Source organism: Nonomuraea sp. NPDC050790, from assembly GCF_044456745.1.
GTDB lineage: Bacteria > Actinomycetota > Actinomycetes > Streptosporangiales > Streptosporangiaceae > Nonomuraea.
In genome coordinates, this window is sequence record NZ_JBITGF010000011.1 from 56542 (window position 1) to 166829 (window position 110288).

107 protein-coding genes and 2 riboswitches (2 of these 109 only partly in view) are annotated in these 110288 nt (G+C 70.5%); of the genes, 71 read left to right on the top strand and 36 right to left on the bottom strand.

Annotated elements, in window-relative coordinates:
• A protein-coding gene (locus ACIBEJ_RS42840; protein ID WP_397188706.1) for a zinc-dependent metalloprotease crosses the window boundary here: on the top strand, positions 1 to 114 show its final stretch. The gene continues 963 nt to the left of window position 1, outside the view; the window shows 114 of its 1077 coding nt (coding positions 964-1077); its start codon lies off the left edge, out of view; the stop codon is at positions 112 to 114.
• Between the two features lie 607 nt (positions 115 to 721).
• On the opposite strand, the gene ACIBEJ_RS42845 is transcribed toward ACIBEJ_RS42840, so the two are convergent.
• The gene (locus ACIBEJ_RS42845) at positions 722 to 1090 is read right to left on the bottom strand and encodes a VOC family protein (protein WP_397188707.1); all 369 of its coding nucleotides are present in this window, start codon (positions 1088 to 1090) and stop codon (positions 722 to 724) included.
• A gap of 63 nt (positions 1091 to 1153) precedes the next feature.
• On the opposite strand from ACIBEJ_RS42845, the gene ACIBEJ_RS42850 reads away from it, so the two are divergent.
• On the top strand, positions 1154 to 1609 hold the full coding sequence (locus tag ACIBEJ_RS42850; protein WP_397188708.1) for a MarR family winged helix-turn-helix transcriptional regulator: 456 nt from the start codon (positions 1154 to 1156) through the stop codon (positions 1607 to 1609).
• Positions 1610 to 1863: 254 nt separating this feature from the next.
• Here the strand turns inward: ACIBEJ_RS42850 and ACIBEJ_RS42855 are convergent, their stop codons facing one another.
• Positions 1864 to 2334, bottom strand: a complete 471-nt coding sequence (locus ACIBEJ_RS42855) for a hypothetical protein (RefSeq protein ID WP_397188709.1) — start codon at positions 2332 to 2334, stop codon at positions 1864 to 1866.
• A 514-nt stretch (positions 2335 to 2848) separates the two neighbouring features.
• Here ACIBEJ_RS42855 and tilS point away from each other — a divergent pair.
• The 9 genes from tilS to ACIBEJ_RS42900 all read left to right on the top strand — a co-directional run bounded on the left by tilS (position 2849) and on the right by ACIBEJ_RS42900 (position 10294).
• The gene (gene tilS / locus ACIBEJ_RS42860) at positions 2849 to 3835 is read left to right on the top strand and encodes a tRNA lysidine(34) synthetase TilS (protein ID WP_397188710.1); all 987 of its coding nucleotides are present in this window, start codon (positions 2849 to 2851) and stop codon (positions 3833 to 3835) included.
• Between the two features lie 11 nt (positions 3836 to 3846).
• Complete coding sequence (gene hpt, locus ACIBEJ_RS42865) at positions 3847 to 4398, top strand: hypoxanthine phosphoribosyltransferase (RefSeq protein WP_397188711.1); 552 nt, start codon at positions 3847 to 3849, stop codon at positions 4396 to 4398.
• 248 nt (positions 4399 to 4646) lie between these two features.
• Positions 4647 to 6641: an ATP-dependent zinc metalloprotease FtsH gene (ftsH, locus tag ACIBEJ_RS42870; RefSeq protein ID WP_397188712.1), complete on the top strand. Its 1995-nt coding sequence runs from the start codon at positions 4647 to 4649 to the stop codon at positions 6639 to 6641.
• Positions 6638 to 7207, top strand: coding sequence for a GTP cyclohydrolase I FolE (folE, locus tag ACIBEJ_RS42875; RefSeq protein ID WP_397188713.1), 570 nt, complete (start codon positions 6638 to 6640; stop codon positions 7205 to 7207). Before ftsH ends, folE begins: the two co-directional genes overlap by 4 nt.
• A gap of 533 nt (positions 7208 to 7740) precedes the next feature.
• The gene (folP, locus tag ACIBEJ_RS42880) at positions 7741 to 8541 is read left to right on the top strand and encodes a dihydropteroate synthase (protein ID WP_397188912.1); all 801 of its coding nucleotides are present in this window, start codon (positions 7741 to 7743) and stop codon (positions 8539 to 8541) included.
• Positions 8538 to 8981: a nuclear transport factor 2 family protein gene (locus ACIBEJ_RS42885; RefSeq protein WP_397188714.1), complete on the top strand. Its 444-nt coding sequence runs from the start codon at positions 8538 to 8540 to the stop codon at positions 8979 to 8981. The genes folP and ACIBEJ_RS42885 overlap by 4 nt, the downstream gene beginning before the upstream one ends.
• Positions 8971 to 9336, top strand: a complete 366-nt coding sequence (gene folB, locus ACIBEJ_RS42890) for a dihydroneopterin aldolase (protein WP_397188715.1) — start codon at positions 8971 to 8973, stop codon at positions 9334 to 9336. Before ACIBEJ_RS42885 ends, folB begins: the two co-directional genes overlap by 11 nt.
• Positions 9333 to 9836, top strand: coding sequence for a 2-amino-4-hydroxy-6-hydroxymethyldihydropteridine diphosphokinase (folK, locus tag ACIBEJ_RS42895; protein WP_397188716.1), 504 nt, complete (start codon positions 9333 to 9335; stop codon positions 9834 to 9836). The genes folB and folK overlap by 4 nt, the downstream gene beginning before the upstream one ends.
• Positions 9833 to 10294, top strand: a complete 462-nt coding sequence (locus ACIBEJ_RS42900) for a DUF3180 domain-containing protein (protein WP_397188717.1) — start codon at positions 9833 to 9835, stop codon at positions 10292 to 10294. The genes folK and ACIBEJ_RS42900 overlap by 4 nt, the downstream gene beginning before the upstream one ends.
• Positions 10295 to 10298: 4 nt before the next feature.
• Here the strand turns inward: ACIBEJ_RS42900 and ACIBEJ_RS42905 are convergent, their stop codons facing one another.
• Positions 10299 to 11390, bottom strand: coding sequence for an acyltransferase (locus ACIBEJ_RS42905; RefSeq protein ID WP_397188718.1), 1092 nt, complete (start codon positions 11388 to 11390; stop codon positions 10299 to 10301).
• Complete coding sequence (locus ACIBEJ_RS42910) at positions 11387 to 12532, bottom strand: NADH-quinone oxidoreductase subunit D (protein ID WP_397188719.1); 1146 nt, start codon at positions 12530 to 12532, stop codon at positions 11387 to 11389. Before ACIBEJ_RS42910 ends, ACIBEJ_RS42905 begins: the two co-directional genes overlap by 4 nt.
• Positions 12533 to 12691: 159 nt before the next feature.
• On the opposite strand from ACIBEJ_RS42910, the gene ACIBEJ_RS42915 reads away from it, so the two are divergent.
• Entirely contained in the window at positions 12692 to 13483 is a 792-nt protein-coding gene (locus tag ACIBEJ_RS42915) for a DoxX family protein (RefSeq protein WP_397188720.1), read from the top strand.
• Positions 13484 to 13588: 105 nt separating this feature from the next.
• Here the strand turns inward: ACIBEJ_RS42915 and ACIBEJ_RS42920 are convergent, their stop codons facing one another.
• Positions 13589 to 14890 (bottom strand): aminotransferase class V-fold PLP-dependent enzyme, encoded by a 1302-nt coding sequence (locus ACIBEJ_RS42920; RefSeq protein WP_397188721.1) that lies wholly within the window; start codon positions 14888 to 14890, stop codon positions 13589 to 13591.
• Between the two features lie 44 nt (positions 14891 to 14934).
• A riboswitch (SAM riboswitch) is annotated at positions 14935 to 15050 on the bottom strand.
• A gap of 193 nt (positions 15051 to 15243) precedes the next feature.
• Here ACIBEJ_RS42920 and ACIBEJ_RS42925 point away from each other — a divergent pair.
• Positions 15244 to 15993 carry a TerC family protein gene (locus ACIBEJ_RS42925; protein ID WP_397188722.1) on the top strand — a complete coding sequence of 250 codons (750 nt, stop codon included), beginning with the start codon at positions 15244 to 15246 and terminating at the stop codon, positions 15991 to 15993.
• A gap of 9 nt (positions 15994 to 16002) precedes the next feature.
• On the top strand, positions 16003 to 17193 hold the full coding sequence (locus tag ACIBEJ_RS42930; RefSeq protein ID WP_397188723.1) for a cytochrome P450: 1191 nt from the start codon (positions 16003 to 16005) through the stop codon (positions 17191 to 17193).
• Positions 17194 to 17450: 257 nt separating this feature from the next.
• Here ACIBEJ_RS42930 and ACIBEJ_RS42935 read toward each other — a convergent pair whose 3' ends face one another.
• Entirely contained in the window at positions 17451 to 18404 is a 954-nt protein-coding gene (locus ACIBEJ_RS42935; protein WP_397188724.1) for an SAM-dependent methyltransferase, read from the bottom strand.
• A 231-nt stretch (positions 18405 to 18635) separates the two neighbouring features.
• Between ACIBEJ_RS42935 and ACIBEJ_RS42940 the strand changes: the two genes are divergently transcribed.
• The 5 genes from ACIBEJ_RS42940 (at position 18636) to ACIBEJ_RS42960 (ending at position 24302) form a co-directional block, all read left to right on the top strand.
• Positions 18636 to 18851: a chaplin gene (locus ACIBEJ_RS42940; protein ID WP_397188725.1), complete on the top strand. Its 216-nt coding sequence runs from the start codon at positions 18636 to 18638 to the stop codon at positions 18849 to 18851.
• Positions 18852 to 19177: 326 nt separating this feature from the next.
• The gene (locus ACIBEJ_RS42945) at positions 19178 to 20068 is read left to right on the top strand and encodes a Rossmann-like and DUF2520 domain-containing protein (RefSeq protein WP_397188726.1); all 891 of its coding nucleotides are present in this window, start codon (positions 19178 to 19180) and stop codon (positions 20066 to 20068) included.
• A 42-nt stretch (positions 20069 to 20110) separates the two neighbouring features.
• On the top strand, positions 20111 to 20974 hold the full coding sequence (panC, locus tag ACIBEJ_RS42950; protein WP_397188727.1) for a pantoate--beta-alanine ligase: 864 nt from the start codon (positions 20111 to 20113) through the stop codon (positions 20972 to 20974).
• An 82-nt stretch (positions 20975 to 21056) separates the two neighbouring features.
• Positions 21057 to 23516, top strand: a complete 2460-nt coding sequence (locus tag ACIBEJ_RS42955) for an L-aspartate oxidase (RefSeq protein ID WP_397188728.1) — start codon at positions 21057 to 21059, stop codon at positions 23514 to 23516.
• Positions 23517 to 23519: 3 nt separating this feature from the next.
• Complete coding sequence (locus tag ACIBEJ_RS42960) at positions 23520 to 24302, top strand: type III pantothenate kinase (protein ID WP_379611943.1); 783 nt, start codon at positions 23520 to 23522, stop codon at positions 24300 to 24302.
• Between the two features lie 53 nt (positions 24303 to 24355).
• Here the strand turns inward: ACIBEJ_RS42960 and ACIBEJ_RS42965 are convergent, their stop codons facing one another.
• Positions 24356 to 24826 carry a hypothetical protein gene (locus ACIBEJ_RS42965; protein ID WP_397188729.1) on the bottom strand — a complete coding sequence of 157 codons (471 nt, stop codon included), beginning with the start codon at positions 24824 to 24826 and terminating at the stop codon, positions 24356 to 24358.
• A gap of 143 nt (positions 24827 to 24969) precedes the next feature.
• Here ACIBEJ_RS42965 and lysX point away from each other — a divergent pair, with 143 nt between their 5' ends.
• Complete coding sequence (gene lysX / locus ACIBEJ_RS42970; RefSeq protein WP_397188913.1) at positions 24970 to 26427, top strand: bifunctional lysylphosphatidylglycerol synthetase/lysine--tRNA ligase LysX; 1458 nt, start codon at positions 24970 to 24972, stop codon at positions 26425 to 26427.
• On the opposite strand, the gene ACIBEJ_RS42975 is transcribed toward lysX, so the two are convergent.
• A complete protein-coding gene (locus ACIBEJ_RS42975; RefSeq protein WP_397188730.1) occupies positions 26411 to 27466 on the bottom strand; it encodes a cytochrome P450 in 1056 nt (351 codons plus the stop codon). The two genes, lysX and ACIBEJ_RS42975, sit on opposite strands and share 17 nt — an antisense overlap.
• A gap of 351 nt (positions 27467 to 27817) precedes the next feature.
• On the opposite strand from ACIBEJ_RS42975, the gene ACIBEJ_RS42980 reads away from it, so the two are divergent.
• Entirely contained in the window at positions 27818 to 28030 is a 213-nt protein-coding gene (locus ACIBEJ_RS42980) for a LuxR C-terminal-related transcriptional regulator (RefSeq protein ID WP_397188731.1), read from the top strand.
• A 450-nt stretch (positions 28031 to 28480) separates the two neighbouring features.
• Here ACIBEJ_RS42980 and ACIBEJ_RS42985 read toward each other — a convergent pair whose 3' ends face one another.
• Positions 28481 to 29524, bottom strand: a complete 1044-nt coding sequence (locus ACIBEJ_RS42985) for an NlpC/P60 family protein (RefSeq protein WP_397188732.1) — start codon at positions 29522 to 29524, stop codon at positions 28481 to 28483.
• A 5-nt stretch (positions 29525 to 29529) separates the two neighbouring features.
• A riboswitch (cyclic di-AMP (ydaO/yuaA leader) is annotated at positions 29530 to 29678 on the bottom strand.
• 336 nt (positions 29679 to 30014) lie between these two features.
• Between ACIBEJ_RS42985 and ACIBEJ_RS42990 the strand changes: the two genes are divergently transcribed.
• From ACIBEJ_RS42990 to ACIBEJ_RS43015, 6 genes are all read left to right on the top strand, one after another.
• Positions 30015 to 30584 carry an amino-acid N-acetyltransferase gene (locus ACIBEJ_RS42990; RefSeq protein ID WP_397188733.1) on the top strand — a complete coding sequence of 190 codons (570 nt, stop codon included), beginning with the start codon at positions 30015 to 30017 and terminating at the stop codon, positions 30582 to 30584.
• Between the two features lie 85 nt (positions 30585 to 30669).
• Positions 30670 to 31944: an RDD family protein gene (locus tag ACIBEJ_RS42995; protein WP_397188734.1), complete on the top strand. Its 1275-nt coding sequence runs from the start codon at positions 30670 to 30672 to the stop codon at positions 31942 to 31944.
• 114 nt (positions 31945 to 32058) lie between these two features.
• Positions 32059 to 32565 carry an RDD family protein gene (locus ACIBEJ_RS43000; protein WP_397188735.1) on the top strand — a complete coding sequence of 169 codons (507 nt, stop codon included), beginning with the start codon at positions 32059 to 32061 and terminating at the stop codon, positions 32563 to 32565.
• A 496-nt stretch (positions 32566 to 33061) separates the two neighbouring features.
• Complete coding sequence (locus ACIBEJ_RS43005; RefSeq protein WP_184971356.1) at positions 33062 to 33394, top strand: Lsr2 family protein; 333 nt, start codon at positions 33062 to 33064, stop codon at positions 33392 to 33394.
• Between the two features lie 615 nt (positions 33395 to 34009).
• On the top strand, positions 34010 to 36514 hold the full coding sequence (locus ACIBEJ_RS43010; RefSeq protein WP_397188736.1) for an ATP-dependent Clp protease ATP-binding subunit: 2505 nt from the start codon (positions 34010 to 34012) through the stop codon (positions 36512 to 36514).
• Between the two features lie 465 nt (positions 36515 to 36979).
• A complete protein-coding gene (locus tag ACIBEJ_RS43015; protein ID WP_397188737.1) occupies positions 36980 to 37918 on the top strand; it encodes a sugar phosphate isomerase/epimerase family protein in 939 nt (312 codons plus the stop codon).
• A gap of 317 nt (positions 37919 to 38235) precedes the next feature.
• Here the strand turns inward: ACIBEJ_RS43015 and ACIBEJ_RS43020 are convergent, their stop codons facing one another.
• A complete protein-coding gene (locus ACIBEJ_RS43020) occupies positions 38236 to 38706 on the bottom strand; it encodes a MarR family winged helix-turn-helix transcriptional regulator (protein ID WP_397188738.1) in 471 nt (156 codons plus the stop codon).
• 63 nt (positions 38707 to 38769) lie between these two features.
• Between ACIBEJ_RS43020 and ACIBEJ_RS43025 the strand changes: the two genes are divergently transcribed.
• Positions 38770 to 39147, top strand: coding sequence for a cupin domain-containing protein (locus tag ACIBEJ_RS43025; RefSeq protein WP_397188739.1), 378 nt, complete (start codon positions 38770 to 38772; stop codon positions 39145 to 39147).
• 86 nt (positions 39148 to 39233) lie between these two features.
• Here the strand turns inward: ACIBEJ_RS43025 and ACIBEJ_RS43030 are convergent, their stop codons facing one another.
• Positions 39234 to 39989: an A/G-specific adenine glycosylase gene (locus tag ACIBEJ_RS43030; protein WP_397188914.1), complete on the bottom strand. Its 756-nt coding sequence runs from the start codon at positions 39987 to 39989 to the stop codon at positions 39234 to 39236.
• A gap of 195 nt (positions 39990 to 40184) precedes the next feature.
• Between ACIBEJ_RS43030 and ACIBEJ_RS43035 the strand changes: the two genes are divergently transcribed.
• Positions 40185 to 40865 (top strand): hypothetical protein, encoded by a 681-nt coding sequence (locus ACIBEJ_RS43035; RefSeq protein ID WP_397188740.1) that lies wholly within the window; start codon positions 40185 to 40187, stop codon positions 40863 to 40865.
• 177 nt (positions 40866 to 41042) lie between these two features.
• Here ACIBEJ_RS43035 and disA read toward each other — a convergent pair whose 3' ends face one another.
• The 5 genes from disA to ACIBEJ_RS43060 all read right to left on the bottom strand — a co-directional run bounded on the left by disA (position 41043) and on the right by ACIBEJ_RS43060 (position 45101).
• The gene (gene disA / locus ACIBEJ_RS43040) at positions 41043 to 42128 is read right to left on the bottom strand and encodes a DNA integrity scanning diadenylate cyclase DisA (protein WP_397188741.1); all 1086 of its coding nucleotides are present in this window, start codon (positions 42126 to 42128) and stop codon (positions 41043 to 41045) included.
• Between the two features lie 41 nt (positions 42129 to 42169).
• Positions 42170 to 43567, bottom strand: coding sequence for a DNA repair protein RadA (gene radA / locus ACIBEJ_RS43045; protein ID WP_397188742.1), 1398 nt, complete (start codon positions 43565 to 43567; stop codon positions 42170 to 42172).
• Between the two features lie 133 nt (positions 43568 to 43700).
• A complete protein-coding gene (trxA, locus tag ACIBEJ_RS43050) occupies positions 43701 to 44006 on the bottom strand; it encodes a thioredoxin (RefSeq protein WP_397188743.1) in 306 nt (101 codons plus the stop codon).
• Positions 44003 to 44368: a MerR family transcriptional regulator gene (locus ACIBEJ_RS43055; RefSeq protein WP_397188744.1), complete on the bottom strand. Its 366-nt coding sequence runs from the start codon at positions 44366 to 44368 to the stop codon at positions 44003 to 44005. The genes trxA and ACIBEJ_RS43055 overlap by 4 nt, the downstream gene beginning before the upstream one ends.
• 34 nt (positions 44369 to 44402) lie before the next feature.
• On the bottom strand, positions 44403 to 45101 hold the full coding sequence (locus tag ACIBEJ_RS43060; protein WP_397188745.1) for a class I SAM-dependent methyltransferase: 699 nt from the start codon (positions 45099 to 45101) through the stop codon (positions 44403 to 44405).
• 57 nt (positions 45102 to 45158) lie between these two features.
• Between ACIBEJ_RS43060 and ACIBEJ_RS43065 the strand changes: the two genes are divergently transcribed.
• The 7 genes from ACIBEJ_RS43065 (at position 45159) to ACIBEJ_RS43095 (ending at position 51872) form a co-directional block, all read left to right on the top strand.
• Complete coding sequence (locus ACIBEJ_RS43065; RefSeq protein ID WP_397188746.1) at positions 45159 to 45968, top strand: sugar phosphate isomerase/epimerase family protein; 810 nt, start codon at positions 45159 to 45161, stop codon at positions 45966 to 45968.
• Positions 45965 to 46723, top strand: a complete 759-nt coding sequence (locus ACIBEJ_RS43070) for a class I SAM-dependent methyltransferase (protein WP_397188747.1) — start codon at positions 45965 to 45967, stop codon at positions 46721 to 46723. Before ACIBEJ_RS43065 ends, ACIBEJ_RS43070 begins: the two co-directional genes overlap by 4 nt.
• A complete protein-coding gene (locus ACIBEJ_RS43075) occupies positions 46720 to 47301 on the top strand; it encodes a TetR family transcriptional regulator (RefSeq protein ID WP_397188748.1) in 582 nt (193 codons plus the stop codon). The genes ACIBEJ_RS43070 and ACIBEJ_RS43075 overlap by 4 nt, the downstream gene beginning before the upstream one ends.
• A 148-nt stretch (positions 47302 to 47449) precedes the next feature.
• Positions 47450 to 49552, top strand: a complete 2103-nt coding sequence (locus ACIBEJ_RS43080; RefSeq protein ID WP_397188749.1) for a (Fe-S)-binding protein — start codon at positions 47450 to 47452, stop codon at positions 49550 to 49552.
• A gap of 190 nt (positions 49553 to 49742) precedes the next feature.
• On the top strand, positions 49743 to 50495 hold the full coding sequence (locus ACIBEJ_RS43085; protein ID WP_397188750.1) for a hypothetical protein: 753 nt from the start codon (positions 49743 to 49745) through the stop codon (positions 50493 to 50495).
• Positions 50492 to 51553, top strand: coding sequence for a glycosyltransferase (locus ACIBEJ_RS43090; protein WP_397188751.1), 1062 nt, complete (start codon positions 50492 to 50494; stop codon positions 51551 to 51553). Before ACIBEJ_RS43085 ends, ACIBEJ_RS43090 begins: the two co-directional genes overlap by 4 nt.
• A 37-nt stretch (positions 51554 to 51590) precedes the next feature.
• The gene (locus ACIBEJ_RS43095) at positions 51591 to 51872 is read left to right on the top strand and encodes a metal-sensitive transcriptional regulator (RefSeq protein WP_184971324.1); all 282 of its coding nucleotides are present in this window, start codon (positions 51591 to 51593) and stop codon (positions 51870 to 51872) included.
• Positions 51873 to 52322: 450 nt separating this feature from the next.
• Here the strand turns inward: ACIBEJ_RS43095 and ACIBEJ_RS43100 are convergent, their stop codons facing one another.
• Together ACIBEJ_RS43100 and ACIBEJ_RS43105 are read right to left on the bottom strand one after the other, a co-directional pair.
• The gene (locus ACIBEJ_RS43100) at positions 52323 to 53981 is read right to left on the bottom strand and encodes a hypothetical protein (protein ID WP_397188752.1); all 1659 of its coding nucleotides are present in this window, start codon (positions 53979 to 53981) and stop codon (positions 52323 to 52325) included.
• Positions 53982 to 54041: 60 nt separating this feature from the next.
• Entirely contained in the window at positions 54042 to 54581 is a 540-nt protein-coding gene (locus ACIBEJ_RS43105; protein WP_397188753.1) for a gamma carbonic anhydrase family protein, read from the bottom strand.
• A 134-nt stretch (positions 54582 to 54715) separates the two neighbouring features.
• Here ACIBEJ_RS43105 and ACIBEJ_RS43110 point away from each other — a divergent pair, with 134 nt between their 5' ends.
• Complete coding sequence (locus tag ACIBEJ_RS43110) at positions 54716 to 55921, top strand: hypothetical protein (protein ID WP_397188754.1); 1206 nt, start codon at positions 54716 to 54718, stop codon at positions 55919 to 55921.
• A 747-nt stretch (positions 55922 to 56668) separates the two neighbouring features.
• On the opposite strand, the gene ACIBEJ_RS43115 is transcribed toward ACIBEJ_RS43110, so the two are convergent.
• From ACIBEJ_RS43115 to ACIBEJ_RS43130, 4 genes are all read right to left on the bottom strand, one after another.
• A complete protein-coding gene (locus ACIBEJ_RS43115; protein WP_397188755.1) occupies positions 56669 to 56890 on the bottom strand; it encodes a hypothetical protein in 222 nt (73 codons plus the stop codon).
• A gap of 125 nt (positions 56891 to 57015) precedes the next feature.
• Complete coding sequence (locus ACIBEJ_RS43120) at positions 57016 to 57768, bottom strand: GntR family transcriptional regulator (RefSeq protein ID WP_397188756.1); 753 nt, start codon at positions 57766 to 57768, stop codon at positions 57016 to 57018.
• Between the two features lie 150 nt (positions 57769 to 57918).
• The gene (locus ACIBEJ_RS43125) at positions 57919 to 58461 is read right to left on the bottom strand and encodes a VanZ family protein (RefSeq protein ID WP_397188757.1); all 543 of its coding nucleotides are present in this window, start codon (positions 58459 to 58461) and stop codon (positions 57919 to 57921) included.
• 75 nt (positions 58462 to 58536) lie between these two features.
• Entirely contained in the window at positions 58537 to 59247 is a 711-nt protein-coding gene (locus ACIBEJ_RS43130) for a dienelactone hydrolase family protein (RefSeq protein ID WP_397188758.1), read from the bottom strand.
• Between the two features lie 78 nt (positions 59248 to 59325).
• Between ACIBEJ_RS43130 and ACIBEJ_RS43135 the strand changes: the two genes are divergently transcribed.
• The 8 genes from ACIBEJ_RS43135 (at position 59326) to ACIBEJ_RS43170 (ending at position 65733) form a co-directional block, all read left to right on the top strand.
• Entirely contained in the window at positions 59326 to 60120 is a 795-nt protein-coding gene (locus ACIBEJ_RS43135) for a 2-keto-4-pentenoate hydratase (RefSeq protein ID WP_397188759.1), read from the top strand.
• A 14-nt stretch (positions 60121 to 60134) separates the two neighbouring features.
• Entirely contained in the window at positions 60135 to 60647 is a 513-nt protein-coding gene (locus ACIBEJ_RS43140) for a 3-hydroxyanthranilate 3,4-dioxygenase (RefSeq protein ID WP_397188760.1), read from the top strand.
• Positions 60648 to 60713: 66 nt separating this feature from the next.
• On the top strand, positions 60714 to 61838 hold the full coding sequence (locus tag ACIBEJ_RS43145; RefSeq protein WP_397188761.1) for an ABC transporter substrate-binding protein: 1125 nt from the start codon (positions 60714 to 60716) through the stop codon (positions 61836 to 61838).
• Positions 61835 to 62692 carry a branched-chain amino acid ABC transporter permease gene (locus ACIBEJ_RS43150; protein ID WP_397188762.1) on the top strand — a complete coding sequence of 286 codons (858 nt, stop codon included), beginning with the start codon at positions 61835 to 61837 and terminating at the stop codon, positions 62690 to 62692. The genes ACIBEJ_RS43145 and ACIBEJ_RS43150 overlap by 4 nt, the downstream gene beginning before the upstream one ends.
• Positions 62689 to 63615, top strand: a complete 927-nt coding sequence (locus ACIBEJ_RS43155) for a branched-chain amino acid ABC transporter permease (protein WP_397188763.1) — start codon at positions 62689 to 62691, stop codon at positions 63613 to 63615. Before ACIBEJ_RS43150 ends, ACIBEJ_RS43155 begins: the two co-directional genes overlap by 4 nt.
• Entirely contained in the window at positions 63599 to 64324 is a 726-nt protein-coding gene (locus tag ACIBEJ_RS43160; protein WP_397188764.1) for an ABC transporter ATP-binding protein, read from the top strand. Before ACIBEJ_RS43155 ends, ACIBEJ_RS43160 begins: the two co-directional genes overlap by 17 nt.
• Complete coding sequence (locus ACIBEJ_RS43165; protein WP_397188765.1) at positions 64324 to 65016, top strand: ABC transporter ATP-binding protein; 693 nt, start codon at positions 64324 to 64326, stop codon at positions 65014 to 65016. The genes ACIBEJ_RS43160 and ACIBEJ_RS43165 overlap by 1 nt, the downstream gene beginning before the upstream one ends.
• A gap of 129 nt (positions 65017 to 65145) precedes the next feature.
• Positions 65146 to 65733 (top strand): LysE family translocator, encoded by a 588-nt coding sequence (locus ACIBEJ_RS43170; protein ID WP_397188766.1) that lies wholly within the window; start codon positions 65146 to 65148, stop codon positions 65731 to 65733.
• Here the strand turns inward: ACIBEJ_RS43170 and ACIBEJ_RS43175 are convergent.
• Together ACIBEJ_RS43175 and ACIBEJ_RS43180 are read right to left on the bottom strand one after the other, a co-directional pair.
• The gene (locus ACIBEJ_RS43175) at positions 65713 to 66087 is read right to left on the bottom strand and encodes an MmcQ/YjbR family DNA-binding protein (RefSeq protein ID WP_397188767.1); all 375 of its coding nucleotides are present in this window, start codon (positions 66085 to 66087) and stop codon (positions 65713 to 65715) included. The genes ACIBEJ_RS43170 and ACIBEJ_RS43175 overlap by 21 nt on opposite strands.
• A gap of 238 nt (positions 66088 to 66325) precedes the next feature.
• Positions 66326 to 67363 (bottom strand): DUF2293 domain-containing protein, encoded by a 1038-nt coding sequence (locus ACIBEJ_RS43180; protein WP_397188768.1) that lies wholly within the window; start codon positions 67361 to 67363, stop codon positions 66326 to 66328.
• Positions 67364 to 67457: 94 nt separating this feature from the next.
• On the opposite strand from ACIBEJ_RS43180, the gene ACIBEJ_RS43185 reads away from it, so the two are divergent.
• Together ACIBEJ_RS43185 and ACIBEJ_RS43190 are read left to right on the top strand one after the other, a co-directional pair.
• A complete protein-coding gene (locus ACIBEJ_RS43185; protein WP_397188769.1) occupies positions 67458 to 68396 on the top strand; it encodes an FKBP-type peptidyl-prolyl cis-trans isomerase in 939 nt (312 codons plus the stop codon).
• 43 nt (positions 68397 to 68439) lie between these two features.
• Positions 68440 to 69984, top strand: coding sequence for an AMP-binding protein (locus tag ACIBEJ_RS43190; RefSeq protein WP_397188770.1), 1545 nt, complete (start codon positions 68440 to 68442; stop codon positions 69982 to 69984).
• An 86-nt stretch (positions 69985 to 70070) separates the two neighbouring features.
• On the opposite strand, the gene ACIBEJ_RS43195 is transcribed toward ACIBEJ_RS43190, so the two are convergent.
• Both ACIBEJ_RS43195 and ACIBEJ_RS43200 read right to left on the bottom strand, forming a co-directional pair.
• A complete protein-coding gene (locus ACIBEJ_RS43195; protein WP_397188771.1) occupies positions 70071 to 71432 on the bottom strand; it encodes an N-acetylmuramoyl-L-alanine amidase in 1362 nt (453 codons plus the stop codon).
• A complete protein-coding gene (locus ACIBEJ_RS43200) occupies positions 71429 to 72352 on the bottom strand; it encodes a M23 family metallopeptidase (RefSeq protein WP_397188772.1) in 924 nt (307 codons plus the stop codon). The genes ACIBEJ_RS43195 and ACIBEJ_RS43200 overlap by 4 nt, the downstream gene beginning before the upstream one ends.
• A gap of 148 nt (positions 72353 to 72500) precedes the next feature.
• Here ACIBEJ_RS43200 and ACIBEJ_RS43205 point away from each other — a divergent pair, with 148 nt between their 5' ends.
• On the top strand, positions 72501 to 75134 hold the full coding sequence (locus ACIBEJ_RS43205) for a BTAD domain-containing putative transcriptional regulator (RefSeq protein ID WP_397188773.1): 2634 nt from the start codon (positions 72501 to 72503) through the stop codon (positions 75132 to 75134).
• On the opposite strand, the gene ACIBEJ_RS43210 is transcribed toward ACIBEJ_RS43205, so the two are convergent.
• Both ACIBEJ_RS43210 and ACIBEJ_RS43215 read right to left on the bottom strand, forming a co-directional pair.
• Positions 75131 to 75640, bottom strand: coding sequence for a GNAT family N-acetyltransferase (locus ACIBEJ_RS43210; RefSeq protein WP_397188774.1), 510 nt, complete (start codon positions 75638 to 75640; stop codon positions 75131 to 75133). The genes ACIBEJ_RS43205 and ACIBEJ_RS43210 overlap by 4 nt on opposite strands.
• Before the next feature lie 2 nt (positions 75641 to 75642).
• Positions 75643 to 76974, bottom strand: coding sequence for an NERD domain-containing protein kinase family protein (locus ACIBEJ_RS43215; protein ID WP_397188775.1), 1332 nt, complete (start codon positions 76972 to 76974; stop codon positions 75643 to 75645).
• 335 nt (positions 76975 to 77309) lie between these two features.
• Between ACIBEJ_RS43215 and ACIBEJ_RS43220 the strand changes: the two genes are divergently transcribed.
• The 6 genes from ACIBEJ_RS43220 (at position 77310) to ACIBEJ_RS43245 (ending at position 82337) form a co-directional block, all read left to right on the top strand.
• A complete protein-coding gene (locus ACIBEJ_RS43220) occupies positions 77310 to 77936 on the top strand; it encodes a type 1 glutamine amidotransferase family protein (RefSeq protein WP_397188776.1) in 627 nt (208 codons plus the stop codon).
• Complete coding sequence (locus ACIBEJ_RS43225; RefSeq protein WP_397188777.1) at positions 77933 to 78376, top strand: MarR family winged helix-turn-helix transcriptional regulator; 444 nt, start codon at positions 77933 to 77935, stop codon at positions 78374 to 78376. Before ACIBEJ_RS43220 ends, ACIBEJ_RS43225 begins: the two co-directional genes overlap by 4 nt.
• 135 nt (positions 78377 to 78511) lie before the next feature.
• On the top strand, positions 78512 to 79114 hold the full coding sequence (locus ACIBEJ_RS43230) for a TetR/AcrR family transcriptional regulator (RefSeq protein ID WP_397188778.1): 603 nt from the start codon (positions 78512 to 78514) through the stop codon (positions 79112 to 79114).
• Positions 79115 to 79299: 185 nt separating this feature from the next.
• On the top strand, positions 79300 to 80547 hold the full coding sequence (locus ACIBEJ_RS43235) for an MFS transporter (protein WP_397188779.1): 1248 nt from the start codon (positions 79300 to 79302) through the stop codon (positions 80545 to 80547).
• The gene (locus ACIBEJ_RS43240; RefSeq protein WP_397188780.1) at positions 80544 to 81941 is read left to right on the top strand and encodes a pyridoxal phosphate-dependent decarboxylase family protein; all 1398 of its coding nucleotides are present in this window, start codon (positions 80544 to 80546) and stop codon (positions 81939 to 81941) included. The genes ACIBEJ_RS43235 and ACIBEJ_RS43240 overlap by 4 nt, the downstream gene beginning before the upstream one ends.
• 12 nt (positions 81942 to 81953) lie before the next feature.
• Complete coding sequence (locus ACIBEJ_RS43245; protein WP_397188781.1) at positions 81954 to 82337, top strand: YchJ family protein; 384 nt, start codon at positions 81954 to 81956, stop codon at positions 82335 to 82337.
• Positions 82338 to 82341: 4 nt separating this feature from the next.
• Here ACIBEJ_RS43245 and ACIBEJ_RS43250 read toward each other — a convergent pair whose 3' ends face one another.
• Entirely contained in the window at positions 82342 to 85539 is a 3198-nt protein-coding gene (locus ACIBEJ_RS43250; RefSeq protein ID WP_397188782.1) for a GH92 family glycosyl hydrolase, read from the bottom strand.
• 176 nt (positions 85540 to 85715) lie between these two features.
• Here ACIBEJ_RS43250 and ACIBEJ_RS43255 point away from each other — a divergent pair, with 176 nt between their 5' ends.
• Together ACIBEJ_RS43255 and ACIBEJ_RS43260 are read left to right on the top strand one after the other, a co-directional pair.
• Positions 85716 to 87116 (top strand): acyl-CoA carboxylase subunit beta, encoded by a 1401-nt coding sequence (locus ACIBEJ_RS43255; RefSeq protein WP_397188783.1) that lies wholly within the window; start codon positions 85716 to 85718, stop codon positions 87114 to 87116.
• Positions 87117 to 87128: 12 nt separating this feature from the next.
• On the top strand, positions 87129 to 87338 hold the full coding sequence (locus tag ACIBEJ_RS43260) for a DUF5988 family protein (protein ID WP_397188784.1): 210 nt from the start codon (positions 87129 to 87131) through the stop codon (positions 87336 to 87338).
• A gap of 7 nt (positions 87339 to 87345) precedes the next feature.
• On the opposite strand, the gene ACIBEJ_RS43265 is transcribed toward ACIBEJ_RS43260, so the two are convergent.
• From ACIBEJ_RS43265 to ACIBEJ_RS43275, 3 genes are read right to left on the bottom strand one after another with little or no spacing between them, the layout of a single operon-like run.
• Positions 87346 to 90063, bottom strand: coding sequence for an AAA family ATPase (locus ACIBEJ_RS43265; protein WP_397188785.1), 2718 nt, complete (start codon positions 90061 to 90063; stop codon positions 87346 to 87348).
• Positions 90064 to 90078: 15 nt separating this feature from the next.
• Positions 90079 to 91812: a 2-isopropylmalate synthase gene (locus ACIBEJ_RS43270; RefSeq protein WP_397188786.1), complete on the bottom strand. Its 1734-nt coding sequence runs from the start codon at positions 91810 to 91812 to the stop codon at positions 90079 to 90081.
• 23 nt (positions 91813 to 91835) lie between these two features.
• Entirely contained in the window at positions 91836 to 92561 is a 726-nt protein-coding gene (locus ACIBEJ_RS43275) for a BTAD domain-containing putative transcriptional regulator (RefSeq protein ID WP_397188787.1), read from the bottom strand.
• A 222-nt stretch (positions 92562 to 92783) separates the two neighbouring features.
• On the opposite strand from ACIBEJ_RS43275, the gene ACIBEJ_RS43280 reads away from it, so the two are divergent.
• The 3 genes from ACIBEJ_RS43280 to ACIBEJ_RS43290 all read left to right on the top strand — a co-directional run bounded on the left by ACIBEJ_RS43280 (position 92784) and on the right by ACIBEJ_RS43290 (position 95484).
• The gene (locus ACIBEJ_RS43280; RefSeq protein ID WP_397188788.1) at positions 92784 to 93659 is read left to right on the top strand and encodes a UbiA family prenyltransferase; all 876 of its coding nucleotides are present in this window, start codon (positions 92784 to 92786) and stop codon (positions 93657 to 93659) included.
• A gap of 414 nt (positions 93660 to 94073) precedes the next feature.
• Positions 94074 to 94832: a sensor histidine kinase gene (locus ACIBEJ_RS43285; protein WP_397188789.1), complete on the top strand. Its 759-nt coding sequence runs from the start codon at positions 94074 to 94076 to the stop codon at positions 94830 to 94832.
• Positions 94813 to 95484: a response regulator gene (locus ACIBEJ_RS43290; RefSeq protein ID WP_397188790.1), complete on the top strand. Its 672-nt coding sequence runs from the start codon at positions 94813 to 94815 to the stop codon at positions 95482 to 95484. Before ACIBEJ_RS43285 ends, ACIBEJ_RS43290 begins: the two co-directional genes overlap by 20 nt.
• Here ACIBEJ_RS43290 and ACIBEJ_RS43295 read toward each other — a convergent pair.
• A complete protein-coding gene (locus ACIBEJ_RS43295) occupies positions 95460 to 96353 on the bottom strand; it encodes an aldo/keto reductase (RefSeq protein WP_397188791.1) in 894 nt (297 codons plus the stop codon). The genes ACIBEJ_RS43290 and ACIBEJ_RS43295 overlap by 25 nt on opposite strands.
• 202 nt (positions 96354 to 96555) lie before the next feature.
• Between ACIBEJ_RS43295 and ACIBEJ_RS43300 the strand changes: the two genes are divergently transcribed.
• Together ACIBEJ_RS43300 and ACIBEJ_RS43305 are read left to right on the top strand one after the other, a co-directional pair.
• Positions 96556 to 97188 (top strand): 4'-phosphopantetheinyl transferase, encoded by a 633-nt coding sequence (locus ACIBEJ_RS43300; protein WP_397188792.1) that lies wholly within the window; start codon positions 96556 to 96558, stop codon positions 97186 to 97188.
• Positions 97185 to 98021, top strand: a complete 837-nt coding sequence (locus tag ACIBEJ_RS43305; RefSeq protein ID WP_397188793.1) for a TIGR03621 family F420-dependent LLM class oxidoreductase — start codon at positions 97185 to 97187, stop codon at positions 98019 to 98021. Before ACIBEJ_RS43300 ends, ACIBEJ_RS43305 begins: the two co-directional genes overlap by 4 nt.
• Here the strand turns inward: ACIBEJ_RS43305 and ACIBEJ_RS43310 are convergent.
• Positions 98018 to 99337, bottom strand: a complete 1320-nt coding sequence (locus tag ACIBEJ_RS43310) for an NDP-hexose 2,3-dehydratase family protein (RefSeq protein ID WP_397188915.1) — start codon at positions 99335 to 99337, stop codon at positions 98018 to 98020. The two genes, ACIBEJ_RS43305 and ACIBEJ_RS43310, sit on opposite strands and share 4 nt — an antisense overlap.
• 136 nt (positions 99338 to 99473) lie before the next feature.
• Between ACIBEJ_RS43310 and ACIBEJ_RS43315 the strand changes: the two genes are divergently transcribed.
• The 3 genes from ACIBEJ_RS43315 to ACIBEJ_RS43325 are packed head-to-tail and all read left to right on the top strand — an operon-like array spanning position 99474 to position 101879.
• Positions 99474 to 100076, top strand: coding sequence for a DUF1707 domain-containing protein (locus ACIBEJ_RS43315; protein ID WP_397188794.1), 603 nt, complete (start codon positions 99474 to 99476; stop codon positions 100074 to 100076).
• Positions 100077 to 100098: 22 nt separating this feature from the next.
• Complete coding sequence (locus ACIBEJ_RS43320) at positions 100099 to 101313, top strand: methyltransferase domain-containing protein (RefSeq protein ID WP_397188795.1); 1215 nt, start codon at positions 100099 to 100101, stop codon at positions 101311 to 101313.
• The gene (locus ACIBEJ_RS43325) at positions 101313 to 101879 is read left to right on the top strand and encodes a dTDP-4-dehydrorhamnose 3,5-epimerase family protein (protein WP_397188796.1); all 567 of its coding nucleotides are present in this window, start codon (positions 101313 to 101315) and stop codon (positions 101877 to 101879) included. Before ACIBEJ_RS43320 ends, ACIBEJ_RS43325 begins: the two co-directional genes overlap by 1 nt.
• Here the strand turns inward: ACIBEJ_RS43325 and ACIBEJ_RS43330 are convergent, their stop codons facing one another.
• On the bottom strand, positions 101880 to 102980 hold the full coding sequence (locus ACIBEJ_RS43330) for a DegT/DnrJ/EryC1/StrS family aminotransferase (RefSeq protein ID WP_397188797.1): 1101 nt from the start codon (positions 102978 to 102980) through the stop codon (positions 101880 to 101882).
• 115 nt (positions 102981 to 103095) lie between these two features.
• Here ACIBEJ_RS43330 and ACIBEJ_RS43335 point away from each other — a divergent pair, with 115 nt between their 5' ends.
• Together ACIBEJ_RS43335 and ACIBEJ_RS43340 are read left to right on the top strand one after the other, a co-directional pair.
• Complete coding sequence (locus ACIBEJ_RS43335) at positions 103096 to 104238, top strand: macrolide family glycosyltransferase (protein WP_397188916.1); 1143 nt, start codon at positions 103096 to 103098, stop codon at positions 104236 to 104238.
• Entirely contained in the window at positions 104235 to 105923 is a 1689-nt protein-coding gene (locus ACIBEJ_RS43340; protein WP_397188798.1) for a BTAD domain-containing putative transcriptional regulator, read from the top strand. The genes ACIBEJ_RS43335 and ACIBEJ_RS43340 overlap by 4 nt, the downstream gene beginning before the upstream one ends.
• Here ACIBEJ_RS43340 and ACIBEJ_RS43345 read toward each other — a convergent pair.
• Positions 105839 to 107467: an FAD-dependent monooxygenase gene (locus ACIBEJ_RS43345; RefSeq protein WP_397188799.1), complete on the bottom strand. Its 1629-nt coding sequence runs from the start codon at positions 107465 to 107467 to the stop codon at positions 105839 to 105841. The two genes, ACIBEJ_RS43340 and ACIBEJ_RS43345, sit on opposite strands and share 85 nt — an antisense overlap.
• Positions 107468 to 107600: 133 nt before the next feature.
• Between ACIBEJ_RS43345 and fabG the strand changes: the two genes are divergently transcribed.
• The 5 genes in view from fabG to ACIBEJ_RS43370 are tightly spaced (at most 24 nt apart) and all read left to right on the top strand, a layout consistent with a single transcriptional unit that may run on beyond the window.
• A complete protein-coding gene (fabG, locus tag ACIBEJ_RS43350; RefSeq protein WP_397188800.1) occupies positions 107601 to 108350 on the top strand; it encodes a 3-oxoacyl-ACP reductase FabG in 750 nt (249 codons plus the stop codon).
• A 24-nt stretch (positions 108351 to 108374) separates the two neighbouring features.
• Complete coding sequence (locus tag ACIBEJ_RS43355; RefSeq protein WP_157251764.1) at positions 108375 to 108662, top strand: acyl carrier protein; 288 nt, start codon at positions 108375 to 108377, stop codon at positions 108660 to 108662.
• Complete coding sequence (fabZ, locus tag ACIBEJ_RS43360; RefSeq protein ID WP_397188801.1) at positions 108659 to 109135, top strand: 3-hydroxyacyl-ACP dehydratase FabZ; 477 nt, start codon at positions 108659 to 108661, stop codon at positions 109133 to 109135. The genes ACIBEJ_RS43355 and fabZ overlap by 4 nt, the downstream gene beginning before the upstream one ends.
• Positions 109128 to 110201, top strand: coding sequence for an aminomethyltransferase family protein (locus ACIBEJ_RS43365; RefSeq protein WP_397188802.1), 1074 nt, complete (start codon positions 109128 to 109130; stop codon positions 110199 to 110201). Before fabZ ends, ACIBEJ_RS43365 begins: the two co-directional genes overlap by 8 nt.
• An 11-nt stretch (positions 110202 to 110212) precedes the next feature.
• Positions 110213 to 110288, top strand: the start of a protein-coding gene (locus ACIBEJ_RS43370) for a beta-ketoacyl synthase N-terminal-like domain-containing protein (protein WP_397188803.1). The gene runs 2228 nt beyond the window's last position; the window shows 76 of its 2304 coding nt (coding positions 1-76); its start codon is at positions 110213 to 110215; the stop codon falls past the right edge of the window.

Below are 110288 nucleotides of genomic sequence, written 5' to 3' on the forward strand. Positions count from 1 at the left end.
GATGGCTTCAACAAGGTGTGGACATCCCCGGAAACCCTCCCGACCATCGCCGAAATCGCCGACCCGGACGCCTGGATCGCCCGAGTAATCGGCCAACCGGCACTGGAGTCCTAACGGCTAGGTGCTTCTAAGGGCAAGGTGCTTCGCGCGCCCTGCCAAAGGCAAGGTGCTTCGCGCGTCTAGCCGGTCGAGCTGAAGCTCGACTTCTGGTGGTCCTCGCTTCGCTCGGGCTGTTGGTTTGGGGTTCCCGCCCGTTGCCCGGTTGGGTGGTGGGCACGCTCCTGCCCACCCTGCAGGTGGGGTGGTGGGCCGGTTAGGTGCTGACGGGCCCAAGTTGTGGGCCGGTTGGGTTGTCAGCGGGGCCCAGTCGTGGTTGGCGAGTTGCGTGCCGACCCGGTGGTCAAGAGTGGTGGGCGGTTGGGCCGAGGGTCACGGGCAGCGGTGGACCGGTTGGGTCCCGGTTGCCCTAGGTAGTGATGTGCCCGTTGGGTCCCCGACACCCTGGGTAGTGATGGGCCCGTTGGGTGCCGCAGCCCGGGTGGTGGCGGGGCCTGTAGTGGCGGGGCCTGTAGTGGTGGGGTCGGGTGGCCGGATGCCGATGGTCGGCGATGTTGAAGCCGAGGCCATCGTGCCGTCATAGCGTCGTCAGGCCAGTGGGGCCGAGGGTGGCGTGAAGCCAGAGCCAGTGATCTTCGGCGGGCCGGCTCATGGCGGTGGCCGGTCAGGGGCGGTCGTGCAGGGTGATCTGGTATCCGTCGGGGTCGGCGAAGGCGAAGGTTCGGCCGAAGGGGCCGTCGATCGGGGCCGAGACGATGGTGTGGCCGTCGGTCGCCAGGGCGTCGTGGATGGCCTGGACGTCGGTGGCGTGGAGCCAGATCGCGGCACCGATGCCGGGCTGGGGAATCGACGCGAGGTCGGTGCCGGGAATGACCTCGCGCAGGGCGAAGGCGATCGGCTTCGTCTCGAAGACGACGGCATGCGGCGGTCCGGCCGGTGAGCGGACGAGGCTGAGGTACTGCTCGTAGAACGCCTGGGAAGCGTCCAGGTCGCGTGCTTGGAGCGAGATGAAGTCGGGTCCGGTGGCGGGCATGGTGATGTTCCTTCCTCGCGTGTCAGCTTTCTGACACCGGCCAAGGTATGTCAGAATCCTGACATGAGTCAAAAGGGCGTCGGCATCGACCTGGACAAGTCACTCGGGTACCTGCTGAAGGAGGCGTCCAGCGCCCTGCGGGCGGCCATGGAAGAGGTGCTGCGGCCGCTCGGGATGAGCGTGACTCACTACTCCTGCCTCGAGCTGCTGGCCCAACGACCTGGCCTGTCGAACTCCGAGCTCGCGCGGGGTGCGTTCGTGACCCGGCAGACGATGAACGTACTGCTCCAAGCCCTGGAACGAGACGGCTACGTGACCAGGCCCGCGGAGGCGCCCGTGGGGAAGGCGCTGCCCACGCGGCTCACACCTCGCGGCCGACGGAGCCTGGAGGAGGCGACCGTGGCGGTCCGGTCCGTCGAGGTTCGAATGCTGGCCGGGATGACCGAGCCCGAGCAGTCAGAGGCGTTCCGGCTCCTGCAGAGCATGATCCGTTCCTTGCGCGGCGGCAACGACGCATAGCTCGTTCCCCAGAACACACACGGTCTCGCCGCATCTGGACAGCCCGCCTGGACTGCGGCACCCGGCCAGCGGCGCTTGAACGGCGGCGCCCAGCCAGCCGCGCCCGGACGGTCGCGCCCCGGACAAGAAGAACACGGTCCAGGAGCACCCACGGTCCAGAGCTTCTCGGTACTCCTGGCGACCGGCGTCGTCGATTGCTCCGGCCAGCCGCCCCTGACCGGCGAGAACCTGCACCTGAGCGGAGAGCCGAACCTCTAGTGGCGACCTTTACGCCGTTCCGGGTGCTGCGGTGAACGAGGGGGAGGCGCGCCGAGCACCGCGTCGGGGAAGAGCCTCACCCAGTGCCACGGCATGCCACAGTCGTTCGCCAGGGCGGCGACACCTTGGCCACACGCCGCACAGATCACGTTGGGGCCGTGCGGATCCCAGCCGCAACACCCCGAGCCCATCTCCCCGATGTTCGGATGGGGTTCCACCGCGATGAGATCGTCGGCGTTGACCAGGATCGTGTCGCGCACCTCGTCCGACGCCATCTGGTCGACGACGGGGATGGGCACCAGGACACCGAAGGGCTCGGGGTCCATGGCGAAGCGGCCACGCGGGATCAACTGCGGGGCATCCTCGTGAAGTTCACGTGGAGGCGGATTGCGGGCGGGCGGATAGCCGGTCTCCGCCAGATCCCGAGTCACCGCCGTCCCACACCGGCTGCAGGTGAACATGACCATGCCAAGAACCTAGCGCGGGCCAATCGGGCGATCAGGCGAAATTTCACGCCGGCGGATGCGAGCCGCCCGGGACAAAGGGTGGGCGGCGTCGAGGGGTGGCGGTTCGGGATGGGCGGGGAGGGCGCCGGGCCGGAGGAGGAGAGCAGACGCGGGTGAGGAGGGCGTCGAGGCGGCGGTGGTGGTTGGGGGCGGGGTGGATGGAAGGGCACTGGAGTGGGTGGGTGGATGCCGAGGGCGGATGGAGGGCAGCCGAGGCGGGTGGGGAGGTTGTGCTGGTTGGGGGGTGGGCGGGTCGAAGGCACCGGGTGGGGAGGGTGCTGGGGGCGGATGGAGGGAGTCGAGGGAGGTGGGGGTGCCGAGGGCGGATGGAAGGGTGCCGAGGCGGGTGGAGATGCCGCCGGGGAGGCGGTGGTGGTTCGGGGTGGGGTGGATGGAAGGGCACTGGGTCGATGGGGAGGGTGGGGTGGGGTGGATGGAGGGGAGCCGGGGTGGGTGGGGTGGGGAGAATGGGGGTGTGGGGCCGCATCCTGCCGTGGCCGACGTACGGCGAGCCGTGAGACAAGCCCTGGGTGATCTGGCCCAGGGCGACCTGGTGCTGGTCGCCTGCAGCGGCGGCGCCGACTCGCTGGCCCTGGCCGCCGCCCTCGCCTTCACCGCTCCCAGGATGGGCCTGCGGGCGGGCCTGGTGACGGTGGATCACGGTCTGCAGGAGGGTTCCGGCGAGCGGGCGGCCAAGGTGGCCGGGATGCCGTTCGGTCTGGATCCGGCGGAGGTGCTGACCGTGGTGGTCGGCAGCGAGGGAGGGCCGGAGGCGGCGGCCAGGCGGGCGCGGTACGAGGCGCTGGACGGCGCGGCCGGACGGCTCGGCGCGAAGGCCGTGCTGCTGGGGCACACGCGGGACGACCAGGCGGAGACCGTGTTGCTGGGGCTGGCGCGGGGGAGCGGGTTGCGGTCGTTGTCGGGGATGGCGGGGGTACAGGGGCTGTATCGGCGGCCGTTCCTGGAGCTGGGAAGGAAGACGACGGTGGCCGCATGCGGACAGCTCGGGCTGGAGGTCTGGGCGGATCCGCACAACGAGGAACACCGGTTCACGAGGGTGCGGGTGCGCAGGACGGTGCTGCCGGTGCTGGAGAGTGAACTGGGCCCTGGAGTGGCTGAGGCGCTGGCGCGGACGGCGAGGCTGGCTCGCGACGATGCCGATGCGCTTAACGAATGGGCGGAAAAGGCGTTCGCGGATTGCGCTCTAAGCGATATCCCGGGGAAGGTGACGCTGGCCGTACCGGAGCTGGAGGGTCTTCCCGGCGCCGTCAGGCGGCGGGTGATCAAGCGGGCGGCGATCGACGCGGGGGTGCCGTCGGGGGCGCTTTCGGCGGTTCACGTGCACGCGGTGGAGCGGCTGGTCACCGAGTGGCGCGGGCAGAAGGGCGTTGACCTGCCCGGGGGTCTGACCGCCGTGCGGCGGTATGGCACCCTGATACTCGCCATCAGTCCCATCCCGTAAGGAACTCGCAGGTGGACGCAGCCGACATGGGCCACGACCTCGAGAAAGTCCTCATCCCCGAGGACGAGCTCCAGGCCAAGATCAAAGAGCTGGCCGGCCGGATCGACGACGACTACGCGGGCCAGGACCTGCTGCTCGTGGGCGTGCTGAAGGGGGCGGTCATGGTCATGGCCGACCTGGCCAGAGCCCTGCACACGCCGGTGCAGATGGACTGGATGGCGGTGTCCTCCTACGGCGCCGGCACCAAGTCGTCGGGCGTGGTCCGGGTGCTGAAAGACCTGGACAACGACATCATGGGCCGCCACGTGCTGATCGTGGAGGACATCATCGACTCCGGCCTGACCCTCCACTGGCTGCTGGAGAACCTGAAGTCCCGCAACCCGGCCTCGCTGGAGGTCTGTACGGCGCTGCGCAAGCCGGACGCGGTGAAGGTGCCGATTGATGTGAAGTATGTCGGTTTCGACATCCCCAATGAATTCGTCATCGGCTACGGGCTCGACTACGCGGAGAAGTACCGCAACCTGCCGTTCATCGGCACGTTGGCGCCGCATGTCTACACGTAGGCATTTCCGACATTGCACGCAGGGACCGGGAACATCGCTCTACCTGACGTACGTTGGTAGGGCAAGGCCGGTCTAGCGGGCGGTGCCACCGCGCGTTGTCCGGTGTACCTTCTGACGACGGGAGGGTGACCGCGTGTCCCCCTTCGGGTAGTCAGTAGTCGCGGTGTCGGATGCCGCGGCCCCGGGCTCTGCCCGGGGTTCCAGGCCATGGTCAGGAAGGGACGGGCCCGCAAGGGGTTCCGCATCGGATGGATCTCAAGCGATTTACACGTGGGCCACTGCTGTGGATCCTGGGCATCGTCGTGCTGCTCCTGCTCGTCACCCAGCTGTGGAGCGGCGGTGGCAACTTCAAGCAGGCCGACACGTCCACGGTCCTCGAGCAGATCCGCACCGGCAACGTCAGCAACGCGAAGATTGTTGACAAGGACCAGCGGATCGAGCTGACCCTCCACAACAAGATCACCGTCAAGCCGGGCGACGCCCCGACGAACATGATCCAGTCTGACTGGGTCACCGGCTACGGCCCGACACTCACCGAAGAGCTGAACAAGCAGGTGGGCGCGGGTAAGACGAAGAGCTTCACCACCGAGGTGCCGCAGGAGAACTTCCTCGTCGGCCTGCTGGTGAGCTTCCTGCCGATCGTCATCATCGTGCTGATCTTCCTGTTCATCATGAACCAGATGCAGGGCGGCGGCTCCCGGGTGATGAGCTTCGGCAAGTCCAAGGCCAAGCTGATCACCAAGGACACCCCCAAGACGACGTTCGCCGACGTCGCGGGCGCCGACGAGGCCATCGAGGAGCTCCAGGAGATCAAGGAGTTCCTGCAGGCCCCGGCCAAGTTCCAGGCGATCGGCGCGAAGATCCCCAAGGGCGTGCTCCTGTACGGCCCGCCCGGCACCGGCAAGACCCTGCTGGCCCGCGCGGTGGCCGGTGAGGCCGGAGTGCCCTTCTACTCGATCTCCGGTTCCGACTTCGTCGAGATGTTCGTCGGCGTCGGCGCCTCCCGCGTGCGCGACCTGTTCGAGCAGGCGAAGGCCAACGCCCCGGCGATCATCTTCATCGACGAGATCGACGCCGTCGGCCGCCACCGCGGCGCCGGACTGGGCGGCGGTCACGACGAGCGCGAGCAGACGCTGAACCAGCTCCTCGTCGAGATGGACGGCTTCGACGTGAAGGGCGGCGTGATCCTCATCGCCGCCACGAACCGGCCCGACATCCTCGACCCGGCGCTGCTGCGCCCCGGCCGGTTCGACCGGCAGGTCACCGTCGACCGTCCCGACCTGGAGGGCCGCAAGGGCATCCTCAAGGTCCACGGCCGTGGCAAGCCGTTCGCGCCGGAGGTCGACCTCGACGTCATCGCCCGCCGTACCCCTGGATTCACCGGTGCGGACCTCGCGAACGTGATCAACGAGGCGGCGCTGCTCACCGCGCGCGCCGACCAGAAGCTGATCACGATGGACACCCTTGAGGAGTCCATCGACCGTGTCATGGCAGGCCCGGAGCGCAAGACGCGGGTGATGTCCGACAAGGAGAAGAAGATGATCGCCTACCACGAGGGCGGTCACGCGCTCGTGGCGCACGCGTTGCCCAACAGCGACCCCGTGCACAAGATCACGATTCTCTCCCGCGGCCGCGCCCTCGGCTACACGATGACGCTGCCGATGGAGGACAAGTTCCTCGCCACGCGCTCGGAGATGATGGACCAGCTGGCGATGCTGCTCGGCGGCCGCGCGGCGGAGGAGCTCGTCTTCCACGAGCCCACCACCGGCGCCTCCAACGACATCGAGAAGGCCACCGCCGTCGCCCGCCGCATGGTCACCGAGTACGGCATGAGCGAGCAGCTCGGGGCACGCAAGTTCGGCAGCGGTCAGGCCGAGGTGTTCCTGGGCCGCGAGATGGGCCACGAGCGCGACTACTCCGAGAAGATCGCCTCCACGATCGACGAGGAAGTCCGCCGGATGATCGAGACGGCGCACGACCAGGCGTGGGACATCCTGGTCGAGTACCGCGACGTGCTCGACAACCTGGTGCTGGAGCTCATGGAGAAGGAGACCCTCTCCCGCGACATGGTGCTGCAGATCTTCCAGCCGGTCGTCGTCAAGGAGCACCGCCCGTCCTATGCGGGCTACGGCAAGCGGCTCCCCTCGGACCGCCCGCCCATCCTGACGCCGAAGGAGCAGTCGGCCAACGGCTCGCTCACCGCGGGGCACCAGGACGCCCTGCCGTCCGGGGACAGTGCGTGAGCGTAGATCAGGCACGGATCGAGAAGGCCGTCAGGGAGATCCTCATCGCCATCGGTGAGGACCCCGACCGCGACGGCCTTCTCGACACCCCCTCCCGGGTCGCCCGGGCGTACGCGGAGCAGTTCTCCGGCCTGCGCCAGCAGCCGGAGGACGTCCTCACCAAGGTCTTCGACGTCGACCACGACGAGATGATCCTGGTGCGTGACATCGAGGTGTACTCCACCTGCGAACACCACCTCGTCCCCTTCCACGGGGTGGCCCACGTCGGCTACATCCCCAACGACAAGGGCCAGGTCACGGGCCTGTCCAAGCTGGCCCGCCTGGTCGACGTCTACGCGCGCCGCCCGCAGGTCCAGGAACGCATGACCTCCCAGATCGCCGACGCCCTGATGCGCGTGCTGGAGCCGCGCGGGGTGATCGTGGTCATCGAGGCGGAACACCTGTGCATGACGATGCGGGGGGTCCGCAAGCCGGGCGCCAAAACCCTCACCTCAGCGGTCCGCGGCAGCTTCCGCACCAGCGACAAAACCCGCGCCGAGGCCATGAGCCTCATCATCGGCCGCTGATCCTCCATCACCTTCTTGAGCTCGTTCGGGCTTGAATCACGCCCTCAGAGTTACGGCGGGCCAACGGCACCCCACCCGCCGTCGCCCCTTCCGGCCCTCCAGGGAAACGGTCGTCCACCTCACGGGTCTCCCGCCGCGACGACCGCCCTGCCGGCCGGGCACGCGAGCCCACCCCGGCCACCGCACATCGGCGCCGGCCACCGCCGTCCCCCCTCCCGCCGCCGCGGCGCCTCGGGAGTACCTCCCCGCCCGCCCAGGATGCGGGCGATACGGCGGGACAGCCGTGAGGTGGACGACCGTTCCCCTGGAAGGCCGGAAGGGGCGACGGCGGGTGGCGTGCCCTTGGCGCAGCCGTAACTCTTGGGCCGGGTTCGGGGTGGAGGGGCGGGATGGGAGTGGGGGCGTTACGCTGGCTGCGCCGTAACAGAGAGCGGCAAAGTGCCACCCACGGCATCGAGAGGGAACCACCACCGCCTAGGCTTGGGGGCATGATGAGGGTGCCGGGACTGCCTGCCGAGGATCGGTGCCTTGTCATGGGTGTCGTCAACGTCACGCCCGACTCCTTCTCCGACGGCGGGCTGTGGTTCGACGAGGCGGCGGCGATCCGGCATGGGCTTGAGCTCGTGGCCGAGGGCGCCGATCTTGTGGACGTGGGTGGCGAGTCGACCCGGCCCGGGGCGGCTCGGGTGTCGTTGGACGAGGAACTGGCCAGGGTGGTTCCGGTGATCCGGGCGCTGGCCGGCGAGGGCGTCGCGGTCAGCGTGGACACCATGCGGGCCGAGGTCGCCAAGGCGGCCGTCGAGGCGGGCGCGCGGCTGGTCAACGACGTGAGCGGCGGGCTGGCCGATCCGGACATGCCGCAGGTCGTGGCCGCCACCGGCGTGCCGTACGTGGTCATGCACTGGCGCGGGCACTCCCACGACATGGACAACCGGGCCGTCTACGAGGACGTGGTCACCGAGGTGGCCGAAGAACTGGCCAAGCGGGTCGACTACGTGCTGGCCGAGGGGGTCTCGGCCGAGCAGGTGGTGCTCGATCCCGGGCTGGGGTTCGCGAAGAACGCCGAGCACAACTGGGCGGTCCTGGCGGGCATCGAACGGCTGGCCGAGCTGGGTTATCCGTTGCTGGTGGGGGCTTCGCGCAAACGGTTCCTGGGGCGGTTGCTGGCCGACGCCGACGGGACGCCGCGGCCGTTCAGCAGGAGCGACGACGCCACCCTGGCGGTGACGGCGCTGGCCGCGCGGGCGGGGGCGTGGTGCGTGCGGGTGCACGAGGTAGGGCCCAACGCGGACGCCGTGCGTGTGGCCGCCGCATGGAAGAGAGTCGAAGGATGAGCGTCGACACCGCGGCCATCGAGACGGTCAACCAGGCCTTCTACACCGCCATCGAGAACGCCGATCTCGACAAGATGACCGAGATCTGGGCCGAGGACACGATCAGCGACCAGGTGAGCTGCGTGCATCCGGGCTGGTCGCTGCTGGCCGGGCGGTCCGAGGTGCTGCGGTCCTGGGCGTTGATCATGGCGAACACCACCTACATCCAGTTCGTGCTCACGGACGTGAGCACCGTCGTGCTGGGCGACGTGGCGGTCCTGACCTGCGTGGAGAACATCCTGACCGCGGGCGAGGAAGGCGAGGCCAGCTTCGCGGCGGGGAAGGTCGTGGCGAGCAACGTCTACCTGCGTACGCCGCAGGGCTGGCGGTTGTGGATGCACCACGGCTCACCGGTGCTGCAGGGCGAGGACGACGAGGAAGAGGGCGAGCTTGACCGCTGACCGCATCACGCTGAAGGGCCTGCGCGCCCGGGGCCGCCACGGGGTGCTGCCCGCGGAGCGCGAGCTGGGCCAGGAGTTCGTGCTCGACGTGACGCTGTTCCTCGACACCGCCCCGGCGGCGGCCGGGGACGACCTCACCAAAACCGTCCACTACGGCGAACTGGCCGAGGCGCTGGTCAAGGTCGTCGAGGGCGAGCCGGTCGAGCTGATCGAGACGCTGGCCCAGCGGCTGGCGGATGTCTGCCTGGCCTCCGAGCTCGTGGAACGGACCGAGGTGAGCGTGCACAAGCCGGCGGCGCCGATCCCGCTGCCCTTCGACGACGTCGTGGTCACGATCGAACGGAGCCGGCGATGAAAGTGGTGATCGCCCTCGGCAGCAATCTCGGGCAGCGTTTCCAGACGTTGCAGGGCGCGGTCGACACGCTGTTCGACGCGCCGGGGCTGGAGTTCGTGGCGGCCTCGCCGGTGTATGAGACCGATCCGGTGGGCGGGCCGGCGGGGCAGAAGCCGTACCTGAACGCGGTGGTGATCGCGGAGACGAAGCTGCAGCCGCAGATGCTGCTCGACCGGGCGCAGAGCGTCGAGAACGCCTTCGGCCGGGTGCGTGAGGAGCGGTGGGGCGCGCGCACGCTCGACGTGGACCTGCTCGTGGTCGGCGCGGTGATCAGCGACGACCCCGAGCTGACGCTGCCGCATCCGAGGGCGCACGAGCGGGCGTTCGTGCTGGTGCCGTGGGCGCAGGTCGATCCCGACGGCGAGATCCCCGGCCGGGGGCGGGTGGCCGACCTGCTGGCCGGGCTCGACCGGACCGGGGTGTGGCCGCGCGAGGACCTGAAGCTGCAGGGGCCGGCTTGAGACCCACGAAGCCCGGCGTGCTGGTCGGGATCGTCGTCGTGCTCGCCCTGCTCACCTGGGTGGTGGTGCGGCAGGTCTACTCCGACCTGCCGGTGATCCCGTGGACCGCGATCCCGACGGTGTTGCTGCTGGCCGTCGGCGAGGGCTACAGCGCGTGGATGACGCGGGCGCGGATCGCCCGCAAGCCCGGCACCAAGCCGGTGGAGCCGCTGGCGGTGGCCCGGCTGGCGGCGCTGGCCAAGGCTTCCGCGTACGTGGGGGCGGTGTTCGCCGGGATCTTCGCCGGGTTCTCGCTGCACACGATGTCGATGCTGACCCGGGAGACGCCGCGGGCGGAGTTCTTCGTCGCCACGGGCTCGTTCCTGGCCTTCGTCGTGCTGATCGGGGCGGCGCTCTTCCTCGAACACTCCTGCCGCATCCCCAAGGACCCCGACGCGGAACGTCAGAGCCCCAGGTAGCGGGTCAGCGCTTGTCCGGCACTTGTTCGACGTTACGGCGGGGCCGGCCGAACAGGTAGATGACCGGGAGGGTGCAGATCAGGGGACCCAGGACGGCCAGGGGGCGTTCCAGCCACCACGTCAGGTCCGGCGGGATGGTGCCGCCCAGCGTCCCGAACAACCACCACCCGATCCCCAGCGCGATCGCCATTCCGGTGGTGTGGAACAGGAACAGCGGCAGCGCGAACCGGTTGATGGTGTCGTTGACCCGCTTCCAGGCCGGCTTCTCCAGCACCCGCTCCATCTCCGGCCGCAGCACCTCGACCAGGCCGATCTGGAAGATGAGCAGGGCGACGATGACGAAGGTCGGCGGCGCCATGTTGGACCACTTCTCGCCGGGTACGCCGACCATCGAGCCCGGGTAGACGCCGGAGTAGACGAGGCCGATCAGCATGAACAGTCCGGTCCACAGCACGCCGATGTCGTAGCGGCGGGGCAGGGCGACCACGCGGTCGTAGAAGAAGCCGGCCTGGTGCGCCAGCCCCCACACGATGATCATGTTGAACCAGCCGACCCACTCCATGTCGTAGCGGAACCGGAGCACGTCGACGACCAGCGCCGCCCCGCCCAGCCAGATGAGGGCGAGCACGTCGTAGCGCCGGTGCAGCCACAGGGCCACCGGCAGCAGCGCGATCAGCACGAGGTAGACCCCGAGGAACCACAGCGGGCTCAGGACCAGCAGCACGACCCGCCACGTCCAGGCCGGGGCGTCGAACACCGAGGTGGCGACGGCCCCGATCGCGATCCACGCCGCCGACAGCCCGATCGCGGGCAGCGCCAGCGCGCGCAGCCGCCGCCAGACGAAGGCGCCGATGCCCACGCCCCGATCGCACGCCCGGTTCCAGGACAGCAGGTGGACGTGCCCGCCGACGTAGAAGAACAGCGGCAGCACCTGTAGCAGCCAGGTGAGGATCCACAACCCGGTGGTGAAGCCGAGCGGGCTGGTCGGCGAGGGCCCCTCGGGAGTCCATTCCAGGATGGTGAACGCCCAGTGCCACACCACGACGACGATCAGGCTCAGTGCGCGTAGCCAGTCGACGTATTTATCGCGTTTCACTTGTCGATGTCACCCACGACGAAGAACATGGATCCCAAGATCGCCACCATGTCGGCCACCAGGTGACCGGGCAGGGTCTCGCGCAGCACCTGGATGTTGCTGAAGGAGGCGGAGCGCAGCTTCATCCGCCACGGCGTCTTGTCACCCTTGGAGACCAGGTAGTAGCCGTTGATGCCGAGCGGGTTCTCGGTCCAGGCGTAGGTGTGGCCCTCGGGCACCTTCAGCACCTTGGGCAGGCGCTGGTTGATCGGGCCAGGCGGCAGCGAGCGCAGCTTGTCGACGCAGGCTTCGGCCAGGTCGAGGGAGACCTTCACCTGGTCGAGCAGGACCTCGAAGCGGGCGTAGGAGTCTCCCGCGGTGCGCGTGACGACCTTGACCGGGAGTTCGGGGTAGGCCAGGTACGGCTGGTCGCGCCGCAGGTCCATGTCGACGCCGGAGGCTCTGGCTATGGGGCCGCTCACGCCGTACTGCATGATCGTGTCGCGGTCGAGCACGCCGACGCCCTTGGTGCGCGCGATGAAGATCTCGTTGTTGAGGATGAGGCCCTCGATGTCGGGGACCTTGCGGCGGGTCATCGCGACGGTCTCGGCGACGCGGTCCAGCCAGCCGAGCGGCAGTTCTTCCTTGAGCCCGCCGACGCGGTTGAACATGTAGTGCATGCGCCCGCCGGAGATCTCCTCCATGACGGCCTGGATGCGCTCGCGCTCGTCGAAGGCGTAGAAGAGCGGGGTGATCGCGCCCAGCTCCAGCGGGTAGGAGCCGAGGAACATCAGGTGGTTGAGCACCCGGTTGAGCTCGGCCAGCAGCGTACGCGCCCACACCGCCCTGACCGGGACCTCCATGCCCAGCAGCCGCTCGGCGGCCAGCACCACGCCGAGCTCGTTGGCGAACCCGGACAGCCAGTCGTGCCGGTTGGCCAGCATGATGATCTGCCGGTAGTCGCGGACCTCGAACAGCTTCTCCGCGCCGCGGTGCATGTAGCCGATGATGGGCTCGGCGCTGGAGATCCGCTCGCCGTCGAGCGTGAGCCGCAGCCGGAGCACGCCGTGGGTGGAGGGGTGCTGGGGGCCGATGTTGAGGACCATGTCCTCGGTGGCCAGTTCCTTCGCCCCTGCGCCGATCCCGATGATGCGCTCGGTCATTTCTCCATGCTCCCACCGGCCTCGCGCGCGATCTACTCTGCGGTCCTTTCATTCTGTACGGCGCCGCCTGGCGTAACGGGCCGTTCAAGAGACGGTATGGGGAGGAGTCGCAGGTCAGAGGGGTGGGGGACAATTACCACAACGGGGGGAGAAACCACCATGAAGCTAGCTTTCGACCTAGCTGCCCTGATTGCGCGGGTGACCATCGGCGTGATCTTCGTGGCCCACGGGTGGCAGAAATGGCAGAACGGGCTGGGACCCACGTCGGAGATGTTCACCCGGTCCGGTGTGTGGCAGCCCGAGCTCGCCGCCGGATTCACCACCGTGGCCGAGCTCGTGGGCGGCAGCTTCCTGATCATCGGACTGCTGACCCGCCTGGCCGCGCTGGCTCTGCTGTGCGTCAGCCTGGGCGCGATCATCTTCGTCCACGGCAAGAACGGCATCTTCGTCACCAACATGGGCTGGGAGCTCGTGGGCGCGCTGGGCGCGGCCTGCCTGCTCCTGCTGGCCGCGGGGGCGGGGCGGATCAGCGCCGACGGCATCATCAGAACGGTGCTCAGGAGGCGCGCGGCCGACCAGACGCTGCCGGAGTCGACCGGGAGCGGCACGACCACGACCATGCCCACGAACGTCCGCACGGTCCGCGAGACGCCGCACACCGAACCACCCCAGAACGGAATCCACCCAGCCCAGAACGGGGCTCCGACCCAGAACGGGACTCCGCCGACTCCGGCCGGGACCGAGCCGCGCGCCGACGTGCCACGCCAGTCCACACCGCCGCCCGCACCGCCCACGTCGCCGCCCGCGCCGCCCGCGACGGGCACGACGCCGCGCGCGACAGGCACGACGCCGCCCGCGACGGGCAGCGGCGCGAACCTGAGCGACGACGACATGAAGGCGCTCGACGCGCTGATGTCCGACGACCAGCCGAGGAGGAAACCGCCGGAGTGACGCCTGCCGGGACGTGACGCCTGCCGGGACGTGATGCCTGCCGGGACGTGATGCCTGCCGGGACGTGATGCCTGCCGGGACGTGATGCCTGCCGGGACGTGGCGCCTAGCGAGAGGTGAGGTCGCGCAGTGCGGTGATGAGCCGGTCCACGTGCTCGTCCGTGGTGCCGATGCCGATCGAGGCGCGCACGGCCGACGCCGTCCCGTCCTCGCAGCCGCCGTCCGCGGTGCCCAGGAGGTGCCGCACGAACGGGTGCGCGCAGAACTTGCCGTCCCGCACGCCGATGCCGTACTCGCCGGACAGCGCCTCGGCGACCTCGCGCGCGCTGTAGCCGTCCACGACGAAGGAGACGATGCCCACGCGCGGGTGGTCGGGGCCCCACAGTGACAGCTCCCGCACGCCCTCGACCGAGGCCAGCCCGTCACGGAGCCGCGCGATCAGCCGCTCCTCCTCGATGACCAGCGGCGCCCAGCCGGTCGCGCTCAGCGCGTCGCACGCCGCCGCCAGCGCGATCGCGCCGATCACGTTCGGGGTGCCGGCCTCGTGCCGGGGCTCGGGGTCGTCGTGCCACTCGGTGGACTCCTCGTCCGCGCCGACCGACTTCACCGCCCCGCCGCCCTTCAGGTACGGCTCGCCGTCCGCCAGCCAGTCCCGCCGCCCGATCAGCACACCGGCGCCGAAGGGCGCGTACAGCTTGTGGCCGGAGAAGACGACGTAGTCCAGGTCGAGGGCGGTCAGGTTGAGCTGGCGGTGCGGGACGAGCTGCGCGGCGTCGACCAGGATGCGGGCGCCGTGCCGGTGGGCGATGTGGGCCAGGGCGGCGATGGGCCACAGCTCGCCGGTGACGTTGGAGGCGGCGGTGACGACGAGCAGCTTGGGGCCGTCGATGGCGGCGAGGGCCTCGTCGGCCTGGCGGACGGCCTCGCCGGGGAAGGCGGGGGGCGCCAGCCGTACCGTCTTGTTCCAGGGGAGCAGCGAGGCGTGGTGCTCGCTGTCGAAGACCACCGTGGTGGTGCCCGCGGGCAGGACGCCGGCCAGCAGGTTCGTGGCGTCGGTGGTGTTGCGGGTGAAGACGACCGCGTCGTCGGGGCGGGCGCCGGCGAAGGCGCGGACGGTGTGGCGGGCCTGCTCGTAGCGGGCGGTGGTGAGCTGGGAGGCGTAACCGGCGCCGCGGTGCACGCTGGAGTAGGCCGGGAGCGCGGCGTTGACGGCGGCGCTGACCGGCTCCAGACAGGGGGCGCTGGCGGCGTAGTCGAGGTTGGCGTATCCGACCAGCCGGCCGCCCTTGACCGGGACCTCCAGGTCGGCGCCGAGCACGGCCGGGATGGCGCGGGCGGCGCCCTGCTGGGGCTGCTGCTGCTCCTCGGCCTGGGCCGGAACGGAGCTGAAGATCGTCAGAGTGGACACGGCGAACCTCCTGGGGTCGGTCGGGACCCCTGGAATCGCCACGGAGCCCGCGCTTGCCCGCCACACCTCGTGACGGACCAGGTCCTCACCCGGGGCACCCCGCCGCGGACGCGAGGGTTGCCGGCCAGCTAGCCGGGGCTTGTCGCTGGCACTCATGACCTACACGGAGCACTATAAGCGACACCCGGCCACAAATGACAACCCCTTACCGCTACGACCCTTCGTTGACCATGACGCGCGGGTGGATCATCCCAGGCCACGGTCATATCCGAACTACTAAGCAGGATCGTGAACTTCTGCGGGGGTTAGGTCGTTGGTACCGGGAGATAGTTTCCGACAGCGGAGGTGGACAGATGTGGGACTGGGTAAGCAACCCGGAGATCTGGATCGGGTTCTTCACCCTGGTCGCCCTGGAGATCGTCCTTGGGATCGACAACATCATCTTCATCTCGATCCTCGCCGGGAAACTCCCTGAGCATCAGCGTGACCGGGCCCGGGTGCTCGGACTGGCCGCCGCGCTCATCAGCCGCCTGCTCCTGCTGCTGGCGCTGTCCTGGGTGGTCAAGCTGACCGAGCCGCTGTTCGCGGTCTTCGGTCATGAAATATCAGGACGTGACCTGATCCTCATCCTCGGTGGCCTGTTCCTGCTGGCCAAGAGCGTCACCGAGATCGGCCACAACATGGAGCTGAAGGGCGACGACGGCAAGCCGCGCAAGGTCGCCTCGTTCGCCTCGGTGATCGTGCAGATCATGATCCTGGACATCGTCTTCTCGCTCGACTCGGTCATCACCGCGGTCGGCATGGTGAACGAGCTGGGCGTCATGGTCGCGGCGGTGATCGTGTCGGTGCTGGTGATGCTGTTCGCCTCCGGCCCGATCAGCCGCTTCGTGGACAAGCACCCGAGCATCAAGATGCTGGCCCTGTCCTTCCTCGTGCTGATCGGCGTCGTGCTGCTCGCGGAGGGCTTTGACCAGCACATCTCCAAGGGCTACATCTACTTCGCGATGGCCTTCTCGGTCATCGTCGAGCTGCTCAACATCAGGATGCGCAGCAGGCACGCCAAGCAGTCCGACCAGGAGAAAGCCCAGGACAGCAGCTCGTAGGATGAAGTGGTGCGCTTTGACCCCTGGAATCCGGATTTCGTCGCTCATCCGTATGACGTCTACGCCGAGCTGAGGCGCGAGGCGCCGGTTAGCTTCTTCGAGCCGACCGGCCAGTGGCTGGTCTCGCGTCACGCCGACGTCAACGCGCTGCTGCGCGATCGCCGGCTCGGCCGCTCCTACCTGCACGTCGCCTCGCACGAGGAGTTCGGGCAGGAGGCGCCGCCAGACTTCCAGGAGCCGTTCTGGCGGGTGGTCAACGCGGGCATGCTCGACGTGGAGCCGCCCGTCCACACCCGGCTGCGCCGCCTGGTCTCCAAGGCGTTCACCCCGCGGATGGTCGAGTCGCTACGGCCCCGCGTCCAGGCGATCGCGGCCGGGCTGGTGGACGCCTTCGTGGCCAAGGGCGGCGGCGACCTGCTCGCCGAGGTGGCGGAGCCGCTGCCGGTGACGGTGATCGCCGAGATGTTGGGCATCCCCGACGCCGACCGGCACCTGCTGCGCCCCTGGTCGGCCGACATCTGCGGCATGTATGAACTGAACCCGTCGCCGCAGGCCCAGCACACGGCGGTGCGCGCGGCGGCGGAGTTCGCCGACTACCTGAAGGTCCTGGCCCGCGAGCGCAAGCAGCGTCCCGGCGAGGACCTCGTCAGCGCGCTGGCCCAGATCGAGGAGCTGACCGAGGACGAACTGGTCGGCACCTGCGTGCTGCTGCTCAACGCCGGTCACGAGGCCACCGTGAACGTCACCGGCAACGGCTGGTGGTCGCTGTTCAGGAACCCGGCCGAGCTCGAACGGCTGCGCGCCGACCGCTCCCTGCTGCCGACCGCGATCGAGGAGCTGATGCGCTGGGACACCCCGCTGCAGATGTTCGAGCGCTGGGTGCTGGAGGACATCGAGGTGGAGGGTGTGGCGATCCCCAAGGGTGTGGAGGTGGCGCTGCTGTTCGGCTCGGCCAACCGCGACCCCGAGGTCTTCGCCGACCCCGACCGCCTGGACGTGGGCCGCGCCGACAACCCGCACATCTCCTTCGGCGCCGGCATCCACTTCTGCCTCGGGGCGCCGCTGGCCAGGATCGAGCTCATGGAATCGTTCGGCGCGCTGCTGGAGCGGGCGCCGAAGATGGAACTGGTCCGCGAGCCGGCGTGGAAGCCCGGCTACGTCATCCGCGGCCTGGAGTCACTGGAGATCACGACAGGCTGACCCACGAGGTCTCAACAGGCTGACCCACGAGGTCTCAACGGGCTGACCCACGAGATCGCAACGGGCTGACCTGCGAGGTCTCAACAGGCTGACCCACGAGATCGCAACGGGCTGACCTGCGAGGTCTCAACAGGCTGACCCGCGAGGTCACGACAGGCTGAGCGTGTGGTGACCACAGACTGGCCGCGAGGTCTTAACAGGCTGCGCGCGAGGTCACGGCAGGCTGGCTGCGAGGTATCGGCAGGTTGAGCGCGATGTCACGGCGGGGTGGGTGTGACGGACTGTTGGAGCCAGCCGAAGCCGCCCAACCCGCGGGGGTCGATGAGCTCGCCCTCCTCCGAGGCACGGGCCAGCGCGCGCAGGTAGCCGCGTGGGTCGGTGTGGGCCAGGTCGAGGGGCGGGCGGGCGGCGGTGATGCCGAGGGCGCGGAGCGTGTCGCGCTGTGTGGACAACGTTGTGGATATCGCGCCGGCCCGCTCGCCGGCGGCGGCGCAGGAGTCGAGTGCGACGTGTGCGGTGATGTCGCAGGTGCCGTCTGGTATGGGCGGGACGACCGAACCGTCGCGGTATCCGGTGAGTGTCCCGCAGGGAGGCCGGTTGTCCACAGGGTGTGAATAATCCACCGCCACGGCTCGGCCGCGGGCCAGCCGTACGATGACCGCCGCCCACGCGGCGTCGCGGGCGCGGCCGATCTCGGCGCGGGCGCCGACGCACGACAGGGGCCACCATCGGGCGAGCCACTCCACGTCGGCGGTGTGGGGCGGCTCGCCGAGGCGTTCCTCGCCGGTCTCGGTGTCGACCATGACCAGGCGGGGGCCGTCGGCGGTGTGCTCGGCGACGTCGAGGGGGATGTTGTCGAGCCACTCGTTGGCGATCGCCAGGCCGTTGATGCCGCCCGGGATGGCCTGGGACCACGCGATGCGCTCGGGCAGGTGGGCGGGCCGGGGGGAGAGGTCGACGGCGGTGACGTTCAGGCGTTCGGCCAGCTCCGGCGGGGCGGCGGCGAGGACCCTGCTGACCAGCGCGCCCTCCCCGGCGCCGACGTCGACGAGGTCGAGGCGGTCAGGACGGCCGAGCTCGGCGTCGACCTGGAGGAGAAGGGTGAGCACCGCGTCGGCGAAGGCGGCGCCGGCGCTGACCGAGGTGCGGAAGTGGCCGGAGGGTCGTTCGCGCAGGTAGAAACCCCTGTCGCCATAGAGTGCGCGCTCCATCGCGGCACGCCAGGTGAGCCACATCCCTGGACTATCTCATGACTGCGATCAGACACGCAGGGTGATGTCATGACTACATATTGTGGCGAGATTGCGCTATCGTTACTCATGGTCACCGACTGAATCGTCCCGGCCCGCTCCCCTAGCGGGCGCGGTCCGCTCGTCCCGGTGGCCGAGCAGGCAGTTTGAAGCGACCACCCGGGGTCGCGTCACCGAGAGGAGCCCCCCAAAATGCTCAAGAAGACCTTCGTCGCGGCCGGCGCCTTCGCCATGCTGGCCCTCGCCACCCCAGCCCACGCCGACCTCACGACCTCCGGTAACAACGGAGTTCTCTCCGGCAACCAGGTGTTCGCCCCGATCCGCATTCCGATCAACGTCTGCGGCAACGCCGTGGCCGTGATCGGCACGGCGATCGCCGGCTGCAAGGGTGGCGCGTACACCAGGTGAACAGACGGAGGGCTCGGACCGGTTATGGCTAAACCCGGCCCGAGCCCTTTTCGGCCGGCCAGTCGGCGGATGGCCGGTCGAAGGTGCACTCCCAAGGGGGTAGCACATCGTCATTGCGGGCGTCGGGTCCAAACTGGGCTCGGCGCCCGCTGCCATGCGATGAAAATCCCCTCTCCTCATCTCTCCCGACAGGGGGTGCACGATTTGTATGCCCTTGTCGGATTTGTCGTTAACGCAACATGCGGTAAAAGGCCGGTCACCTGTGCATGGCAGCCCTCCAGTTACGCTGGTCGGCAGTGCCAACAGCGGGACAGGGACGGGACGACATGGACGCAGGTGATCGCCCGGCACGGCTGGCCGTCGGCGTGGTCGGGGCGGGCAAAGTGGGCTCGGCACTCGGTGCCGCGCTGGCCCAGGCCGGCCATCGCGTCGTGGCCGCCAGCGGGGTGTCCGACCGATCCCAGCGCTGGGCGGCGGAGCGGCTCGGCGTCGGCACCTCCAGTCCGGAGGACGTGGTCGCGGCCGGTGAGCTGATCCTTTTCACGGTGCCCGACGACGCGCTGCCCGGACTGGTCGGGGGCCTGGCCGCCACCGGCGCGGACCTGCGGGGCAAGCTGATCGCCCACGCCAGCGGCGCGTACGGGCTGTCCGTCCTCGACCCCGCGGCCCGCGCTGGAGCGCTCCCGCTGGCCCTGCACCCGGTGATGACGTTCACCGGGCGTGACGACGACCTCAGCCGGCTGACCGGCATCTCCTACGGCGTCACCTCGCCCGACCTGCTGCGGCCCATCGCCGAGGCGCTGGTCATCGAGATGGGCGGCGAGCCGGTCTGGATCGCCGACGCCGACCGCCCGCTCTACCACGCGGCCCTGGCCGGGGCGGCCAACCACATGGTGACGCTGATCGCCGAGTCCTCCGAGCTGCTGGGCCGTATCGGCGTCGAGCACCCGGGGCGCATGCTCGGCCCGCTGCTCGGCGCCGCCCTCGACAACGTGCTCAGGCTGGGCATCGCCGGGCTGACCGGGCCTGTCGTGCGCGGTGACGCCGGCACCGTCCGCAAGCACGTGGACGCGCTCATCCTGGCCGCGCCCGAGGCGGCCGACGCCTACATCGCCCTGGCCAGGCTCACGGCCGACCGCGCGCTCGCGGCGGGTCTGCTCAAACCCGAGGAGGCGGAGAGGTTGCTTGACGCGCTGGGCGGCAACATATGGACCTGACAGGGACCGGATGGCCCTGATCGTGGCATAGGAGGCTGTGGCGTGGAGCTGATCGTCGCGCGCAATCGCGCTGACCTGGTCAAGGCTCGGGGAGAGGGCAGGGTCGCCCTGGTTCCGACCATGGGGGCGCTGCACGAGGGGCACCGGGCGCTCATCCGCGAGGCCAGGGAGCTGGCGCCCCGGGTGGTCGTCAGCATCTTCGTCAATCCGCTGCAGTTCGGGCCGGCCGAGGACTTCTCCCGCTACCCGCGCACGCTGGAGGCCGACCTCGACGTCTGCCGCGCCGAGGGCGTCCGCGCGGTCTTCACCCCGCAGGCGGCGGAGATGTATCCGCCCGGCCGCCAGGTGAGCGTCTCCTCCGGGCACATGGGCACGATCGTCGAGGGCGCGGTCCGTCCCGGGCACTTCGACGGCGTGCTGACCGTCGTGCTCAAGCTGTTCAATCTGGTACGCCCCGACGTGGCCGTCTTCGGCCAGAAGGACGCCCAGCAACTGGCGATGATCCGGCGCATGGTGGCCGACCTCGACCTGCCCATCGAGATCGCCGGCATCCCCACGGTGCGCGAGCCCGACGGCCTGGCCCTGTCCAGCCGCAACCGCTACCTCTCCCCGGACGAGCGCCACACCGCCCTCGCGCTCTCGCGGGCGCTGTTCGCGGCCGAAACCCTCGCAGCCGAAACCGGCGCGCCCGAGTCCGGCGCCGCCGGGGCCGGGCCGGCGCGCATCAAGGCGGCGGCCCGAGCCGAGCTCGACGGGGCCGACCTCGCCCTCGACTACCTGGTACTGGTCGATCCGGCCACGTTCGCCGAGGTCGGCGAGTCGTACACGGGTGAGGCGATCCTCGCCGTAGCCGCGAAGGTCGGCGGCACGCGGCTCATCGACAACGTCGTTCTGCGCCTGTCCTGAAAGGGGCCACCCCGGCGACGGCCCACTCATCGGCAGGGGTTATCGTCATAGTGACGAAATTCCCCTCGGTGAGGAGACCCCCATGAGTGGACCGGCGATCCCCCTGCGGCTCAGCGCGCCGGAACCCGGCTGGACCCGCGAGGCCGACGTGGTCGTGGTGGGTTCCGGCGTGGCAGGGCTGACCGTGGCGCTGCGCCACGCCGAGCTGCGGCCCCAGGCCAAGGTGCTGGTCGTCACCAAGGACGTGCTGGAGGAGGGTTCGACCAGGTTCGCCCAGGGTGGGATCGCGGCGGTGCTCGATCCCGGCGACAGCCCCGAGGAGCATCTCAACGACACGTTGATCGCCGGGGTCGGGTTGTGCGATCGGCGGGCCGTACGTGCTCTGGTGACCGAGGGGCCGCAGGCGCTGCGGCGGCTGATCGCGCGCGGTGCCAGGTTCGACGTGACCGAGGGCGGCGAACTGCAGCTCGGCCGCGAGGGCGGGCACCGGCGCGACCGGATCGTCCACGCGGGCGGCGACGCGACCGGCGCGGAGGTGCAGCGCGCGCTCGTCGCGGCACTGCGCGAGCGCGGCATCGAGGTCATCGAGCACGCGCTTGTCCTCGACCTGCTCAAGGACGCCGCCGGGCGGGCCGCGGGGGTGACGCTGCACGTCATGGGCGAGGGCGCGAGCGACGGCGTGGGAGCGGTACGCGCTGCCGCGGTCGTCCTGGCCACCGGCGGCATGGGTCAGGTCTACCAGTCGACCACCAACCCGCTGGTCTCCACCGGGGACGGCGTCGCGCTGGCGCTGCGGGCCGGGGCGGTGGTGCGCGATCTGGAGTTCGTCCAGTTCCATCCGACCGTGCTCTGGCTCGGCGAGGACGCCACCGGCCAGCAGCCGCTGATCTCCGAGGCGGTCAGGGGCGAGGGGGCGTACCTGGTGGACGAGCACGGCGCGCGCTTCATGACGGACGTGCACGAGCTCGCCGACCTCGCGCCGCGCGACGTGGTCGCCAAGGCGATCATGCGCAGGCCCGGACAGGTCTACCTGGACGGCCGTCACTTCGGCGCGGACAAGTGGCGCACCCGCTTTCCGACGATCCGCGCGCTCTGCCTGGAGCACGGCATCGACCCGGCGGAGGAGCTGATCCCGGTCGTGCCCGCGGCGCACTACGCCAGCGGCGGCGTCCGCACCGACCTGCACGGCCGCACGTCCATCCCCGGCCTGTACGCCTGCGGCGAGGTGGCCTGCACAGGCGTGCACGGAGCCAACCGCCTGGCCTCCAACTCGCTGCTGGAGGGGCTCGTCTTCGCCGAGCGCATCGCCCAGGACATCCAGCCCTCGGTACGGCCGGCCCCCGCCGACACCGGCGCCGTGGACGGCCTGTTCGACCCCCGGGTGCGCCCGAGGATCCAGGCCCACATGAGCAGGGGAGCGGGCGTGCTGCGCAGCCGCGAGTCGCTGATCCTGACCGCGAAGGCGCTCGGCGACGCCCGCTGGACGCCGGTCAAGGTGCTGCCGTGCACCGAGGCGTGGGAGACGACGAACCTGCTCACCGTGGCGACCGTGCTGACCGCCACCGCCGTGGCCCGCGAGGAGACCAGGGGCTCGCACTGGCGGGAGGACTTCGGCGAGCGCGACGACGAGCGCTGGCTGGGACATCTGGACGTGCGACTGACCGAGGAAGGCTTGCAGATGACTTACACGCCGCACGGGCTCGCGCTGGACACCGCCGCGCCCGAGGTCCAGGACGTGATCGACCGGGCGCTGGCCGAGGACCTCCAGGAGGCCGGCGACGTGACCAGCGTGGCCACCATTCCGGCCGGGCATCGGTCGGCCGCCGACGTGGTGGCCCGCGAAGGCGGAGTGGTGGCGGGGCTGACCGTGGCGGAGGCGGTGTTCCTGCGGCTGGGCGCGAGCCGTACGACGAGGCTGGTGGAGGACGGGCAGCGGGTCGCGGCGGGAGAGGTGCTGATGACGGTCGAGGGGCCCACGCGCGCGCTGCTCACCGCGGAGCGGACCGCGCTCAACCTGCTCACGCACCTGTCGGGGATCGCGACCCGGACGGCGGCGTGGGTCACGGCGCTGGCGGGCACCGGTGCGCGGGTGCGTGACAGCCGCAAGACGCTGCCGGGGCTGCGGGCGCTGGAGAAGTACGCGGTGCGGGCGGGCGGCGGGATCAACCACCGGATGTCGCTGTCGGACGCGGCGCTGATCAAGGACAACCACGTGGTGGCGGCCGGGGGTGTGGGGGCGGCGTTCCGGGCGGTCAGGGAGCGGTACCCGGATCTGCCGGTCGAGGTCGAGGTGGACACGCTGGAGCAGTTGCGGGAGGCGCTGGCCGAGGGGGCCGAGGTGGTCCTGCTGGACAACTTCACGGTCGAGGAGATGGCGCACGCCGTACAAATCACGAAAAATCAGGCGAAGTTGGAGGCCAGTGGGGGACTGACCTTGGAAACGGCCCGTGATGTGGCTGAAACTGGCGTTGACTATCTTGCGGTGGGAGCGCTTACGCATTCCGCGCCGGCCCTGGACATCGCACTGGATCTACGGGGGTAATTGATGCTGCTCACGATCGACGTCGGCAACACCCACACCGTGCTCGGTCTCTTCGAAGGCGAAGAGGTGATCGAGCACTGGCGGCTGGCCACCGACGCCCGCCGTACCGCCGACGAGATCGCCGTCGTGCTCCAGGGGCTGCTCGGCCAGTCACCGCTGCTCAAGGGAGCCGACGTCAGCGGCATCGCGATCTGCTCGACCGTGCCGTCCGTGCTCAACGAGATGCGCGAGATGTGCCGCCGCTACTACGGCGACGTGACCGCGGTGATCGTCGAGCCGGGCATCCGCACCGGCGTGCCGGTCCGCATGGACAACCCCAAGGAGGTCGGCAGCGACCGCGTGGTCAACGCCCTGGCCGCCATCGACCAGTACGGCGGGCCGTGCGTCATCGTCGACTTCGGCACCGCCACGTCCTTCGACGCGGTCTCGGCCAAGGGGGAGTACGTGGGGGCGGTCACCGCGCCCGGCATCGAGATCTCCGTGGACGCGCTCGCCGCGGCCGGCGCCCAGCTCCACAAGGTCGAGCTGATCAGGCCGCGCTCGGTCATCGGCAAGAACACCGTCGAGGCGCTCCAGGCCGGCATCATCTACGGCTTCGCCGGCCAGGTCGACGGCATCGTCGAGCGGATGGTGGCCGAACTGGCCGACGACCCCGACGAGGTCACCGTGGTGGCCACCGGCGGCCACGCCGCGCTGGTCGTGGGCGAGTCGCGCTCGATCGACGTGCACGAGCCCTGGCTGACGCTCATCGGGCTGCGGCTCATCTACAACCGCAACACGACGTGAGCAGGCGGCCCCCCGCTCGGGAATGGGGGGCCGCCTGCGGTTCGTGGGTGTGGTTACTCGGCCTCGGCCGTGTACAGGTACTTCCACGGGCCGCACTTGATCGGGTGGCTGCTGTGCGGGCCGATCTGGCAGACCTTGACGCGCAGGCTGAAGACGTCGTCCTCCGAGAAGGCGTACTTCTTGTAGCCCGGGTAGCCGCAGTACTTCTTCGTGTAGACCGTCGACCAGTCGTAGTCGAAGTCGCTGGCCTGGAACTTCACGTACGCGCACTTGCCACCCTGCTTGTAGGTGCGGGAGTCGAGGTCATAGAGCCGGCCGGTCACGTTGACCGTGTTGGACTCCTGGTGCTCGTCCCACTCGACGCCGACCCAGCCGTGCGACTTGGCCTGGAAGTTCTTGGCGTACGCGGGGCCCCAGTAGGAGCTGTAGTCGTAGCTGCTCGCGGAGGCGGCGGCGGGGAGGCTGAGGGCGAGGGCGGAGGCGGCGGCAAGGGCGAGGGTGCCGATGGCGATCTTCTTCATCATGGTCTCTCTCCTGGGACCCGGAGGTGCTGTGCTCCATTGGTAACGGAGAGTGCTTGCAGCGCCCCTGCAGAGAGCCGACGAGCCCTTGCAGTTCGCCATATCCCCTACCCTTTGTTCTTGTGAGCGACGAACTTCCCGAGCAGATGCGCATCCGGAGGGAGAAGCTCGACCGCCTCCGCAGCGAGGGCGTCGAGCCCTTCCCGGTCAACTTCCCCCGTACGGCGACCAACGCCGAGGTCAGGGAGAAATACCAGGGACTCGACCCGGACACCGCCACGGGAGACAAGGTCGCGATCGCCGGCCGGGTCATGCTCAACCGCGTCGGCGGCAAGCTCTGCTTCGCCACCCTGCGCGACGGCTCCGGCGACCTTCAGGTCATGGTCTCGCTCGACAAGGTCGGCGAGGAGTCGCTGGCCGCGTGGAAGAGCGACGTCGACCTCGGCGACCACGTCGGCGTCGAGGGCGAGGTCATCACCTCGCGCCGCGGCGAACTGTCGATCCTGGCCGACTCCTGGCAGATCACCGCCAAGTGCCTGCGCCCGCTGCCCGAGAAGCACCTCGGCCTCACCGACCCCGAGGCCCGCGTGCGCCAGCGTTACGTCGACCTCATCGTCAACGACGAGGCCCGCAGGATGGCCCACCTGCGCAGCGCCACCGTGCGCGCCGCCCGTGACTTCTGGCACGAGGAGGGCTACCTGGAGGTCGAGACCCCGATGCTCCAGCCCATCCACGGCGGGGCCACGGCGCGGCCGTTCAAGACCCACATCAACGCCTACAGCATGGAGCTCTACCTCCGCATCGCGATCGAGCTCTACCTCAAGCGGCTCGTGGTCGGCGGCATCGAGAAGGTCTTCGAGATCAACCGCAACTTCCGCAACGAGGGCGCGGACTCCACGCACAACCCCGAGTTCACCATGCTCGAGGCGTACGGCACCTACCTCGACTACCACGACATGGCCGACCTGACCCAGCGCATGTACCAGAAGTGCGTGGTGGCCGCGCTGGGCACCTCGGTGGTCGTGCACGACGGCGTCGAGGTGGACCTGGGCATCAAGGAGTGGCCGCGCATCACGCTCTACGGCTCGGTCTCCGAGGCGCTGGGCGAGGAGGTGACGACCGAGACGTCCCTTGAGCAGGTCCGGAAATATGCCGACAAGCGGGACATCCACTGGGATCCGAAGTGGGGCCAGGGCAAGCTCGTCCAGGAGATCTTCGAGGAGCTGGTCGAGCACACGCTCATCCAGCCCACCTTCGTCATGGACTACCCGCTGGAGACCTCGCCCCTGGCCCGCAACCACCGCGACAACCCGCTGGTCACCGAGAAGTGGGACCTCATCGGGTTCGGCACCGAGCTGGGCACCGCCTACTCCGAGCTCATCGACCCGATCGAGCAGCGCCGCCGCCTGGTCGAGCAGTCGCTGCTGGCCGCCGGGGGCGACCTCGAGGCCATGCAACTGGACGAGGACTTCCTCCAGGCCCTGGAGTACGCCATGCCCCCGACCGGTGGCGTGGGCGTCGGCATCGACCGGATGATCATGGCCTTCACCGGCAGGAACATCCGCGAGACCATCCTGTTCCCCCTGGTCAAGCCGACAGCCTGACGGGGAGCCCGGCCAGCCCCCGCAAAACCACGTTCTCCTTGTACGGCGGCGCCTCCTCGGCCAGCTTGAGGCCCGGCGCCGCCTTGGCCAGGGCTCGCAGGGCGATCTCGCCTTCCATGCGGGCCAGGGTGGCGCCGAGACAGAAGTGAATCCCCAGCCCAAAGGCCAAATGCCGCCCTGGGTCGCCCCGATCTGAGGTGAAGCGTCGTGGGTCGAAGCGTCGTGGGTCGAAGCGGTCCGGGTCGGGGAAGGCGGCTGGGTCGCGGTTGGCCGATCCGACCAGGGCCAGCACCGGCGTACCCGCGGGCAGGGGCAGGCCGCCCAGTTCCGCGTCCCGCAGCGCCGTCCTGGCCGTGAGCTGCACCGGCGGGTCGTACCGCAGCACCTCCTCCACGACCGGACGCGGATCCTCCGACGCCAGGTGGAGCAGGCCGTGCCGGGCCAGGTGGAGCACGCCGTTGGCGATCAGGTTGACGGTCGTCTCGTGCCCGGCGACCAGCAGCAGCACGCAGGTGGCCAGCAGTTCGGCCTCGGTGAGCTCCTCGACCTGGCCGAGCGCGCTGAGCAGATCCTCACCCGGACGTTTCCGCCGCTCGGCCAGCAGTTCGCGAAAGTACGCGCGGAACTCGAGCCCGGCCCGTTGGGAGGTTCCGGCCTGGCCGGAGGGCAGCAACGGGTCCAGCCCGCGGGCGAGCGCCTCGCTCCAGCCGCGGAAGCGCTCGTGGTCCTCCGGCGGCACCCCGAGCATCTCGGTGATCACCATAACCGGCAGCGGATAGGCGAACTCGGCCACCAGATCCGCCTCCTCACCCATGGCGCCGATCAGCTCCGCGGTGATCGCCTCGATCCGGGGGCGGAGCCGTTCCACCATCCGGGGGGTGAACGCGCGGCTGACCAGAGCCCGCAGCCGCGTGTGGTCCGGCGGATCGAGCCGGAGAAACGAGACCTGCGGCCCGCCGGGTTCGCCCGGCGCCGCCCCGTGGCCGAACCGGGCATCGCGCAGCACGGCCGAGACGTGCTCGTGTGATGTGGCTACCACCAAACCGCCTCGGGTGTGAAATAAATCGCCACGCTCGCGAAGCTCCCGATACTTTCCGTACGGGTCACGCCGGAACCCGGAATCGAACGGATCGAATCCCAGCACGTCGGCGGGGGTCAACGTCGGCTCCCCGGGGGCCTTGTAAGGATCAGTGAGATCGCTCATCGTGCCCCGAAGTGTGACGACATATGGCGAGTACTTCACATAGATTCGATCATGTCAATACTGCTGGTCAAGCTGGGCAATTGTCGAGCTTGACGACCTTTCCTGAATGCGTTTACCGTCTGCGGGACGAGCGCGTTGCGCGGTCCGATACGTCTGCGAGTTCTGCTGTTGGGGGGAGGGCTCCCGATGGAGGTGCTCACCGAGGGCGTTGAGCTGAGCCACGCCGATTTAGCCTTGCTTGCCGAGTTGGCCAAGGGAGTCACGGTCGATCGGGTAGGGCGTCGGCTGGAAATCAGTGGACGCACGGTACGCCGCCGTTTGCGCGGGATATGCGACAGGATCGGTGTGGCCACCGCCATCGAGGCAGTGGCCTGGGCGGCCCGCCGCCAACTGATCTAGCAGGGCTGGACCCGACCCCGCCGGTTCTCCGGCGGGGTCGACCACACCCCACCCACCACGGGCCTCACACCCGCGGCCCCACCCACCAACACACCCAACGCCGCGCGCCACATGCCCAGCAGTTCGCCAGGGCACCCGAAACCCGTGCCTACCCCCCGCGATCCGCCCCACGCGCCCGGTACTCCGCACCTCAGCACCGCGCCGCACGCAATGTGCCGCGCGCCAGACACTGGACATCGGGCGCCGCGCACCCCCGCGCCGTGCGCCGCACACCCCGCGCTCCGCGCCGTGCGCATGTGCCGTGCGGCCCCACGCCTTGCGGTGCGCGCCGTGCGTTCTAGGCCGCACTCTTGCGCCATGTGCCATGTGCCGCGCGCCGGGCACGCCGCGCCCCGTGCTCTGCGCCGGACAACCCGTGTGCCGTGCCCCGCGCGTCGTACCGCGTGGGGGTTAGTCGGCGATGCGGACGGCGCCTGCCCAGGGGCGGCGGGAGATGGAGGCCAGGCGGACCACGTCGCCGGTCTGGGGGGCGTGGACCATCATGCCGCCGCCGACGTAGATGCCGACGTGGTGCAGGTCGTTGTAGAAGAAGACCAGGTCGCCGGGGCGGAGTTCCTCGCGGGAGATGCGGGTGCCGGCGGTCCACTGGTCGCCGGTGTAGTGGGGCAGCGAGATGCCCACCCGCTGGTACGCCGCCATGACCAGGCCGGAGCAGTCGTAGGAACTGGGCCCCTCGGCCCCCCACACGTACGGCTTGAGCTGCTGTGTCAACGCCCACCTGGCCGCCTCGGCCGCCTTGCCGGAGCCGATGATCGGCAGGTTGACCCGGACCGCACGGGTCCCGGGACGGCCGGCCTCGCCGATGGCGCGCTGGAACAGGTCGCTCTCGACCTTCTTGACCAGCTTGCTGATCTTGTCGCGCCGCGCCTCCAGATCGTTGACGATCTTGGAGACCGCGTCGATGCGGGTCTTCGCCTCGGTCTGGGCCTTCGCGGCCAGTTCCCTGGCCCGGGTGACCTGGTTGACCTGCTCGCCCTGCTGCTGCTCCAGCGCGTAACTGGTCGCCGCGCGGTCGAGGAAGAGGTCGGGGTCGCCGGAGGCGGCGAAGGCGAGGGCGCGGCTGAAGCCGCCCATCATGTACTCGCTCTGGGCCAGCATCCCCGCCTTGTGCCGCTTGGCGGCGAGGTCGGCCTCGCTCGTGGCCAGTGTCTTCTTGGCGGCGTCGACGGCCTCCTGGGCGTCCTTGAGCTTCACCCGCTGGCCGTTGTACTGCTCGGTGAGCGTCTCGATCTCCAGGTGGAGCTTCTCGGCCTGCTCGGACAACTGCTTGAGCGACGGCTTCGGGTCGGCCGCTGCGGAACCGAGGGGGGTGACGACGAACGTCACCGCGGCTACGGCTGCCGTGAGAACGACCAACCGCTTCTTGATGCCTGGTTCGGGAGGGCGGGCATGCTTGCCCGCGGGCTTCCCCTCACGGTTACGCGTGCGCTTCACCAACCAGCTCCTCTCGTGGCCGCCTACCGGGTTAGCTGACGGGTTCGGGCCGGAGCAGCCCTACCGAGCCGTGGCTCGGATTCACCCCGGGGTGGCCTGAGGCCACCGGCGGGTCCCCGGCTCCCCTGGGGAGGGGATTAGGCGTGCCGCCGCGCGCAAAGCGCGGGTGACATCGACGCTGGACACTAGTGCACTCCTGGTTCGTGCTCAACCAGAACTGCCAAGTCGGTTGAGGTTTCACAACCGAAGTGTCACGGGGGGATCACGTGCTCCGCCGTACAAGAGCGACTTTATGCGCACTTTGCGGGTGCATGGGACGTACGTGAGGATCGGCGTCACCGAGGGAATCATTGCTCGTCATCGGGTATTCGCCTGGTGGTCGAGGGGGCGTCGCCTGTGGTCGGGCATGCTCGTCCACTAGGTGAGATGTTCGGGGAAGTAGGTGGGCAAATAGGGTTCAGCCGTAATTGCGTCTGTACTCTGAAGTGCCATGGAACAGGTCGTCGAACGGGCCGTACCCGACATCGAGGTCGTCGTCAGGCGAGCTCGTACGCCGGATGTCCGGACGATCAGGCGCCTGGTCGACACCTATGCCGGAGCCGGGCCTCGCCTGCTGGAAAAGGCCACGGTCACCCTTTACGAGGACGTCCAGGAGTTCTGGGTGGCCGAGCGTGACGGGCAGGTCGTGGGATGCGGCGCCCTGCACGTGTTGTGGGAGGACCTCGCCGAGATTCGCACCGTGGCCGTCGACCCCGACGTCCGCGGTCTCGGGGTCGGGAGCCAAATCGTTACCGCTTTGATCGGTACGGCCCGCGAACTCGGCCTGCGGCGGGTGTTCTGCCTGACATTCGCGGTGGATTTCTTCGCCGCGCATGGGTTCAACCCGATCAAGGGCACCCCGGTGTCCCCCGAGGTCTATGCCGAGCTGCTCGCCTCCTATGACGAGGGTGTAGCCGAGTTCCTCGACTTGGAGCACGTCAAGCCCAACACCCTGGGCAACACCAGGATGTTGCTCCACCTCCCGTCGTTTGACTCGGACCTCGACCAAAGGGAAAGGTGATTGTAGATACCTATGTCGATACGTTGGGCAGCGAAGGCATGTGTCCTGACATGTGCCACATGCACACTCGAAGCGAGGTGACACGGTGAGCACCGGACAGCCGCCGTATCCACAGGACGATCCCGGCGACAATTCCGGGACCCCCGAATACGGACAGCACAACGCGGGCCACGCACAGGGCGAGCCCGACCCGGACGTGACGGTCGTGGGCTACCGCCATGACGGTGACCCCTACGGCCAGCAGGGATACGGACAGCAGTCCGGCTCCCAGCCCGGTTATGGCCAGCCCCAGTACGGCCAGCAGCAGGGATACGGTCAGCAGCCCGGCTACGGTCAGCAGCCCGGTTCGCAGCCTGGCTACGGCCAGCAGCAACCCGGATACGGCCAGCCCGACTACAGCCAGCAGCAGTACGGCCAGCAGTCAGGCTCCCAGCCCGGCTACGGTCAGCAGCAGCCTGGTTATGGCCAGCAGCCCGGCTCGCAGCCGGGTTACGGCCAGCAGCAACCCGACTACGGCCAGCAGCCCGGTTACGGTCAGCAGCCCCAGTCCCAGCCCGGCTATGGCCAGCAGCAACCCGGGTACGGCCAGCAACCAGGCTCCCAGCCCGGATACGGCCAGCAGCAGCCCGGCTACGGTCAGCAGCCCGGCTCGCAGCCGGGTTACGGCCAGCAGCCCGGTTACGGCCAGCAGCCCCCGTCCGGGCAGCAGTACGCCCAGCCGGGTTACGGCCAGCAGCAGCCCGGCTATGGCCAGCAGCCCGGATACGGCCAGCAGCCCCAGGGCTACGGTCAGCAGGGCTACCAGCCCGGCTACGGCCAGCAGTACGGTCAGCCGGTGGGCGTACAGCCGCCCGGCGCGCCGGCCCCCCTGGCCGAGTGGTGGCAGCGCCTGGTCGCCCGAATCATCGACGGTGTGCTGTTCGGCATCGTCTACTGGGTGGTCAGCCTGATCATGGCCGGGATCTTCCTGGCGACGTACAGCTCCCTCGACGGTTCCACGTCGGGCTTCTTCGGCCCGGTGCTCGTCGGACTCATCGCGGGTGTGCTGATCGGGGCGCTCTATATCGCCTACGAGCTCATCATGACCAAGATGAACGGCCAGACGCTCGGCAAGATCGTCATGGGCATCAAGATCGTTCAGGTCGGCGGCGCCATGCCGACCGGCGGGCTGCCCACCGACGCCGCGCTGAAGCGGGCCGGCGTCACGTGGGGCGGATACCTGATCTCGGGCATTCCGTTCCTGGGCTGGCTCGGCTACATCTTCGTCGCGCTGAACGGCGCCTCGCAGCTGTGGGACAAGCCGCTGCAGCAGACGTTCGCCGACAAGGTGGCGCGTACCGTGGTGGTCAAGATCAAGTAGTGGTCGTGGTCATGGATTCAGGGGCCGCCGTCCGGTGGCCCCTGTTTCATGTGGGGCCCGGCCGTACCAAAATGAGGAGACAGCCGATCAATAGGCCGTCGAGAGGTTGAGGCTATGGCCGCGCCCGCCCAACGCACAGTGACCGCCGAATGGTGGGAGCGGCTGGTCGCGCGCCTCATTGAGGCTCTGGTCTTCGGCGTGTTCTATTACATTCTGTTCATCGCGCTGTGGACGTTCTTCCGGTCTGTAGGGCTGCTGGAGGTCTTCGACGGGCGGCTGCCCGAGGTCTTCGCTTGGTTCGTCGCAGGGCTCTTCTATACGGTCTACGACTGCGTGTCGCATTCCGCGGGCGGGCGAACCTTCGGACAGGCGATCATGCGGATTCGCGTGGTTCCCGCGGGCGGCGCCGATGTCACCTCCGGCGGGCTGCTGAAACGCGCTCTGCTGTATCCGGGCCCGACGATGTTGATGGGCATTCCGGTGCTCGATCTGGTGGCCGCGGTAGTGGCGTTCGGGGTGGGGATGCTCATCCTCATCGACCGGCCCCAACTGCGCGGGCCACATGACAGGCTGGCCGGAACGCGGGTGGTCAAAGATCCGCGCGAGCACGGGCGGGCCTGACGCCCCAAGAATTTCCCCTGATCCGGTAAGGAGCCTGGAGAGACTGGCATTAGGCTGTCAGTCGCCCAGGTCATCCCCAGGGGCTACCTGCCCCACGGGTGGCATCGGCGTGGCGCTATGGTCGGGCGACGGCGGTGGTAGGCGAACCGGCCGCCCCACGCGGCGCCGCGCCCGAGGCGTTCAGCCGGTTCCCGGGATATCCGCCACCGCGCAAACCCCGCGTCGGCGCGCCCGCCGAGCACGAATGGAAGGCCATACGGAAGCATTGGCGGCCGCCGTGACCCCGCCTGGAGCCGGCGGCGGCTTCGACTTTGGCGTGCGCTGAAGGCGCCCCGCAGACCCTCACGGGCCTCCGGCCAAACCGCCAGGATCGGGTCGAGAAGCACAACTGATCGGCGAGTCAGCCGAATCCGTGTCCCCTGAATTGTCTTAGCGCCTTTCCGGGTATATGTTTGGGCAGGCGAATGAAACAATGCTCCGGGAAAGGATTGCGTAGATGGCCAAGCAGATCCAGGAGATTCTCATCGATGACCTCGATGGGGGCGAGGCCAATGAGACGGTCAGCTTCGCTATTGACGGCGCTTCGTATGAGATTGACCTCAGTGACGTTAACGCCAAGAAGCTGAGGGATGCGCTCTCGCCTTTCGTGCAGCACGCTAGGCGCGGCGGTGCCGTCTCCACGCGTCGTCGGGGTCGCGGCGGGCAGCGCGCGATGACCCGCGAGAAGAGCTCCGAGATCAGGCAGTGGGCCAAGGCTCACGGCCTGCCCGTCAGCGAGCGCGGCCGAATCGCCTCCACCGTGGTGGAGAAGTACGAAGCCGCGCACTAACCGCTGTCGCGCTCGACCATGCGCTTATGACAGTTGCCTAGAACCCCGGCGACTGCCATAAGCGCATGATCGTTTTATAGGGCGGTCTTTGTCCTGGTTTGAGCGTCTCGCATCGTGGACCAGGGGGCCCATTGCGCCGCATTTGGTGCCTGGGATTCCCGGCGATTTCGCTCCGCCGTACCGAGCGAGTACTCACTCCCCGCAGCCGGATTTGCCGATGCACTCGCGGTTTACGCGGCCTTGATTCCTGAATGCCGATCAGTGCGGAGTCGCTGGCTGATCGCATGCCAACCGCTTGCCGGGAGGCCATAGGATGTCAAGTACGGCTTACGGATGTGTCCGGCGCCCCGCCGTGGCGGTCCGTGCGCGTGGCGGGCGGTAATTTCCCGGCCCTTCGCCGAGGGCGTCCTAAACCTCGTTCGCTTGCGGCGTATCGGGAACACACCACCCCCGAACGGTAGTTGGATGGAGGGTGAACGCCCTGCTCTCGGGGAACGTCTCTGCTATAGAGCGTGTCAGCGGCAGTGGGCACGGTTCGCCGAGCCAGGGCTAGCATGCGGGATGACGGGACCGGACTAAACCGGCCTGACTGACCGCTCTGTGAGGAGCGACGAGATGTTCGAGAGGTTCACCGACCGAGCGAGGCGGGTTGTCGTCTTGGCCCAAGAAGAGGCCAGGATGCTCAACCACAACTACATCGGCACTGAGCACATTCTTCTTGGTTTGATCCACGAAGGTGAGGGCGTTGCCGCCAAGGCTCTGGAGAGTCTCGGCATCAGCCTTGAGGGTGTGCGCCAGCAGGTCGAGGAGATCATCGGCCAGGGCCAGTCGGCTCCGTCGGGGCACATTCCTTTCACCCCGCGGGCCAAGAAGGTCCTCGAGCTGTCGCTCCGTGAGGCTTTGCAGCTGGGCCACAACTACATCGGAACCGAGCACATCCTGCTCGGGCTCATCCGCGAGGGTGAGGGTGTGGCGGCGCAGGTGCTGGTCAAGCTTGGAGCCGATCTCAACCGTGTGCGTCAGCAGGTGATCCAGCTACTGCACGGCTACCAGGGCAAGGAGCCGGCCGCCGCGGGCGGACCGCAGGAGTCGGCGCCGTCGACGTCCCTGGTGCTCGACCAGTTCGGCCGCAACCTGACCCAGGCAGCCCGCGAGGGCAAGCTGGATCCGGTCATCGGCCGTGAGAAGGAGATCGAGCGGGTCATGCAGGTCCTCTCCCGGAGGACCAAGAACAACCCCGTTCTCATCGGCGAGCCCGGCGTCGGCAAGACCGCCGTCGTCGAGGGGCTCTCCCAGAAGATCGTCAAGGGCGAGGTGCCCGAGACGCTGAAGGACAAGCAGCTCTACACGCTTGACCTCGGCGCTCTGGTCGCCGGCTCCCGCTACCGCGGTGACTTCGAAGAGCGCCTGAAGAAGGTGCTCAAGGAGATCCGCACCCGCGGCGACATCATCCTGTTCATCGACGAGCTGCACACGCTCGTCGGTGCGGGCGCCGCCGAGGGCGCGATCGACGCCGCCAGCATCCTCAAGCCCATGCTGGCCCGCGGTGAGCTGCAGACCATCGGCGCCACCACGCTCGACGAGTACCGCAAGTACCTCGAGAAGGACGCCGCGCTGGAGCGCCGGTTCCAGCCGATCCAGGTGGCCGAGCCCTCGCTCAGCCACACGATCGAGATCCTCAAGGGTCTGCGCGACCGCTACGAGGCGCACCACCGCGTGTCGATCACGGACGACGCGCTGGTCGCGGCGGCCCGCCTGGCCGACCGCTACATCAGCGACCGCTACCTGCCCGACAAGGCGATCGACCTCATCGACGAGGCCGGTTCCCGGATGCGCATCCGCAGGATGACCGCTCCGCCGGACCTGCGCGAGTACGACGAGAAGATCGCCAACGTCCGCCGCGACAAGGAGTCCGCGATCGACGCGCAGGACTTCGAGAAGGCGGCTGCCCTCCGCGACCAGGAGAAGCAGCTCCAGCTCAAGCGCGAGCGGCGGGAGAAGGAGTGGAAGGCCGGCGACATGGACGTCGTCGCCGAGGTCACCGAAGAGCTCATCGCGGAGGTCCTCGCCACGGCGACGGGCATCCCGATCTTCAAGCTGACCGAGGAGGAGTCCCAGCGCCTGCTCCGCATGGAGGACGAGCTCCACAAGCGGATCATCGGCCAGGACGACGCCATCAAGGGCCTGTCGCGCTCCATCCGGCGTACTCGCGCCGGTCTGAAGGACCCCCGCCGCCCCGGTGGCTCGTTCATCTTCGCCGGCCCGTCCGGCGTCGGTAAGACCGAGCTGTCCAAGGCGCTGGCGGAGTTCCTGTTCGGCGACGAAGACGCGCTGATCATGCTGGACATGTCGGAGTTCATGGAGAAGCACACCGTCTCCAGGCTGTTCGGCTCCCCGCCCGGCTACGTCGGGTACGAGGAGGGCGGCCAGCTCACCGAGAAGGTGCGGCGCAAGCCGTTCTCCGTGGTCCTGTTCGACGAGATCGAGAAGGCCCACCCCGACATCTTCAACTCGCTGCTGCAGATCCTGGAAGACGGTCGCCTGACCGACGCCCAGGGCCGCGTGGTCGACTTCAAGAACACGGTCATCATCATGACCACCAACCTCGGCACCCGGGACATCTCCAAGGGCATCGGAGTCGGGTTCGCGAAGTCGAACGACACGGAGTCCAACTACGACCGGATGAAGTCCAAGGTCCAGGAGGAGCTCAAGCAGCACTTCCGGCCCGAGTTCCTCAACCGTGTCGACGACATCGTGGTCTTCCACCAGCTCACGCCGAAGGAGATCATCAAGATCGTCGATCTGATGCTCGCCCAGGTGTCGGAGCGGCTGAAGGACCGGGACATGTCGCTGGACGTCGCGCAGGACGCCAAGCAGCTCCTGGCCGACCGCGGTTACGACCCCGTCATGGGGGCCCGGCCGCTGCGCCGTACCATCCAGCGTGAGCTGGAGGACTCGCTGTCGGAGAAGATCCTCTACGGCGAGCTGCGCGCGGGCCAGGTCATCAAGGTGACGATCGAGGGCGAAGGCGACAACGCCAAGTTCATCTTCACCGGCGAGACGGCGCCCACCCAGGTGCCCGACTCGGCGGCGGCGATCGCAGCGCCCATCCAGAACTGACCGGGTCACTCCGAGCCCCCCGCGGTCTCCGCGGGGGGCTCGGTGCTTTCCGGCCGGTCTTGTGCGGGCGTTGCCGGCAAGACCTTCCATCCCGTACGGCAAGCCCGCCGGCCCCCACCCCCGTCGCGCGTGACCGGCCCTCCAGGGTCACGCTCCTCCGCCTCACCGCTTCCCGCCGTGACGCGCGCACCCTTGCCCCGGCAATGTTTCCGAATCGTTTGTTGGACGGGGTGTTTCACCACGGCAGGTAGTACTACACTGTGTAGAGCATGAGGTCGCCAAGTCTCGTCCAAGTGCGCCACAAGAAGGCGCGCCTACCGTGAGGCTGCTCCCTGGGGAGTAGTGAGGAATCAACTCAGGGCGGACGCGTGGGCCACCCGGGAGCCGACATGCTCGGACAGGGTCCGCGCGATTTCCCGAGGCGGCCGACCGGAACAACACCAGTGCAAGCCGTGGAGGAAGCCGATGCGCCTGCGTCACGACGACGGAACGCTCGTTCACCTGGCCTACAACGCAGGCGTGCACCCCGCGGAAGACCTTGAGAACCTGATCGCCCACCTGACCCGCTACGCCGTACCCGTGCGCAAGCGGCTCGGGGTGGATCGCATGGGGATCGGGCTGTGGCTGTCCCCGGCCGTGGCCGACCATCTGACGGCCGACCGCATCGAGCTGGTACGGCTGCGCCGTTCCCTGGAGGAGCGCGGTCTCGAGGTCGTCAGCCTCAACGGCACCGGCGGACGCAACCAGGAGGTCCCCGGCCCCGACTGGGCCAAGCCCGAGCGCTACCGCTACACGATGGCGCTGGCCAAGATCCTGGCGTTCCTGCTGCCGGAGGACGTACGGTTCGGCAGCATCTCCACCATTCCGATCGGCTGGCGGCGCGACTGGCCGTCCGATCTGCACGCGATCGCCACCAAGCGTCTCGAACGGCTGGCGCGCGAGCTGCGCGGCATCTACAGCGTCACCGGCAAGACCATCAGGGTCGGCTTCGAGCCGTGGCCCGGGTGCGTACTGGAGACGACCGAGCAGGCGTTGGAACGGGTGTGCGGCATCGACTCCGAACACCTGGGCGTGTGCCTGGACGCCTGCCACCTGGCCTGCGGCGCCGAGGAGCCCGGCGAGGCGCTACGCGGCCTGGCCGCCGCCGGCGCCCCCGTGGTCAAGCTGGGCCACGTCCACAACCACACCGACGAGAACCCGAGCACCGGCGCGGTCCTGCACGACACGTTGACGGCGATGCTGTCCGGCGCGGTGAACGGCACGGCCCACATTGAGGTCGAAACCCACAACCTCGTGGTCCCCGGCCGCGCCAAGGGCCCCGGCGCCCTGGTCAACCTCCTGGCCGAAGAACTCGACTGGGCCCGCACCAACCTCACCAGCCTCGGCCTCCAGCTAGCCGCCTGACCCAGAGCTCTCCCGTACTGAGAGCCCCTCACCCCACTCCGCGACTCCCGCCTGCGCTGCCTCGTGCGGCTCTGTCCCCGCTGGGGCTCACGCCGGTCCGTGCCCGCGGAGGGCCCGCGGAGGGCCCGCGGCGGGCCCGCGGAGGGCCCGCTTCCCTCGGCCCGCCGCGCTGCGCTGGTCTGCCCGGCGGTGCCGCCGTGCTGCTCCGTGTTGCGCTGTCTCGGCCCGCTGTGGCGTGTTGTGCTGGGCCTGGCGGTTGGGTCGTGTTCGGGGGTGGGCAGGGGGCTTGGTCTTGTGGCGAGCGTGGGGGCGTGGGGTTAGAGGGTGCCGAACCAGCCGGGGATGTCCAGGCGGAAGAAGTCTGGCGGGGTCATGGTGCGGAGGTCGTGTTCCAGGGCGCTCAGCCGGTGTTCGCCCAAGGTGTCGGCCCAGGTGCGGCGTAGGTCGTCGAAGATGGTGGCGGACTTGGTCAGGGCGTCCACGCCGTGCGCGGTCAGGTTGACGGTTTTGCGGCGGGAGTCGGTGGGGTCGGTGCTGCGTTCCACGTAGCCGAGGCGTTCCAGGGTGTCGATGGTCTTTCCGGCTGCCTGTTTGGTGACGCCCAGGGTGCGGCCGAGTTCGACGGCGGTGGTGCCGTGGGGGCCTACCGCCTGCATGACGAAGCCGTGCATGGGGCGGAGGTCCGGGTGGCCCTGGCGGGCGAGCTCGGCGTGGAGCTGATCGATGATCACGCGGAACCCCATGAACAGGCGCAGCGGCAGCTCGAAACCGGGAGGCTCGCTTGACATGATAGACAACCTCGTTTACCTTTATGGACAACTTGGTTGTCTATTCTACACGAGGTGAGCGCCATGACTCTTGTCCGCAACGCCGACGCCCGCGTCACCGAGACGCCCGGGGGTGTCATGACCACTCTGGCCTCGCCCACGCAGGGCGGTGCCAGCCGGTCCCTGTGGCGGGTGGAGGTGAAGCCCGGCGGCCAGGGGCCGGTGCACGACTTCGACGTCGAGCAGGTGTGGACCTGGATCGCGGGGAGTGCCACCGTGTCGCTGGGTGAGGAGACCTTCACGGTGGGGGCGGGGGACACCGTCGTCATGCCCGCCCGCACGCTCCGCCACATCGTGGCCGACGAGGCCGAGGGCTACACCGCCGTGGTGACCGCTCCGGGCGATGCCCGCGCGACGGGGGCCGACGGCCAGGACTTCGGCACCCCGGCCTGGATCGCCTGACCACGCCGTATTCCGCGCCGCGTGCTCGCCGCACTGGACGACGTGGCGCCGATCCTCGCTCGGGCGCCTGTGGCGCGACCCGGGCGTCAGGTGGGGAGTTGGTAGGTGCCGTCGGCCAGGTGTTCGGCCAGGCCGTCGGTGATGAGGCCGTCCAGGGCGCGTTCGCGCTGGACGTGGTCGTCCCAGACCGCGTCCAGCGCCGCCTTCGGGACCGGGCCGTGGGCGGCGCGGAGCACCGCCAGGAGGCGGCCGCGGCACTGGCGGTCGGTTCCGGCGTATGTCTGGCCCTTTCTGGCCGGGCCGTCGTGGGGTGGTTTGCCGGACAGGCGCCACGTGCACACGTGGGAGATCGGGCAGTCGGCGCAGCGGGGGCTGCGGGCCGTACAGACCAGGGCGCCCAACTCCATGACGGCCACTCCCCAGCGGGGCGCGCCCAGGGCGGGCAGGAGGGCTTCGGCGAGGCGGCGCTCGGCGGCTGAGGTCGCGGTCGGCGGGTACTCGTCGCCGGTCACGGCTCGGGCGAAGACCCGGCGGACGTTGGTGTCCAGGACGGCGTGGCGGCCGCCGAAGGCGAAGCTGGCCACGGCGGCGGCGGTGTACTCGCCGATGCCGGGCAGGGACAGCAGCGTCGCGTGGTCCGAGGGGACCTCGCCGCCGTGCTCGTCGGTGATCGCCTTGGCGCACGCGTGCAGCCGCAGCGCGCGGCGCGGGTAGCCGAGGCGGCCCCAGTGGCGTACCGCCTCGCCCGGCGGTTCCACGGCCAAAGCCTTGGGGGTGGGCCAGCGTTCCATCCACTCGTGCCAGATCGGCAGCACCCGGCTGACCGGCGTCTGCTGCAGCATGATCTCGCTGACCAGCACGCCCCAGGGCGTCGCGTCATCGGCACGCCAAGGGAGATCCCGGGCTTTCTCTGCGTACCACTCCAGAACGGGGGTGTGGAGGAGGATCGGCTCGATCACCCGCCTTAGCGTACGCGGAGATGGCGGATGACGGCGTGTCGTCACCCTCGGTGGCCACAGAATTACCATGCTGTGCGTATGGATTCGGATGCGATGCGTGGCGATGGCGGCGACGTCTACTGGCGTCGGCGCATGAGCGTGCTGGTCGGAGTGCTGGTGGTGGTCGCCGTCGTGGCGTGGGCCTGCTCCAGCGGTTCCAGCGGTCCGCAGCGGAGCTCCAGCGCGCAGACCGCCACGAGCGGTCCGCCCGCGGCCGATCCGCTTCTGGCCGGTCTGCGTACTCTCGCTCTCGGTACGGCCAGCCCAAGCCCCACCCCGTCCCCCACGAAGAACCCCGCCACCCCGGCCCCGGCCAAGGTGAAGCGACCCGGCGCGCCGTGCGAGGAGCGCGACCTGGTCCTCAGCCTTCAGGGCAGGCAGGAGGTGTACGGCGCGGGCGCCATGCCCCACCTGATGGCCACGCTCGTCAACACGGGCCAGGTCATGTGCACGACCGACGTGGGCCCGCGGGCCATGGAGATCCGGATCACGTCGGGCGAGGACCGCATCTGGTCGACGGCCGACTGCGTGAGCGGGGACACGGGAACGGCGCAGAAGCTGGAGCGGGGCATCCCGTTCGTCCGCACGGTGGACTGGGACCGCAAACGCTCCCGCACCGAGTGCGCCGCCACCCGCCCCAACGCGCTCCCCGGCACCTACGTCGCGGTGGCCCGCCTGGGCAAGCTCAAGAGCCCCCTGGTCGTCTTCCACCTCCGCTAGCGCCTTTCCGTTACGGCAAGCCACCCCACCCGCCCCGCCGCCGCCCGCGCGCGCCCGTCGAGCGATGGTCGTGAGGGCTCACGGACTTCTCGCCGTGACAACTCCGCTCCTGGCACGCGGCGTGGTGGAAGGGAACGACAGGTGGCCCGGCCGCGACAACCTCAGAAGAGACAGCCGCTACACGTAACGCTCAAGGATGCTGGACTCGGCGAGGCGGGACAGGCCCTCGCGGACGCTGCGGGCGCGGGACTCGCCGACGCCGCCCACCGCCTGGAGGTCGTCGATGCTGGCCGCGAGCAGCTTCTGCAGCCCCCCGAAGTGGTCCACCAGCCGGTCGACGACCGTCGCCGGCAGGCGGGGCACCTTGGCCAGCAGGCGGAAGCCGCGCGGGCTGACCGGGCTGTCCAGGGTCTCGTTGCCGCTGTGGCCCAGGACGTGGGCGACCGCGGACAGGTCGAGGAGTTCGCTGCCCGTGAGGTTGTCGAGGGAGTGGAGCGCCTCGGCGAAGTTGCGGTGGCGCCGGCCCGCCGGGGCGGGCAGGTAGTCGCGGACGACCAGTTCGCGCTCCGAGTCGACCCCGGCCACCAGCTCGTCGAGCTGCAACGACAGCAGGCGGCCGTCGGTGCCGAGCTCGACCACGTAGCCCTTGATCTCGTCGCTGATGCGGCGCACCATCTCCAGCCGCTGCGCCACGGCGGCCACGTCGCGGACCGTCACCAGGTCCTCGATCTCCAGCGCCGACAGCGTGCCGGAGACCTCGTCGAGGCGGTGCTTGTAGCGCTCAAGGGTGGCCAGCGCCTGGTTGGCGCGCGACAGGATGGCGGCCGACTCCTCCAGCACGTAGCGGATGCCGTCGAGGTAGAGGGCGATGATGCGCATGGACTTGCTGATCGCGATGATCGGCAGGCCGGTCTGGCGGGCCACGCGCTGGGCGGTGCGGTGGCGGGTGCCGGACTCGTCGGTCGGGATGGACGGGTCGGGCACGAGGTGGACGGCGGCGCGGACGATCTTGTCCTCGGCGTGGTGGATGACGATCGCGCCGTCCATCTTGGCCAGCTCGCGCAGCCGGGTGGGCGAGAACTCGACGTCGAGCAGGAACCCGCCACTGCACAGATCCTCGACGGAGTCGTTGTAGCCCAGCACGATCAGGCCGCCGGTCTGCCCGCGCAGGATCCGCTCCAGGCCGTCGCGTAGCTGGGTGCCCGGCGCCACTGCGGCCAGGGCTTCGCGACGACGGTCGTCAAGACTCCTGTCGTTTGGCACCTGACCCCCGTGTAGATACGTCAACTTTCAGCTTAGCGGGGCTATGTGACGTGTGTGAGTGCGTCCCACACGTTCTCCGCCTGCACGACCTCGAAGCCGGGCGCGAACGACACCGGTCCGACCGGGACCAGCGAGCGCTGTCCGGCACGCTTGCCGCCCGATTCCTCAAGCGATCCGGCGGGTACGAGCGCGCGGGTGAACCCGAGCCGCGCGGCCTCGGTGAGCCGCCTCCGGACGTCCTTGACCGGCCGCAGCTCCCCGGCCAGGCCGACCTCACCGAGGGCGACCAGGCCGGACGGCAGCGGTTTGTCACCCGCCGCACTGGCCACAGCGAGCATAACGGACAAGTCAACGGCGGGGTCAGCGATTTTCAGCCCGCCGACCGTGGCGGTGAACACGTCGCACCCGCCCAGCTTGGCGTTGAGCCGGCGTTCGAGTACGGCCAGCACCAACTGCACCCGGTAGGAGTCGAGCCCCGAGGTGGTGCGCCGGGGCTGCTGCGCCTCGGTGCGGGCGACCAGCGCCTGGACCTCGGCGGGCAGCGGCCGGGTGCCCTCCACGGTCACGGTCACGCAGGTGCCGGGTACGGGTTTGCTGCGATGGGAGACGAACAGCCCGGTGGGGTCGGTGATGCCCTCGATGCCGCGTTCGTGCAGGTCGAAGCAGCCCACCTCGTCGGTCGGGCCGAAGCGGTTCTTCACCGCGCGCACCAGGCGCAGCCGCGAGTGGCGGTCGCCCTCGAAGTTGAGCACCACGTCGACGAGGTGCTCCAGCGTGCGGGGCCCGGCGATCGAGCCCTCCTTGGTGACGTGGCCGACCAGCACGGTCGCCAGGTTGCGCTCCTTGGCCAGCCGGACCAGGTTCGCCGCGACCTCGCGCACCTGGGTGACGCCGCCCGGCACGCCGGTGGTCTGCGCGGAGCCGATCGTCTGCACCGAGTCGACCACGAGGAAGCGCGGCTGGACCTTCTCCACGTGCGTGACCAGCGCGGACAGCTCGGTCTCCGCGGCCAGGTAGAGGTTGTCGCGCAGCGCCCCGATGCGGTCGGCGCGCAGCCTGACCTGCGCGGCCGACTCCTCGCCCGTGACGTAGAGGACGGTGGCGCGCTGGGCGATGGAGGCCGCCGCCTCCAGCAGCAGCGTGGACTTGCCGATGCCGGGCTCCCCGGCCAGCAGGATGACGGCGCCGGGCACGATGCCCCCGCCGAGGACCCGGTCGAGCTCGCCCACGCCGGTGGTGCGCGCGGTGGCGATCTCGGCCTTGACCTGCCCGATCGGTACGGCCGGCGCCGTCGTCGCCCCCGCCTGCACCACGTGGACGCCCTTGGCGCCCTCCTCGTCGACCGTGCCCCAGGCCTGGCACTCGCCACAGCGGCCGACCCACTTGAGCGTGCGCCAGCCGCACTCGGTGCAGCGATAACCCGTCGCAGTCTTGGCCATGCGGAGCAGGCTAGCGGGCGGGAACGACAAACCACGCGAGGCCCAGGTCGCGGAAGTACGCGAGGCCAGGTCGCGAAACTACGCGAGGCCAGGTCGCGCAGGTCGCGCAAGTACGCGAGGCCAGGTCGCGAAACTACGCGAGGCCCAGGTCGCGCTCCAGCAGGCGCCTCGGCTTGGCGCCGATGATCTGCCTGGACGGCTGCCCGTTCTCGAACAGGATCAGGGTCGGCAGGCTCATCACGCCGAAACGCGCCATGATCTGCGGGTGCTCGTCGGTGTTGAGCTTGCCGATCGTCAGGCCGTGCGCGGCCTCGATCTCCTCCAGCACCGGCGCGACCATGCGGCACGGCCCGCACCATTCGGCCCAGAAGTCCACGAGCACCGGCTTGTCGCTCCGTAGTACCTGCTCGTCGAAGTTGTCCGTGGTCAGCGTGATCATCGATCCCCCTTGAAGGCACATCCTGAGCAGAGTTGCGCGGCCACCTCGGCCCGGCGGGCGAGCAGCGTGCGGATCTCGGAGTCGATCTCCTCCAGCTTGCGCCGGTAGACCTCCACCGAGCCGGCGCAGTCGCCGCCGGAGGAGTGGCCGGAGCGCAGGCACTCGACGAAGGGCCGGGCGTCGTCCAGCGTGAAACCGTTGGTGAGCAGCGTGCGGATCTCGCTGACCAGCCGGACGTCGTCCTCCTGGTACTCGCGGTAGCCGTTGGCGGAGCGCCGGGCGCTGATCAGGCCGTGCTGCTCGTAGTAGCGCAGTGACCTGGTGCTCACGCCGGCCCGTCTGGCCAGTTCACCGATCCGCATGCCTCCACGCTAAACGTTGACACCAACGTCAAGGTCAATAGGTACGCCAGCGCAGCACGTTCGGATAGGCCACCTCAAGCCCGGGGGTGCGCCGGATCGCCTCGGCGGCCACCTCAGGCGTGAACTCGATGCGCAGCACCGCCTCCAGGTCGGCCCGGCTCGCGAAGGACATCCGCAGGTCGAGGTCGCGGCGCAGCCAGCCCTGCCGGTTCCAGAAGGTCTCCACGGCCGTGGGGGAGTAGCTGGGCACGGTGCGCTGGAACCAGCGGCCGAAGTCGCCGCGGGTGGCGTCCAGGTCGACGACGAAGGCGGCGCCGCCGTGCCGTACCACGCGGTCGAGTTCGCGCAGTCCGGGCTCGCAGCCAGGACCGAAGAAGTACGCCCACCGCGCGATCACCACGTCCACGCTCGCGTCCGGGACGGGCAGGCTCTGCGCGGTGGCGCGGTGCACGTTGACGCCGGCCAGGCCCGCGCAGCGCCGCTGGGCCAGCTTGACCAGGTCGCCGTGCGGCTCCACGCCGATCACCCTCGCGGCCCGCGCGGCGAGCGCGGGCAGGTGGTAGCCGGTGCCGCAGCCGACGTCGAGCACGACCGCGCCGTCCCACGGACGGATCTCCCGCATCGCCGCGTCGGCCGCGCCGTCCGGGTCGACGGCGCGGTTCTCCAGCTCGTAGACCTGCGGCGTGTTCCAGATGTTGGGACTCGGGATGGCGCCGTGGGCGATGCGTGACATGCGTCAACCGTAGGCGCATGCGCCACGCCGTGGCCTCACCCCGCTTAGGCTGGCAACGTGGCTGACGTCATCCGCGTGCCCAATGCGAAGATCGCATTGTCCACCGCTTCGGTATATCCCGAACGCACACCCGATGCGTTCGAACTGGCCGCGCGCCTGGGTTACGACGGGGTCGAGATCATGGTCGGCGCCGACCCGGTGAGCCAGGACATCGACGTGATCGAGCGGCTTTCTCAGCACTACGAGGTGCCCGTGCTGGCCATCCACGCGCCCTGCCTGCTGGTCACCCAGCGGGTCTGGGGGCGCGACCCGTGGGCCAAGCTGGTCAGGGCGCAGAAGGCCGCCGAGCGGCTGGGCGCGCAGACGGTCGTGGTGCATCCGCCGTTCCGCTGGCAGCGCGACTACGCCCGCGACTTCGAGACGGGCCTGGCGCGCATGCGCGAGGAGACCGACATCGTCTTCGCCGTGGAGAACATGTTCCCGCTGCGCGCCCGCGGCAACGACGTGGTGCCGTACTCGCCCGACTGGAACCCGGTCGACTACGACTTCCCCCACGTCACGCTGGACCTGTCGCACACCGCGGTCTCCGGTTCCGACGCGATGGAGATGGCGACCAAGCTCGGCGACCGGCTGGCCCACCTCCACCTGGCCGACGGCGTCGGCACCACCAACAAGGACGAGCACCTGGTGCCGGGGCGCGGCAACCAGCCGTGCGCGCCGATGCTGGAGCGCCTGGCGAGGAACGGCTACGACGGCCTGGTCGTCCTGGAGATCAACACCCGCAAGGCGGCCTCGCGGACCGAGCGGATCGACGACCTGGCCGAAGCGCTGGCCTTCGCCCGGCTGTACCTGGCGGCGCGCACATGATCGAACGTGAACTCGGCAGGGTGTTCGACCGGGTCGCCGAGGCCTACGACGCGGCCCGCCCGCACTACCCCGACGAGGTCTACGGCGCCGTGTCCGAGATCACGGGGATCGACCTCGCGGGCGCGACGATCGTGGACGTCGGCGCCGGCACGGGCATCCTGACGCGTGCCCTGCGGGCCCGCGGCGCGCGGGTGCTGGCCGTGGACCCCGGCGCGGAAATGCTCTCCTACCTCGTCTCCCGCCTCTCCGGTACGGCCGGCGTCGCGGCGGTCGTGGCCGACGGCAACGCGTTGCCCGTGGGCGACGCCAGCGCGGACCTGGTCACCTACGCCCAGTCGTGGCACTGGCTGGACCCGGCCGTCTCGATCGCCGAGGCGCGCAGGGCGCTGCGCCCCGGCGGCGCGATCGCGGCCTGCTGGAACCTCGCCGACGCGCGACAGGCCGAGTGGCTGGCCGCCTACGAGGCGCGGCTGTCGGCCGAGGTGCCGCGCTACTGGGGCCCGGCGCACGAGAAGTGGTCGGTGCCGCCGATCGCCGCCGCCTTCGAGGTGGTCGAGGAGCGCTGGATCCCGTGGAACCGGCTGGTCGGCATCGAGGACTTCCTGCTCGACCTGCGTTCCCACTCCTATGTGGCGGCGCTGCCGGACGAGCGTGCCGACGAGCTGGTGGAGCGGCGGCGCGGCGAGCTCAGGCGCGACTTCCCCGACGGCATGCTGAGCGTGCCGATGCGCGTCTACCTGGCGGTGGGGAGATGACCGTCAAACGCCGCCCCGGCCGCCGGCCGGGGTCCGCGGACACGCGGGGCGAGATCCTCGCCGCGGCACGGACGGTCTTCGCCGAGAAGGGCTTCGACAAGGCGACGGTGCGGGGCATCGCCAGGGAGGCGAAGGTCGATCCGGCCCTGGTGCACCACTACTTCGACACCAAGGAGGGCATGTTCGCCGAGGCCATGCAGCTTCCGATCAGGCCCGAGGAGATCGTGCCGACGATCATGGAAGGGCCGAGGGAGGAGCTGGGCGAGCGGCTGGTGCGCCTGGTGCTCACGCTGACCTCGCAGAACGAGGCCCGTCAGCCGGTGATCGCGCTGCTGCGCTCGGCGATGACGAACGAGGCGGCGCTGACGATGCTGCGGGAGTTCATGACCAACGCGCTGCTCTTCCGGGTGGCCGACGGGCTGGGTGTGCCGCACCTGCGGATCGAGGCGGCCTTCTCGCAGATGTTCGGGCTGGTGATGGCGCGGTACGTGCTGCAGTTGGAGCCCCTGGCCAGCGCGGACGACGAGGAGCTGGTGGCGCTGGTGGCGCCGACGATTCAGCGTTATCTCACAGGCTAGAGCATTGTTCTAGAAGCCTGGTTGACCTTAGGGTGGGTCGCGTTGGGCCCGGAATGTTACTCACGGGTAGGATTCTGGGGAGACCTGGTCATTGCGTGGATGACCGGCGACCGTACGCTGGCAGCCAACGCCGTCTGTGGGAGGACCCGTGCTCTGGGTAGCCGTGCTCGCGCTCGTCATGACCGTGGCGGCGGTGGCCGTCGCGGGCCGCAGGGCTTTGTTCCTGTACAAGCTCGCGACCGTGGGACCACCGGCCCCTGAACGCGTCGAGTACGCCAGGACGCACGTACCCGACGAGCTGAAGGCCCAGATCGTCGAGGTCTTCGGGCAGAAGAAGCTGCTGAAGTGGACGCCGTCCGGCGTGGCCCACTTCTTCGTCATGTGGGCCTTCTTCATCCTGCTGACCGTCTACATCGAGGCGTACGGCGGGATCATCCAGGGCGCGATCACCGGGCGCCCCAACTTCCACATCCCGCTCATCGGCCAGTGGTCGGCGCTCGGCTTCCTCCAGGACTTCATCGCGGTGGCCTGCGTGCTCGGGCTCATCGCGTTCGCCGTCATCCGGATCAAGAACTCGCCCAAGACGCTGGGCCGCAAGTCCCGCTTCTCCGGCTCGCACCTGGGCGGCGCCTGGCTCGTCCTGTTCATGATCTTCAACATCATCTGGACGCTCTTCCTGGCCCGCGGCGCCGCCTCGGCCAACGGCAACCTGCCCTACACCGGCGGCGCGTTCGTCTCGATCGCCCTGGGCGACGTCCTTCCCGCCAGCGCGCTGCTGGAGGAGATCGCGCTGCTCCTGCACATCGGCTTCATGCTGGTGTTCCTGGTCATCGTGGTGAACTCCAAGCACCTGCACATCTTCACCGCGCCGCTCAACGTGCTCTTCTCGCGCCGCCCCGACGGCCTCGGCGCCGCCTCCGAGCTTCGGGTGGACGGCAAGGCCGTCGACTTCGAGGACGAGGACCTGGACCCGGAGAAGCTCGGCCGGGGCAAGATCGGCGACACGACCTGGAAGGGCTTCCTCGACTTCTACTCCTGCACCGAGTGCGGACGCTGCCAGTCGCAGTGCCCGGCGTGGAACACCGACAAGCCGCTGTCGCCGAAGATGCTGATCCTCGACCAGCGCGACCACGCCTTCAAGGTCGCCCCCTACCTGCTGCAGGGCGCCGAGGCGAGCCACGCCGACACCGACGTGCTCGCGCTGCTGGAGAAGCCGCTGGTCGGCGAGGACGGCATCATCCACCCCGACGTCCTGTGGTCCTGCACCAACTGCGGCGCCTGCGTCGAGCAGTGCCCGGTGGACATCGAGCACATCGACCACATCCTCGACATGCGCCGCTACCAGGTGATGGTCGAGTCGTCGTTCCCGTCCGAGGCGGGGGTGATGGTGAAGAACCTGGAGAACAAGGGCAACCCGTGGGGCATGTCCGAGATGAAGCGGGCCGACTGGATCGAGGAGCTCGACTTCGAGGTCGAACTGGTCGAGGACAAGATGCCCGAGGACGCCGAGTACCTCTTCTGGGTCGGCTGCGCGGGCGCGCTGGAGGACCGGGCCAAGAAGACCACGAAGGCCGTCGCCGAGCTCCTGCACATCGCCGGCGTGAAGTTCGCCGTGCTCGGCCCGATGGAGGCGTGCACCGGTGACCCGGCCCGCCGTCTGGGCATGGAGTACCTGTTCAACATGCTCGCCCAGCAGAACATCGAGACGCTGAACGAGGCGGGCGTCAAGAAGATCGTGGCGACCTGCCCCCACTGCTTCAACACGCTGGCCAACGAGTACCCGCAGCTCGGCGGCACCTTCGAGGTCGTCCACCACACGCAGTTGCTCTCGCACCTGGTCGACACCGGCAAGCTCACCCCGGTCACGCCGATCGAGGAGAAGATCACCTACCACGACCCGTGCTTCCTCGGCCGCCACAACAAGGTCTACTCCCAGCCCCGCGACATCATGTCGAAGGTGCCGGGCGTGCAGACCCAGGAGATGCACCGGCACAAGGACCGCGGCTTCTGCTGCGGCGCCGGCGGCGCCCGCATGTGGATGGAGGAGCGCATCGGCAAGCGCATCAACACCGAGCGGGTGGACGAGGCGCTGACCACCAACCCGGACACCGTCTCGACCGCCTGTCCCTTCTGCATGGTGATGCTCGGCGACGCCATCAACGAGAAGAAGAACAGCGGCGAGGCGAAGGAGTCGCTGGAAGTCGTGGACGTGGCGCAGCTCTTGATCAAGTCGGTCAAGGGCGCGTCCTGACGAGGGAAAGTCGGACTCCTCCACAGGCTTTGTGGAGGAGTTTCGCACGTCAGACCGGTCAAGCGCCGGAAATCCGCCATCCACATAACGGGAAAATCACGGTAACCTCAACGTCGCATGGCTTCATTCGACGGGGAGGGGGCTCGCGATGCGCGTCGTCGTCACAGACGCGGAAGTCACTCTGGCTGACGTGCTCTCCCTGCGACTCGCGATCGACGACCCGCTCGATGAAGGCACCGAACTGGTGCTGCGCCATCGGGGAACGGGCGTCGAGCGCGACGTGGTGCTCGGCAAGCCGGGAGGCAGGTCGCGCGAGGCCACGCTCGCGGTCTCGCTGGCGCCGCTGGGTCTCAGCGCCGGCAGATGGGACGCCTACCTGCGCCACGACGGTGCCAGGACCAGGCTCAGGAGCGTGGACCCCGGCTTCTCGCTGGACCACCTCGACACCTACGCGCTGTGCAAGCGCACCCTGGCCTACCGCTCCTACCGCACCCGCAACGGCTTCCTCGCGCTCAAGATCGACGAGGCCGAGCCCGTGGCGGAGGTGCGCTCGGTGTGGTTCAGGGAGGGCCGGTTCGAGGTGATGGGCCTGCTCGCCTTCACCGGCCTGGAGGACGACGACGCCCGGCACGAGGCCAGCCTCGCGCTGCGCCGCAGGCAGTCGGCGGCGCGGCTGTCGGCGCGGGCCACCGTCCAGGGCGTGCGCTTCCACGCCGCGGTCTCCCTGGTGGACGTCATCGCCGCCGACCCGGAGGCGTCCGGCACCTGGGAGCCGTCGCTGGAGGTCGAGGGCCTGCCCGAGCCGCTGCGCCTCGGCTCGCGCCTCGACGACGTGGACGGCAAACGCCGCAGGCTGCACTATCCCGCGACCAAGGTGGACGGCGTGCCCGTCCGGCCCTGCTACACCGCCGACGACGAACTGCGGATCGAGGTGGGCGGGTGAAGGTCAGCCTGATGCTCCCCTCCGCGTACGGCATGCGCGGCGACATCCGATCCACCCTCAACCTCGCCACCGCCCTGTCCGAGCGGCACGAGGTCGAGGTGATCAGCATCAGGCGGCAGAAGGAGAAGCCCTTCTTCCCGGTCGGCTCCAAGGTCAGGCTCCGCTCGGTGGTGGACGTCAGGCCGGGCGTCAGGCACCTGTTCCCCAGCGGGCAGATGCGCACGGAGGTGGCGCTGTGGCGGGCGTTGCGCGGGCTCAAGAGCGATGTTCTGATCACCACCCGGCCAGGATTGTCTGTCCAGGCCGCCAGGTACGGCCCGCGTGAGATCCTCCGCATCGCCCGCGAGTGGGGCCGGCCCTCGGTGCCCGCTCCGGTGCGCAAGTTCTACCCCCGGCTCGATGCGGTCGTGACGGCCAGCGAGTCGGCCAGGGAGGAGTGGACGCGGCTGGTCGAGGGCGGGCCGAGGGTGCTGGCCGTACCCGACGCGCTGCCGAGCGGGCCCTGGCCGCGCTCGCGGATGGACAACCGGATCGTGGCGGCGGGCGGGCGGTGGGTGCCCGCCAAGGCGTACGACCGGCTGATCAGGGCGTTCGCGATGGTGGCCGACAAGCGTCCGGACTGGCGGCTGCGGCTGTACGGCGGCGGGCCCGAGGAGCGGCGGCTGCGCGCGCTGGTGCGTGAGCTGGATCTGCACAACCACGTGTACTTCATGGGCACCACGCCCGACCTGGCCGGGGAGTTCGCCAAGGCGTCGATCGTGGCCACGACCTCGCGTACCGAGGACCTGGGGATGACCGTGCTGGAGGCCATGGGCTGCGGGGTGCCGGTGGTGGCCTTCGACGGGGCCAGGGGGCCGAGTGAGTTCGTGGCGACCGGCTACAACGGGGTGCTGGTGCCCGAGGGCGAGGAGCAGATGTTCGCCGCGGCCCTGCTGGCGCTCATCGACGACGAACGGCGCCGCCGCTCGCTGGCCGCCGGGGCGCTGGAGTCAACGGCCCGCCATTCGGCCGACGGCGTGGGCGAGCAGTGGGAGAAGCTGATCGACGAACTTCGCTGAACGCGCCGGTGATACCGCTTACGGGTACCGTAGGACCATGCATGGGTACAGCGGAGACAAGCAGGCCTATCTCACGCGGCTGCGCCGGGTCGAGGGCCAGATCAGGGGCCTCCAGCGCATGGTGGAGGACGACGCCTACTGCATCGACATCCTCACACAGGTCTCCGCCGCCACGCGGGCGCTTCAGGCCGTGGCTCTCGGGCTGCTGGAGGAGCACATCTCGCACTGCGTGGCCGACGCGATCAACACAGGGGGGCCGGAGGCGGACGCGAAGGTGAAGGAGGCGTCCGCGGCCATCGCGCGTCTGGTTCGTTCCTAGTCGGAGTGACTAGTCCTGTCGCTGCGGTCCCGGACTCCCGGGGGAGTCCGGGACTAGCTCTTGTACTGGCCCATTTCAATGACTCGCTGTCGTCCGCAATCCGAGCGCGTCGTCGAGCTCGGCCAAGGTGAGTCGCCGGTCGCTGATGGCCACGGCGGTCAGCACCTCGGCGTAGAGTGCAATCTCGTCCAACGCGACACGATCGTGGACCCGAGAGTCCAGGTCGTCGTGCCCCACCGCGTCGTCCTTCCTTCCGCAGCCCACACCCTCTACGAGGTTACGGCCCGGGGCCCTTCAGGCGACATGGCCCATCGGGGTCATTCCTTTCTGCGGCGCCGGGCCCCATCAGGATCATTTCCCGTTTCTGAGATCACAATTCAGCCAATGCCCGGTTGCTCAGGAGAAAGAACGATATAGGCGGAGTAAGAGAGAAATTACGGTATTAGTGGTTTACGGGTGGATGTCGTCGCGTTCGTGCACCAGCCTGCGGACGATCGCCCGAGCCCCCGCCAGCCCCTCCTCCGGCAGCCGCGCCCCCGTGAGCCCGCACCACGTCAGCCCCGCCGCGTACGCCGCGCCCAGCACCGCCGCGGCCGAACCCCGGTCGGGAGGCGCCACCAGGACCCCGCGCGCCGTCGCCGGAGAGGTCGCGCGGGACGGCCAGCCGCCCGTCGCCCCCGTCCACAGGAACGCGGGCACGGCGAAGCCGTCCGGCTCGGTGTGCTCCCCGTACTCGGCCACATGCGCGGTCAGCTCGGCGTACGCCTGCCTGACCCGGTGGTCCAGCCAGCCGTGCAGGCGCTCGCCCGCCCCCGGCAGGTCGGTCAGGAAGGACGCCGCCGCCCTGACCGCGTCGGAGGTGAACGCCAGCGACTCCACCAGGTCGTAGACCGTGTGACGGAAGGCCGTGCCGGGGTCGGTGTCGGGCAGGAGCCACCTGGACAGGTCGGCGGGGACGCGGGCGAGCCAGGCCCGCCGTACCGCGTCGTCGCCGCGCAGGGCCGCGGCGTGGTCGAGGCCGGGCTGGTGGAGCAGGGGCTTGAGCATGGCCAGCAGGGCGTGGGCGCGGGGGGCGAAGCGCGGGTCGTCGGCCAGGATCTGCGCGGTGTCGGCCATGAGCGCGACCAGGCGCAGCGCGGCCTTCTCCGGCACGTCCCCGCTCCCGCGCGCCCCCGCGGCCGGCCCGCCGCCCGGGCTCGCGGAGTGCTGGGTGGTGTCGTGTCCGGGGTGGCTCGAACCGGAGTGTCCGGCCCCGGGGGCGCTCGTTCCGGTGTGTCCGGCCCCTGAGGTGCTTGAACGGAAGTGTCCGGCCTCTGAGGTGCCCGAACGGAAGTGGGCGGGCCCTGAGGTGCCCGAACGGAAGTGGGCGGGCCCTGAGGTGCCCGCTCCCGGGGGCGCCGGGTTCCGCGGGGCTTCGAGCGAGGGGTCCGTGCGCCACGGGTAGGGGGCGGGTGGGCGTGCCGGGTTGGTGCGTACGCGCTCCGCGTACAGCGTGACCAGGGAGTCAAGGGAGGGGCGGGTGAGCCAGCGGACCCACTCGTCGCCGGGCAGGGGACGGCGCAGGTACTCGCCGAAGATGGTGAGCAGGCGCTCGTTGCCGTCGAACGCGGGCGCGTACGCGCACCACATGATCGTGCCCCAGACGGCGGCGACCGTGCTCGGGACGTCGGCGGCGAAGACGTCCCTGAAGGAGGTCAGCGGGTAGTCGATCTCCGACTTGCGGCCCGCGCGGCGCAGCAGGACCCGGATCTCCTCGGTGAGGTCGGGGTGCACGTCGGGGCCGATGAACGCCTGCGTGGAACCGGCGGGGGCGATGAAGTCCGCGCCGGTGGGGAGCAGGACGGGATTCAGGACGGGGGAGCCGTGGCGGCCGGCCCGGACGGGCACGCCGCGCGGCGGCGCGGCCAGGTGCCAGCGGCCGTCGGCGGGGTCGTGGAGGTACCAGCGGGCGTGGGCGCCGAAGAGCCAGCGCCCGCCGTCGGGGGTGACGACCGTGGTGGTCGCCAGCGCCTCGGCCCTGAGATGGTCGGGGAGCCCCGCCCAGCGCGGGTTCGCCACCAGCGCGCGCACGTCCGCTTCGACGGCCGAGAAGGGGTCCAAGGGGTGCACGGCGGCCATCGTACTTCGCCTGCCCGCCACGGTCGGCGGCAATAGGGGGCAGAATGTCCGTTATGACGATCGGAGGGGGGACGCCGAACGGTGCCTGATCGCCTTGGCCATATAGGAATCCGGGGTACGCGCGAACGTGGCCCGGTCGTCGTCGGTGAGCTCGCGCACGACCTTGCCGGGCACGCCCGCCACGAGCACTCCCGGCGGGATCCTCTTGCCGGGACCGACCAGGGCGCCGGCCGCCACGAGGGTGCCCGCGCCGACACGGGCGCCGCCGAGCACGATCGCGCCGATGCCGATCAGGGCGCCGGTCTCGACGTAGGCTCCGTGGACCATCGCCTTGTGGCCCAGGCTGACCCGCGGCTCCAGGATCGCCGGCTCTCCGGGATCGGAGTGCAGGCAGCAGAGGTCCTGGACGTTGCACTCCTCGCCGATCTCGATCCGCTCGTCGTCTCCGCGGAGCACGGAGCCGTACCAGACGGAGGCCGCCCGGCCCACGCTGACGCGGCCGACCACGACGGCCCCTGGCGCTATGTACGCCTCGGGATGAATGTCCGGAACTGCCCCGTTGTCCAACGCTGCTATGTACACCCGGGACATCGTAATTCCTGCCCCAGGTGTGGCGTTCCGGTTGCGGACGTGGGCAGATGGCAGGAAAGTCGATTCCTGACGTCTCGTCGTCAGACACTCACAAATTGCAGTCCCCCGCCTCACGCAGACCATAGGTAACCCCCATGAAAAACCAGCACGAGAGCATCCCCGATCTGATGCAAGAGGACACCTTCGAGGTCGTGATGCGCGGCTACAACCGCCGTCAGGTCCACGACTACATGATGAGAACCCGCAATCAAATCCGAGATCTCGAAGAGCGGCTGGCACGGGCGATCGACCAGGCGGAACAGGGTCGCATCGAACTGGCCGAGGCCAGGCGGCGCATGGTCGAGGCGCCGCAGAGCTACGAGGACCTGAGCCCGCGCCTGGCGCAGATCCTCAAGCTCGGCGAGGAGGAGGCGGCGGCCAAGAAGGAGGACGCCGCCAGCGAGGCCGCCAGCGTGCGGGAGAGCGCCAGGGCGGAGGCCGACCACATGGTCACCTCGGCCCGCGAGACCGCCGACAACATCCTGACCTCCGCCCAGGCCGAGGCCGAGCGCCGCGTGGGCGAGGCAACCTCGGCCGCCGAGCGGATGCTCGCCCAGGCCGGCTCTGACGCGGAGGAGACCCTGACCACCGCGCGGGCCGAGGCCGAGGAGGCCCTGCGCGAGGCCAGGGCGGAGGCCGACCGCTCGATGACCGCGGCCACGACCGAGTCCGAGCGGCTGGTCGAGGGGGCGCAGGCCGAGGCCGAGCGGACCGTGAACGCGGCCAGGGCCGAGGCCGAGCAGACGCTCGACACGGCCCGCGCGGAGGCGGAGTCCACGCTGACGGCCGCGCAGCAGCGGGCCGCCTCGCTGGACGAGCACGCCGGGCGCCGGGTCAGCTACCTCACCGACACCCATGGCGAGGTGGTGCGCCGCCTGACCGAGATCAGCTCCGTGCTGGGCGACCTGATGCGGGACGAGGCGGCCGCCGGGCCGTTGCTGGAGGGGCCGCCGGCCGTTCCCTCGGACGAGGCGCTCACGCTGCCCGCCCGGGAACTGTCCGCGCCGCACGACGCCCTGCCCGCCCAAGAGCTGTCCGCCACGCACGACACCCCGTCCGGGCCGCACGACACGCTAGGCGGGCCGCATGACACGTCGGCGGGACCGCACGACACGGTGCCCGCCCAAGAGGTGGTCACGTTCCCGGCTCAGGACGCGCCGGCCGTACCCTCGCCTGAGCAGGAGGACGTGCGGGTGATCGTGGCGGACTCGATCGAGGAGCCCCAGCCCGAGCGGGCGCGGGAGCGTGCGAGCGACGACACCGACGTCAACATCGGCGGGTTGACCGACGTGCGCAAGTGACCGACGGTTGTCGCGGGCCCCGCTACGGCGGGGGCCTGCGTCATTTCCAGGTACGCCCGTCCGCGCGGCGAGATGCGGTAGCCGGTGCCCAGGCTGATCGTGAGCCCGAGGTTCTTGAGCTTGCGGACGTTGACCTTGAACGTGTGGAGGTCCAAGCCCACCTCGGGGGCGAGGTCGCCGGCCCGCACCCCCGGGCGCTCGGCGATGAGGCGGAGCGCGGGCAGCGCCCAGGGGCCGAAGCGGGACATCCGGGCGCGCAGGTGGGCGAGGTCGTCTGGGGAGAGCTCGGCGGACTCGGCCAGCGCGTCGCGGGGGTCGCTGTCGTCGGCCAGGTGAAGTTCGACGCGGTGGATGGGATCGTCGCCGCGGGCGTCGAGGTCGCGGCGGAGCGCCTCGGCGTCGGGGAAGCCGGCCGCGCGGGCGTCGGCGTCGGTGAGGTCGGTGACCACCTCGACCGAGGAGACGCCGGCGATGCGCCCGTCGCCCATGCGGTAGCGGCCGCCCGGCTTGACCTGGCTGCGTTTCCAGCGCCGGAAGGCGAGCGTGATGCTGCCGTCGGCGATGCCTTCGCGCAGGCGCGGTTCGAAGAGCATGTGCCCGACGCTACTCCGTGGGCGGAAGCCTCCGCCCCCGATAGGGTCGGAGGCTTCCGCGACCTTGGCCCCGTTTTGGTGGCCCGGTGCCGGAGCCGCCGAGACGCTGGACCCGGCACCGGGCTGCTCGTGTCGCCTGAGAACGATCCAGGCGTCAGGAGGGCGGCGGGATGCCCGCTCGCCTCTGCTGGTCCCGGAGCTGGTCACGCAGACCGTCCGGGTCGTCGGCGTCGATCGTCATCGCGCACCCGGCATCACGCTGCTCGGCGCTGAGCGGATGATGCCGGGTGGCCCACCAGCGTCCCGCGTCGCTCCGCCAGATGGTCCAGTGCGGAAACTCCCGGGCGATCTCCGCGAGGTGCCGGTCAAAGGACATGACCATCCTTCCCGGGACCCGCTGCTAGGCGATGATTCCTTTCACTCCGACGATGCGGCACCTCTCTAGAGAAGGCAATGATCGTGAGGGACAGGTCAACCTATCGCTAGACATTTCGGCTTGACCTAAGCATCGAAATCGTACTGAAGTACGTAGGCCGCGCTGTCCAAAACCATCTCGTTCAGCTCCACCGGCAGCCCGCCCGAGGTGTAGGCGGTCCTGCAGACCTCGATGACCGGGGTGCCGCCCGGCAGGCCCAGGAGTCCGGCCTCGCGGGGGCGGGGCATCCTGGCGCGCACCTCCTCGGTGAAGTGCGCGGGGGGCAGGCCGAGGTCGCCCAGGCGGGCGTAGACGCCGCCCGGTCCGGTGTCGGCCACCGTGATGGCCGAGCCCTCGACGAGCGTGGCGGGGAAGTAGGAGGTGGCGAGCTGGACGGGGCGGCTGTCGACCGAATAGCGCCGCCGCCGTACCCAGACCTCGCCGCTCTCCAGGACCGCGGCGACGTCCTCCGTGGCGCTCTCCCTGGCCACCTCCACCTCGTCGACGGTGAACGGCCGGCCGCGGGCGTCGGCGTCCCAGATCGCCCGTCCCTGGCCCCACTGCTCGCGGGACAGGCGGCGGGAGCCGTGTCGTCGGATCGGTTTGAACAAGCGCACGTAGACCCCCGAACCTCGCTTGGGCACCGCCAGCCCTTCGTTGATGAGTACGGCGAGCGCCTGCCTCGCGGTGGCGCGTGCCACGTCGTGCTCGGCCATGAGCGCGTTCTCGCCCGGTAGCCGATCCCCGTCGCGCAATTCGCCGGCCATGATCCGCGCGCGGAGGCCGTCGGCGATGCGCCGATAGATCGGGGGCTCGTGGGGTACCGGGGATTCAGACACGTTTGACCACCCTCTGTCACCAACCGGGTTTGGCGTCTCCAGAGAACTTGCCCCGTCTTGTCCACGATCGCACAGATACGCAGGTTGGTCGCGTGCTTCTTTTGAGTGGATCGTGCCTGTGTGGTGATCTTCGGGGGTTTTCGCGGGCCGTTACCTTGGAACGATCCTGCCCGGTATTACGGGTGCCCACCAGCGGCGAGTAATCATGGCGGCCAGTACGGCCCCGGCCGTGTTGACGAGGACGTCGTCGGTGGCTGAGTCGCGGCCCAGGCGCAGGCCGTACTGGAGGCACTCGACGGTCGTGGAGGCCAGGGCGGCGATGAGGGCGACGCGGGCCAGGGAGGTGAAGCGCGCCGAGCGGACCGGGAGCAGTCCGCCCAGCGCCGCGAAGACCAGCAGGTTCCCCCCAACCTGCACGAACGCCGTCTCCCACGGCCCGGCGGCGAGGTCGGCGAGGACGCGGAAGGGGACGGGTTCGACCGTGTTCCGGCGGTCGGAGGGAGTGAGGATCATCCAGATCCAGGGCGCGGTGCCGATGACGATGCCGACGTCGGCGACCGCGCTGCGGAGGGGCGCGGGGTGGGCGCGGCGGGCGCGGCCGCGCGTGAGATGGAAGATCGCCAGCACCGCCGCCGGAACGGTCAGAAGCGTCGCGATGATGACATTTCCCCACATGGTGAAGATCCCTGTCACCGCTTCATCGTGGGGTACGGGGAAGTGGCGTACCAGACAGGGTGTGTGGGGGCCGTGTGCAGCTTTCGTGCACGCCTATTTCGGGTGGACCGGAATATGCTCCCCGAGGAAGCCGACGGCCACCCGCCAGAGGTCGGCCGCGGCCTCCGGGTGGTGGAAGTCGGGGGCCTCATGGTTGTGGAATGCGTGTCCGGCCCGCTCGTCCACGTACACCCGGACGTTGGCCCGTCCCTGCGCGGCCCGCTCCACCTCGGCCACCCGCTCGCGCGGGATGTAGGGGTCGGCGCCGCCGAAGGCCAGCAGCAGGGGAGCGTCGATGCGGTCCATGAGGGCGAGCGAGTCGGGCACCTGCGAGCCGTAGAACGACAGCACCGCGTCCATCGGTTCGGCGGCGGCCAGCGCGAAGTTCAGCGAGCCGCCCAGGCAGATGCCGAGCGAGCCCACGCCGCCCTCCACCTCGGGCATCGCCCGCAGGTGCGCCAGCGTCGTGCCGCTGTCGGCCACGCCCTGGGCGGCGTCGAACTCGCTGGCCACCTCGATCGAGGACTGGAGGCCGGCCATGTCGTGCGCGCCCTGCCAGTTGCGCCGCACCCGCCAGAACAGGTCGGGCGCGGCCACGACGTAGCCGAGCGCGGCCAGGTCCTCCGCGACCTTCCTGATGTACGGCCCGACGCCCCAGACCTCCTGCAACAGCAGGATCCCCGGCCCCCGGCCGGAGCCGGGCAGCCAGACGTGGACGTCGAAGGAGCCGTCGTGGGCATGAGCCTGATCGGTACGCGTTCGCATGGAGGGCAGGGTAATTGGCGTAGATCGCCCGCAGGGGAGACGATGGCAAGAGGCCACCGGAAGGCTGGAGTGATTCTGATGCACGACGAATGGTCCGAAGCGGTGGACGTGCGCACCCAGGCGGCCGACCGGCTGCTGGAGGCGGAGCGGTCGGGCAAGCCGTGCCCGCCGGTCCGCGACCTGGTCGGGTCGGTGCGGGACGGCTACGCCGTACAGGAGATCAACACGCGGCGCGCGCTCCAGGAGGGGCGCAGGATCGTCGGGCGCAAGGTCGGCATGACCAACGCGGAGGTACGCGGCCGGTTCGGCATCGGCGAGCCGGACTACGGGATGTTGTTCCATGACCGCGCCCGGCTCGACGGGCAGCCGATCCCGATCGGGGACTTCCTGCAGCCGAGGGTCGAGGGCGAGGTGGCGTTCGTGCTGAAGGAGGACCTGGAGGGCGGGCCGTTCACCGCGGCCGAGGTGATCAGGGCGGTGGACTTCGCGCTGGCCGCCATCGAGGTGGCCGACTCCAGGATCGAGGGCTGGGACATCACCCCGGCCGACACGATCGCCGACAACGCCTCCGGCGGCGCCTTCGTCCTGGGCAACGACCCTCGTGACCTGCGCGGGCTCGACCTGCGTACGGCGGGCATGACGATGACGCGCAACGGCGAGGAGGTGTCGTCGGGGTCGGGCGCGCAGGTCATGGACCACCCGCTCAACGCGCTGGTCTGGCTGGCGGGCGCGGTGGGGCGTTCGGCGTCGCCGCTGCGCGCGGGCGACGTGGTGCTGACCGGGACGCTGGGCCCCTTCGTGGCGCCCGTCGCGGGGGACGCCTTCGAGGTGCGGATCGACGGGCTCGGCTCGGTGCGGGCCGTGTTCGAGTGACGTGAGGAGACGAGATGCTGCCCCCCATCGACTTCGGCAAGTGGATCGAGGAGCATGAGCACCTGCTCAAGCCGCCCGTGGGCAACAAGCTGGTGTTCGAGGAGGCCGGCGACTTCATCGTGATGGTCGTCGGCGGGCCCAACCAGCGCACCGACTTCCACGTGGACCCGTACGAGGAGCTGTTCTTTCAGATCAAGGGGAACATGCGCCTCAACGTGATGACGCCGGAGGGCCCAGACACCGTGCACATCCGCGAGGGTCAGATGTGGCTGCTTCCGGCCAACCTGCCGCACTCGCCGCAGCGGGAGGCGAACTCGGTCGGCCTGGTCGTGGAGAAGATCCGCGAGGAGGGACGGCTGGAGACGTTCCAGTGGTACTGCCAGGAGTGCGGGGCCAAGGTGCACGAGGTGGAACTCCAGGTGCGGGACATCGTCAAAGACCTGCCGCCGGTTTTCGCCGCCTTCTACGCCGACGAAACCGCGCGGACCTGCCGAGACTGCGGAGCGCTGCATCCGGGCAAGGGATAGCGCCCTTCCCTTCCGCCGCCGCACGCGCGAGGATCTCGGAAACGCACGCGGCAGCGGGAGCCTCCGATGAGATTTGCCTTGCTCGCTCTGACCGTCGCGCTGGCCTCGGGATGCGGCGGCGCGGCCACTCAGCAGGCGGCGGACGAGTCCGTGGTGAAGGTCGGCGCCATCATCTCCCAGACCGGCGTGTACGCGGCGCTCGGCGATGACATGGAAACCGCCATGCGCCTCTACCTCGACGAGCACGGCGGCAAGCTCGGCGGCAAGACGGCGCGGCTGATCGTCGCCGACGACGCCGGCACCCCGGAGACCGGCCAGCAGAAGGCCAGGCAGCTCACCCTCCAGGACCAGGTGAACGTCATCACCGGCCTGATCGCCTCCCCGGTCGCGGTGGCCGTGGCCAAGGAGGCCGCGGCGCAGAAGACGCCCGTGGTCATCGCCAACGCCGGCGCCGACGCGCTCGGTGGCCCCGGCGTCTTCCGCGTCTCCTACACCAACTACATGCACGGGTACGCCGCCGGCCGCTACGCCGCGCAGACCTACGGCAAGGACGGCGCGGTGCTCATGGGCGCCGACTACTCGGCGGGCACCGAGACCCTGAAGGGCTTCGCCGAGGGCTACGCCAAGGGCGGCGGCGCCGAGCCGCTGAAGGAGATCCTCACCCCGTTCGGCAAGACCCAGAACTTCCAGCCGTACCTCAGCCAGATCCCCGCGGAGGCGAAGTTCCTCTATGTCTTCTACGCCGGCGGCGAGGCCATCACGTTCGCCAAGAACTTCAAGCAGTTCGGCTACGACAAGAAGCTCAAGCTGCTGACCTGCCAGAACATCACCGACGAGGACGTGCTGCAGGCGATCGGCGCCGACGCCGAGGGCATCACCAGCGTCGGCCTGTACTCGCCCGCGCTGGACAACCCGGACAACCAGGCGTTCACCGCCAAGTGGAAGGCCAAGACCGGCAAGAACCCGTCGGTGGTCGCGCTGCAGAGCTGGGACGCCATGAGCCTCATCGACCAGGCGGCCAAGCGCGGCGGCGACCTGTCGCAGGCGCTGGGCCAGGTGGGCGAGATCGCCAGCCCGCGCGGGACGTTCACGCTGGACGCCAAGCACAATCCCGTGCAGAACTGGTACGTCCGCGAGTACTCCGGCGGCGTGAACAAGGTCGTGGCCACCATCGCGCCGGAGCCCTCGTGAGCCTGCTCGTCAACGCGTTCGACGGGCTGGCGTTCGGGGCGCTGCTGTTCGTGCTCGCGGTCGGGCTGACCCTGATCTACGGCATGCTCGACGTGCTCAACCTGGCCCACGGCGCCCTCTACATGGCCGGCGGCTACGTCGCCTACCTGCTTCTCGGCGGCGCCTCGGTCTCGCTGGGGATGTGGGCGGGGGCCGCGCTGCTCGTGGCCGTGCTCGGGGTGGCGCTCGGCGGCGCGCTGTCGGCGGCGATGCTCCCGCTGCGCGGGCGGGGCCACCTGGACCAGGCCCTGCTCACGCTGGGGCTGGCGATCCTGCTGTCGGAGTTTCTGCTCGGCGTCGTGGACAGGGGCTTCCACACGCTCCCGCCGCCGGCCGGCCTCGACGGCAGCGTCCTGGGCGACTATCCCGTCTACCGGGTGGCGGTGATCGCGGCCGGGCTGGTCATCGGCGGGGTCGTGTACTGGGTCTTCGAGCGGACCAAGGCCGGCGCGCTGGTCAGGGCCGCGGTGGACGATCCCGGCATGCTCGCGGCGATCGGCGTGGACGTCGGCCGGGTCCGATTATCGGTCATGCTGGCCGGCTGCGGGCTGGCCACGTTCGCGGGGGTGCTCGGGCTGCCGCTGCTCAACCTGCGTGCCGGGCTGGACAGCGAGGTGCTGGTGCTGGCGCTGATCGTCATCGTGATCGGCGGGCTGGCCTCCGTCCGCGGGGCCGTGGCGGGGGCGCTGCTGGTCGGGCAGGTGCAGACGGTCGGGGTGGCGCTGGTGCCGGAGTTGGCGGCGTACCTGCTGTTCGCGGCCATGGCCGCGGTGCTCCTGTGGAGCCCTTCCGGGCTGTTCGGGAGGGCCGGGTGAGGGCACTTCCCCTGGCTGCCGCGGTGGTGCTGGCGGCGCTGCCGTTCGTGCTGGGGGCCTATGAGCTCAGCCTGCTCACCGGCGGGCTGGCCTACGGGCTGATGGCCGCGAGCCTCGCCTTCCTCGTCGGGCACGCCGGGCTGCCGTCGCTCGGGCACGCCGCCTTTCTCGGGGTGGGCGCCTACGCCGCCGGGCTGACGGCCAAGCACCTCAGCGAGTCGGCGGTGGTGCAGCTCGGCGCGGCGGTGCTGGCTGGGGTGGTGTTCGCGCTGGTCACCGGGTGGTTCGCGGTGCGTACCCGGGGGTTCTTCTTCCTGATGTTCACGCTGGCGATCGGGGAGGTCGCGGTCCAGGCGGCCACGCGGTCCAGCCGGGTCACGGGCGGGGACAACGGCCTGGACGGCATTCCGGTCAGCTCGTTGTTCGGGCTGGAGTCGGCGATGCCGTACGTCGTGGTCTTCTACTGGTGGGCGCTGGCGGTGGTCGCGGCCGGGTTCGCGGTGCTGGCGCTGGTGCGGCGCGGGCCGCTCGGCGCGGCCGTGGCGGGCGCGCGCGAGAACGAGGCGCGGATGGCCGCGTTCGGCTACTCCGTCCCAGGGGTACGGCTGGCCGCCGTCACCGTGGCCGGAGCGGTGTGCGCGGCGGGCGGCGCGCTGGTGGCGCAGAAGGACACCTTCGTGGCCCCGACCCACCTGGGCGTGGGCGTCTCCGTGCTGCTGCTGGTCATGGTGCTGCTCGGCGGCAGGAACTCGCTGGCGGGGCCCGCGCTGGCCGCGGCCGGGCTGGTCGTGCTGCGCGACGCCTCCTCGGGGGCGCTGGGCGACAAGTGGCTGCTGGTCGAGGGGGCGTTGTTCGTGCTGTGTGTCTACCTGCTGCCCGAGGGGCTCGCCGGGCTGTGGAGGAAACGTGCTGGCGCTGCGTGAGCTGACCGTGCGCTACGGGGCGCTGGCCGCCGTGGACCGGGTCTCCCTGTCCGTCGAGGCGGGCGAGCGCAGGGCGCTCATCGGGCCCAACGGGGCGGGGAAGTCGACGGTGTTCGCGGCGGTCGCGGGGGCGCTGCGGCCGTCGGCGGGGCGGATCGAGTTCGCCGGGCGGGACGTGACCAGGCTGTCCGAGGCGCGCAGGGCCCGGCTCGGGATCGGGCGGACGTTCCAGCACAGCAGCCTGTTCACCGGGCTGAGCTGCCTGGAGAACGTGGCGCTCGCCGTACGCGCGAGACAGGGGGTGGGGCTGCGGGCGTGGCTGCCGCGCGGGCGGCGCGCCGAGGTCGAACGGGAGGCGGCGGGACACCTCGCGGCGATGGGCGTCGAGCCCGGCGGCACGGCGGGCGCGCTCTCCCACGGGCAGGGACGGCGGCTGGAGGTGGCGATGGCGCTGGCCGCGCGGCCCCGGCTGCTGCTGCTCGACGAACCGGCGGCGGGCATGTCCGCGGCCGAGAGCGCGGAGCTGGCCGGACTGGTGCGCGCGCTGCCCGCCGAGCTCACCGTGATGATCGTGGAGCACGACCTGGACCTGGTCTTCGCCGTCGCCTCCCGGGTGACCGTGCTCGCGGCCGGCCAGGTGATCGCCGACGGCACGCCCGCGGAGGTACGCGCCTCCCGCGCGGTCCAGAAAGCCTATTTGGGGACCTGATGCTGACCGTCCAGGATCTCACCGCCGGATACGGCACCGCCCAGGTCCTCCACGGCGCCGACCTCACACTCGACCAGGGCCGGGCCGTGGCCGTGCTGGGGCGCAACGGCGTCGGCAAGTCCACGTTCGTGCACGCGCTGATGGGCCTGGTCAAGCCCTGGTCCGGGTCGGTCAGCCTGGCCGGGCGCGAGCTGGCCGGCCTGGACACGCGGCGCATCGCCCAGGCGGGCGTGCGGATCGTGCCGCAGGGACGCCGGGTGTTCCGCTCGCTGACGGTCGAGGAGACGCTGGCGATCTCCCGCGCTCCCGGCGACTGGACGGTCGAGCGGATCTACCAGACCTTCCCCGCCCTGGCCGCGCGCCGCCGGCACCGCGGCGACCAGCTCTCCGGCGGCGAGCAGGAGATGCTGGCGATCGGCCGCGCGCTGCTCGGCAACCCGCGCCTGCTGCTGCTCGACGAGCCGTCGGAGGGCCTGGCGCCCCTTCTGGTCGAGGAGCTCGGCGTCGTGCTGGCCGGGCTGCGGGAGACGGGGATCTCGGTGGTGCTGGTCGAGCAGAACCTCCGGCTGGCGCTGGAGGTCGCCGACGAGGTCAGGTGCATGGTGAAGGGCCGGTTCGTGTACGCGGCGCCGGCCGGGGAGTTCGCCGGTGACACGGCGGCGATCGCCGCGTACCTGGGGGTCGGGTCGTGAGGGCCTGTCGCGTCACCTAAGATTAGGTCCGCCCACAAGGCATATTTGTGTTCACCCGCGTTCTCGTGCGGCCTGCACACCAGCGGGTTGGCGGGAGCGCGCCCCCAGTGTTCCCGGGAGACCCCCGCCATGCTGCTGACCTTCACGGTCACCGCCCTGATCATGATCATGATTCCCGGGCCGGACGCCGCGCTCATCATGCGCAGCTCGCTCGCGCACGGTCGTGCCGCCGGGCTCCTCACCATGGCCGGTGGGCTGCTCGGGCTCGCGGTGCACGCCGTCGCCGCCGCGATCGGGCTGTCGGCCCTGCTCGCCGCCTCGCCCACCGCCTTCTCGGTGTTGCGGTGGCTGGGGGTGGCGTACCTGTTCTGGCTGGGCGTGCAGGGGCTCAGGGCCCGCGCCGCCCTCGCGCCCGCCGCCGCCGGGCCCGTCGCGGGGACGGCGGCGCGGCACGTGCGCAACGGGTTCCTGTCGAACCTGCTCAATCCCAAGGTGCTGCTGTTCTTCGTGACGTTCCTGCCGCAGTTCATGGAGGGGGCGGCGCCGTTGCTGCTGTCGGCGATCTTCGCGGGGCTCTACGCGCTGTGGTTCAGCTTCTACAACGTGGTCGTGGACAGGGTGGGCGCGTTGCTGCGCCGGCCCAGGGTGCGTGCGCGGGTGGAGCGGGTGACGGGGCTGCTGCTCGTCGGGTTCGCGCTACGACTGGCCGTCCAATAGCTTGATCGCCCTTTTCGGGGCGATGGCCCGGTAGCTCTCCTCGACCCAGTCGAGCAGGATCTCGGTCTCCGGCAGTTCGCTCATGAACGGGACCGTGACCCAGCCGGCCTTGCCGAGGCCGTAGCCGCTGGGCTGGGCGCCTTCGACGGTGAGCGCGTGGCCGTGGGTCTCCGACAGGAGCTTCACGCCGAAGGTCGGGTCCCACTTCTCGGTAGGCTCGTCCATGCCGAGGAAGAGGAAGACCTTCTTGTTCACCTTGATGACCGATTCGCCCCATGGATGGTCTTCATGAGTCTCCGGCAGGCTAAGTGCGAAATTTCGTAGTTCGTCCCTGATGTCGTGCCAATCGCGCATGTGATAGACGCTATCCCGTGACGGTCGACGAACTCATGGACATCCTCACCCGCTGCGAAAACGCCTGGGACAGCCCCACGTCTCGCCCGCAGGGGTTCTGCACGCGGCCGTGCGAGCATGCCTCGCATGTGCAGGATGGTCGGCGCCTCGCTCCTTGCCAGGGCGGTGTCCGATCTCTCCGACCGGCTCCTGGAGGCGGTAGTCGGGCAGTTGGAGCGGCGCGTGTAGCCCCTGGGGTTCAGCGGCGGAAGTCGGTGAGTTTGGCGGCTATGGTGTCGCGGATGCGGTCGCGGGCCTCGTGGCGGGGGACGCCGGACATGAGCAGGCGGTCGTAGTCGGTGTCCTGGTGGCGGATCGAGGCGACCACGGCCAGGGTGATGGCGTTCTCGTCCAGGGCTCGCGCGGCGGTGGAGCGGCCTACTCTGCCGCTGCCGCGCTGGCCGGCGTGTTCGGCGATCTCGCGGGCCCGTTCGGCGGGGCAGCCGGGGAACAGGCGGGCTATCTCGGCGGCCATCCTGGTCTGGTACTCCACGTCCTGCTCGGCCCGGCGGACTCGGTCGCGGTCGCGGCGGCGCAGCCGTACCTCCTCGTCGGCCAGGCAGGACTCCTCGGCCAGCGCCAGTGCGGACTCCTCCACCAGCACGCCCACGCGCTGGTAGATCTTGCGGCGGCGGTTGAACTCGACCACCACGGCCGACAGGACGCTCTCCTTCTTCGCGCGGCGGCTCAGGGTGGCGTTTCCAGCGGGTAGCAGGACCAGGTGGTCCAGGTCGGTACAGGTCAGGCAGTGCGGGCGGTCCTCTTCCATGATCAGGAAGTCGCCGGTGTCGCCGCACTCGGCGCAGGTCCACGCGTTGGCGGGCCTCACGGCGACGAGGTCGGGGGCCTTGGCCTGGCGTTCGGTGATCTGCTTGACGCGGGCGTCGCTGAGGTCGGGGGACAGCCAGTGTGTGCGGTAGGGCTCCTGGTCGCCGTCCTTGGTGAAGCGCAGGTCGCGGCGGTCGCGGCTGCTGGAGACGTACGGCGCCGCCACCGGCCGCAGGCCCTTGCCCACGGCCCACTCGCGCAGGAGCGCGGCGGCGTCGAGCAGGCGGTCGTCGTCCACGGCGGCCAGGTCGGACAGCGTCGCGGCCCGGCCCTGGCGCCAGGTGTCGACGTGGCGCGTGTGCAGCCAGCGCAGGCCGGTGACGACGTCGACGAAGGTCACGTATTTGCGGTGGGTCAGCGCGATCTCGGCCGCTTCCGCCACCCGCCGCGCGAGGTTGGGCCTGCTCACCCACCCAGCATGCCGCATCCGGGGAGGGCGTTGGCCGAGTGGTTTTGGGGGGAGATGCCAATCCCTTGGAGTGATCGCGGCAAAGAAGCGAAGTGTGCGACTGATCTGGTTTGCCGCAGTCCTGCTCGCCGCCTCCTGCGGGCTCGCCACACCTACCCCGAGCGTGTCCGGCGCCTTCGGGACCAGGCCGGTCATCAGCCTGCCCACCGGGCCGCCCGATCCCGAGCCTCGGGTGACCGTGCTGTGGGAGGGCGGGGGGCGGGTGACGCGGCCGGGCGACGTGGTGGTGACCGACGTCGAGGTACGCCGGTGGGAGGGCAACCAGCCGTACCTGAACACCTATGACACGCGCCAGCCCGCCACCGTCCTGCCCGGCGACGGACAGGCGCCGAAAGCCTGGCGCGAGGCGCTGGTCGGGCACGCGGCGGGCAGCCGGGTGATGCTGGTGGGCCCGGCGGGCGACGGGGCGTTGCCAAAGGACGGCCTGGCGGGTGGCGGGGCGTTGCCAAAGGACGGCCTGGCGGGTGGCGGGGCGTTGCCAAAGAGTGGTCTGGTGGGTGGCGGGGTGTTGTCCGGGGTCGCTCCGCCGTTGCCGGGGGGTGGGGAGACGTTGGTGGTGGTGTTTGACATTCTGGGTGGGTATCCGGCTGATGCCCGTCTTCTGGGCAAAGGGGTGCCCGATCTGCCGGCGGACCTCCAGGCGTCCGGGCCCTCGCGTACGCTCATCGACGGCTCAGGGCCCATGGTCGAGCGGGGTGCCAAGATCGTGGTGCAGTATGTCGGCGCTCGCTGGCCCACGCGGACCGTGTTCGACTCCTCCCACCGCCGCGGCGGCCCGCGCGGCTTCACGCTGGTGCCAGGCGCGGTACCGCCCGGCTGGGTCGAGGCGCTGACCGGCAAGGCCGTCGGCAGCCGCGTGGCCGTCACCGTCCCGGCCACGGCCACCAAGGGCTTCACCGCCACCACGGGCGGCATCGGCGTCCCGGGCGGTGGACCGCTCCTTTACGTCGTGGACATCATCGACACCATCTGACGGGTCTGGACAAGAGGCGGTACGGCCTGCGCAACCTTGACCGGTGAGCCGCACTTTCAACCTGGCCGACCTGTTCGAGGGCGTGGCGCGGGCGGTGCCGGAACGGACGGCGCTGGTCGCGGGCGAGCGCCGCCTCACCTACCGCGAGCTGGACGAACGCGCCACCAGGTTCGCCTGCCACCTCAGCGGCATGCGGGTCGGGCGCGGCGACAGGGTCGGCATCCTCGCGCGCAACCGGGCCGAGTGGAAGGAGAGCGAACTGGCCTGCTTCAAGCTGCGGGCGGTGCCGGTGAACCTCGACCACCGCTGCCGCGAGGAGCACCTCACGCACGTGCTGCGCGACTCCGGCTGCACGGCGCTCGTGGGCGAGGCGGGGCTGCTGGAGCGGGTGCCGTGGTTCACGAACACCATCGCGTACGGCCCGCCGTACGAGAGGGCGGTGGCCCTTCCCCGCAGCCTGCCGGAACCTGAGGAGCGGTCCGGCGACGATCACTACCTGATCTACACGGCGGGCACCACCGGCCGGCCGAAGGGTGTGCTCTGGCGGCAGGAGGACGTGTTCTTCGCGGCGATGGGGTCGTTCGTGAGCGAGCCGGTCACCTCGGCGGAGCAGGTCGCCGAGAACGCGGCGGCGGGGGCCGGGCTGCGCACGCTGGTCTGCGCGCCGCTCGCCCAGGCGGCCGGGCAGTGGCTGAGCTGGACCTGCCACACCACGGGCGGCACGCTCATCCTGTGGACCGGGCACGGCTTCGACCCCCGCGCGGTGGTCAGGCTGGCGGAGGCGGAGCGGGCCCAGGTCATGTTGCTGACCGGCGACGCGATGGCCAGGCCGCTGCTGGCGGCGCTGCGGCCCGGTGAACCGGCCGGGCTCATGGCGGTGGTGACCGGCGCGGCGGCGATGTCGGCGGAGGTCAAGGCGGGGCTGCTGGCGGCGGTGCCGAGCCTCGCGGCGATCGTGGACGCACTGGCCGCCGCCGAGTCGGGCCTGACCTGCCAGGCGCTGGGCACCGCGGAGCCGGGTCCGGCCGCCGCGGCGACGGGCGCTGACTCGGAGGGGTTGGCCGGTCGGGCGGTGGGTGGTGGGTTCGGGTTGGCGGATGGCGCCGCCGTACTGGCTGACGGGTTTGAGCTTGCCGCGCCCGGCGAGGAGGGCGTGCTGGGCAGGACCGGGCGGGTGGCGCGCGGTTACTGGAACGGCGCGGACTTTCCCCACGACGGTCAGGGGCGCAGGTGGGCGGTGCAGGGGGATCTGGCCAGGGTCGAGGCGGACGGGAGTGTCACGTTGCTGGGCCGTGCGGCCAACGTGATCCGCACCGGTGGCGGGAAGGTGCGGGCGGAGGAGGTGGAGGCGGTGGTGCGGGCGCATCCGGCGGTGTACGACACGGTGGTGGTCGGCGGGTCCGGCGATCGGGTGACCGCGGTCGTGGCGCCGCTCGCGCCGCTGTCGCTGGAGGACCTCGCGGCGCACTGCGCGGGCCGGCTGGCCGCCCATCAGGTGCCGCGGGCGTTGCGGCTGGTCAGCGAGATCCACCGGAGCCCGGCCGGACAGCCCGACTACACCTGGGCCAGGTCCGTGGCCGAGGCCTAGAAGTGACGGAAGTGGCCCGCACATTGAACTCGCGCGTAGAAAAGGAGCGCGGTGCCGGGTCGGCGCCGCGCTCCCTCAGAAGACCGCTAGCCGCAGTGCTCGAACGGGCTCGTGTAGCTGGTCCCGCCCGCCGAACCGCCCCACCTGACGCACTTGTCCGGCGCGGCCGCTCTGACCGGCCCGGCGTAGTAGGAGAAGTTGCCGGAGTCGGTGGTCCTGGGGCTGCCCTGGACCTCCAGGAACGCGCTGGTCGCGGTGGCCGTGCCCAGCGCGGTGTGCTTGATCGTGACCACGCAGTTGTTGCCGTTGGTCGCGTTGTAGAGCAGATAGACCGTGCCCGCGCTGCCGAGGGCCTGCGAGTCGATCACCTTGTAGCCGCTGCCGCAGACCGACTCGGGCGTGTGCGGGTTGCCGCTGCCGCCGGTCACGTAGCTCATGAACTTGGTCCAGTTCCAGTTCGGACCCGGGTCGGTGTGGTCGTTGCCGGGCACCTCGACGTGGCCCACGATGTTCGCGCGGGTCTTCGGGATGCCGTAGCGGTCGGCGATGTTGCGGGTCAGCGCCGCCGACGCCCGGTACATCTGGTCGGTGAACCACGAGGCGTCGTTGATGAAGCCCTCGTGCTCGATGCCGACGCTGTTGGTGTTGGCGCCCTTGACGTGCCAGGCGATGTCCTTCTCCCGCACCATCTGGGTGATCTGCCCGTCGGACGAGCGCACCACGTAGTGGGAGGAAACCTTGGCCGCCGGGTTCTTGAACCAGGAGATCGTCCCGGCGTAGGAGCCCTGTGCCACGTGGATGACGATCTTGTTGATGGCCGCGCTGGACGGGCGGTTGGCGACCGTGTAGTTGGCGGTGCTGGCCGCCGACCACAGCGCGCCGGGGTAGTCGACCGCCGCCGCGGCGAACGGCGTGTAGTCCTCGCCGCGCTCCGGCTGCACCGGCTGCGCCTTGACGCGCACGCCGTTGGCCTCGAAGCCGCTGGACAGCGCCTCGTAGACGGCGTCGGCGTAGATGTTCGCGGTGCTCTTCGCGCCGCCGTACGCGCCGACGGCGGCGTACCACTTGGCCGGGTCCTTGCGCGCGCTCGCGTCCATGCCGAGCGCGTCCGCCTTGGCCCGCAGTACGGCGGCGCCGCCGAGCACGTTGGCCGCGTCGTCGGTCCTGAGCCGGTCGGCCGGGGTGGAGGTGATCCTGGCCGCCTCCTCCAGCGCCTTGGGAACCAGGTGCATCATGCCGTAGCCGCCGCTGGCGCTCGGCTCGCCCTGGTGCCCGTCGAGGTGGGTTTCTGCGTAGGCCAGCGCGGCGAGGAGGTCGCGCGGGACGTCGTAACCGCCGGCGGCCCTGTCGAAGGCGTCGGCGAGCGGGCTGGTTTCAGCGGAGGCCGTTGCGGCCTGCTGGCCGGACACCACGAGCAGTCCGGCCAGCAAGAGGATTCTCAGTTTCATGATCCACAATGCTCGAAGGGGGAGTCGTAGGAGGCGGTTCCGACCTTGCCGCCCCACTTGACGCATTTACCCGGCGCGGCGGCCCTGACCGGGCCCGCGTAGTAGCTGAAGTTGCCGGAGTCGGTTATCCGTGCGCTGCCTTGGACTTCCAGGTAGGCCGTCACCGGGGTGGCGCTGCCGAGCGAGACCTTCTTCAGCGTGACCACGCAGTTGTAGCCGTTGGAGTTGTTGTAGAGCAGGTAGACGGTGCCGCTGGTGCCGAGCGCGGCCGAGTCGACGACGCCGTAGCCGGCGCCGCAGACCTGCTCGGGGGTGTACGGGTTGCTGGACCCGCCGCAGTTCCTGGAGGTCAGCGTCTGGGCCGGGTAGCCGAAGGTGGTGCCGTTGAAGACGGCCTTGCGGATGTTGCCCGGGTAGCCTTCGCCCTGCCGTACCTCGTAGTGGAGGTGGGGGCTGATGTTGTTGCCCGGCGCGCTGGTCCTGCCCACGGTGCCGATCTGCTGGCCCTGGGAGACGGCCTGGCCCACGCTGACCGAGCGGACGTTCAGGTGGGCGTAGTAGGTGGCCCAGCCGCTGCCGTGGTCGATCTTGACCAGGTTGCCGTAGCGGTTGGTCGAGCCCTGGTGCGAGGAGATCACCACGGTGCCGGACGCTGCGGCGACCACGGGGTCGCCGAGGTCGGCGTCCGCGGTGCTGCCGCGGTTGAAGTCGATCTCCCACGACTGGTGGGCGCTGCTGGCGCTGGAGTTGCCGTTCCAGCTCTGCCCGCAGGGGAACGGAAGCTGGAAGTTGGTGGCAAGGATCTCCGCTTCGGCGGAGAACGGCTCTGGGTCGGCCGACGCGGCTGACCCCGTGGTCAGCATCGCGCCGAGGCTGAGTAAGAGGCTGACGCCTGCGACCACTGCTCCTCTGAGCTTCATGATGATCCTCTCGGGGGGTTCTGGGATCTCTGAGACCAGGGTGTGCATAAGCCGCACAAGAAACGTCCAGAACAGATACAAAGGGCTGTCAGGTCTCCATAAAGGAGCGGATGCGGTCATGTCGGTCACTTTTCATGTGCTCGGACCGTTGGAAGTCAGGTCCACCGGCGACCCCGTGCGGGTCTCCGGCAAGAAGCCCCGCATGCTGCTCGCCACCCTCCTGCTGAACGCGGGACACGTGGTGGGCGCCGACCAACTCGTCGAGATCCTCTGGCCGGAGCGTCCGCCGCGCTCGGCCCAGGCCAACATCCGCACCTACGTCAGCTCCTTACGCACCGACCTCGGCGGCGGCCACCTGCGCGGCGACGGCAGCGGCTACGCCATCGACGTGCCCGACGGCGCGCTCGACCTGCTCGTGTTCGAGGACCTGGTGAACCGCGGCGACTTCGCGGGCGCGCTCGCGCTCTGGCGCGGCGCGCCGCTGGCCGACCTGCCCGGCAGCCCCCTTTGGGACCGCCGCCTCGAACCCCTCCTGGAGGTACGGCTGCGCGCCGCCGAGAACCTCATCGCCCACCGCCTGGAGAGCGGCGACCACTCCGGCGCCATCACGCTGCTGAGAAGCCTGCTCGCCGAGCACCCCTACCGCGAGGACCTGTGGCGCCAACTCCTGCTGACCCTGCACCGCGGCGGCAGGAAGGCGGAGGCGCTCAAGGCGTACGGGCAGATCCGGGCCCAGCTCGTCGACGAGCTCGGCGTCGAGCCGGGCGCCGACCTGCGCCGGGCCCACGAGACGATCCTCGCCGACGAGAGCGCGCCCGCCGTGCCACGGCAACTGCCGCCGGACGTGCCGGACTTCACCGGGCGGGACGGGCAGCTCGCCGGCCTGGCCGCGCCGTTCGGGGTGGCGATCGTGTCGGGGCCGCCGGGGGCGGGCAAGACCGCGCTGGCCGTACGCGCCGGGCACGCGCTGCGGGAACGGTATCCGGCCGGGCAGCTCTACCTCGACCTGGCCGGAAGGGAGCCCGGCGACGTGCTCGCCGAGATGCTGCGCGCGCTCGGGGTCGAGACGCCGCCGCCCACGGCGCACGAGCGCTCGGCGCTGCTGCGCACGGTCCTGGCCGAGCGGCCGATGCTCATCCTGCTCGACGACGCCGACGGGGCCGACCAGATCCGGCCGCTGCTGCCAGGGAACGGCTGCGCGGTGATCGTGACCAGCCGCGGGAAGATCACCGGACTGCCCGGCGCCCTCCAGCTCGACCTCGGCGAGCTGCCGCCCGCCGACGCGCTGCGCCTGCTCGGCAGGATCGCGGGCGCCGACCGGGTCGCCAGGGAGCCGCAGGCCGCCCGCGCGATCGTGGCCGCCTGCGGCGGGCTGCCGCTGGCCGTGCGCAGTGCCGGGGCGCGGCTGGCCGCCCGGCCCGGGTGGTCGCTGGCCGTACTGAGGGAAAGGCTGGAGGAGGACCTGCTCGGCGAGCTCAAGGAGGTGCGCGCCAGCCTCGACCGCAGCTACGCGGCGCTGCCGGAGGAGGCGGCGCGCACCCTCGGCACGCTCGGCCTGCTCGGCGGGCAGGCACAGCCCGGCTGGGTGGTCGGCGCGGTGCTCGACCGCCCGCGCGCCGACGACGTGACCGACCTGCTCGTGGACGCCAACCTGCTCAGGCTCGTCGGCACCGACCCCGTCGGCCAGCCGCGCTACGCGGTGCCCGGCATCATCGGCGCCCACGCCCTCCAGCGGCACGCCGACCCCGACGCGCTCGGCCGGGTGCTGGCGGCGTGGACGGCCACCACCGAGCACGCCATGACCCGCCTGCCCACCGTCGTCTTCAGCCTCACCTCCGACCGGGCGCCGCGCTGGCAACTGCCCGCCCGCACGCTCGACCGGCTGACTGCCGACCCGGCCGGGTGGTTCGAGGCCGAGCACGACACCCTGGTCGGCGCGGTGCGCGTGGCCGCCGAGGCCGGTCTCGCGACCTCCGCGTGGGGGCTGGCCGCCGCGATGGTCCCCTACTTCGACTTGCACTGCCACTTTGACGCCTGGTCCCGCACGCACGCGCTCGCCCTCGACGCCGCGCGCTCCTCAGGCGACAGGTACGGCGAGGCCGCCATGCTCAGGGGCCTGGCCCAGGTCAGCCTCTACCAGGACAGGTACGAGGAGTCCGCGGGCCGGTTCACCCGCGCCCGCCGCATCTTCCGCGAACTCGGCGACACCAGGGCCGAGGCCACCACGCTGTGCGGCCTCGGCGCCGTCCGGCAGTTCCGCGGCGACACGGCCAAGGCGCTCGGCCACTACCGGCGGGCGCTGGCGATGTTCCTGGCCGCCGGGGACCAGAACGGCGAGGCGTTCGTCCGCCAGGCCATCGGCCGCCTCTGCCTCAGGAACGGCGACCTGGCCAAGGCCGGCAAATGGCTCAACCAGGCCATGCGGCTGGCCCAGGAACTCGGCGACTCCCACCGGGAAGGCTGCGTCAGCCTGCAGATCGGCCGGTTACAGCAGGCCGTCTCCTTCCACCGGCACGCCCTGGACATCTTCGAGACGCTCGGCGACCGGCACTGCGGCGCGTACGCCATGCAGAGCCTCGCCGGGCTCCAGGTGGCACGCGGCGAATGGGCGCCGGCCTCCGCCGGTCTCGAACGCTCACTGGAGGTCTTCCAGGAACTCGGCGACCGGAGCGGCGAGGCGCAGACCACCGAGATGCTCGGCGAACTGCACCGCTCGGCCGGACGCACCCATCTCGCCAACGACTACCTGGAGCACGCGAGCACGCTGCGCCGCAGCCTCTAGTTGAGGTCCGCGCGCAGGATGCTGTACAGCACCCCGTCCTGCCAGTGACCGGCACGGAAGCCGATGCCCCGCAGGACCCCCTCCTTCGTGAACCCGGCCTTCTCCAGCGCCCGCTGCTCGGCCAGGTTGGACAGCTCGGTGGCGGCCTGGATCCGGTTCACCGTCGAGTGGTCGAACAGGTATCTGACCAGCAGCCGCTGGGCGTCGGTGCCGTAGCCCCGGCCGCGGAACGCGGGAGCGACGATGAGGCCCATCTCGTAGCAGTAGGCGACCCTGCTGGTCGGCTGCTTGTGCCAGGACACGAATCCGGCCCGTTCGTCGGCTCTCGCGATGATCAGGTAGCCGCCCTCGTCGTTGAGGAAGCCGTTCTCCTCCCAGCGGCGGCGGTGGTGGTGCGGGTCGTGCCAGCCGTACCACTGGTGGGCGCCCGAGCCCTCCAGGTCGTTGGTCAGCAGATTGAGGAAGGGTAGGTCGTCTTCGCGCACAGGACGCAGTGAAACATCCATGATCAAGACAGTACGCGGCGGAAGAGGCGCCTGAGACGGGATTCCTGACGAATGCCTTCGAGGGAGGCCAGGCTGTCCGCGGCGGTGGGCCGCCTGGCCGGAGCGTCGTCGAGCATCCTGGTCACGACGCCGGGGATCTCCTGGTCCTTGGCGTCCCGGTCGTCGGGCAGGCCGCCGGTCAGGAGCTGGTAGGCGATCACACCCGCCGCGTACACGTCGGAGGACGGGGTCATGCGGTCCGGGCTCTCCTGGCACTCGGGGGCGACGTAGTGCATGTCGAGGACGTTGCCCAGCTCGTGGGCGACCGTGTACGCGCGGGCGCCCGGCTTGGCGTAGTCGAAGCCCGTCAGCACCGCGTGGCCCTCGTCCGTCACCAGCACGCTGGCCGGGGTCAGGGCGCGGTGGATGACGCCGTTGGCATGGGCGTGGGCCAGGCCGCGGAGCATGTCCTGGATGACGGTGAGGCGGGCGCTCTGCCGTACGTGGAGGGCCTGGCCGTGCACGTCGTCCAGGACCAGGACGAAGCGGCTCTCGTCGTCGATGGCGAAGAAGTCGCGGGAACGGACCACGTTCGGGTGGGGCGGGATGCGGGTCAGCGACTGGTAGGCGTTGGCGATGCGCTGGCGTTCGGCGACGCGGCTCTGCTGGTCGGCCAGCGGGTCGGCCTGGTAGACGCGGAGCAGGACCGTCTCGCTGCCGGGGAGGGTGGCGTTGAAGGCGCGGTACTCCGTGACCTTGGCGTCGCCGCCCAACTGCTCCTCCACCTCCCAGTTGCCGAACCTGGGCGGGGCGGTGCTGCGCCGTACCGACTGGTGGAGGGCGTCCAGGATCGCGGTCAGATAGGGGCGCACGTCGGGGCTGCCGCCGCGGCGCACCCTGGACACGTCGGCCAGCGTGGGGATGAGGGTGTCGAGGTGGGCGACGTTGACGGCGTCGCGGCCCGAGGGGTCGGTGAGCTCGGCGTCGGGGGAGGTCAGGACCACTAGGCTGTCGACGTAGACGCGTTCGAGCCTGCGGTGGGCGTCGACCAGCAGGCCCTTCAGTGCCCTGGCGGTGCCTCTGAGCTTGGTGACCGGCGACCCTACGGCGCCGCCGCGCTGGGGGAACCAGCGTCCGCCCGAGACCTCGATCCGGCCCCGGGTGCCCTTGACGTCGACGACCACGAGGGAGTGGGGGGTGAGGACGATCAGGTCCACCTCGAACAGGTCGTCGCCTCTGGGGACTTCGACGTTGTGCAGCAGGAGCCAGTCGGCTGGGGCTTGGTCGCGTAGGTGGGCGATCACCCTTCGTTCGGCGTCGTTGACCGGAATGCCTCCGCCGACGATCTCTGCCATGCACGCCATCCTCGCACGCCCCCACCCACCCCAACCCCTCCCGCGTTTGCCGCCAAGCCACGGCGACACGCCACCTCCGCCCGCGCCACGTCACCGCTACGCCCGCCCGCGTCGCGCTCCGATCCTGGGGCCACACTCAGCCCCTGCCTCACGTCACCCGCCTTCCAGGTCACGCCCTGACTTGCCAGGAACTCCTGGCCCACGCCCGGACTTTGCCAGGCGCCCTTGGCCACGCTTTCCGCCTACACGCGGCCCCTGTGCAGGGCGCGGGGTTGTGGGGTGGGGGTTGCCTTGGAGGTGTTGACAGCATGCTGTCGTAATGACAGAATACTGTCATGAGCAAAACAGTTCACCACGCCGTGTACAGCACCCTCGCCGACTGGGAGACCGGGCACGCCACCACCCACCTCCGCAACGGTGTGTGGCACCGCGAGCCCGGCGGCTTCGAGATCGTCGTGGTCGGTGAGACCCTCGACCCGATCACCACCGCGGGCGGCCTGCGGATCGTGCCCGACATCACGCTCGACCAGCTCTCTCCCCAGGACAGCGCGCTGCTGATCCTGCCCGGCGCCGACACGTGGGTGAGCGGGGAGCTCGACGGGTTCGGGCGCAAGGCCAAGGAGTTCGTGGCGGCGGGCGTGCCGGTCGCGGGCATCTGCGGGGCGACGGTGGGGCTGGCCAGGCAGGGGCTGCTGGACGATCGCGCGCACACCAGCAACGTGCTGGAGTTCCTGACCGCGACGGTTCCCGGCTACAAGGGCGCGGAGCGGTACGTCGAGGCCGACGCCGTGACCGACGGCGACGTGATCACGGCCGGTGCGACCGAGCCCGAGGCGTTCGCCCGCGAGATCTTCACCCGGCTGAACGTCTACACGCCCGAGGTGCTGGAGGCGTGGTTCCGGCTGTTCAAGCACAGTGACAGCTCGGCGTTCGCGGCGCTTGAGGCGGCCGGGCAGTCATGACCGAGGAGGCTGACCTGCTGTCCGGCAGCGCGATCACCTCGTTCCGGCTCAACGGCCAGTTCCTCGCGATCGCCGAGGAACTGGCCCGCCCGGCCGGGCTGACCGCCGCCTGGTGGCAGGTGCTCGGCGCGGTGCTGCGTGAACCGCTTCCGGTGGCGGGCATCGCGCGCGCCATGGGCATCACGCGGCAGAGCGTCCAGCGCATAGCGGACCTTCTGGTGGAGAAGGGCTTGGCCGAGTACCTGCCCAACCCGGCCCATCGCCGCGCGAAGCTCCTCCACCCCACCCCCGAGGGCTACTCCGCCGTACGCCGCATCGGCCCCGCCCACCAGGAGATGGCCAAGCGGATCGCGGACGCCCTCGGCGACGACTGGCCCGCCTGCCTGGCCGCCCTGGAACGGCTCTCACAAGCCCTCGACACCCTCCCCAACTCCCGCTGACGACCAACGCCCACCCGGCTCGGGCTGACCCCGGAGGACGTGCGACCAAGGGGCGGACGACCCGACGAGGTGTGGGCGTGGAGAGGGCTCCATCAAGTGATTGACTGAGGGGTATGTCCGGAATATCGTGACGGGATGCATCCGCAGGAGAACATCGTCAAGGTGGCCACGCAGCTCTTCGCCGCGCTCGGCTACGACGGCACCTCCACCCGCCAGATCGCCGACGCGGCCGGGCTCAACATCGCGACCGTGAACTACCACGTGGGCGGCAAGCGCGAGCTCTACCTCACCGTCATGGAACGCGCCCACACCGCCGAACGCGCTGCTCTGGAGGCGTCGCTGGCTCGGCTGTCCGGTGCGGATCCGGTCGATGCCATTCACCGGCTCGTCGACGACTACCTCGACTTCTGCGTCGAGCATCCCGAGGTGCCCGCGCTGTGGATGCACCGCTGGTTGTCCGACGCCAGTGATCTGACCGACCTGGAGCGTCAGTACGTACGCCCGCTCGTCGACGCGGTCACCCGTGCCCTGGAGCCCGCCGTCACGGCTGGGGTGATCGGCCCGGGGGTGGACGTGGAGATGGCCATGTGGTCGGTCATCTGGTGTGTGCACGGGTTCGCCAAGGGTGGTGTCCTGGACGCCGAGGGCGAGCGCAGGGGCGCGGGTGACCGGGTGGCGTTGCGCCGCTTCCGCACCCACCTCCACCAGACCGTCCACCGCACCCTCGCCCTCCCATGACCGACCAAGAACAAACCCACCCGAACGGAGCCACACCGAGCAGCCAGGCTCCGGAGCGCGTCAGCTCGGATGACGAGAGCCCGGAAGGCCCGGACGGTGCGGGCTCGGTGCGGGGCGGCCTGGGTGGTGGGGGGCTTGGGTGGGGGAGGTTGCTGGGGTATGGGGTGGGGTCGGTTGGGACGGGGGTGTTTTCGGCGGTTCCCGGGCTCCTGCTGCTCTACTACCTCACCGACGTCCTCGCCGTCCCCGCCGCCCTCGCCGGCGCCGTGCTGGTGGCGCCCAAGATCTGGGACGTCCTGCTCAACCCCCTGATCGGCGCGGCCAGCGACCGGGAGGCCGTCCGCACGGGCCGCAGGACCAAGCTGCTGCTGACCGGCGCGATCGCGCTGCCCGTCGCCTTCGCGCTGATGTTCGCCGTCCCGGTCCAAGGCGCCGCGAACGCCGTGACCTGGGCAGGAGGAGCGTTCCTCCTGGCCGCCACCGCGTTCGCGTGTTTCCAGGTGCCCTACGTCGCGCTGCCCGCCGAGATGGCGGACGACCAGCGCGGCCGTACCAGGATCATGTCCTGGCGCGTGGTCTGCCTGACCGCCGGCATCCTGGTCGCCGGCGGGCTGGCACCGGCGGTGGTGGAGGGGGCGGGCGGCGGCCGGGCCGGATACGCGTTCATGGGGCTCTCGGTGGGCGCGGTCATGGCGGCGGCGCTGGTCGCGGCGGCACTGGGCACGCGCTGGGTCGTCTCGCGGCCGGGTCCGCACCAGCTCGGGCCGGTGGCCGCGTTCCGGCTGGCGCGGGGGAACCGGCCGTTCTTCGCGCTGCTGGCCGCCTTCGTGACGCAGGCGCTCGCGGTCGCGGTGATGCTGGCCGGGGCGCCGTACGTGGCCGCGCACCGGCTGGGCGACTACGGCCTGACCTCGGTGATGTTCGTCTGCCTGGTCGGTCCGAGCCTGCTGGCCGTGCCGGGCTGGTCGAGGCTGGCCCGCGCCTACGGCCACGTGCGCTGCTACTTCGCCGCCACCCTGGGATTCGGGCTGGCGGCGCTCGGGCTGGTCCCGGCGATCGCGGCCCGCTCGCTGCCCGCCACGCTGGCGCTGACCGCCCTGGCCGGGCTCTGCTACGCCGGGCTGCAACTGCTGCCGCTCTCGCTCCTGCCCGACACCGTGCACGCCGACGCCGTCCGCACCGGCCACGCGCAGGCGGGCGCGTTCACCGGGCTGTGGACCGCCGGGGAGACGGCGGGACTGGCCCTCGGTCCCGGCCTGTTCGCCGCGGTGCTGGCGCTGTCGGGTTTCGCCTCCGCCTCCGCCGCGCAGACCGGCCCGGCGCTGACGGGCATGCTGCTCGGCTTCACCGGGCTGCCGGCCGCCCTCATGCTGCTCAGCCTGCCCCTCATCAGCCGGTACGGCCGGCTCGCCGTACAGAAGGAGACCGTGTGAGGACCGCCGAGGAACTGCTGGCCGAGATCGCCGAGCTGAGGCGGCACGACCTGCCGGTGCGCGGCGGCCAGGTGACCGCCTACGTCTACGACACCGGCAGGCCGGAGGTGCACGAGGCCGCGGCCCGCGCCTACTTCGAGATGCTGGAGGTCAACACCCTCGACCCGACGGCCTTCCCGAGCGTGGTGGAGATGGAGAAGCAGGTCGTCGGCGAGGTGGCGGCGGTGCTCGGCGGCGGGCACGGGATCTTCACCAGCGGCGGCACCGAGTCGATCATGCTGGCGGTCAAGGCGGCGCGGGACGCGGCGGGTCGGGCGCGGCCGAACCTGGTGGCGCCGGTGACCGCGCATCCGGCCTTCCACAAGGCGGCGCACTACCTGGGCCTGCAGGTCAGGGCGGTGCCGGTGGACCTGGAGACGTTCAGGGTGGCGGCGGCGGCCGTACAGGCGGAGATCGACGAGGACACGGTGCTGGTGGTGGCGTCGGCGCCGTCGTATCCGCAGGGGGTGGTCGACCCGGTGGCGGAGGTCGCGGCGGTGGCGGCCGCGGCGGGCGTGCCCTGTCACGTGGACGCGTGCGTGGGCGGGTGGCTGCTGCCGTGGCTGCGGGAGGCGGGGGCGGAGGTGCCGCCGTTCGACCTGTCGGTGCCGGGGGTCACGTCGATCTCGTGCGACCTGCACAAGTTCGGGTACGCGCCGAAGGGCGCCTCGGTGGTGCTGTTCGCCGATCCGGCGATGCGCAGGAAGGCGTACTTCGCCTCGGCGGCCTGGCCGGGATACACGGTGATCAACGCGAGCGTGCAGAGCTCGAAGTCGGCGGGTCCGCTCGGCGGCGCGTGGGCGACGTTGCGGGCGCTGGGTCACGAGGGCTACCGGGAGCTGGGGCGGGACACGCTGGAGGCGGCGCGGCGGCTGCGCGAGGGTCTGGCCGCGATCCCGGGGCTGCGGGTGCTGGGCGACCCGGCCGGGTCGCTGATCGCGTTCACGTCCGCCGAGATCGACGTCTTCGTGCTGGCCGACGAGGCGCGGGCGCGCGGGTGGTTCATCCAGCCGCAGCTCTCGTACGCCGGAATCCCCGCCAACCTGCACATCACGGTCACCGGCGCCACGCTCAAGGGCGTGGACGCGATGCTCCAGGTGATCGCGGAGTCCGCCGAGGCGGCCAGGGAACGCGGTCCCGCACAGGTCCCGGACGGGCTGGTCGAGATGGTGGCGGGGCTGGACCTGGACGCGCTCGGCGACCGGGAGTTCGGCGAGCTGGCGGCGGCGGTCGGGGTGGATCTCGGCGGCGCGGGCCAGCCGGGGATGGCCGTGGTCAACAGCATCCTGGACGCGCTGCCCGCGGCCAAGCGGGAGGAGATCCTGGTCAGGTTCCTGGCGGTCCTCTACACCTGACACGATGGGCCCATGGCCAAGCGTCCCTGTCCCTGCGGGCTGCCCGCGCCGTACGACGAGTGCTGCGGGAAGCTGCACCGCGGCCAGGCGCGGGCGGTGACGGCCGAGCAGCTCATGCGCTCGCGCTACAGCGCCTTCGCCGTGGGCGACTCCGCCTACCTGTTGAAAACCTGGCATCCGCGCACCCGCCCCGGCCGGGTGGACATCGAGCGCGGGCTGCGCTGGGAGCGCCTGGAGATCGTCGCGACCCAGGCGGGCAGCGCGATCCACACCGAGGGGACCGTGGAGTTCCGCGCCCACTACACCCACGCGGGCGTCGCGGGCCAGACGCACGAGGTGAGCAGGTTCGTCAGAGAGGGCGGCGCCTGGGTCTACCTGGACGCCGCCCCCTCCTAGCCACCTAGGCGAACGCCCAGGTGAACAGGTGCATGGCGCCTTCGGGAACGGGTCCGAAGGTCAGGCTGCGCACCTGCTTCGACGGGTCCAGCGCGATCGGCTGGGCGGCGAACAGGTACGACGGGATCGGCTGGAACGCCCACGAACCGCCGAACAGCCGGTTGGGGAGCTTGGCCACGATCTCGTTGCCGTGCTGCGGCTCGGCGCTGCTGAAGTCCAGGATCCAGTCGCTGAAGCCCAGCTTGCCGCTGCCGGTGCTGCCGTCGGTGTAGGTGATCGTCACGTCCACCTCGGGGTAGCCGAACGTGGCCGAGCCCAGGAAGGCCACCTTCGAGGCCCCGGGCGGCGCCTTCACCTCGACGGGACCGCTGCCCACCCGCAGGTGGTCCCACTCGCCCGGCTTGCGGTCCGGCCAGGTGAAGTTGAACTCCTTCCACTTGTACGGCTTGCCCGGCACGAACCCGTTGGCCTCCAGCCCCTCGTTGGAGTAGCTGAAGTTGAAGCCGTCGAGGTTGGCGATGCCCGGATGGTCGGGGTCGCCGATGCCGGCGCCGTTCTGCGCCCAGGCCACGGTGCCGCGCTCGGCGACGTTGAGCCGCAGCCCCGCGATCACGTCACCGGCGAGGATGTCCACCTCGTGGAACCCCTTCGCGGTGCCGGCGCTGACCGAGACGACCACCTTCTGCGTGGCCTTGCCGCCCGCGGGCACCCGCAGGATGCCGCTGGACGGGGTGACGGTGATCCCGGCCGGGGCCTTGGCCGTCCAGGCCACGTTCTGCGCCCGGCCGGCCGACTGCACGGCCAGTTCGCTGCTGAAGCTGCCGCCCGGCTGGACGGGCCCGCTGCCCGGGCTCAGCCCGGCCAGGTACGGCTTGACGCCGTCACCGAAGCTCGGCGGGGCGTTCCACGTCTCGCTGCCGAACTGGGTGTTGGCCGTGGCGCCGAGCGTGAAGTCCAGCCGCCCGCCCTGCTGCGCGAACGACTCGGGCAGCCATGCCTTGCCGGTGGCGACGCCGTTCACCTTGAGCGCCTGAACGTAGGGGTTGGCCGCCGCGCCGGGGGCGTTGACGGTGATCGCGCCCTGCGGCCTGGTGATCGTGACGCTGTCGAACAGCGGCGTGTTGACCATCAGCTCCGCCCGCCCGGGGATGGCGGGGTAGAGCCCCATGGCCGACCACACGTACCAGGAGCCCATGGCGCCCAGGTCGTCGTTGCCGACCAGCCCGTCCGGCCCCGACCGGAACAGCTCCTGCTGCACCCGCCGCACGAGCTCCTGCGTCCGGTACGGCCGGCCCGCCCACGCGTACAGCCACGGCGTGCCCAGCGACGGCTCGTTGCCCAGGTAGGCGAACGGCTCGTGCGGCCCGGCGTTGAGCTTCTTGAAGAAGCCGTCCAGCCGAGGCAGCACCTGCGCGTTGCCGCCCATGACGGTGAACAGCCCCTTCACGTTGTGCGGGACCATCCAGTGGTACTGCGCCCCGTTGCCCTCCACGTAGAGCTGCATGCTGGCCGGGTCGAACGGCGAGACGAACGAGCCGTCCTTGGCCCTCGGCTGGATCCAGGCGTTGGCCGGGTTGTAGAGGTTCTGCCAGTTCTGCGACCTGGCGGTGAACTCCTGCGCGATCTGCGTCTGCCCGAGCCTTGCGGCCAGTTGCGCGATGCCGAAGTCGGCGATCGTGTACTCCAGGGTGGTGGCGGGGTCGATCGGCACGTAGCCCTGGCCCATGTAGGCGGCGTTGCCGGGGCGCTCGTCGTAGCCGAGCAGCGGGCTGCCGATGTCCTGCGGGCCGACCCGCCTGGCCGCCTCGGCCATCGCGTGGACCGCCTTCTGGGCGTCGAAGTCGCGGGCGCCGAAGGCGTACATGCTGGCCAGGATGGAGTGGTAGGGGTCGCCGACCATGACGCCGGTGATCGCGATCTGGTGGGACCAGCGGTCCCAGACGTTGCCGACGGCCTGGGCGTTGTCGTACATCGACTGCGCGATGTCGGCGCCGACGGCCGGGTCGAGCAGGGCGATGAGCTGGACCTCGCTCCGGTAGATGTCCCAGCCCGAGAAGAGCGCGTAGTGGTGGCGGCCGGGCCGTACCTGCTTGGGCTTGTGGTCGAAGCCTGGGTACTGGCCGTCCACGTCGTCGCTGACGTGCGGCTGCAGCAGCGCGTGGTAGAGGTTGCTGTAGAAGGTGCGCTGGCGGTCCTCGCCGCCGCCGGTGACCCGGATCTGGCCGAGCCGCTTGTTCCAGGCGGCGAAGCCCTGGTCGCTGATCTGGTCGAGGCCCTGCGCGCCGACCTCGGCGGCGAGGTTCTTCCTGGCGCCGTCGAGGCTCACGTAGGACAGGCCCACGCGCATCTGGACCTTCTCGCCGGGGGCGAACTGCAGGTAGGCGCCTGAGCCCGGCCCGCTGGTGCCGACGTCGCCGTCGCCGACGGTCTCGGCGTTCGCGACCCGGGCGGGGCCGGTGTTCTTGACGCGGGCGGCGCCGGGGATGACGGCGTCGTCCTTCCACGTGCCGTACGCGGTGATGGGCCGGTCGAAGGTGGCGTGGAAGTAGACCTTGTAGCGCATGGGCGGGCCGCAGAAGCCGCCGGTCTGGATCCAGCCCTCGACGGTGTTGCCGCTGACCTTGGTCTCGCCGTCGTCGACGCCGTTGATGGAGCCGCTGGTGTTGAGCAGCACGGTGCCCGGCTTGCCGGTCGGGAAGGTGAAGCGGCCGACTCCGGCGCGGGTGGTGGCGGCCAGTTCGACGCCCACGCCGCTGTCGAGCGTGGCGGAATAGGAGCCCGGCCGGCCTTTCTCATTCTCGTGCTTGAACGTCTGGACGTAATCCCAGCCATTGGTGGCGGGGGAGCGGCCGATGACGCCGGAGAACGGCATGATCGGGAAATCCTGGGCGCCGTTGCAGCCCGGCCCGGAAATGTGCGTCATGGAGAATCCGCGCAGGCGGTTGTCCTCCCACGCGTATCCGCCGCCGGCCTCTCTGACGGTGTCTGGGCTCCATTGCATCATGCCGAACGGCAGGACGGCGCCGGGGAAGGTCATGCCTCCGCCGCCGCCGTGCCCGAAGTCAGGGGCGGCTTCCTTGGTGCCGTGGAAGACGTTGACCAGCGCGGCAGGGTCGGTCTGCGGGGTATGGGCGGTGGCCCCCGGCGGAACCGCCAGCGAGACCAGAAGCGCGGAGACGATCGGTAAGGACCATTGGGACACGTCAGTCCTCCAAAAGTGAGATCACGATATGGAAACGCCTATATAGGTGGCCGGTCAACGCGCAGAAAGGGCGGCAACAAGCTGTCATCGGCAACCGGGCATTAAGGGTTGGCAGGGCGTTGTGATCTTGGCACTTTTGCCATTAACCACTGCCGAGCGTCAGGAAATCTCCAGCGATGACAGTTCTGTCAGAACGAATCACTGATACGAGGGCGCCGTCGGTCCGCCTTTCCCGCCTGCTCGACACCGACACCGCCGTGCCGCTGCACGAGGAGGACGGCAGCGGCGTCACCGCAGTTCGCGGCCTGGTCGACGGGGCGCCCGTGGTGGCCTTCTGCACCGACGCCACCCTGAAGGGCGGCGCGCTCGGCGCGGAGGGAGCCCAGCACATCGTCGAGGCCATTGACGTCGCGGTGCTCCAGGGGTCCCCTGTGATCGGCCTCTGGCACTCCGGCGGCGCCAGGCTCGCCGACGGGGTGGAGTCGATGGACGGCGTGGGCCGCATGTTCGCCGCCATGACCAGGGCCTCGGGGGTGGTGCCGCAGATCTCCGTCGTCCTGGGCCCCGCAGCCGGCGCCGCCGCGTACGGCCCGGCCCTGACCGACGTGATCGTCATGACCGAGGACGCCCGCCTGTTCGTGACCGGCCCCGACATCGTCAGAACGGTCACCGGCGAGCAGATCGACATGGCCGGGCTCGGCGGTCCCGCCGCCCACGGCCCCAAGTCGGGCGTCGCCCACATCACGGTGTCCGACGAGGAGGAGGCCTACCGCAGGACCCGCCGCCTGGCCGGGTTCTTCACCCGGCACGGCGCCTTCGACTTCACCGAGCTGAGCGAGCCCAGGGACCTCGCCTCGCTGCTGCCCGACTCGCCGCGCCGCGCGTACGACGCCCGCAAGCTCGTGCGCGCCATCGTGGACGACGGCTTCGAGGAGCTGCAGCCCAAGTGGGCGGGCAACATGTGCACCGGTCTCGGCCGCCTCGGCGGGCGCACGGTCGGCGTGCTGGCCAACAACCCGCTGCGCAAGGGCGGCTGCCTCGACTCGCTGTCGGCCGAGAAGGCGTCCCGGTTCGTGCGCATGTGCGACTCGCTCGGCGTCCCCCTGCTCGTCCTGGTGGACGTGCCCGGCTACCTGCCCGGCGTCGACCAGGAGTGGGGCGGCGTGGTACGGCGCGGCGCCAAGCTCCTGCACGCCTTCGCCGAGTCCGTCGTCCCGCGCATCACGCTCATCACCCGCAAGTCCTACGGCGGCGCCTACATCGCCATGAACTCCCGCTCGCTCGGCGCCACGCGCGTCTTCGCCTGGCCGGGCTCCGAGGTGGCCGTCATGGGCGCCGAGGCCGCGGTCGGCATCCTGCACCGCAAGGTCCTGGCCGCGGCCCCCGAGGAGGCGCGGCCGGAGCTGCTGGCCCGCCTGACCGAGGAGCACCAGCGCGTGTCCGGCGGCGTGCAGCGGGCCCTGGCGATGGGCGCCGTGGACGAGGTCATCGCTCCGGAGACCACCCGGCTGCGCCTGGCCGAGGCTCTCGCCGAGGCGCCCCCGTCGAGAGGGCGCCACTCCAACATCCCCCTCTGAAAGGAGCCAGCCATGTCCCAGGTCAAGGTCATCCTGCTCGGCGGTCCGCCCCATCTGCCCGCCGACCGCCGCATCCAGCGGGTCGTCGCCGTCGAGGAGACGCTCAAGCTGCCGCTGGGCGCCGGCTACGAGCACTTCAGGCACGAGGGCGAGAACGCCTCCGTCGACGGCGAGGACCTGCCGGTCCTGCGCTGGGTCATGCACACCGCCATCGCGGAGTGAGACCCGCTCAGGTGTGCTCACGGGCCAGACTCGTCGGCAGGTCGGTGCGGCGGGTGACGCTGAGCTTGCGGAAGATCCGCGTGAGGTGCTGTTCCACGGTGCTGACCGTGATGAACAGCTTCCCGGAGATCTCGCGGTTGGTGAAGCCCTCCGCGGCCAGCGTCGCCACTCGCAGCTCGGCGTCGCTGAGCACCGGGCTCTCGCCGTGGTGCTCGGGCTCGGGCGCGGACTCGGTCCTGCGCCCGCGCGACAGGGCCCGGCTCAGCGGGGCGGCGTGGCAGGCTTCCGCGAGGACGCGGGCCCGCCGCCCGAGCATGCCCGCCCGGCGCGCCTCGCCCTTGGCGTGGTAGGCCTCGGTGAGGTCGAACAGCGCCCTGGCCAGCTCGTACCGGTCGCCGCACGACTGCAGCAGGTCGCTCGACTGCCGCAGGAGCATCGGCCGCGTACGCGGCTCGCTGACCGAGGCCAGCACCCGAAGCGCGATGCCGTGGACCCGGTTGGACCGGCCGCGGCAGCGGGTGAGCTGGTCGTCGATGAGCCGGCGGGCCTCCTCGCTCTGGCCGAGCTGGATGAGCGCCTCGGCGGCCTCCACGCGCCAGGGCAGGAAGCCGGGGACGTCCATCTCCCACTTGCGGATCAGCTCGCCGCAGTGCATGAAGTCGCGCAGCGCCTGCCTCGGCTGGTCGGCCGCGAGGTTGAAGCGGCCCCTGCCGTAGAGGTACTGCAGGCCGTAGCGGGTCTCCAGCATCGCGTCGGGCACCGGCTCGTCGAAGCGGGACAGGCACTCGTCCAGGCGGCCCATTGCGGAGCCGGCCAGCAGGAGCGTCCCGAGCGGGCTGCCGACCGCCACGCCCCAGCTTCCCGCGGGGATGATCTCCAGGGCGCGGGTGGCGTCCTGCGCGGCGGCGGACAGGTCGCCCCTGCGCAGCGCGATCTCGGCGCGGATGGCCGACAGCCGCGCCTGCCTGCTCGGCGCGCGGCGGGCCGCCGCCTCCTCGATGAAGGCGTCGCACCAGGGCGCGGCCTTGCCGAAGCGGTCGGTGTAGGTGAGCGTCAGCAGCGCGCTCTCGACCGTGTCCATGGACATCTCGTCCAGGTGCGAGCCGCGCAGGATCTGCTCGGCCGTGGCGATCGTCTCCTCCTTCGGGCCCTCGGCCAGCACGCCCGCCAGCGCCTCCGCCGACTCCATCCGGCGGCCCACCCGCAGCGACGAGGCGGCGCTGCCCGCCTGCTCGCGGGTCAGGCCGGGCAGGTGCCGCAGGAACGAGGGGTAGGTGCCGCGGAACCACGGCCTGGCCGCGGCCACCTCCGCCACCGCCTCCTGGTCGAGCCGGTCGGGCTCGGCGAGGTGGCCGAGCACCTCCTTGGCGTCGCCCGCGTGGCCGTGCCACAGCAGCGCCTTGGCCAGCACCACCGCGTCGGAGCCGCCCAGGTTGCCCTTGTGCAGGGCCCGGGTGAGCTCGGCGAGCTGGCCGGTCGGGGTGCTGGGGTCGATGCGCCACTTGGCGCGCACCAGCATGGTCGCGATCCTGGCCCGCCGCCGCTCGTCGTCGCAGGCCCGCGAGGCGAGCTTCAGGTACTCGATCGCGGTCTCCACGCCGTCGTCGCGCAGCGCGTGCGAGGCCGCCTCCTCCAGCACCGACAGCGCCCACGGCTCCTCGGCGTGCCCGGCCTTCAGCAGGTGCTGGGCCACCACGGCCACCGGCGCGCCCTCGTCGTAGGTGAGCTCGGCCGCCTGGCGGTGCAGGCCGACGCGCTCGGCGGGGTCCAGCTCGCCCAGCACGGCCGACCTGGCGCTCTCGTGCCGGAAGCGGCCCTCGTCCAGCAGGCCCACGCCGTCCAGGGCCATCAGCGCCTTGGCGGTGGCCGGCTCGCTCTCGCCCAGCAGCTTGCCCAGGCGCTCCGGCTCGCCCAGCACCGCCAGGCCCCTGGCCGCCACCAGCATGCGCAGGTCGGCCCGGTGCAGGCAGGCCAGGACGGCGTCGCCGTAGCGGGTGGCGGGGGCGCCGGTGTCCTGGAGGTCCTCCAGCAGCGCGTCGGCCAGCAGCCGGTTGCCGCCGCTGAGCTGGTGGCAGGTGACCGCGTGCCGTTCGGCGGCCTCGGCCCCGGCGCGCTCGGCCACCCGCTCGGCCACGCCCTCCGCCGACAGGTGGCCCAGGCGCACCGCGCGGCAGTGGGGCTGGCGCAGGACCTCGGTGTGGAAGAGGCTCTGCAGGTGCGGGCTGTGGTCGGCGGCGCTGAAGACCAGCATGATCTTGGCGAACCTGACCCGGCGCGCCAGGTAGGACAGGCACAGTTGCGAGCCCCGGTCGGCGTGGTGGACGTCGTCCACCATGATCACCAGCGGGCAGCGCTCCGACAGGTCGAGCAGGACCCTGGCCAGCGCGTCCACGACCTGGACGTCCATGTGCTCGATGGCCTCGGAGCGCGGGTCCATGCCGAGCTTGGCGCGGGTGTCCTCGCTGATCAGGCCGAGCGTGGTCTCCTGCTGCTCCTCCGTCAGCGGTGCGCTGTGGATGAGCTGGGACAGCACGCCCAGCGGCACCTCGGACTCGGCGCGGGAGCCGGTCGCGGTGAGCGGCAGCGCGCCCTGCTCGAAGACGCCTTCGGCGAAGCCGTACAGGAGCTTGCTCTTGCCGGTGGCGATGGCGCCGGTGACCATCGCGATCCGGCCCTTGCCGGATACCGTCTCGTCCAGCAGCGCACGCAGGGTGGCCAGTGACATCGCTTCTCCCCGTTCCTAGTGCCCCGCCGCGGCGACGCTCACGGCACGGCTGGTGTGGGTCTCGCGGACCAGGCGCGACCCGGCCGCCCTCACGGCCAGGAAGGCGGCGGTGGCGATGTCGGCGTCGATCCCGACGCCCCAGGCCACCTCGTCGCCGAGCGCGCACTCCGCGTAGATCACGGTCTCTTCTCGCGAGCAGCCGCCGAGCAGCCGCTGGTCGGGCGCGAGCTCCTCGTGGTCGAGGGAGCGGCCCGTACGGTGGACGACGCGCACCTGGATGCCCCAGGGACCGAGGAGCGCGCCGAGCGTCCTGAACGTGTCGGCCCGCGGGCCGCAGTGGTCGAAGGCCCCGTCCACGTACAGCGAGGCGGTGATGGGCGCGGGCCAGCCGGTCGTCGCGGCGACGTCCCCGTGGCACAGGTACTCCTGCGCGAACAGCGTCCCGATCAGGCTCGGCGACACCTCGCCGCCCATGGTGTCGGCGTGCGCCTGCACCTTGGCGGCCAGGTCGGACTGCAGGCCGCGGGGCAGGTTCATGCCGTGCCACGCGCTCATCACGTAGGCGACGCCGCCCTTGCCCGACTGGCTGTTGACGCGCACGACCGCCTCGTAGGTGCGGCCCACGTCCTTGGGGTCCACCGGCAGGTACGGCACCCGCCACGGCAGCTCACCGGCGGGCAGGTCACGCGCGACGGCCTGCCGTTCCAGCTCGTCGAAGCCCTTCTTGATGGCGTCCTGGTGGGAGCCGGAGAAGGCGGTGTAGACGAGGTCGCCGCCGTAGGGGTGGCGCGGGTGGACCGGGAGCTCGTTGCAGACCTCGACGGTGCGCCGGATCGCGCTGATGTCGGAGAAGTCGAGGCCGGGGTCGACGCCGTGGGCGTACATGTTCATGCCCAGCGTGACGAGGCAGACGTTGCCGGCCCGCTCGCCGTTGCCGAACAGGCAGCCCTCGACCCGCTGGGCCCCGGCGAGCAGGGCGAGCTCCGCCGAGGCGACGCCGGTGCCGCGGTCGTTGTGCGGGTGGACGGACAGGCACACGTGCTCGCGCCTGGACAGGTTGCGGCCGAGCCACTCGATCTGGTCGGCGAAGACGTTGGGCAGCGAGCGCTCGACCGTGGTCGGGAAGTTCAGGATGATCCCGCGGCCCTCGCCGGGCTGCCAGACGTCCATGACCGCCTCGCAGACCTCCAGCGAGAAGTCCAGCTCGGTCTCGTTGAACAGCTCGGGGGAGTACTGGAAGGCCACGTCGGTGCCGTGCAGCCGGCGCTCGGCGCCGTCCATCATCACCCGTGTGGCCCGCACGGCCATCTCCTTGCAGCCGTCGCGGTCCATGCCGAAGACGACCTCGCGGAAGACCGGGGAGGTGGCGTTGTAAATGTGGATCATCGCGCGCGGCGCGCCTTTGAGGCAGTCGACCGTCTGCTCGATGAGCTCCTCGCGGGCCTGGGTGAGCACGGTGATGCGGACGTCGTCGGGAATGCGGTCCTGCTCGATGAGCATGCGCACGAAGTCGTGGTCGCTCCTGCTGGCCACGGGAAAGCCGACCTCGATCTCCGTGAATCCCATATCCACCAGAAGCTCGAACATCATGAGCTTGCGCTCGGGGGTCATCGGATTGGCGAGAGACTGGTTGCCGTCGCGCAGATCGGTGGACAGCCAGCGCGGCGCGGTGCGAATTCGATTCCCGGGCCAGGTGCGGTCGACCAGGTCGATGGGCGTGAATCCGGCGTAACGCTCGACACCCTTCATCGGTTTTCCTTTCGCAGGCCTTTTCAATGCGGAGCGGGGAGCTCGAACGTGGGCTTCACGCCCAGCTCGGCGTCCAGGAGAATGCGCAGCCCCTCGTAGGCCCGCCGGGCGTCCGTGCGCCGGCCGGAGCGCGTGAGCGCGGTGATGAGCTGGGCGTGGAAGGTCTCGTTCAGCGGGTGCGCGACGACGAGCGCGCGCAGTTCCTCGATCAGCTCCGTGTGCCTGCCGAGCTTGATCCGCAGGTCGATGGAGGTCTCCTGGGCGCGCAGCCGCTGCTGGTCGAGCGCGGTCGCGGGCGGTCCGAGCACGAAGCCGAGCGGTACGCCGGCCAGGGCGGAGGAGCCGGTCCAGAGACCGAGCGCCCGCTCCAGCAGCCGTTCCGCGGCGGCGATCCTGCCCTCGCGGGCCTGCTGCCCCGCCTGGGCGACCAGGCGGGGGAAGACGAGGGCGTCGACGCGGTCCGCGTCGGTGCGCAGCACGTAGCCGGCGGGCCTGGTGACGATGGATTCGCCCGCCGCGGGCCCGAGCATTCTGCGCAGGTAATAGATGTGGGTCTGCAGGGTCTTCAACGCGTCTTTCGGCGTCCTGGACGGCCACAATTCGTCGATGAATTGATCGAAGCCGACCGTGCGCCCGGCGTTGAGCGCGAGCAGGGAAATCGCCTGGCGGATTTTCGGTCCGCGCAGTGCCAGTATTCCAGCGTATTCGTCGCGCACCTCTACGTGCCCGAGCAGCTTGAAATCCAGCATGACATTCCCTATCGTCGCGTCTGGTCGACTCGAGCCGAAGCTAGCCGTGCGGCGGAGGGCCCGGCAAGACGGATTCCCGGGAGGTTGTAGGCCGGGTATCCGAGGAATCATCGGGGACTACAACTTTCGTATCACCCCCTTATCTGCGCGGGTGGCGGGGGCAAGAATCCGGCCATGGCTGGAGTTACCGCGTCAAGGAACGCGACAGGTTCGATCCCTTCGATGCTGGCGATGTGCGTGGCCGAGGCCAGGCCCGCCGTTCTGACCGTGTCCGCGCTGCGTTTCCTCACCGGGGTCGTGCTGGCCCTGCCGGTCGTGGAGGTGGCGCCGGAGCCGCTCAAGGTGCTGCAGGGCGCCGCGGCGTGGGTCCTGTCGATCTTCGCCATCTACTTGTTCAACGGCGTCACCGACGTGACCGAGGACCGCGTCAACGGATCGGCCAGGCCGATCGCCCGCGGGGCGCTGGATCCGGGGTCGGCCCTGTTCGTGGCGGGTGTGGCCGCGGTGCTGTCGCTGGCCGCGACGCTCGACCTGCCGGGCCCGATGACGCTGATCGTGGGGGCGAACCTGGTGCTGGGCTACCTCTACTCCGGCCCGCCGCTGCCGCTCAAGGGCAGTTCGGGAGGGACCGTCGTGGTGCTGGTGCTGTCCGGGTTGCTGTCGTATCTGGGGGGCTTCACGCTGGCGGCCGGGGGCCAGGCGGTCGCCACCCCTACCGGGTTACTGGTGTTCGCCGCCGCGTCCATCGCGTGGATGACGCTCGTGGGCGTGCCGGCCAAGGATCTGTCCGACCTCGAGGGGGACGCCGCGGCGGGACGGCGCACGATCGTGGTGACCAGGGGTGAGCGGGCCTCCAGGTGGTTCATGTCGGTGGCGGCGTCGGGGCTGGTCGTGGCGTTGTTCGCGGTGATCCTGCTGCTGGGGGTGGAGCTGGTCTGGGTGGCCCTGGCGGTGGCCGCGGGGGCGGTCGCGGTGGTCCGCGCGGGTGGCAGGGCGCTGCCACCCGGGGGGAGCCGGAGCGAACAACGCCGGCCGTACCGCGCGTTCATGGCCACACAACACCTGGTTCACATTACCGCGCTGATATCCGGCATTTGACGTTATATGTTGCCAGGATGGCCAGCCTGCGAGATAGTTGAGTGCTTGGTCCCATGGGCGGAAGGGACATCCTTGGATGCGGCATACGGGGTTGGGGGCGACCCGGCGAGAATCGTGGACGCTTGTCGGGAAGAAATCCTCGCCGAATTCGAGGCCGCCCTGCTCGCCGCCGGCAACGTTCTGTACACGGACCCGCAGGCCAAGCGACAGGCCCTAATGACCGCGCGTTACGTCCTGGACGATGTCGCGGCTACTCTCCGTGCCGGAAAGGTGCAGATTAACAACCTGTATAAATTCCACGCGTGGGAAGTGGGCAGCCGCCGTGCAGCCACCGGCGTACATCCGAAAGCTTCTCTTGAGGCAGGCTCACTTTTCTTTCGGGTAGCGATGACGCGACTGGCGCGTGAGGTCGCCGTGCAATCGGAATCGCCGGCGGAGTCCTTCACGCTCGTGGCGACGGGCATGGAGGAGAGCCTCTCGTTACGGATCCGCGAGGCGTCGGAGAGCTACCACGGCTTCCTGCTCAACCAGGTCCACGAGGCGCAGGAGGACGAGCGCCGGCGCATCGCCCGCGAGCTGCACGACCGCATCGGCCACGGCATCAGCGTCGCCCACCAGCAGCTCGCGCTGGCCGAGGTCTACCGGGTCACCAACGCCGCCCGCGCCTCCACCAAGATGGGCGTCGCCCAGCAGGCCATCCAGGAGACGATGGAGAACCTGCGCCAGATGACCTCGGAACTCCATCCCCAGGTGCCGCTGAAGAGCCTGGAGAAGGCGCTGCTCGGCTTCCTGGAGGCTGTCGAGGACGACACGGTCTCCGTGGGTCTCCACGTCAACGGCGACGAGGGCTGGGCCGACGCCCGGGTGCTCGACGAGGCGTTCCTGGTCGTCAGGGAGGCCGCGCGCAACGCCTTCAACCACGCCGCGCCCACGATGATCCTCATGCGCGTGGACATCGCGCCCCACGAGCTGGTCGCCACCGTGCAGGACAACGGCAGGGGCTTCGACCCGGCCATCGTGCGCGGCAAGGGCGGCGTCGGGCTGAGTTCCATGCGCGAGCGCACCGAACTGCTCGGCGGCCGGGTCACGATCTCCAGCGCCCCGGGCAGCGGCTGCCTCGTGGAGGTGTTCATCCCCTTGAAGAAGCGCCACGATGACCACGACCCCGGGTAGCGCGCTGATCTCCGTCGGCATCGTGGACGACCACGCCCTCTTCAGGGAGGGGCTGCGGGAGATCCTGGAGGCGGGCGGCGACATCGGCATCGTCGGCGAGGCCGGCGACTCGGCGGGCGCCGTCGCCATGGTCGGCGCCACCAAGCCGGACGTGCTGCTGCTCGACGTCGAGATCCCCGGCGACGAGGTCACCGAGACCGTCGGCAAGGTACGCAGGATCTCGCCCGGCACCCAGATCATCATCCTCAGCATGTACGACGGGCCGCAGTTGCTCACCCGGCTGCTGGCCGCCGGAATCCGCGGCTACCTCCTCAAGAGCGTCCACAGGCACGAGCTGATCGCGGCGGTCAAGAGCGTGCACGAGGACCCGTCCAGGGTCGTGCTCGCGGTCTCCCGGCACAGCTTGGCGCACGTGGAGTCGGGGCCGCCCTCCGGCGGGCTGAGCGAGAAGGAGCTGGAGGTCCTGCAACTGGCCGCCCAGGCGCTCAGCAACGCCCAGATCGCCCGCCGCCTCGGCCTGGCCGAGGCCACCGTGAAGCGGCACATGCGCAACATCTTCGTCAAGCTCAACGCGGTCTCGCGGATCGACGCCGTCAACAAGGCGGTGGCGGCCTCGCTGCTGGCGCCTCAGAGCAGGAGCGAGGGGGAGTAGTCGGGGAAGATCGCGGCCAGCTCGTCGCGGGTCTCCGGGCCGAGCGCGACGCTGGTCGCGGCCAGGTTCATCTCCAGGTGCACCTGGTCGCGGGTGCTGGGCACCGGCACCACCCGCTCGTCCTGGGCCAGCAGCCAGCCGAGCGCCAGCCGGCCCGCGCCCAGGTCGAGCTCGGCCGCCGCGGCCTCCAGCCGGCGCAGCGCGGGGACGTCGCGGCCCGGCAGGAAGCGGGCGTCGCCGTGGCGCCAGTCGTGCGGGCCGAGGACGGCTGCGGACCTGATCCGGCCGGTGAGGAAGCCCCTGCCCAGCGGGCGGGCGGCGAGCATGCCCACGCCCAGCCGGTCCGCCTCGGCCAGGAGGGGGGCGGCGGCCTGCCGTACCCAGAGGGAGAACTCGGCCGCTAGCGCGGTGACGGGGTGGACGGCGTGCGCGCGCCGCAGTTGCGCGGCCGTGGCGCCGGAAAGGCCGATGTGGCGGATCTTCCCCGCCGACACGAGCGCGGCCAGCGCGCCCACGCTCTCCTCGATCGGCACGCGGTCGTCCTGGCAGTGCAGGAAGTAGACGTCGACGCTCTCGACGTCCAGGCGCTTGAGCGAGGACTCGCAGGCCCGCTCCAGGTACTCGGGCCGGCCGTCGAACTCGACCCGGCGGCCGAGACCGCGGACGCCGCCCCTGGTGCAGACGACGACCTCGTGCTCGCGCCCCGCCACGGCCCGGCCGACGACGCGCTCGACCTGCCCGGCGGCGTAGAAGTCGGCGGTGTCGACGAGCGTCACGCCGGCGTCGAGCGCGCGGCGGATCAGGCCGGCCGCCTCGTGCTGGTCGGCGTGGCCGTAGGCGCCGGCGAGGGCCAGGGAACCGAGCCCCATGCGGGACACGGCCGGTCCCGTCCGGCCCAACCGCGTATAGCGCATCCTCCTTGATAGCGAATATCCCTCAAAAAACGGTCAAATTACGGGTTAACTCGTGCTCCGCTTCCCCTATAGGACGCACCCCTAATTTGGGGGTACGGCCCCGCAATCATGTTCGCTGCCCTATTGGCGAATTGCCGTGTATGGGTAAGTTGGCGGGGTGATCGAGGACATCCTCCCCCCGGAGGTCGAGGCTTTCGAGACCTTCGACGATCCTCCAGGCACCGTGCTCTTCCCCGAGGAGGAGGCGCTGATCGGGCGGGCGGTGGAGAAGCGGCGCAGGGAGTTCGCGACCGCGCGCTACTGCGTCCGCCGGGCCATGGGCAAGCTCGGGATGGCGCCGGTGGCCGTGCTGCGCGGCCCGCGGGGCGAGCCGACCTGGCCGCCCGGCATCGCCGGCAGCATCACCCACTGCACCGGGTACCGCGCCGCCGCGCTCACCAGGAAGCCCGCCATGCTCGGCATCGACGCCGAGCCCGACGCCCCGGTGGGCGACGACGTGATCGAGGCCGTCTCGCTGCCGCACGAGCGCGAGATGCTGCGCAGGCTGGCGGCCGCCAACCCCGGGCCCTGCTGGGACCGGCTGCTGTTCAGCGCCAAGGAGTCCGTCTACAAGGCCTGGTTCCCGATGACGAACCGGTGGCTGGGCTTCTACGACGCCGAGATCGACGTCGACCCGTTCGGCGGCACGTTCTCGGCCCACATCATGGCGGAAGGGCTGCGGTGGCAGGGGCGGTGGCTGATCCGCAACGGCCTGATCGTCACCGCGATCGCGAGGATCGGGATGACATGATCAGATTCGGCGTGGTGCTCATCGACGAAGGCTGCTCCAGGACCGAGTGGACGGACAAGTGCCGGCGGGCCGAGGCGCTCGGCTACGACGTCGTCGCCGTCCCCGACCACCTGAACCTGATGGCGCCCTTCCCCTGCGCCGTGCTGGCCGCCGAGGCCACCACGCGACCCAGGATCGGCACGTACGTGCTCAACTCCAGCTTCTACCTGCCCGCGGTGCTGGCCAGGGACGTGGCCACCACCGCCAGGCTGCTCGGCGACCGGCTGGAGCTCGGCCTCGGCACCGGCTACGTCAAGGCCGAGTTCGAGAAGGCCGGCATCCCGTTCGGCACCGCCGCCTCGCGCGCCGACCGGCTGGAGAGCCTGGTCAAGGAGCTCGACGCGGAGCTGGGGGAGTCGGCGCCGCCGCTGATGATCGGGGGACACGGCGACCGCATCCTGCGCCTGGCCGCCCAGCGCGCCCAGACGGTCAGCTTCACCGGCGCGCCGTACCGGGCCGAATACGGCAGGACCGCGCTCGTGGACGCCGCGGCGCTCGCCGAGCGCGTCGCCTTCGTCAGGGCCGAGGCCGGCGGGCGCGAGCCCGAGCTGAACCTGCTGCCCAAGGCCACGATCATCACCCGCGAGCGCCGCGCGGGCCTGGAGAGCCTGCGACGCTACGCGCCCGACCTCACGCCCGAGCAGCTCCTGGAGGTCCCGACGCTGCTCGTGGGCACGCCCGCGCAGCTCGCCGAGCAGGTCCTGCGCGACAGCGAGCGGTACGGCTTCGCCTACTTCACCGTGACCGAGGCGGCCATGGAGGACTTCGGCAGGGTCATCGAGCGGCTGCGCTAGAGGCTGTCGAGGCAGGCGCTCAGCGTGCGGGCCTGGACGTTGAGGTAGTAGCTGTGCCGCAGCAGCTCCACGACCTGGTGCATGGCCAGCCAGCGGAAGTCGGGATGGCCGGGCGCCGGGTCCTCGTCGGTCTCCACGATCAGGTAGCGGTTCCTGGCGTGGTAGAAGCGCCCGCCCTCCTCCGACAGCACGGTGTCGAAGCGGATGCGCTCGGGGCCCGCGCCCAGCACCTCGTCCAGGAACAGCGGGCGGGCCGCGGGCGGCAGGTGGTCGTAGTTCTCCGGCACGCACTGCACGGTCGGCGCCAGCTCGACCACGTCGGTGTAGCCGGGCTCCACCCGAGCGTGGACCAGCGCGTGCAGCACGCCGCCGATCTGGCGCACCAGGAAGGCGATGACGCCGGTGCCCACCGGCTCGATCATCGGCTGGGTCCAGCCGCTCACCTCGCGCCCGTTGGAGGCCACGCGCACGCCGATGATGTCGAAGAAGCGGCCGCTCTCGTGCGAGATCCGCCCGCCGTCGCGGCGCCACTGCCGCAGCCGGTTGAGCGGGATGGGCTCGGTGCTGATGTCCACGGTGGAGCGGATGCCGCTGAGCCAGCTCAGCACCTCGTCGATCCCGTGCGCGGCGCTCTGGCGCGGGTCGCGCGAGCGGACGAGCGCCGCGCGGAAGCCGTCCCCCTCGGGGACCGGCGTCCCCAGCGCCGGCATGCAGGCCAGGACCGTGCGCGCGTCCATGTTCACCAGGTCGGGCACGGCCAGCATCTCGTGGACCCGCCCCAGCGGCAGCCAGCGGAACCCGTCGAGCACCTCGACGTCCTCGGCGGTCTCCACGACCATGTTCCTGTTGCGCTTGCGGTAGAACCACGCGCCCTGCTCCGACTGGCGCACGTCCGCCAGCACCCGTCCGCTCGGCTCGCGAAAGTGCTCCAGGTACGGCACCGGCCGCCCCTGGTGCACGCGGGTGTAGTTGCTCCTGGTGGCCTGGACGGTGGGCGAGACCTGCGGGCCGTCGTGGTTGCCCGGCTCGTTCTTGGCCTGCATGAGGAGGTGCGGCACGCCGTCCACGCGCTTCACCAGGATGCCGAGGATGCCCACCTCGGGCTGGTTGATGATCGGCTGGGTCCAGGCGTCCACGGGGCTGCCGGGAAAGCGCACGTCGAGCCCCTGGACGGTGAAGAACTTGCCGCTGTCGTGGCGGATGTTCCCCGTGCTCTCGCACCGGCGCCATCCGCCCAGCTCTTCGAGAGGAAGCCGCTCCACCGTCATCGCGGTGTGCTCGGCGACTTCCTCGAACCAGCTCAGGACGTCAAGAATGGCGGTCTCCTAACAACGGGCCTTTACCGCCGAAGTTCGCATGCGCCCTCATAACACCTCAACCCCTGCTTTTCAGCGATGGAAGATAGGGGTTATCTCTGGGACCGGCCATTCATACGCTCTTAGGGTGGACGCCATGACCGATCGTCCGGAAATCCGAGCCAGTGACCAGGATCGCGACCGAATTGCGGAAATGCTGCGGGTCGCGGTCAGCGAGGGCCGCATCGACCTCGAAGAGCTGAACGAGCGCCTGGACCGCACCTACGGCGCGCGCACGCTCGGCGAGCTGGACGCGGTCGTCGCCGACTTACCCCAGGCAGGGCCGCCGCCCCCGGCGCTGGTGCCCGCCACCGTGGTGGCCGCTCCGCTGCCCGCCGCCCGCCCCGGCGACGTGCTGGAGCTGCACACGCGCAGCGGCAAGATCCGCCAGGACGGTCGCTGGGTGGTGCCGCCGCTCATCACGACGAAGGCACACAGGTTCGGCACGGTACGGGTGGACTTCACCCGGGCCGAATGCGCGTACCGCGAGGTGACCGTCGACGTGCAGATCACCTCGTGGTTCGGCGACGTCGTCATCATCGCCCCCTACGACTGGTGGGTGCAGGACGACGCGGTGACCCGCCGGCTCCTCGGCGCCGTCCACAACAGGCCCATCGTCTCGCCCACCCAGGCCGCCGTCGTCGTGCGGCTCACCGGCTACGTGCAGACCGGTGACGTGTGGGTGAGGTACCGCCGCTGACGGCAACCTTCAGGAGGATCGCATGGCGTGCCGCATCTGTTCCGGCCGGCTCCGCGAGTTCGCGGACTTCGGCCGGCAGCCGATCTCCGACGCCTTCGTCGAACCCGGTGACCCACGCGAGGAGTTCTTCTTCAGGCTCGCGGTCGGCGTCTGCGAGAGCTGCACGATGGTGCAGCTCCTCGAAGAGGTGCCGAGGGAGCGCATGTTCCACGAGGGCTACCCCTACGTCTCCTCCGGCTCCTCGGTCATGCGCGAGCACTTCCACGCGCTGGCCAAGCGGCTTCTGACCACCGAGCTGAACGGCGATGACCCGTTCGTCGTCGAGCTCGGCTGCAACGACGGCACCATGCTGGAGGTCGTCGCCGACGCCGGGGTCAGGCACCTCGGCGTCGAGCCGTCGGGCGGCGTGGCCGACCTGGCCGCCGCCAAGGGCGTCCGCGTCACCAAGGACTTCTTCGAGGCCGAGACCGCCGCCCGCGTACGCGCCGCCGACGGCCCCGCCGACGTGATCTACGCGGCCAACACCCTGTGCCACATCCCCTACATGGACTCCATCCTCAGCGGCGTCGACACCCTGCTGAAGCCCGGCGGCGTCTTCGTCTTCGAGGACCCGTACCTGGCCGACATCGTGGCCCGCTCCTCCTTCGACCAGATCTACGACGAGCACTTCTACTTCTTCGCCGCCGGCTCCGTCAGCCGCATGGCCGCCCGCCACGGCTTCGAGCTCGTCGACGTCGAGCGCCTGCCCGTCCACGGCGGCGAGGTGCGCTACACCCTCGCCAGGGCCGGGGCCAGGACGCCGAGCCCCGGCGTCGCCGCGATGCTGGCCGAGGAGGAGGCCGCGGGCATCACCCGGCTGTCCGCGCTCGACCGCTTCGCCGCCACCGTCGAGGGCAACCGCGACCGGCTCACGGCGCTGCTGAAGGGCCTGCGCGCCCAGGGCGCCACCATCTACGGCTACGGCGCCACCGCCAAGAGCGCCACCGTGCTCAACTACTGCGGCATCGGCCCGGACCTGCTCACCTTCGTCACCGACACCACCCCCGCCAAGCAGGGACGGCTCACGCCCGGCTCGCACATCCCCGTGCTCGGGCCCGAGGCGTTCCGCGACCCCTACCCCGACTACGCGCTGCTGCTCGCCTGGAACCACGCCGAGGAGATCATGGCCAAGGAGACCGGCTTCCGCGAGGCGGGCGGCCGGTGGATCCTCTACGTCCCCGACGTCCACGTCGTGTGATGCGCCATCGGGAGCTCGCCGTCTCCGGCGCCTTCGAGTTCACCCCCCAGGTCTTCCCGGACGAGCGTGGGTCGTTCGCCTCGCCGTACCAGGAGGGGGCCTTCATCGCCGCGACCGGGAAGGGGCTCTTCCCGGTCGCGCAGGCCAGCAGGAACGTCTCCCGGCGCGGGGTGGTGCGCGGCATCCACTACACGCTCATCCCGCCGGGGACGGCCAAGTACGTCTACTGCGCGGCGGGGCGGGTGCTGGACTTCGTGGTGGACCTGCGGGTGGGCTCGCCGACGTTCGGGCGGTGGGAGTCGGCCGAGCTGAGCCTCGCCAACGGGCGCGCGGTCTACTTCCCGCCCGGGGTGGGGCACGCCTTCGCCGCCCTGGAGGACGACTCCGTCGTCTGCTATCTGCTCTCGGCCGAGTACCGCAGGGAGAACGAGCTCACGCTGTCGGTCTTCGACACCGACCTCGCGCTCGACCTGCCCGCCGGGACGCCGCCCATCCTCTCGGAACGCGACGCGGCCGCCCCCACGCTGGGTGAGGCGGCCGCGCTCGGGCTGCTTCCCGAGTGGTGACTACAGCACCTCGCGCAGGGCGGCGATGACCTTCTCCTGCACCTCGACCGGCAGCGACGGGTACATGGGCAGCGAGAAGATCTGCCCGGCCAGCTCCTCGGTCACCGGCAGGCTGCCCGGCCGGTAGCCGAGGTGGGCGAAGCCGGTCATCGTGTGGACCGGCCACGGGTAGCTGATGTTGAGGTGGATGTCGTACGCGCGCAGCGCCTCGATGATCTCGTCGCGCCGGGGGTGGCGCACCACGTAGACGTAGTAGACGTGCTCGTTGCCCTCGGCGGTCGCGGGCAGCACCAGGTCGGTGCCGCCCAGGGCGCGCTCGTAGCGCTCGGCGACCGCGCGGCGGCCGGCGATGTAGGCGTCGAGCCTGGTCAGCTTGCGGCGCAGGATCTCCGCCTGGACCTCGTCGAGGCGGGAGTTGTGGCCCGGTGTCCGCACCACGTAGTAGGTCTGCTCCATGCCGTAGTAGCGCAGGCTGCGCAGGCTGGCGTCCACGACGTCGTCGGAGGTGATCGTCGCGCCGCCGTCGCCGTAGGCGCCGAGGACCTTGGTCGGGTAGAAGGAGAAGGCCGCGGCCCTGCCCATCGAGCCGGCCACGCGGCCGTGGTGCCTGGCGCCGTGCGCCTGCGCGCAGTCCTCCAGGATCACCAGGTCGTACGCCTCGGCCAGGCGCTCCAGCGGAGCCATGTCCACGCACTGGCCGTACAGGTGGACCGGCAGCAGGCAGCGGGTACGCGGCGTGATGGCCGCCTCCACCTGCTCGACGTCCATGAGGTAGGTGTCACGGTGAACGTCCACGAAGACCGGCGTGGCGCCCACGCCGTCGATGGCGACGACCGTCGGCGCCGCCGTGTTGGACACGGTGATCACCTCGTCGCCCCTGCCGACCCCCAGCGCCTGGAGGCCGAGCTTGATCGCGTTGGTGCCGTTGTCCACTCCGGTGCAGTGGCGCGCGCCGTGGTAGGCGGCGAACTCGGCCTCGAAGGCGCGCACGCTCTCGCCGAGCACGAGCTGGCCGGATTGGAACACGGTCTCGACGGCGTCGATCAGATCGTCCCGCTCGACGTCGTATTCCGGCAGGTAGTCCCAGACACGAGTGGCCATGACTCAACGTAATCACCGGGCCCCGTACCCGCGGTACCCCTATCACCGGGTTAGGGGTGACACGTTATGCCCCGTCCTCACTAGCTTTGTTGGTATGGCACGGCATTACCTCTTCATGTGTCAGCCCGATCACGGCCATGTGATTCCCAACCTGGCCGTGGTCTCCGAATTGGTGCGCCGGGGAAACCGGGTCACCTACGTCACCGGTGAAAGCATGGCCGATGTCGTCCGCGCCGCGGGCGCGACCGTCGTCGGCTACGACTCCATTTATCACCAGGCCGATCTGCGCCGGCTCGAGGACGACCCGCTCGGGCTCATTTCGCTCTTTCTCGACGAGAGCCGGGTCATGCTGGAAAGCGTCGGTTCGGAAAAGGCCGATGTCGTGGTCTATGACATCTCCGTGCTGCACGCCGGGCGGATTCTGGCGCGTAAGTGGGAACGGCCGGCCGTACAACTGATTCCGGTGTTCGCGTCGAACGAGCATTTCTCCTACCTTTCCTCCATCTACGGCGACGGCGGCGACGGCGGCGCGCTGCCCGGCTGGGTCGACGACATGCTGGCCAGGACCGCCGCGCTCGCGCTGGATCACGGCGTGGACGTGCCGCCGGCCGACCTGTGGTGGCAGGTGCAGGACTTCAGCCTGGTCAACCTGCCGCGCTCCTTCCAGTTCGCGGGCGAGACCTTCGACGAGCGCTTCGCCTTCGTCGGGCCCTGCCTGGGCGAGCGGAGCTTCCTGTCCGACTGGACGCCGCCCGGCGACGGCCGGCCGATCGCGCTGCTCACCTTCGGCACCGTGGCCAGCAGCCGTCCCGACCTGTTCCGCACCTGCGTGCGCGCCTTCGGCGAGCTGCCCTGGCACACCGTGGTCACCGTGCCGGAAGCCGTGGACCTGGGCCCGCTGCCCGCGAACGTCGAGGTCCGCCGCTGGGTCTCGCACATGAGCGTGCTGCGCCACGCGGACGTGGCCGTCACCCACGGCGGCATGGGCACCGCCATGGAGGCCCTGTACTGGGGCCGCCCCACCGTCATCGTCCCCGCCACCGCCATCGACGGGCCGCCCGCCCGCCGCGTCGCCGAACTCGGCCTCGGCCGCGTCGTCGACCCCGCGGAGCTGACGCCCGAGCGCCTGGTCGCCGACGTGCTCGCGGTCGTGTCCGACCACCGGGTACGGCAGGCCACCGCCGCCATGGCGAAGGAGATCCGCGCCTCGGGCGGCACGGCCAGAGCGGCCGACGAGTTAGAGCGGTACGCGGCATGAGCAGGCCCTTCGAGTTCCGCGTCCTCGGCCCGCTCAAGGTCATCAAGGACGGCGCCGAACTGCACATGAGCGCCAACAGGGAGCTGGCGATCCTGGCCAGCCTGCTGCTCAACGCCAACCGGGTGGTCAGCGTGGACCGGCTGGTGGAGACGGTCTGGGCGGGTTCCGCCCCGGCCAGCGCCTGGCGGCAGATCGCGATCTGCGTCTCGCGGCTGCGCCGTACGCTGGGGGCGGGTGTGATCGAGACGTCCAGCCCCGGCTACCTGCTGCGCGCCGAGCCGGACGGCATCGACTGGCTGCGCTTCTGCGCGCTGGTGGCGCGGGCGCGCACGACGTCGGCGGACGGCGAGCGCGAGGCGGCGGTCAAGCTGCTGCGCGAGGCGCTGTCGCTGTGGCGGGGCAACCCGTTCGAGGACATCAGGGGCCTGCGCTACGACGTCGCCAGGATGGAGGAGTCGCGCCTGGAGGCCATGGAGGCGTGCCTGGAGCTGGAGATCGAGCTCGGCCGCCACCACCAGGTGATCCCCGAGCTGCTGGCGCTGGTGGCCGAGTCGCCCTTCCGCGAGCGGGTGCGCGCGCAGCTCATGCTGGCGCAGTACCGGGCGGGACGGCGGGCCGACGCGCTGCGCACCTACCAGGAGACGCGCCGCTACCTGCTGGAGCAGATCGGCCTCGAACCCGGACCCGCGCTGCGCCGCCTGCACGACCAGATCCTCCGGGACGAGGTCGCGCTCATGCGTCCGGCGCCGCGCGCCCCGCTGCCCGCGCAGGTCGTGCCCTCGCAACTGCCGCCGCAGATCCTGCCGTTCGTGGGCAGGGAGCGGGAGCTGGCCGCCCTGGACGAGGCGCTCGGACAGGACCCTGCGGCCGCCCCCGCCACGACCGTGGTCAGCGGGGCCGCCGGCATGGGCAAGACCGCGCTGGTGCTGCGGTGGGCGCACGAGCGGATCGACTGGTTCCCCGACGGGCAGCTCTTCGCCGACATGGCGGGGGCCAAGCCGGAGACCGTGGTCGAGCGGTTCCTGCGCGCGCTCGGCGTACCCGCCGCCGACCTGCCCCTCGACGCCGACGAGAAGCTCGCGCTCTACCGCAGTTGGACGGCGCGGCGCAGGCTGCTGGTGGTGCTGGACAACGTGACGGACGCCGAGCAGGTCGTGCCGCTGCTGCCCGGGGGCGCGCACTGCCGGGTCGTCGTGGTCAGCACGGACCCGCTGGACGACCTGGTGGCCCGGCAGGGGGCGCACCGCGAGTTCGTCCGGCCGCTACCCGCCGCCGACGCGCGGCAGCTCGCCGACCTGCTGGTGGGCAAGGCCCGCGGCCGCGCTCTGGCCGCCACGTCGGGCAGCCCGCTGTCACTGCGCCTGGCGGCCGCCCGCATGCGCACCCGCGCCCGCCCCCACCACGACGGGTCCCGCCACGACCCGGCCCGCCACGACGGGGCCCGCCACGACCCGGTCCGTCAGGACCCGGCCCGCCACGACCCGGTCCGTCAGGACGCGGCGCGGCACGAGCCCGTCCGCCATGATGCGGCCCGTCATGAGGGGGCCCGTCACGATGCGGTTCAGCCGCATCGTGACCTGGCTCTTCATGACCGTGCAGGTCACGACCGCGCGAGGATCGTGTCCAGTGCCTCCAGCAGCGCCTCCTGCGAGGGCTGTCCGGCGCACGAGCGCCATCCCACGTGACCGTCGGGGCGGATCAGCACCGCCCCGCTCTCCTCCAGGCCGTACTCCCGCGCCCAGGTCGGCGAGGTCAGCCCGCCGGACCCGTCGGCGGAGATCTCGACCGCCTCCATGTCCACGCCGCTCGACTCGGCCGCCTCCTTCGCCGCCTGCAGCCAGCCACTCCCGGCCGGTGTCAGCAGCGTGAAGCGGGGGCCGAGCAGGTCGAGCGTGGAGATCCTGCCATCCGTGCCGGTGTGGTCGCCGGCGCTGGTCAGCCAGGTGTGGGGGGCGCGGTGCCCGGGGCGGGCGGTGGGGACGTAGGTGCGGTAGGGGTCGTCGGGCTCGGGTGCCGGGGTGCCGTCGGGGACCACGGCGGCGGACTCGTAGTGGAAGCCCAGTACGAGGCCCTCCGAGCTGCGGCGGCCGGCCTGCTGTTCGATCGCCTCGGTCATCGACAGGTGCCCTTCCATCATGTGGAAGGTGATCAGCGCGTTGTTCAGGCTCTCGTCCACGGTCCTGGCCGCGATCGGGCGCCGCTCCTCGGTGTAGGTCTCCAGCAGGTACGGCCCCGCCGTACCGTGGAGCACCGCGGCGAGCTTCCAGGCCAGGTTGTGCGCGTCCTGGATGCCGCAGTTCATGCCGAACCCGCCCTGCGGCGTGGCCACGTGCGCGGCGTCGCCGGCGAGGAACACGCGGCCTTTCTGGAACCCGGTCGCCACCTTGGCCTGCTGCAGCCAGGGCATCACGCCGACGACGTCGACCGGCAGGTCGGGCACGCCGACGGCGCCGCGTACCGCGTCGAGGCAGACCTGCGGGGTGAAGTCGGCGGGACTGCCGCCCTCCTCGGGTTCGTAGCCGGTCTGCACCATCCAGCGCCGGCCGCCGTCCACGGCCTCGACGGCGCACGGCGGGTTGCGCAGGAACGACAGCGCGGCCCGGCGCTCGGGCGGCAAGAAGCCCAGGTCTGCGTCGAACATGATGCTGATCATGTGGCCGAGCGTGGGCGGGCCCTCGACCTCGATGCCGAGCTGCTCCCTGACGCCGCTCCTGGCGCCGTCGGCGGCGACGACGTAGCGGGCGCGGACCAGGGTACGGCTCCGCCCGTCCTCGATCTCCGCCTCGACGCCGTCCGCGGTGTCGCGCAGCCCGGTCATCGTCGTGCCGTAGCGGACCTCGGCGGACGGCGCCGACTCGGCCAGCCGGCGCAGGATCACCTCCAGGTGGTCCTGGGAGCACAGGTAGGCGTAGGTGGGGCTCTGCGGCGCGTCGCGTTCGATCGCGGCGGCGGAGCGTACGAAGTCGTCGGAGGACAGCGAGCTGCCGACGCCCACGGCGAGGAACTCCTCGCGCGGCATTCCGGTGCGCTCGACCTCCGCCACGATTCCCCAGGCGCGGAAGATCTCCATCGTCCTGGTGGTGATGAGCCTGGCCTTCGGGAATATCGAGGTGCCCGCGTGTTTCTCGACGAGCAGCGTCGATATTCCGTGACGCGAGAGCTCAATTGCGGCGGCCAGTCCGACCGGTCCGCCGCCGACGACCAAAACTTGTACGTCGAGCTCGTCCATGAAGCAAGGGTGATATATCCAACTTCCCCAGTCAATGCGCTAATAACTGGATGATACAGGCGTGATATCGCCCTTTAGTAACTTGTTCAGTGAAGATCCAGATAATGTGCTGTCGAATTCCTGGAGAACGAAGATGCTCTTTGCCGAAGGCTCAGTGGCCCTGGTGACGGGCGCCTCACGCGGAATCGGCCGGGCGGTCGCGCTCGATCTGGCCAGAGAAGGCGCCCATGTCATCGTCAACTACGCCAGGTCGGAGCGGGACGCCAAAGAGGTCGTGGCGCTGATCCAGGAGGAGGGCGGCAGCGCCGAGGCCGTGCAGGCCGACGTCGCCGACGAGGACGCCGTGCGGGAGATGTTCCGCGGCGTCCGCGCCGACCACGGCCGCCTCGACGTCCTCGTGACCAGCGCCGGCCTCACCCTCGACCGCTACCTCATCACCATGAGCCAGGAGCAGTTCCGCACCCCGCTCGACGTGAACGTCGTCGGCACCTTCCTGGCCTGCCGGGAGGCCCTGCGCCTGATGCGCAACCAGAAGCGCGGCTCCATCGTGACGATCTCCTCCACGAGCGGGCTCGACGGAGGCTTCCCCGGCCAGACCAACTACGTGGCCTCGAAGGGCGCGATCATCGCCTTCACCTCGGCCCTGTCGAACGAGGCCGCGCCCCACGGGATCAGGGCCAACGTGGTCGCCCCCGGCTTCGTGGCCACCGACATGACCCGCAAGGTGCCCACGGACATCAGGAAGCAGTACGAGTCGCGCATCCGCCTGGGCCGCATGGGCCGCCCGGAGGAGATCGCGTCGATCGTCAGCTTCCTCGCCTCGGACAAGGCGTCGTACATCTCCGGCTCCGTGATCGTCGCCCACGGCGGCGGCCTCGGCTGACCCCGGTCACTACTAGGAGGACAGATGACCATCGACGAGCTTCGCGCGAAGGCCGCCGAGCGCCAGCAGACCTGCACCCAGATCAAGAAGATGATCGTCTCCCGGCTCGACCTGGAGATCGAGCCCGACTGGATCACCGACGACCAGCCCCTGTTCGGCCGCGGGCTGGAGCTCGACAGCCTGGACGTGCTGGAGCTCTACGTGGCCATCGAGGCCGAGTTCGGCGTTGCCCTCTACGACAGCGAGATGGCCGTCTTCGGATCGGTCTCCCGCCTGGCCGACGAGGTCAACCCCGCCCTGCGGGCGTCATGACCACCACCGCCACCACCACGGCCGCGCCGGTCCTGACCGGCCTCGGCCACGACCAGATCCGGGCGGTGCTCCCGCACCGCTGGCCCATGCTCCTGCTCGACCGGGTCACCCGGGTGGAGCCCGGCGTCAAGGGCACCGCCACCAAGAACGTGGCCGGCACCGAACTGTGGTTCCAGGGCCACTTCCCGAACGAGGCCGTCCTGCCCGGCATCGTGATCATCGAGTCGCTGGCCCAGCTCGCCGGCGTGGTCTTCGCGCTGGCCGGCGCGAGCGAGATCAGTTACCTGGCCGGGGTCAGGTCGATGCGCTTCCGCCGTCCCGTGGTGCCCGGCGACCAGCTCGTGCTGAGCGCCGAGCGCACCGCAGGCGGCAGGGGCTTCGCCGAGTACAAGGTCTCGGCCCGGGTCGACGGCCAGATCGCCGCCGAAGGAAACCTCACGATCGCTGACCCGAAAGGTGTGAAGAATGGCTAGCGTCCTCGCGAACCTGCATCCGGAGGACACCGTCTACGGCGACGTGGGCGACGCCTCCCTGCCGCGGCGCTTCTCGGCCGCGCCCGACGCGCTGTCGGTCGAGTACAAGGTGCTGAGGGAGCGCGCCGCGATCCTCGACCTGAGCGCCCACCTGCTGATCGAGGTCACCGGGTCCGCGGCGATCGACTTCGCGCAGCGGGTGCTCGCTCGCGACGTGGAGTACCTCACCTCGGAGCGCTGCATGATGAGCCTCGTCCTGGACGAGTCCGGGCTGGTCGTCGACCAGGTCCTGGCCTTCGGCCGCGAGGACGGCATCCTGCTGGAGAGCTCGGCGGGCGCCGGTGCGCGGCTGCTGGAGCACCTGCGCGCGCACAACGACGAGGGCGTCGAGATCACCGAGCGTGACGACCTGACGGTCCTCGGGCTTGAGGGTCCGTACGCCTGGGGCGTCGTCGGCCGACTGATCGACGGGGAACTGGCGGCGCTGCCGTTCGAGTCGGTCGTGGACACGACCTGGAACAACGCGGAGATCATCTTCGCCCGCACCGGCTTCACCGGCGAGTACGGCTACCAGATGCTCGTGCCCAAGAGCGCCGTGGGCGAGCTGTGGACCCAGTCGCTGGAGCACGCCCAGGCCGCCGGCCAGGACGCCCTGGAGCTGGCCATGCTGGAGGTGCGCCAGCCGATCCCCCGCCACGAGGTCACCGGCGGCGCGAACGTGATCGAGATCGGCGCCAACTGGCTGGTCGACGTCACCAAGGACGAGTTCGTCGGCAAGGACGCGGTCCTGGAGCAGTTCGAGTCCGGCGCTGGCCGCCGCACCGTCGGCTTCACCGGCGGCGAGGGCGTGCCCACCGCGGGCACCCGCGTGTACGCGGGCGGCGAGGACGTCGGCGAGGTCGTCCACGCCGTGTACAGCGTCGGCCTGGGCACCACGCTCGGCCTGGTCAGGGTGGACGCCGACCTGGCCGCCGCCGGTCTTGAGTTCACCGTCGCCGGTTCCGAGGTCACCACGCTCACCAGCCCGTACATCGTGCCCAAGAGCTGGAGCATCCCGATCATCTGAAGGAGAAGGCAATGGCGCTGCGGCCCATCGTCGTCACCGGTCTGGGGATCATCTGCGCCGCCGGGCGCGACCCGGCCGAGTTCTGGC

What these genes read in the sequence shown, in the direction of transcription:
- ACIBEJ_RS43215 (WP_397188775.1), bottom strand. Translation starts at nt 76,974, where the DNA reads ATGGCAGAGATCGTCGGCGGAGGCATTCCGGTCAACGACGCCGAACGA.
- ACIBEJ_RS43270 (WP_397188786.1), bottom strand. Translation starts at nt 91,812, where the DNA reads ATGAAGGGTGTCGAGCGTTACGCCGGATTCACGCCCATCGACCTGGTC.
- ACIBEJ_RS43025 (WP_397188739.1), top strand. Translation starts at nt 38,770, where the DNA reads ATGACTCTTGTCCGCAACGCCGACGCCCGCGTCACCGAGACGCCCGGG.
- ACIBEJ_RS42925 (WP_397188722.1), top strand. Translation starts at nt 15,244, where the DNA reads ATGTGGGACTGGGTAAGCAACCCGGAGATCTGGATCGGGTTCTTCACC.
- ACIBEJ_RS43105 (WP_397188753.1), bottom strand. Translation starts at nt 54,581, where the DNA reads ATGTCCCGGGTGTACATAGCAGCGTTGGACAACGGGGCAGTTCCGGAC.
- ACIBEJ_RS42965 (WP_397188729.1), bottom strand. Translation starts at nt 24,826, where the DNA reads ATGATGAAGAAGATCGCCATCGGCACCCTCGCCCTTGCCGCCGCCTCC.
- ACIBEJ_RS43110 (WP_397188754.1), top strand. Translation starts at nt 54,716, where the DNA reads ATGAAAAACCAGCACGAGAGCATCCCCGATCTGATGCAAGAGGACACC.
- ACIBEJ_RS43260 (WP_397188784.1), top strand. Translation starts at nt 87,129, where the DNA reads ATGTCCCAGGTCAAGGTCATCCTGCTCGGCGGTCCGCCCCATCTGCCC.
- lysX (WP_397188913.1), top strand. Translation starts at nt 24,970, where the DNA reads ATGCGCATCCGGAGGGAGAAGCTCGACCGCCTCCGCAGCGAGGGCGTC.
- folK (WP_397188716.1), top strand. Translation starts at nt 9,333, where the DNA reads ATGAAAGTGGTGATCGCCCTCGGCAGCAATCTCGGGCAGCGTTTCCAG.
- ACIBEJ_RS43230 (WP_397188778.1), top strand. Translation starts at nt 78,512, where the DNA reads ATGCATCCGCAGGAGAACATCGTCAAGGTGGCCACGCAGCTCTTCGCC.
- ACIBEJ_RS43175 (WP_397188767.1), bottom strand. Translation starts at nt 66,087, where the DNA reads ATGCGCGATTGGCACGACATCAGGGACGAACTACGAAATTTCGCACTT.
- ACIBEJ_RS43165 (WP_397188765.1), top strand. Translation starts at nt 64,324, where the DNA reads ATGCTGACCGTCCAGGATCTCACCGCCGGATACGGCACCGCCCAGGTC.
- ACIBEJ_RS43030 (WP_397188914.1), bottom strand. Translation starts at nt 39,989, where the DNA reads ATGCTGCAGCAGACGCCGGTCAGCCGGGTGCTGCCGATCTGGCACGAG.
- ftsH (WP_397188712.1), top strand. Translation starts at nt 4,647, where the DNA reads ATGGATCTCAAGCGATTTACACGTGGGCCACTGCTGTGGATCCTGGGC.
- ACIBEJ_RS43305 (WP_397188793.1), top strand. Translation starts at nt 97,185, where the DNA reads ATGATCAGATTCGGCGTGGTGCTCATCGACGAAGGCTGCTCCAGGACC.
- ACIBEJ_RS42910 (WP_397188719.1), bottom strand. Translation starts at nt 12,532, where the DNA reads ATGACCGAGCGCATCATCGGGATCGGCGCAGGGGCGAAGGAACTGGCC.
- ACIBEJ_RS43130 (WP_397188758.1), bottom strand. Translation starts at nt 59,247, where the DNA reads ATGCGAACGCGTACCGATCAGGCTCATGCCCACGACGGCTCCTTCGAC.
- ACIBEJ_RS43140 (WP_397188760.1), top strand. Translation starts at nt 60,135, where the DNA reads ATGCTGCCCCCCATCGACTTCGGCAAGTGGATCGAGGAGCATGAGCAC.
- ACIBEJ_RS43355 (WP_157251764.1), top strand. Translation starts at nt 108,375, where the DNA reads ATGACCATCGACGAGCTTCGCGCGAAGGCCGCCGAGCGCCAGCAGACC.
- ACIBEJ_RS43245 (WP_397188781.1), top strand. Translation starts at nt 81,954, where the DNA reads ATGGCCAAGCGTCCCTGTCCCTGCGGGCTGCCCGCGCCGTACGACGAG.
- ACIBEJ_RS43060 (WP_397188745.1), bottom strand. Translation starts at nt 45,101, where the DNA reads ATGTCACGCATCGCCCACGGCGCCATCCCGAGTCCCAACATCTGGAAC.
- ACIBEJ_RS42915 (WP_397188720.1), top strand. Translation starts at nt 12,692, where the DNA reads ATGAAGCTAGCTTTCGACCTAGCTGCCCTGATTGCGCGGGTGACCATC.
- ACIBEJ_RS42885 (WP_397188714.1), top strand. Translation starts at nt 8,538, where the DNA reads ATGAGCGTCGACACCGCGGCCATCGAGACGGTCAACCAGGCCTTCTAC.
- ACIBEJ_RS43070 (WP_397188747.1), top strand. Translation starts at nt 45,965, where the DNA reads ATGATCGAACGTGAACTCGGCAGGGTGTTCGACCGGGTCGCCGAGGCC.
- ACIBEJ_RS43035 (WP_397188740.1), top strand. Translation starts at nt 40,185, where the DNA reads ATGGATTCGGATGCGATGCGTGGCGATGGCGGCGACGTCTACTGGCGT.
- ACIBEJ_RS43345 (WP_397188799.1), bottom strand. Translation starts at nt 107,467, where the DNA reads ATGGACGAGCTCGACGTACAAGTTTTGGTCGTCGGCGGCGGACCGGTC.
- ACIBEJ_RS42980 (WP_397188731.1), top strand. Translation starts at nt 27,818, where the DNA reads ATGGAGGTGCTCACCGAGGGCGTTGAGCTGAGCCACGCCGATTTAGCC.
- ACIBEJ_RS43055 (WP_397188744.1), bottom strand. Translation starts at nt 44,368, where the DNA reads ATGCGGATCGGTGAACTGGCCAGACGGGCCGGCGTGAGCACCAGGTCA.
- trxA (WP_397188743.1), bottom strand. Translation starts at nt 44,006, where the DNA reads ATGATCACGCTGACCACGGACAACTTCGACGAGCAGGTACTACGGAGC.
- ACIBEJ_RS42990 (WP_397188733.1), top strand. Translation starts at nt 30,015, where the DNA reads ATGGAACAGGTCGTCGAACGGGCCGTACCCGACATCGAGGTCGTCGTC.
- ACIBEJ_RS42935 (WP_397188724.1), bottom strand. Translation starts at nt 18,404, where the DNA reads ATGGAGCGCGCACTCTATGGCGACAGGGGTTTCTACCTGCGCGAACGA.
- ACIBEJ_RS42850 (WP_397188708.1), top strand. Translation starts at nt 1,154, where the DNA reads ATGAGTCAAAAGGGCGTCGGCATCGACCTGGACAAGTCACTCGGGTAC.
- ACIBEJ_RS43290 (WP_397188790.1), top strand. Translation starts at nt 94,813, where the DNA reads ATGACCACGACCCCGGGTAGCGCGCTGATCTCCGTCGGCATCGTGGAC.
- ACIBEJ_RS43225 (WP_397188777.1), top strand. Translation starts at nt 77,933, where the DNA reads ATGACCGAGGAGGCTGACCTGCTGTCCGGCAGCGCGATCACCTCGTTC.
- ACIBEJ_RS43005 (WP_184971356.1), top strand. Translation starts at nt 33,062, where the DNA reads ATGGCCAAGCAGATCCAGGAGATTCTCATCGATGACCTCGATGGGGGC.
- ACIBEJ_RS43000 (WP_397188735.1), top strand. Translation starts at nt 32,059, where the DNA reads ATGGCCGCGCCCGCCCAACGCACAGTGACCGCCGAATGGTGGGAGCGG.
- ACIBEJ_RS42855 (WP_397188709.1), bottom strand. Translation starts at nt 2,334, where the DNA reads ATGGTCATGTTCACCTGCAGCCGGTGTGGGACGGCGGTGACTCGGGAT.
- ACIBEJ_RS43325 (WP_397188796.1), top strand. Translation starts at nt 101,313, where the DNA reads ATGCGCCATCGGGAGCTCGCCGTCTCCGGCGCCTTCGAGTTCACCCCC.
- ACIBEJ_RS43115 (WP_397188755.1), bottom strand. Translation starts at nt 56,890, where the DNA reads ATGTCCTTTGACCGGCACCTCGCGGAGATCGCCCGGGAGTTTCCGCAC.
- ACIBEJ_RS43095 (WP_184971324.1), top strand. Translation starts at nt 51,591, where the DNA reads ATGCATGGGTACAGCGGAGACAAGCAGGCCTATCTCACGCGGCTGCGC.
- ACIBEJ_RS43265 (WP_397188785.1), bottom strand. Translation starts at nt 90,063, where the DNA reads ATGTCACTGGCCACCCTGCGTGCGCTGCTGGACGAGACGGTATCCGGC.
- fabG (WP_397188800.1), top strand. Translation starts at nt 107,601, where the DNA reads ATGCTCTTTGCCGAAGGCTCAGTGGCCCTGGTGACGGGCGCCTCACGC.
- ACIBEJ_RS43145 (WP_397188761.1), top strand. Translation starts at nt 60,714, where the DNA reads ATGAGATTTGCCTTGCTCGCTCTGACCGTCGCGCTGGCCTCGGGATGC.
- ACIBEJ_RS43015 (WP_397188737.1), top strand. Translation starts at nt 36,980, where the DNA reads ATGCGCCTGCGTCACGACGACGGAACGCTCGTTCACCTGGCCTACAAC.
- ACIBEJ_RS43255 (WP_397188783.1), top strand. Translation starts at nt 85,716, where the DNA reads ATGACAGTTCTGTCAGAACGAATCACTGATACGAGGGCGCCGTCGGTC.
- ACIBEJ_RS43330 (WP_397188797.1), bottom strand. Translation starts at nt 102,980, where the DNA reads ATGGCCACTCGTGTCTGGGACTACCTGCCGGAATACGACGTCGAGCGG.
- ACIBEJ_RS43210 (WP_397188774.1), bottom strand. Translation starts at nt 75,640, where the DNA reads ATGGATGTTTCACTGCGTCCTGTGCGCGAAGACGACCTACCCTTCCTC.
- ACIBEJ_RS43020 (WP_397188738.1), bottom strand. Translation starts at nt 38,706, where the DNA reads ATGTCAAGCGAGCCTCCCGGTTTCGAGCTGCCGCTGCGCCTGTTCATG.
- ACIBEJ_RS43170 (WP_397188766.1), top strand. Translation starts at nt 65,146, where the DNA reads ATGCTGCTGACCTTCACGGTCACCGCCCTGATCATGATCATGATTCCC.
- ACIBEJ_RS43275 (WP_397188787.1), bottom strand. Translation starts at nt 92,561, where the DNA reads ATGCTGGATTTCAAGCTGCTCGGGCACGTAGAGGTGCGCGACGAATAC.
- ACIBEJ_RS43135 (WP_397188759.1), top strand. Translation starts at nt 59,326, where the DNA reads ATGCACGACGAATGGTCCGAAGCGGTGGACGTGCGCACCCAGGCGGCC.
- ACIBEJ_RS43295 (WP_397188791.1), bottom strand. Translation starts at nt 96,353, where the DNA reads ATGGGGCTCGGTTCCCTGGCCCTCGCCGGCGCCTACGGCCACGCCGAC.
- fabZ (WP_397188801.1), top strand. Translation starts at nt 108,659, where the DNA reads ATGACCACCACCGCCACCACCACGGCCGCGCCGGTCCTGACCGGCCTC.
- ACIBEJ_RS42960 (WP_379611943.1), top strand. Translation starts at nt 23,520, where the DNA reads ATGCTGCTCACGATCGACGTCGGCAACACCCACACCGTGCTCGGTCTC.
- radA (WP_397188742.1), bottom strand. Translation starts at nt 43,567, where the DNA reads ATGGCCAAGACTGCGACGGGTTATCGCTGCACCGAGTGCGGCTGGCGC.
- ACIBEJ_RS43010 (WP_397188736.1), top strand. Translation starts at nt 34,010, where the DNA reads ATGTTCGAGAGGTTCACCGACCGAGCGAGGCGGGTTGTCGTCTTGGCC.
- ACIBEJ_RS43195 (WP_397188771.1), bottom strand. Translation starts at nt 71,432, where the DNA reads ATGAAACTGAGAATCCTCTTGCTGGCCGGACTGCTCGTGGTGTCCGGC.
- ACIBEJ_RS42845 (WP_397188707.1), bottom strand. Translation starts at nt 1,090, where the DNA reads ATGCCCGCCACCGGACCCGACTTCATCTCGCTCCAAGCACGCGACCTG.
- ACIBEJ_RS42940 (WP_397188725.1), top strand. Translation starts at nt 18,636, where the DNA reads ATGCTCAAGAAGACCTTCGTCGCGGCCGGCGCCTTCGCCATGCTGGCC.
- ACIBEJ_RS43220 (WP_397188776.1), top strand. Translation starts at nt 77,310, where the DNA reads ATGAGCAAAACAGTTCACCACGCCGTGTACAGCACCCTCGCCGACTGG.
- ACIBEJ_RS42955 (WP_397188728.1), top strand. Translation starts at nt 21,057, where the DNA reads ATGAGTGGACCGGCGATCCCCCTGCGGCTCAGCGCGCCGGAACCCGGC.
- folP (WP_397188912.1), top strand. Translation starts at nt 7,741, where the DNA reads ATGGGTGTCGTCAACGTCACGCCCGACTCCTTCTCCGACGGCGGGCTG.
- ACIBEJ_RS43365 (WP_397188802.1), top strand. Translation starts at nt 109,128, where the DNA reads ATGGCTAGCGTCCTCGCGAACCTGCATCCGGAGGACACCGTCTACGGC.
- ACIBEJ_RS42945 (WP_397188726.1), top strand. Translation starts at nt 19,178, where the DNA reads ATGGACGCAGGTGATCGCCCGGCACGGCTGGCCGTCGGCGTGGTCGGG.
- ACIBEJ_RS43200 (WP_397188772.1), bottom strand. Translation starts at nt 72,352, where the DNA reads ATGAAGCTCAGAGGAGCAGTGGTCGCAGGCGTCAGCCTCTTACTCAGC.
- ACIBEJ_RS43280 (WP_397188788.1), top strand. Translation starts at nt 92,784, where the DNA reads ATGCTGGCGATGTGCGTGGCCGAGGCCAGGCCCGCCGTTCTGACCGTG.
- ACIBEJ_RS43075 (WP_397188748.1), top strand. Translation starts at nt 46,720, where the DNA reads ATGACCGTCAAACGCCGCCCCGGCCGCCGGCCGGGGTCCGCGGACACG.
- ACIBEJ_RS43315 (WP_397188794.1), top strand. Translation starts at nt 99,474, where the DNA reads ATGACCGATCGTCCGGAAATCCGAGCCAGTGACCAGGATCGCGACCGA.
- ACIBEJ_RS43320 (WP_397188795.1), top strand. Translation starts at nt 100,099, where the DNA reads ATGGCGTGCCGCATCTGTTCCGGCCGGCTCCGCGAGTTCGCGGACTTC.
- ACIBEJ_RS43340 (WP_397188798.1), top strand. Translation starts at nt 104,235, where the DNA reads ATGAGCAGGCCCTTCGAGTTCCGCGTCCTCGGCCCGCTCAAGGTCATC.
- ACIBEJ_RS43335 (WP_397188916.1), top strand. Translation starts at nt 103,096, where the DNA reads ATGTGTCAGCCCGATCACGGCCATGTGATTCCCAACCTGGCCGTGGTC.